Annotated in this window: 96 protein-coding genes and 1 tRNA gene (1 of these 97 cut by a window edge); 37 read left to right on the forward strand and 60 right to left on the reverse strand. The window is 63.6% G+C overall.

The genetic code is table 11. The features are described from left to right. Positions 1 to 155 precede the first annotated feature (155 nt). The 4 genes from AC1MGT_RS04785 to acnA all read left to right on the forward strand — a co-directional run bounded on the left by AC1MGT_RS04785 (position 156) and on the right by acnA (position 5,619). Positions 156 to 1,145, forward strand: coding sequence for a malate dehydrogenase (locus AC1MGT_RS04785; protein ID WP_183555475.1), 990 nt, complete (start codon positions 156 to 158; stop codon positions 1,143 to 1,145). Positions 1,146 to 1,238: 93 nt separating this feature from the next. After that, complete coding sequence (locus tag AC1MGT_RS04790) at positions 1,239 to 2,228, forward strand: HpcH/HpaI aldolase/citrate lyase family protein (RefSeq protein WP_499503224.1); 990 nt, start codon at positions 1,239 to 1,241, stop codon at positions 2,226 to 2,228. A gap of 8 nt (positions 2,229 to 2,236) precedes the next feature. Continuing rightward, a complete protein-coding gene (locus AC1MGT_RS04795; RefSeq protein WP_499503225.1) occupies positions 2,237 to 2,806 on the forward strand; it encodes a hypothetical protein in 570 nt (189 codons plus the stop codon). Between the two features lie 107 nt (positions 2,807 to 2,913). Further along, positions 2,914 to 5,619 (forward strand): aconitate hydratase AcnA, encoded by a 2,706-nt coding sequence (gene acnA / locus AC1MGT_RS04800; protein ID WP_499503227.1) that lies wholly within the window; start codon positions 2,914 to 2,916, stop codon positions 5,617 to 5,619. 140 nt (positions 5,620 to 5,759) lie between these two features. On the opposite strand, the gene AC1MGT_RS04805 is transcribed toward acnA, so the two are convergent. Beyond that, positions 5,760 to 6,443 carry a Fe2+-dependent dioxygenase gene (locus AC1MGT_RS04805; RefSeq protein WP_499503228.1) on the reverse strand — a complete coding sequence of 228 codons (684 nt, stop codon included), beginning with the start codon at positions 6,441 to 6,443 and terminating at the stop codon, positions 5,760 to 5,762. Between the two features lie 412 nt (positions 6,444 to 6,855). Here AC1MGT_RS04805 and AC1MGT_RS04810 point away from each other — a divergent pair, with 412 nt between their 5' ends. Further along, a complete protein-coding gene (locus tag AC1MGT_RS04810) occupies positions 6,856 to 8,109 on the forward strand; it encodes a DUF2863 family protein (protein WP_258835080.1) in 1,254 nt (417 codons plus the stop codon). A gap of 292 nt (positions 8,110 to 8,401) precedes the next feature. Here the strand turns inward: AC1MGT_RS04810 and glf are convergent, their stop codons facing one another. The 6 genes from glf to AC1MGT_RS04840 form a co-directional block, all read right to left on the reverse strand. Then, entirely contained in the window at positions 8,402 to 9,556 is a 1,155-nt protein-coding gene (gene glf / locus AC1MGT_RS04815; protein WP_183555481.1) for a UDP-galactopyranose mutase, read from the reverse strand. Positions 9,557 to 9,866: 310 nt separating this feature from the next. Then, a complete protein-coding gene (locus tag AC1MGT_RS04820; protein WP_499503229.1) occupies positions 9,867 to 11,033 on the reverse strand; it encodes a serine hydrolase domain-containing protein in 1,167 nt (388 codons plus the stop codon). Further along, positions 11,030 to 11,509, reverse strand: a complete 480-nt coding sequence (locus AC1MGT_RS04825; protein WP_499503230.1) for a CYTH domain-containing protein — start codon at positions 11,507 to 11,509, stop codon at positions 11,030 to 11,032. The genes AC1MGT_RS04820 and AC1MGT_RS04825 overlap by 4 nt, the downstream gene beginning before the upstream one ends. Positions 11,510 to 11,513: 4 nt before the next feature. Then, positions 11,514 to 12,635, reverse strand: a complete 1,122-nt coding sequence (locus tag AC1MGT_RS04830) for a M14 family metallopeptidase (RefSeq protein ID WP_499503231.1) — start codon at positions 12,633 to 12,635, stop codon at positions 11,514 to 11,516. Between the two features lie 90 nt (positions 12,636 to 12,725). Next, on the reverse strand, positions 12,726 to 13,130 hold the full coding sequence (locus AC1MGT_RS04835) for a hypothetical protein (protein WP_499503232.1): 405 nt from the start codon (positions 13,128 to 13,130) through the stop codon (positions 12,726 to 12,728). A gap of 152 nt (positions 13,131 to 13,282) precedes the next feature. Further along, positions 13,283 to 13,597 carry a KGG domain-containing protein gene (locus AC1MGT_RS04840; RefSeq protein WP_499503233.1) on the reverse strand — a complete coding sequence of 105 codons (315 nt, stop codon included), beginning with the start codon at positions 13,595 to 13,597 and terminating at the stop codon, positions 13,283 to 13,285. Positions 13,598 to 13,934: 337 nt separating this feature from the next. On the opposite strand from AC1MGT_RS04840, the gene AC1MGT_RS04845 reads away from it, so the two are divergent. From AC1MGT_RS04845 to AC1MGT_RS04855, 3 genes are all read left to right on the forward strand, one after another. Beyond that, positions 13,935 to 14,759, forward strand: coding sequence for a hypothetical protein (locus AC1MGT_RS04845; protein WP_499503234.1), 825 nt, complete (start codon positions 13,935 to 13,937; stop codon positions 14,757 to 14,759). Positions 14,760 to 15,013: 254 nt separating this feature from the next. Beyond that, positions 15,014 to 15,598 (forward strand): glycosyltransferase family protein, encoded by a 585-nt coding sequence (locus tag AC1MGT_RS04850; protein ID WP_499503235.1) that lies wholly within the window; start codon positions 15,014 to 15,016, stop codon positions 15,596 to 15,598. A 28-nt stretch (positions 15,599 to 15,626) separates the two neighbouring features. Next, the gene (locus AC1MGT_RS04855; protein WP_499503236.1) at positions 15,627 to 16,190 is read left to right on the forward strand and encodes a D-glycero-alpha-D-manno-heptose-1,7-bisphosphate 7-phosphatase; all 564 of its coding nucleotides are present in this window, start codon (positions 15,627 to 15,629) and stop codon (positions 16,188 to 16,190) included. Here the strand turns inward: AC1MGT_RS04855 and AC1MGT_RS04860 are convergent. Further along, positions 16,187 to 16,834: a cation efflux transmembrane domain-containing protein gene (locus tag AC1MGT_RS04860; RefSeq protein ID WP_499503237.1), complete on the reverse strand. Its 648-nt coding sequence runs from the start codon at positions 16,832 to 16,834 to the stop codon at positions 16,187 to 16,189. The genes AC1MGT_RS04855 and AC1MGT_RS04860 overlap by 4 nt on opposite strands. 79 nt (positions 16,835 to 16,913) lie before the next feature. On the opposite strand from AC1MGT_RS04860, the gene cadR reads away from it, so the two are divergent. Then, positions 16,914 to 17,309 carry a Cd(II)/Pb(II)-responsive transcriptional regulator gene (gene cadR / locus AC1MGT_RS04865; protein ID WP_499503238.1) on the forward strand — a complete coding sequence of 132 codons (396 nt, stop codon included), beginning with the start codon at positions 16,914 to 16,916 and terminating at the stop codon, positions 17,307 to 17,309. Positions 17,310 to 17,377: 68 nt separating this feature from the next. Here cadR and AC1MGT_RS04870 read toward each other — a convergent pair whose 3' ends face one another. Beyond that, positions 17,378 to 17,617 carry a hypothetical protein gene (locus tag AC1MGT_RS04870; RefSeq protein WP_499503239.1) on the reverse strand — a complete coding sequence of 80 codons (240 nt, stop codon included), beginning with the start codon at positions 17,615 to 17,617 and terminating at the stop codon, positions 17,378 to 17,380. Between the two features lie 231 nt (positions 17,618 to 17,848). Here AC1MGT_RS04870 and AC1MGT_RS04875 point away from each other — a divergent pair, with 231 nt between their 5' ends. From AC1MGT_RS04875 to AC1MGT_RS04905, 7 genes are all read left to right on the forward strand, one after another. Next, positions 17,849 to 18,895: a transporter gene (locus AC1MGT_RS04875; RefSeq protein WP_499503240.1), complete on the forward strand. Its 1,047-nt coding sequence runs from the start codon at positions 17,849 to 17,851 to the stop codon at positions 18,893 to 18,895. A 90-nt stretch (positions 18,896 to 18,985) separates the two neighbouring features. Further along, positions 18,986 to 19,960, forward strand: coding sequence for an IS1595 family transposase (locus AC1MGT_RS04880; RefSeq protein ID WP_499503241.1), 975 nt, complete (start codon positions 18,986 to 18,988; stop codon positions 19,958 to 19,960). Between the two features lie 89 nt (positions 19,961 to 20,049). Then, positions 20,050 to 22,881 (forward strand): hybrid sensor histidine kinase/response regulator, encoded by a 2,832-nt coding sequence (locus AC1MGT_RS04885; protein ID WP_499503242.1) that lies wholly within the window; start codon positions 20,050 to 20,052, stop codon positions 22,879 to 22,881. A gap of 85 nt (positions 22,882 to 22,966) precedes the next feature. Further along, on the forward strand, positions 22,967 to 24,145 hold the full coding sequence (locus AC1MGT_RS04890) for a sensor histidine kinase (RefSeq protein ID WP_499503244.1): 1,179 nt from the start codon (positions 22,967 to 22,969) through the stop codon (positions 24,143 to 24,145). 51 nt (positions 24,146 to 24,196) lie between these two features. Further along, the gene (locus tag AC1MGT_RS04895) at positions 24,197 to 24,742 is read left to right on the forward strand and encodes a GNAT family N-acetyltransferase (protein WP_499503245.1); all 546 of its coding nucleotides are present in this window, start codon (positions 24,197 to 24,199) and stop codon (positions 24,740 to 24,742) included. Between the two features lie 91 nt (positions 24,743 to 24,833). Next, positions 24,834 to 25,448 (forward strand): response regulator, encoded by a 615-nt coding sequence (locus AC1MGT_RS04900; RefSeq protein WP_499503246.1) that lies wholly within the window; start codon positions 24,834 to 24,836, stop codon positions 25,446 to 25,448. Positions 25,449 to 25,657: 209 nt separating this feature from the next. Next, positions 25,658 to 27,757 carry a hybrid sensor histidine kinase/response regulator gene (locus AC1MGT_RS04905; protein WP_499503247.1) on the forward strand — a complete coding sequence of 700 codons (2,100 nt, stop codon included), beginning with the start codon at positions 25,658 to 25,660 and terminating at the stop codon, positions 27,755 to 27,757. Positions 27,758 to 27,815: 58 nt separating this feature from the next. Here the strand turns inward: AC1MGT_RS04905 and AC1MGT_RS04910 are convergent, their stop codons facing one another. Next, entirely contained in the window at positions 27,816 to 31,016 is a 3,201-nt protein-coding gene (locus tag AC1MGT_RS04910; protein WP_499503248.1) for an ATP-binding protein, read from the reverse strand. 296 nt (positions 31,017 to 31,312) lie between these two features. Here AC1MGT_RS04910 and AC1MGT_RS04915 point away from each other — a divergent pair, with 296 nt between their 5' ends. The 3 genes from AC1MGT_RS04915 (at position 31,313) to AC1MGT_RS04925 (ending at position 35,311) form a co-directional block, all read left to right on the forward strand. Then, entirely contained in the window at positions 31,313 to 32,977 is a 1,665-nt protein-coding gene (locus AC1MGT_RS04915; protein ID WP_499503249.1) for a methyl-accepting chemotaxis protein, read from the forward strand. Continuing rightward, the gene (locus AC1MGT_RS04920; protein ID WP_499503250.1) at positions 32,974 to 34,254 is read left to right on the forward strand and encodes an HD-GYP domain-containing protein; all 1,281 of its coding nucleotides are present in this window, start codon (positions 32,974 to 32,976) and stop codon (positions 34,252 to 34,254) included. Before AC1MGT_RS04915 ends, AC1MGT_RS04920 begins: the two co-directional genes overlap by 4 nt. A gap of 460 nt (positions 34,255 to 34,714) precedes the next feature. After that, positions 34,715 to 35,311 (forward strand): DUF4114 domain-containing protein, encoded by a 597-nt coding sequence (locus AC1MGT_RS04925; protein ID WP_499503251.1) that lies wholly within the window; start codon positions 34,715 to 34,717, stop codon positions 35,309 to 35,311. Positions 35,312 to 35,564: 253 nt separating this feature from the next. Here AC1MGT_RS04925 and AC1MGT_RS04930 read toward each other — a convergent pair. The 4 genes from AC1MGT_RS04930 to AC1MGT_RS04945 all read right to left on the reverse strand — a co-directional run bounded on the left by AC1MGT_RS04930 (position 35,565) and on the right by AC1MGT_RS04945 (position 40,425). Continuing rightward, positions 35,565 to 35,641 (reverse strand) — tRNA-Pro (locus AC1MGT_RS04930). A 99-nt stretch (positions 35,642 to 35,740) separates the two neighbouring features. Then, positions 35,741 to 37,627 (reverse strand): MFS transporter, encoded by a 1,887-nt coding sequence (locus tag AC1MGT_RS04935; RefSeq protein ID WP_499503252.1) that lies wholly within the window; start codon positions 37,625 to 37,627, stop codon positions 35,741 to 35,743. Between the two features lie 214 nt (positions 37,628 to 37,841). Beyond that, complete coding sequence (locus AC1MGT_RS04940; RefSeq protein WP_499503253.1) at positions 37,842 to 39,161, reverse strand: homoserine dehydrogenase; 1,320 nt, start codon at positions 39,159 to 39,161, stop codon at positions 37,842 to 37,844. A 40-nt stretch (positions 39,162 to 39,201) separates the two neighbouring features. After that, positions 39,202 to 40,425, reverse strand: coding sequence for a pyridoxal phosphate-dependent aminotransferase (locus AC1MGT_RS04945; RefSeq protein ID WP_183555505.1), 1,224 nt, complete (start codon positions 40,423 to 40,425; stop codon positions 39,202 to 39,204). A gap of 146 nt (positions 40,426 to 40,571) precedes the next feature. Between AC1MGT_RS04945 and AC1MGT_RS04950 the strand changes: the two genes are divergently transcribed. From AC1MGT_RS04950 to AC1MGT_RS04970, 5 genes are all read left to right on the forward strand, one after another. After that, on the forward strand, positions 40,572 to 40,952 hold the full coding sequence (locus tag AC1MGT_RS04950) for an Mth938-like domain-containing protein (RefSeq protein ID WP_499455028.1): 381 nt from the start codon (positions 40,572 to 40,574) through the stop codon (positions 40,950 to 40,952). Between the two features lie 180 nt (positions 40,953 to 41,132). Further along, on the forward strand, positions 41,133 to 41,600 hold the full coding sequence (locus AC1MGT_RS04955) for a redoxin domain-containing protein (protein WP_258835144.1): 468 nt from the start codon (positions 41,133 to 41,135) through the stop codon (positions 41,598 to 41,600). Between the two features lie 256 nt (positions 41,601 to 41,856). After that, on the forward strand, positions 41,857 to 43,695 hold the full coding sequence (locus AC1MGT_RS04960) for a PhoH family protein (protein ID WP_499503254.1): 1,839 nt from the start codon (positions 41,857 to 41,859) through the stop codon (positions 43,693 to 43,695). A gap of 167 nt (positions 43,696 to 43,862) precedes the next feature. Next, positions 43,863 to 44,753: an MBL fold metallo-hydrolase gene (locus AC1MGT_RS04965; RefSeq protein WP_499503255.1), complete on the forward strand. Its 891-nt coding sequence runs from the start codon at positions 43,863 to 43,865 to the stop codon at positions 44,751 to 44,753. Between the two features lie 115 nt (positions 44,754 to 44,868). Further along, positions 44,869 to 45,129, forward strand: coding sequence for a hypothetical protein (locus AC1MGT_RS04970; protein WP_499503256.1), 261 nt, complete (start codon positions 44,869 to 44,871; stop codon positions 45,127 to 45,129). Positions 45,130 to 45,231: 102 nt separating this feature from the next. Here the strand turns inward: AC1MGT_RS04970 and AC1MGT_RS04975 are convergent, their stop codons facing one another. The 7 genes from AC1MGT_RS04975 to rpsF all read right to left on the reverse strand — a co-directional run bounded on the left by AC1MGT_RS04975 (position 45,232) and on the right by rpsF (position 50,064). Further along, positions 45,232 to 46,242 carry an inorganic phosphate transporter gene (locus AC1MGT_RS04975; protein ID WP_332531559.1) on the reverse strand — a complete coding sequence of 337 codons (1,011 nt, stop codon included), beginning with the start codon at positions 46,240 to 46,242 and terminating at the stop codon, positions 45,232 to 45,234. A 21-nt stretch (positions 46,243 to 46,263) separates the two neighbouring features. Further along, the gene (locus tag AC1MGT_RS04980; RefSeq protein WP_332531558.1) at positions 46,264 to 46,890 is read right to left on the reverse strand and encodes a DUF47 domain-containing protein; all 627 of its coding nucleotides are present in this window, start codon (positions 46,888 to 46,890) and stop codon (positions 46,264 to 46,266) included. Positions 46,891 to 47,003: 113 nt separating this feature from the next. Further along, positions 47,004 to 48,392, reverse strand: coding sequence for a replicative DNA helicase (locus AC1MGT_RS04985; protein WP_183555512.1), 1,389 nt, complete (start codon positions 48,390 to 48,392; stop codon positions 47,004 to 47,006). A gap of 119 nt (positions 48,393 to 48,511) precedes the next feature. Continuing rightward, positions 48,512 to 48,964, reverse strand: coding sequence for a 50S ribosomal protein L9 (rplI, locus tag AC1MGT_RS04990; protein WP_183555513.1), 453 nt, complete (start codon positions 48,962 to 48,964; stop codon positions 48,512 to 48,514). Between the two features lie 36 nt (positions 48,965 to 49,000). Continuing rightward, the gene (rpsR, locus tag AC1MGT_RS04995) at positions 49,001 to 49,291 is read right to left on the reverse strand and encodes a 30S ribosomal protein S18 (RefSeq protein WP_183555514.1); all 291 of its coding nucleotides are present in this window, start codon (positions 49,289 to 49,291) and stop codon (positions 49,001 to 49,003) included. Positions 49,292 to 49,319: 28 nt separating this feature from the next. Continuing rightward, on the reverse strand, positions 49,320 to 49,619 hold the full coding sequence (priB, locus tag AC1MGT_RS05000) for a primosomal replication protein N (protein WP_258835148.1): 300 nt from the start codon (positions 49,617 to 49,619) through the stop codon (positions 49,320 to 49,322). Between the two features lie 37 nt (positions 49,620 to 49,656). Continuing rightward, positions 49,657 to 50,064: a 30S ribosomal protein S6 gene (gene rpsF / locus AC1MGT_RS05005; protein WP_183555516.1), complete on the reverse strand. Its 408-nt coding sequence runs from the start codon at positions 50,062 to 50,064 to the stop codon at positions 49,657 to 49,659. 294 nt (positions 50,065 to 50,358) lie between these two features. Here rpsF and lexA point away from each other — a divergent pair, with 294 nt between their 5' ends. Further along, entirely contained in the window at positions 50,359 to 50,988 is a 630-nt protein-coding gene (gene lexA, locus AC1MGT_RS05010) for a transcriptional repressor LexA (protein WP_183555517.1), read from the forward strand. Between the two features lie 49 nt (positions 50,989 to 51,037). On the opposite strand, the gene AC1MGT_RS05015 is transcribed toward lexA, so the two are convergent. The 20 genes from AC1MGT_RS05015 to AC1MGT_RS05110 all read right to left on the reverse strand — a co-directional run bounded on the left by AC1MGT_RS05015 (position 51,038) and on the right by AC1MGT_RS05110 (position 74,067). After that, positions 51,038 to 51,742: a tetratricopeptide repeat protein gene (locus tag AC1MGT_RS05015; protein ID WP_499503257.1), complete on the reverse strand. Its 705-nt coding sequence runs from the start codon at positions 51,740 to 51,742 to the stop codon at positions 51,038 to 51,040. Between the two features lie 125 nt (positions 51,743 to 51,867). Then, positions 51,868 to 53,109: a cystathionine gamma-synthase family protein gene (locus tag AC1MGT_RS05020; protein WP_499503258.1), complete on the reverse strand. Its 1,242-nt coding sequence runs from the start codon at positions 53,107 to 53,109 to the stop codon at positions 51,868 to 51,870. A 2-nt stretch (positions 53,110 to 53,111) separates the two neighbouring features. After that, positions 53,112 to 54,632 carry an amidophosphoribosyltransferase gene (purF, locus tag AC1MGT_RS05025; RefSeq protein ID WP_499503259.1) on the reverse strand — a complete coding sequence of 507 codons (1,521 nt, stop codon included), beginning with the start codon at positions 54,630 to 54,632 and terminating at the stop codon, positions 53,112 to 53,114. A 76-nt stretch (positions 54,633 to 54,708) separates the two neighbouring features. Then, positions 54,709 to 55,197 (reverse strand): CvpA family protein, encoded by a 489-nt coding sequence (locus AC1MGT_RS05030; protein WP_499503260.1) that lies wholly within the window; start codon positions 55,195 to 55,197, stop codon positions 54,709 to 54,711. Positions 55,198 to 55,210: 13 nt separating this feature from the next. Then, a complete protein-coding gene (locus AC1MGT_RS05035) occupies positions 55,211 to 56,224 on the reverse strand; it encodes an SPOR domain-containing protein (protein WP_499503261.1) in 1,014 nt (337 codons plus the stop codon). Positions 56,225 to 56,236: 12 nt separating this feature from the next. Then, positions 56,237 to 57,535: a bifunctional tetrahydrofolate synthase/dihydrofolate synthase gene (folC, locus tag AC1MGT_RS05040; protein ID WP_499503262.1), complete on the reverse strand. Its 1,299-nt coding sequence runs from the start codon at positions 57,533 to 57,535 to the stop codon at positions 56,237 to 56,239. A 139-nt stretch (positions 57,536 to 57,674) separates the two neighbouring features. Further along, a complete protein-coding gene (accD, locus tag AC1MGT_RS05045; RefSeq protein WP_183555523.1) occupies positions 57,675 to 58,547 on the reverse strand; it encodes an acetyl-CoA carboxylase, carboxyltransferase subunit beta in 873 nt (290 codons plus the stop codon). 386 nt (positions 58,548 to 58,933) lie between these two features. Next, positions 58,934 to 59,218, reverse strand: coding sequence for a hypothetical protein (locus tag AC1MGT_RS05050; protein ID WP_499503263.1), 285 nt, complete (start codon positions 59,216 to 59,218; stop codon positions 58,934 to 58,936). A 321-nt stretch (positions 59,219 to 59,539) separates the two neighbouring features. Beyond that, a complete protein-coding gene (trpA, locus tag AC1MGT_RS05055; protein ID WP_499503264.1) occupies positions 59,540 to 60,340 on the reverse strand; it encodes a tryptophan synthase subunit alpha in 801 nt (266 codons plus the stop codon). A gap of 75 nt (positions 60,341 to 60,415) precedes the next feature. Next, positions 60,416 to 61,669, reverse strand: coding sequence for a tryptophan synthase subunit beta (gene trpB, locus AC1MGT_RS05060; protein ID WP_482899646.1), 1,254 nt, complete (start codon positions 61,667 to 61,669; stop codon positions 60,416 to 60,418). Further along, positions 61,638 to 62,345 carry a phosphoribosylanthranilate isomerase gene (locus AC1MGT_RS05065; protein WP_499503265.1) on the reverse strand — a complete coding sequence of 236 codons (708 nt, stop codon included), beginning with the start codon at positions 62,343 to 62,345 and terminating at the stop codon, positions 61,638 to 61,640. Before AC1MGT_RS05065 ends, trpB begins: the two co-directional genes overlap by 32 nt. 8 nt (positions 62,346 to 62,353) lie before the next feature. Then, complete coding sequence (truA, locus tag AC1MGT_RS05070) at positions 62,354 to 63,154, reverse strand: tRNA pseudouridine(38-40) synthase TruA (protein ID WP_499503266.1); 801 nt, start codon at positions 63,152 to 63,154, stop codon at positions 62,354 to 62,356. After that, the gene (locus AC1MGT_RS05075) at positions 63,151 to 66,216 is read right to left on the reverse strand and encodes a motility hub landmark protein FimV (protein ID WP_499503268.1); all 3,066 of its coding nucleotides are present in this window, start codon (positions 66,214 to 66,216) and stop codon (positions 63,151 to 63,153) included. Before AC1MGT_RS05075 ends, truA begins: the two co-directional genes overlap by 4 nt. Positions 66,217 to 66,504: 288 nt before the next feature. Continuing rightward, a complete protein-coding gene (gene asd / locus AC1MGT_RS05080) occupies positions 66,505 to 67,632 on the reverse strand; it encodes an aspartate-semialdehyde dehydrogenase (protein ID WP_499503269.1) in 1,128 nt (375 codons plus the stop codon). A 26-nt stretch (positions 67,633 to 67,658) separates the two neighbouring features. After that, a complete protein-coding gene (gene leuB / locus AC1MGT_RS05085) occupies positions 67,659 to 68,729 on the reverse strand; it encodes a 3-isopropylmalate dehydrogenase (RefSeq protein ID WP_499503270.1) in 1,071 nt (356 codons plus the stop codon). 40 nt (positions 68,730 to 68,769) lie between these two features. After that, on the reverse strand, positions 68,770 to 69,417 hold the full coding sequence (leuD, locus tag AC1MGT_RS05090; protein ID WP_499503271.1) for a 3-isopropylmalate dehydratase small subunit: 648 nt from the start codon (positions 69,415 to 69,417) through the stop codon (positions 68,770 to 68,772). A 10-nt stretch (positions 69,418 to 69,427) separates the two neighbouring features. Then, positions 69,428 to 69,550: a hypothetical protein gene (locus tag AC1MGT_RS05095; protein WP_343025160.1), complete on the reverse strand. Its 123-nt coding sequence runs from the start codon at positions 69,548 to 69,550 to the stop codon at positions 69,428 to 69,430. A 54-nt stretch (positions 69,551 to 69,604) separates the two neighbouring features. Continuing rightward, a complete protein-coding gene (leuC, locus tag AC1MGT_RS05100; RefSeq protein WP_499503272.1) occupies positions 69,605 to 71,005 on the reverse strand; it encodes a 3-isopropylmalate dehydratase large subunit in 1,401 nt (466 codons plus the stop codon). A gap of 270 nt (positions 71,006 to 71,275) precedes the next feature. After that, a complete protein-coding gene (locus AC1MGT_RS05105; RefSeq protein ID WP_499503273.1) occupies positions 71,276 to 73,180 on the reverse strand; it encodes a chemotaxis protein CheA in 1,905 nt (634 codons plus the stop codon). After that, positions 73,180 to 74,067 (reverse strand): protein phosphatase CheZ, encoded by an 888-nt coding sequence (locus AC1MGT_RS05110; RefSeq protein ID WP_499503274.1) that lies wholly within the window; start codon positions 74,065 to 74,067, stop codon positions 73,180 to 73,182. Before AC1MGT_RS05110 ends, AC1MGT_RS05105 begins: the two co-directional genes overlap by 1 nt. A 155-nt stretch (positions 74,068 to 74,222) precedes the next feature. Between AC1MGT_RS05110 and AC1MGT_RS05115 the strand changes: the two genes are divergently transcribed. The 4 genes from AC1MGT_RS05115 (at position 74,223) to AC1MGT_RS05130 (ending at position 76,921) form a co-directional block, all read left to right on the forward strand. Then, a complete protein-coding gene (locus AC1MGT_RS05115) occupies positions 74,223 to 74,441 on the forward strand; it encodes a hypothetical protein (RefSeq protein ID WP_499503275.1) in 219 nt (72 codons plus the stop codon). Positions 74,442 to 74,452: 11 nt separating this feature from the next. Further along, a complete protein-coding gene (locus AC1MGT_RS05120) occupies positions 74,453 to 74,917 on the forward strand; it encodes a universal stress protein (protein ID WP_499503276.1) in 465 nt (154 codons plus the stop codon). 140 nt (positions 74,918 to 75,057) lie between these two features. Continuing rightward, on the forward strand, positions 75,058 to 75,702 hold the full coding sequence (locus tag AC1MGT_RS05125; protein WP_183555538.1) for a response regulator: 645 nt from the start codon (positions 75,058 to 75,060) through the stop codon (positions 75,700 to 75,702). A gap of 424 nt (positions 75,703 to 76,126) precedes the next feature. Then, complete coding sequence (locus AC1MGT_RS05130; RefSeq protein WP_258835976.1) at positions 76,127 to 76,921, forward strand: Crp/Fnr family transcriptional regulator; 795 nt, start codon at positions 76,127 to 76,129, stop codon at positions 76,919 to 76,921. Between the two features lie 69 nt (positions 76,922 to 76,990). On the opposite strand, the gene AC1MGT_RS05135 is transcribed toward AC1MGT_RS05130, so the two are convergent. The 17 genes from AC1MGT_RS05135 to AC1MGT_RS05215 all read right to left on the reverse strand — a co-directional run bounded on the left by AC1MGT_RS05135 (position 76,991) and on the right by AC1MGT_RS05215 (position 101,808). Next, positions 76,991 to 77,743: a hypothetical protein gene (locus tag AC1MGT_RS05135; protein WP_499503277.1), complete on the reverse strand. Its 753-nt coding sequence runs from the start codon at positions 77,741 to 77,743 to the stop codon at positions 76,991 to 76,993. A 91-nt stretch (positions 77,744 to 77,834) separates the two neighbouring features. Next, entirely contained in the window at positions 77,835 to 78,485 is a 651-nt protein-coding gene (gene pdeM / locus AC1MGT_RS05140) for a ligase-associated DNA damage response endonuclease PdeM (RefSeq protein ID WP_499503278.1), read from the reverse strand. Beyond that, positions 78,482 to 80,941, reverse strand: coding sequence for a ligase-associated DNA damage response DEXH box helicase (locus tag AC1MGT_RS05145; protein ID WP_499503279.1), 2,460 nt, complete (start codon positions 80,939 to 80,941; stop codon positions 78,482 to 78,484). The genes pdeM and AC1MGT_RS05145 overlap by 4 nt, the downstream gene beginning before the upstream one ends. Beyond that, complete coding sequence (locus tag AC1MGT_RS05150; RefSeq protein ID WP_499503280.1) at positions 80,938 to 82,572, reverse strand: ATP-dependent DNA ligase; 1,635 nt, start codon at positions 82,570 to 82,572, stop codon at positions 80,938 to 80,940. The genes AC1MGT_RS05145 and AC1MGT_RS05150 overlap by 4 nt, the downstream gene beginning before the upstream one ends. Beyond that, complete coding sequence (locus tag AC1MGT_RS05155; RefSeq protein ID WP_499503281.1) at positions 82,565 to 83,641, reverse strand: ligase-associated DNA damage response exonuclease; 1,077 nt, start codon at positions 83,639 to 83,641, stop codon at positions 82,565 to 82,567. Before AC1MGT_RS05155 ends, AC1MGT_RS05150 begins: the two co-directional genes overlap by 8 nt. 8 nt (positions 83,642 to 83,649) lie before the next feature. After that, the gene (locus AC1MGT_RS05160; protein WP_499503282.1) at positions 83,650 to 85,356 is read right to left on the reverse strand and encodes a RecQ family ATP-dependent DNA helicase; all 1,707 of its coding nucleotides are present in this window, start codon (positions 85,354 to 85,356) and stop codon (positions 83,650 to 83,652) included. Between the two features lie 460 nt (positions 85,357 to 85,816). After that, on the reverse strand, positions 85,817 to 87,391 hold the full coding sequence (ahpF, locus tag AC1MGT_RS05165) for an alkyl hydroperoxide reductase subunit F (RefSeq protein WP_499503283.1): 1,575 nt from the start codon (positions 87,389 to 87,391) through the stop codon (positions 85,817 to 85,819). Between the two features lie 100 nt (positions 87,392 to 87,491). Further along, entirely contained in the window at positions 87,492 to 88,055 is a 564-nt protein-coding gene (gene ahpC / locus AC1MGT_RS05170; protein ID WP_258835175.1) for an alkyl hydroperoxide reductase subunit C, read from the reverse strand. A gap of 146 nt (positions 88,056 to 88,201) precedes the next feature. Beyond that, positions 88,202 to 89,404, reverse strand: a complete 1,203-nt coding sequence (locus AC1MGT_RS05175; protein WP_258835176.1) for a hybrid sensor histidine kinase/response regulator — start codon at positions 89,402 to 89,404, stop codon at positions 88,202 to 88,204. Further along, on the reverse strand, positions 89,401 to 90,006 hold the full coding sequence (locus tag AC1MGT_RS05180) for a chemotaxis protein CheB (protein ID WP_499503284.1): 606 nt from the start codon (positions 90,004 to 90,006) through the stop codon (positions 89,401 to 89,403). Before AC1MGT_RS05180 ends, AC1MGT_RS05175 begins: the two co-directional genes overlap by 4 nt. Next, a complete protein-coding gene (locus AC1MGT_RS05185; RefSeq protein WP_258835977.1) occupies positions 90,003 to 90,794 on the reverse strand; it encodes a CheR family methyltransferase in 792 nt (263 codons plus the stop codon). Before AC1MGT_RS05185 ends, AC1MGT_RS05180 begins: the two co-directional genes overlap by 4 nt. A gap of 35 nt (positions 90,795 to 90,829) precedes the next feature. Further along, entirely contained in the window at positions 90,830 to 94,342 is a 3,513-nt protein-coding gene (locus AC1MGT_RS05190; RefSeq protein ID WP_499503285.1) for a response regulator, read from the reverse strand. A gap of 154 nt (positions 94,343 to 94,496) precedes the next feature. Beyond that, positions 94,497 to 97,040 carry an excinuclease ABC subunit UvrA gene (locus AC1MGT_RS05195; RefSeq protein WP_499503286.1) on the reverse strand — a complete coding sequence of 848 codons (2,544 nt, stop codon included), beginning with the start codon at positions 97,038 to 97,040 and terminating at the stop codon, positions 94,497 to 94,499. Between the two features lie 77 nt (positions 97,041 to 97,117). Next, positions 97,118 to 98,359, reverse strand: coding sequence for a glycosyltransferase (locus AC1MGT_RS05200; RefSeq protein WP_499503287.1), 1,242 nt, complete (start codon positions 98,357 to 98,359; stop codon positions 97,118 to 97,120). 18 nt (positions 98,360 to 98,377) lie between these two features. Then, a complete protein-coding gene (locus tag AC1MGT_RS05205) occupies positions 98,378 to 98,914 on the reverse strand; it encodes a pyridoxamine 5'-phosphate oxidase family protein (protein ID WP_332531527.1) in 537 nt (178 codons plus the stop codon). 135 nt (positions 98,915 to 99,049) lie between these two features. Continuing rightward, positions 99,050 to 99,532 carry a cyanophycin metabolism-associated DUF1854 family protein gene (locus AC1MGT_RS05210; RefSeq protein WP_499503288.1) on the reverse strand — a complete coding sequence of 161 codons (483 nt, stop codon included), beginning with the start codon at positions 99,530 to 99,532 and terminating at the stop codon, positions 99,050 to 99,052. Beyond that, positions 99,529 to 101,808, reverse strand: a complete 2,280-nt coding sequence (locus AC1MGT_RS05215) for a cyanophycin metabolism-associated ABC transporter (protein WP_499503289.1) — start codon at positions 101,806 to 101,808, stop codon at positions 99,529 to 99,531. Before AC1MGT_RS05215 ends, AC1MGT_RS05210 begins: the two co-directional genes overlap by 4 nt. Before the next feature lie 300 nt (positions 101,809 to 102,108). Between AC1MGT_RS05215 and AC1MGT_RS05220 the strand changes: the two genes are divergently transcribed. From AC1MGT_RS05220 to AC1MGT_RS05240, 5 genes are all read left to right on the forward strand, one after another. Further along, positions 102,109 to 104,286: a cyanophycin synthetase gene (locus tag AC1MGT_RS05220; RefSeq protein ID WP_499503290.1), complete on the forward strand. Its 2,178-nt coding sequence runs from the start codon at positions 102,109 to 102,111 to the stop codon at positions 104,284 to 104,286. An 87-nt stretch (positions 104,287 to 104,373) separates the two neighbouring features. After that, the gene (gene cphA / locus AC1MGT_RS05225; RefSeq protein ID WP_499503291.1) at positions 104,374 to 106,947 is read left to right on the forward strand and encodes a cyanophycin synthetase; all 2,574 of its coding nucleotides are present in this window, start codon (positions 104,374 to 104,376) and stop codon (positions 106,945 to 106,947) included. A gap of 51 nt (positions 106,948 to 106,998) precedes the next feature. Then, the gene (locus tag AC1MGT_RS05230; RefSeq protein ID WP_499503292.1) at positions 106,999 to 107,844 is read left to right on the forward strand and encodes a MaoC family dehydratase; all 846 of its coding nucleotides are present in this window, start codon (positions 106,999 to 107,001) and stop codon (positions 107,842 to 107,844) included. 303 nt (positions 107,845 to 108,147) lie between these two features. Further along, complete coding sequence (gene mutS / locus AC1MGT_RS05235) at positions 108,148 to 110,817, forward strand: DNA mismatch repair protein MutS (protein ID WP_499503293.1); 2,670 nt, start codon at positions 108,148 to 108,150, stop codon at positions 110,815 to 110,817. Beyond that, on the forward strand, positions 110,817 to 111,782 hold the full coding sequence (locus AC1MGT_RS05240; RefSeq protein WP_499503294.1) for a hypothetical protein: 966 nt from the start codon (positions 110,817 to 110,819) through the stop codon (positions 111,780 to 111,782). Before mutS ends, AC1MGT_RS05240 begins: the two co-directional genes overlap by 1 nt. Before the next feature lie 55 nt (positions 111,783 to 111,837). Here the strand turns inward: AC1MGT_RS05240 and AC1MGT_RS05245 are convergent, their stop codons facing one another. Next, positions 111,838 to 112,371 carry an FKBP-type peptidyl-prolyl cis-trans isomerase gene (locus AC1MGT_RS05245; RefSeq protein ID WP_183555563.1) on the reverse strand — a complete coding sequence of 178 codons (534 nt, stop codon included), beginning with the start codon at positions 112,369 to 112,371 and terminating at the stop codon, positions 111,838 to 111,840. A 77-nt stretch (positions 112,372 to 112,448) separates the two neighbouring features. Between AC1MGT_RS05245 and AC1MGT_RS05250 the strand changes: the two genes are divergently transcribed. The 3 genes from AC1MGT_RS05250 (at position 112,449) to AC1MGT_RS05260 (ending at position 114,625) form a co-directional block, all read left to right on the forward strand. Next, positions 112,449 to 113,570 (forward strand): JmjC domain-containing protein, encoded by a 1,122-nt coding sequence (locus AC1MGT_RS05250; RefSeq protein WP_499503295.1) that lies wholly within the window; start codon positions 112,449 to 112,451, stop codon positions 113,568 to 113,570. 2 nt (positions 113,571 to 113,572) lie between these two features. Next, entirely contained in the window at positions 113,573 to 114,049 is a 477-nt protein-coding gene (locus AC1MGT_RS05255) for a DUF7931 domain-containing protein (RefSeq protein WP_499503296.1), read from the forward strand. Positions 114,050 to 114,343: 294 nt separating this feature from the next. Further along, on the forward strand, positions 114,344 to 114,625 hold the full coding sequence (locus AC1MGT_RS05260) for a hypothetical protein (RefSeq protein WP_183555566.1): 282 nt from the start codon (positions 114,344 to 114,346) through the stop codon (positions 114,623 to 114,625). A gap of 159 nt (positions 114,626 to 114,784) precedes the next feature. On the opposite strand, the gene bamC is transcribed toward AC1MGT_RS05260, so the two are convergent. Next, positions 114,785 to 115,343: the 3' portion of an NlpB/DapX family lipoprotein gene (gene bamC / locus AC1MGT_RS05265; RefSeq protein WP_499503297.1), read on the reverse strand. Its footprint extends 635 nt past the window's final position; only the last 559 of its 1,194 coding nucleotides appear in the window; its start codon lies off the right edge, out of view — the gene reads right to left on this strand; it ends in the stop codon at positions 114,785 to 114,787.

The following is a 115,343-nucleotide window of genomic DNA, read 5'->3' on the forward strand; positions in this document are numbered from 1 at the left end:
CGCGACACCCGCGATTGACTTTTGAATAGCCCGGCCGACGCTTTTTGTTATCATTGCAGTCTGATTAAAGTCTGATTGCAGCTGAGCCCTACAAGCGTATGCTCGGCGTCGACCTCGGTGCAAACCGTTTTCATTCCCACTTTTGGAGATTCATCATGGCTAAAACCCCAATGCGCGTCGCTGTGACCGGCGCTGCCGGCCAGATCGGCTATTCCCTGCTGTTCCGCATCGCCAACGGCGACATGCTCGGCAAGGACCAGCCGGTCATCCTTCAGCTGCTCGAAATCGACAACGAAAAAGCACAGAAGGCGCTCAAGGGCGTCATGATGGAAATCGATGACTGCGCATTCCCGCTGCTCGAAGGCATGACCGCGCACTCGGATCCAATGACCGCGTTCAAGGATGTCGACGTCGCCCTGCTGGTCGGCGCCCGTCCACGTGGCCCAGGCATGGAACGCAAGGACCTGCTCGAAGCCAATGCCCAGATCTTCACCGTGCAGGGCAAGGCACTCGACGCCGTCGCTTCGCGCAACGTCAAGGTCCTGGTGGTTGGCAATCCAGCCAACACCAACGCCTATATCGCCATGAAATCGGCACCGAACCTGCCAGCGAAAAACTTCACCGCGATGCTGCGTCTGGACCACAACCGCGCGCTGTCGCAAGTGGCGGCCAAGACCGGCAAAGCAGTCAAGGACATCGAAAAAATGGTCGTCTGGGGCAACCACTCGCCAACGATGTACGCCGACTACCGCTTCGCCACCGCTGGCAGCGAGCAGGTCAAGGACCTGATCAACGACCAGGAATGGAACGCCAACACCTTCCTGCCAACCGTCGGCAAGCGCGGCGCTGCGATCATCGAAGCGCGCGGCCTGTCGTCGGCAGCCTCGGCCGCCAACGCAGCCATCGACCACGTGCGTGACTGGGTCCTGGGCACCAACGGCAAGTGGACCACGATGGGTATCCCGTCGGACGGTTCGTACGGCATCCCTGAAGGCACCATGTTCGGCTTCCCGGTCACGACCGAGAATGGCGAATACACGATCGTGCAAGGTCTGGACATCGATTCGTTCTCGCAAGAGCGCATCAACCTGACCCTGAAAGAGCTGGAAGAAGAAAAAGCCGGCGTCGCACACCTGCTGGGCTGATCAGTACAAGGCGCATGGCGATTGCCATGCGCCAACCACGCCGTGCCGCTCAACCGGCACGGCGGTGTTTTATGCAACCAAGCGTTGAAAGCTATGCATCCTTCCGAGGTTTTATTCCAGGGCAAACGCCAGCCGCTGCTTCTCCCTGCCTGCGATCACTACGCCGGCTCAGAGAAACTGATGCGCAAATCGCTGACCCTGCAACAAGAGCTTGGCCCCTTGTTTGACATCACCTTCGACTGCGAAGACGGCGCCCAGGCCGGCGTCGAGCACGAGCACGCCGTCCTGGTGGCGAGCCTGGTCAACAGCGAAGAGAACCGCTTCAACCGTGTCGGCGCGCGCCTGCACGAGCCGGCCAGCATCCACTTTGCCAACGACGTCGCGCTCATCGTCGGCGGCGCCGCGGCGCGCCTGGCCTATGTGGTGCTGCCGAAAGTCGACGGCGTCGACGAAGTGCGCGGCGCGATCGATCTGATCAACAAGTATGCGCTCGCTGCCGGCCGCGCTGCCCTGCCCGTCCACGTGCTGATCGAAACCCACGGCGCACTGCGCGACGCCTACGCGATCGCGGCGCTGCCGCAGGTCGAGTGCCTGTCGTTCGGCATCATGGATTTTGTCTCGGCCCACTACGGCGCGATTCCGGCCAGTGCGATGCGCACCCCCGGGCAGTTCACGCATCCACTGGTGGTACGCGCGAAGCTCGAAATGGTGGCGGCCTGCCACGCTCACGGCAAGGTGGCGTCGCACAACGTGACGACCGACATCAAGGACAGCGCCACGGTGGCAAACGACGCCCAGCGCGCCGGCGCCGAATTCGGCTTTACCCGCATGTGGAGCATCCACCCGGACCAGATCAAGCCGATCCTCAAAGCGTTCACGCCGCGTTTGTCCGAAGTCAATGAAGCAACGAATATCCTGACCGAAGCCATGGCCGCAGGCTGGGGACCGATTGCGCAACACGGCCGCTTGCATGACCGTGCGAGCTACCGATACTATTGGTCGGTGTTGCAGCGGGCCAAGCTGGCCGGCCTCGGACTGCCCGAGGCAGCTGCAGCCATCGTCAACCTCTCCGACTCCCGATAATCCCGACCATGGCCACCCTCCTCTCCCCAATCGTTGCTGCCTGCGCACTTGCCCTGGCCACCGCCGTCGCCTGTGCGACGGCCAACGCCGCCACACCGGTAGCGCACCCGAAAGCCTCCGCCGTGCTCGCTGCCGAAGCGGCGAAAAAGCCGGCGAAGGCTGCATCCAAAAAATCGAGCAAGAAAGCGAAAGCCGCTGCTGCTGGCACTGCCGCTACCGTCACGGCCGCTGCAGTCGCTGCCAACCCGCTCGAAGTCGACGAGCCGGACATCACCGACAACAAGACCACCGATTACGACTGCGAGCTGGGCAACAAGATCACGATCTACACGAACGACAACGATGCGGCCCACATCGCGCTGCGCTGGAAGAACCGGCTGCACCGCCTGGCCCGCATCGGCACCACCACCGGCGCTTTGCGCTTCGAAAATCCGCACTATGGCCTGATCTGGATCGGCATTCCGTCCAAGGGCATCCTGCTTGACTCGAAGCTCAACCGCCAGCTGGCCAATGAATGCAAGAACGCCACCCAGTCCGCGATCGTGGCGACCGCGGCGCCGGAGGCGAGCAAGACTTGAGCCGCGGCCTGGGTTTCCCGGATCCAGACCGTCCTGTCGCCTGATGTTATTTGATGCTGTTGAAATAACAACGTTGTTGATAACAATATTCCACTGAAGGAGAGATTATGTCTCGCAACACCCTGAATACACTGAAGGAATTCCCGATCGGCGCAGGCCAGAGCGGCCAGTTTCACTCGCTGCCAGCGCTGGCGGAATCCCTGGGTGTGAACCTGTCGCGCCTGCCGGTGTCGATTCGTATCGTCCTGGAATCCGTGCTGCGTAACTGCGACGGCAAGAAGGTCACCGAAGAGCACGTCAAGCAGGTCGCCGGCTGGAAAGCCAACGCCGAGCGCACCGACGAGATCCCGTTCGTCGTGGCCCGCGTCGTGCTGCAAGACTTCACCGGCGTGCCGCTGCTGGCCGACCTGGCCGCGATGCGCAACGTCGCCGCCAAGATGGGCGCCGATCCGAAGAAGATCGAGCCACTGGTGCCGGTCGACCTGGTCGTCGACCACTCGGTCACGATCGACCACTTCCGCGAGCCAAACGCACTCGACCTGAACATGAAGCTGGAATTCTCGCGCAACAACGAGCGCTACCAGTTCATGAAATGGGGCATGCAAGCCTTCGACACCTTCGGCGTCGTGCCACCGGGCTTCGGCATCGTCCACCAGGTCAACCTGGAATACCTGGCGCGCGGCGTCATGAAGCAAGGCGACGTGTACTACCCTGACACGCTGGTCGGCACCGACTCGCACACCACCATGATCAACGGCGTTGGCGTCGTCGGCTGGGGCGTGGGCGGCATCGAAGCCGAAGCCGGCATGCTGGGTCAGCCAGTGTACTTCCTGACCCCGGACGTCATCGGTGTCAACCTGAAAGGCAAGCTGCGCGAAGGCTGCACCGCGACCGACCTGGTGCTGACTGTCACCGAACTGCTGCGCAAAGAGAAAGTCGTCGGCAAGTTCGTCGAGTTCTTCGGCGCCGGCACCCGCTCGCTGTCGACCACCGACCGCGCAACCATCGGCAATATGGCGCCTGAATACGGCGCGACGATGGGCTTCTTCCCTGTTGACGAAGCCACCGTCGACTACTTCCGCGGCACTGGCCGTACCGAAGAAGAGCTGGCGGCGTTCGAAGGCTACTACCGCGCCCAGGGCATGTTCGGCATCCCACAGGAAGGCGAAATCGACTTCACGCGTGTTGTTGAACTCGACCTGTCGACCGTCACGCCATCGCTGGCAGGTCCGAAGCGTCCGCAGGATCGTATCGAACTGGGCAACGTGAAGAACAACTTCACGGAACTGTTCAGCAAGCCAACGACGCAGAACGGCTTCAACAAGAACCCGGACGACCTTCACCGCCAGTACACGACGACCAATGGCGTGAACGTGAAGAACGGCGACATCCTGATCGCCGCCATCACGTCGTGCACCAACACGTCGAACCCGAGCGTGCTGCTGGCCGCAGGCCTGCTGGCCAAGAAAGCCGTCGAGCGCGGCCTGACCGTGGCGCCGCACATCAAGTCGTCGCTGGCCCCTGGCTCGCGCGTGGTCACCAATTACCTGACCGCTGCCGGCCTGCTGCCGTACCTGGAAAAGCTGGGCTTCGGCGTGACCGCCTACGGCTGCACGACCTGCATCGGCAATGCCGGTGACCTGACCCCGGAACTGAACGCCGCGATCACCCAGAACGACATCGTCGCCTCGGCCATCCTGTCGGGCAACCGTAACTTCGAAGCGCGGATCCACCCGAACATCCGTTCGAACTTCCTGGCGTCGCCACCGCTGGTCGTCGCTTACGCGATCGCCGGCAACATGACGCGCGACCTGATGACCGAGCCAGTCGGCCAGGACAGCAATGGCGTGGACGTGTACCTGGGCGACATCTGGCCGACCTCGCAAGAAATCGGTGAGCTGATGCGCTTTGCAATGAATTCGGAAGTGTTCAAGTCGAACTACGCCGACGTCAAGGGCAACCCGGGCGAACTGTGGGAACGCGTCACGACGACCGAAGGTCAAGTCTACAACTGGCCAGAGTCGACCTACATCGCCGAGCCACCGTTCTTCGCTGATTTCGAGATGACCCCGAAAGCGGTCGCTACCGGCATCACCGGCGCACGCGCACTGGGCGTGTTCGGCGACTCGATCACCACCGACCACATCTCCCCGGCCGGTTCGATCAAGGAAGACGGCCCAGCGGGCAAGTGGCTCAAGGAACACAACGTCCTGAAAGCCGACTTCAACTCGTACGGCTCGCGTCGCGGTAACCACGAAATCATGATGCGCGGCACCTTCGCGAACGTCCGTATCAAGAACCGCATGATCCCGGTCGGTCCGGACGGTTCGGCAATCGAAGGCGGCATCACGCAATTCCAGCCAACCGGCGAACAGATGTCGATCTATGACGCCGCCATGAAGTACGTGGCCGACGGCACCCCAACCATGATCTTCGGCGGCGAAGAATACGGCACCGGCTCGTCGCGTGACTGGGCAGCCAAGGGCACCCAGCTGCTGGGCGTGAAGGCCGTGATCGTGCGCTCGTTCGAACGCATCCACCGCTCGAACCTGGTCGGTATGGGCGTGCTGCCACTGCAATTCATCGGCAACGACAGCGTCGACAGCCTGGGCATCACCGGTAAAGAGACGTACGACCTGAAGGGCCTGGAAGGCGAGATCAAGCCGCAACAGCTGGCCACGCTCGTGATCCACCGTGAAAACGGCGAGTCGCAGGAAGTGCGCGTTCTGCTGCGTATTGATACGCCGATCGAAGTCGACTACTACAAGCATGGCGGTATTCTACCGTTCGTGCTGCGTCAGCTGCTGGCGTAAGCTGTTTGGCCAGGCCCGCGCAAGCGGGCTGCGTCCAACGAAAAGGGCTGGAATCCTCGCGGGTTCCGGCCCTTTTTACATTGTCATCCGAGTTTGCATCGACGTAGGGTGGACGACTTCGCCGTCCACGCGTTCAAGGATCACACCTCGGCCCACATCCTGAGCAGATTGTGATAATGCGCCGTCAGCCCAACGGTGGTGGCTGAATCGCCATGCTCACCCCGCAGCGCCTGAATATGCGTGTCCAGGTCAAACAGCATCGCCCGCTTGCCGTCATCCCTGACCATGCTCTGCGTCCACAGGAACGATGCCACCCGCTCGCCACGCGTCACGGGCCGCACCTGGTGCACGCTGCCGGACGGATACACGATCGCATCACCCGCCGCCAGCTTGACCTCGTGCGTGCCATACAAGTCCACCACTTCAAGCTCGCCGCCGTCGTATTCGTCGGGCTCGCTCAGGAATACGGTCGTCGACACATCAGCCCGCACCGCCGGCAAGCCGCCGCGCTGGGCCCGGATCGCGCCGTCCACGTGCAGCCCGTAATGCTCGCCGCCTGCGTACGCATTGAAGTATGGCGCCAGCACCCGCAGCGGCAATACCGCAGCGAAGAACAGCGGGTTGGCCATCAGCGCACTACTGACGACCTGGCCGAGTTCGAGCGCGAGCGGCGTGCCCTCGCCCAGCTGGCGGTTGCGCTTGACCTGGGCGCCCTGCGCGCCGACGCTCTCGCGCCCGTCGATCCACTCCGGCGCCTGATCGAGACGGGCGCGGATTGCCGAGACCTGTTCTGGCGTCAGCACGCCGGGGATATGCAGCATCATGGTGAATTTTGGTGGGTACGGTTAACAAAAAAATCCCCCCTGGCAAGCCAGGAGGGGCGAATCCGGTCTCCCGGCGGGGGTGTTACTCCGTGAAGAGCATCTGCCAGCGCTTTCCCGGTCGCCGGCAGGGTCCAACATTCCTTCCGTCTTCTCATTAATGTTTGAATGAGAATTGTTCTCATTATGGCGGCTAGGTGCGGACTTGGCAAGCGTCTTCCGGCAATCCGTCTGTAGCGGGCCCGCCCACCCCCATTGTTCATGGCATGTGGCCGAATCAACTACAATACCGGGGATAAGGGATTATCATCATTATCCGGCTCGGGACTGCGGACGCTCATCTCCGCAACGCCAGCCGCGCTCTGTCGCTACACTGACATTCGATTCACTAACTGACAAGAGACTCACTCGCCCCATGCGTCGTCCTTCCAAAGATTCAACACCTAAACTTTCCGCAGAAAGCCAGCGCCTCGTCAGCCTCTCGCAAGCCCTCATGCAAGCTGCCAGCCGTGCCGAAGAACGGGCATGGGAACGCCAGCTCGACACGCAACTGCAAAAACTGCTCAAGACCAATCACCAGGACAGCATCGACAGCGCCCTGAACGCCCTGTTCAGGGACGATCTGGCCTCGTACGACGTCCTGATGGACACCGTGGAAGCGGTCAGCGAATCGGCCATGATGGTCGAGCAGAAGGATGGCGTTGACGTCACCTGGCAGGCGCTCCTGATCGCTGCGCCGATCCTGGCCTGGACCCGTTTTTCGATCGCCACCGGCGCGATCCCGGCCGACCTGCTGGCCACGCTCGGCGCGCACTTTTCGGCCCACCTGCTTGCAGGCGGCACGAAGATGGCGATCGCCCCGACCCTGTATTCAATCGACCAGCTGCCGCGCACCCACGCCGAAACCTACGCGCTGACGCACAAGCTGGCCGCCGCCGCGCACAAGGGCGGCACGATCAAGCCGGCGCCGCAGTTAGAGGAAACCGCCCCGTTCCTGGCCGACACGCGCTACATGCTGATCGCGATCGTCGCGCCGGCAGGCGACCCGTTGTTCCGCTGGCAAGAGCCGCAGCACCAGCTGCACGTCGTGCAAGAGCGCGAACGCAGCCTGGAACAGTGGCGCACGCAAGCCACCGCCAACGTCGCGCGCCTGATGCCGGGCTGTGGCATCGAGCTGCTGCTGCCAGAAGCATATTACGTGGCCTGCCGCGAAGCCGATAAGCTGATCCGCCCAATCTCGATCCGCGCCGCCGTGCACTACCTGACGAACACGCTGGGCGTAGAACCGTCCGACCTGCGCGCCGTCGTCGCCGGCTTTGGCGAAGAAGCACCGGACATCCAGATCGACGAATACCGCGTGGCCTTCACGATGCGCCAGAGCGCCGATGTCGTGTACGGCATCGTCTGGCCACTGTACGGGCAGGAAGACGAATCCGGCACGCCGGTGGAAGGCCCGCTGGCCATCACGCACGATGCGCTCAGCCCGCTGAACGAAATCGTCGCGCACCTGAACGAAGCCGGCATCGCCCACATCAAGCGCATCAACGAACGCTACGCCGCCGAGTACTGCGACGATTGCGGCTCCCCGCTGTTCGCCGACCCAACCGGCGAACTGGTACATGCCGAAATGCCGGACGACACACCGACAGGCAGCGAGCACTTCCACTGAACTTCCACAGCCGGGGTCAGGTCTGACATTCGGACACGACCTCAGCCCTGGCCACTTCCACAGCCGGGGTCAGGTCTGACATTCGGACACGACCTCAGGCTTATCCACTGCCAATGGTGCCATGCTCAGTACTAGCATGCCCGCTTCCAACTACCTGACTGTCGAGATCGTGTCCGAATGTCAGACCTGACCCCCGCTTTTTTTACGGCGGTGGATGTTCACGGGCGCATTAATGTAAAAAGGCCGGCCACGTTGATCGTGGCCGGCCTTTTTTTACGACTGCACTAGTGCATTACGCCATCGGATCGATGGTGAATGCTGGCATGCGTGCGTTGGTGCGGGCGCTTTCCAGGAACTTGTCGGACGTGGCCAGTGCTTCGGCGATTGTGACGTCCATGTCCAGATAGCGGTAGGTGCCGAGGCGGCCGACGAACGTGACGTTCGGCTCGTTTTGCGCCTTGTTCACGTACAGTTCGAGCATGGCCTTTTCGCGGTTCTGGCGGATCGGATAGTACGGGATATCCTTCTCTTCGCACTGCCGGCTGTACTCGGCGTAGCAGATCGTCTTTTCGTGCTTTTCCCACGGCGAGAAGTGCTTGTGCTCGGTGATGCGGGTGTATTTCTTTTCGTTGTCGCAGTAATTGATGACAGCGTTGCCCTGGAAGTCGCCGTCGGCGCGGAAGACTTCGAAGTCCAGCGTGCGGTAAGGCAGGCGGCCTTCGGTGTGCTTGAACCAGGCGTCGATCGGGCCGCTGTAGAACACGTGCTCGTACTCGCCCTTGGTGGCCGGATCGAACGTGGTGTTCAGGTGCACCGTCACGCCCGGCGTGTCGATGATGTTCTGCACCAGCTGCGTGTAGCCTTCAGCCGGCATGCCCTGGTATTTGTGGTTGAAGTAGTTGTCGTCGTAGTTGAAACGCACTGGCAGGCGCTTGAGGATGCTCGCTGGCAGTTCGCTTGGCTCCAGGCCCCACTGCTTGATCGTGTACGTCTTGAAGAACGCTTCGTACAGGTCGCGGCCCACGAAGCGCAGTGCCTGCTCTTCGAAGGTGGTCGGGTTCTCGATCGTCTTGTCGCCCAGGTTCGCGAGGAATTCCTGCGCTTCGGCCGGGCCCATCGTCTTGTTGAAGAACTGGTTGATGGTCAACAGGTTGATCGGCAAGGTGAAGACTTTGCCGTCGGTGATGGCCTTGACGCGATTGACGTATGGCTTGAATTCGGCGAAGCGGTTGACGAATTCCCACGCGCGCTCATTGTCGGTGTGGAAAATGTGCGGGCCGTAGACGTGGACCATGACGCCGGTCTCGGCATCACGCTCGGAATAGCAATTGCCGGCCACGTGCGGGCGCGACTCGAAAACGTCGACGGTGTAGCCGGCCTGTGCCAGCTGGTTGGCGATCACTGCCCCGGAGAAGCCTGCGCCAACGATGGCGATGTTCTTTTTCATTCCTGTGTCCTGGTGATATTGGCAATGCCGGGGGGAGGCTTGAGCTTGACTGGAACGGGAAGATGACATCATCGCCTTCACATCACAGCCGGTACACGCGTCGCCGCATCGCGATTGTAATTAGTGGCAAAAGAATATCACTCAAACCCCCTTTTGCCCCGCACAATTGGACAACGGTGTTTGTACGAAAAGAGGGATGCAGCCATGCGGCTGAAGGACCTGCGCATGGCTGCCGGGTTACTGCTGGATTACTGCTGATTCATTACCAACTTTGTGCTCATTTGCTGCTGGCCAGCAGCCGGCCAAACGTCTATTTGCGGATCGCCCCCACCACGCGCGTGGCAAATTCGGCGGCATTGCCCGCATGCCAGCGCCAGACGATGACCAGGTCGTGCTCGGGCGAGACGACGATATCGTTGCTGCCCGCACCCAGCGCGGCGAATGTCGTGGCGGGCATGCCCGGCAAGTTCTTGCCTTTGGTATTGAGCCACCACAGGTAACCATAGTCCGGCCCGTTCGCGCTCGGCGTGAGCGCCGCCGTGACATAGGCTGGCGGCAGGATCTGCTTGCCGGCCCAGTTGCCCTGGCGCAGCCACAGGTAGCCGAAGCGCGCCATGTCCCAGCTGTCGATCCACATGCCGCCACCCCAGCGCGTGCCGCCGCTGACCGAGGCCACCTGCTTGCCGTTCAGTTCGACGTAGCTGTTATGGTACGGGACCCATTTCCAGCTCGACGAAGCGCCGATCGGGTCCATGACCTGCTGCTGGAACACGTCCGGTACCGACTGGCCAAACACGCGCAGCAGCGACAGCGCCAGGCGGTTCACGCGCGTGTCGTTGTATTCATAGAAGGTGCCCGGCGTCTTGATGGCGCGCGGCTTCTTTTCGCCTTTGCCGAAGGCGGCCTTGCCGATGAAGTTGCTGTGCTTGCCCCACAACTCGCCGTCCCATTCGGACTCTTGCTGCAGATGCTGCTTCCACGTCACGGCCGCGTTGTGCGGCGTCGCGTAGCCGCCGTCGGTGACGCGCTGCGCCACCGGCTCGTCGACCTGCAGGCGCCCTTCCCGCACCGCCACGCCCGCCACGGTGGCCAGCATGCTCTTGGCGACCGAGTAGGTCGGATCGACAAAATGCGTGTCACCGAACTCGGCCACCACATAGCCCTTGTAGATCACCACGCCATTGGTCGCAGCGCGCTTGGTCGGCATCGAGCCCAGGCGCGTGCCGAAGATGGCTTCCTGGTCGGACAGGTCGAGCGGCCGCTCGGTCTCGCGCGATTGTGCGAACGCGATAGCGGCTGCGAGCGCCACCGGATCCATTCCCAGCGCGCCCGGGTCCTTGCGGGCCCACTCCCCGGCAGGCGGGAAGTAAGAGACGTCGACGGCTGAGGCGGGCGCGGCCGAGGCGCCGGAAAACGCCAGACCCAATGCGCTAACGATGACTACTTGGAAAAGGCTGCGGCGCGCGCGATGGGTCATGTCGGGGTATCGGTCCAGGTGGAATATGGCGCCTTGATCAGGCTGGAATTGTAATAACGCTTCTCGCCAGTGACTTCCTGGCCGATCCAGTCGGGCTTGTCGAATACGGCGTCTTCTGACGGCAGCTCGAGCTCGGCCACGACCAGGCCCGCGTTCTCGCCCAGGAATTCATCGACTTCCCAAGTAAAACCGGCATGCTCGATGCGGCGCCGGGTCTTTTCGACCAGGGGCCGCTCGCACAGGCGCTCGAGCAGTTCGGCAGCCTCGGCCAGCGGGATCGGATACTCCCATTCGCCGCGCGAGGCGCCTTCGCTCTTGCTCTTGATGGTCAGGACGCCCTGCTCGCCTTCGATACGCACGCGCACCGTGCGCGTCGGATCGGCGCACAGATAGCCTTGGCGCAGCAGCGTGGCCGTGCCCAGCGTGCGCCATCCGTCGCCTGCCAGCAGGAACTTGCGTTCGATCTCGATACCCATCGCGTCAGCCCAGCGCTTGCAGGATTGGCTGCAGCATGGCAGCGCCCAGGCCCGCGCTGCGCGCGCCGTTCCAGCCGGTATGCGCGTCGGGCAGGTTGGCGTTGTCCTTGAACGGCATTTCCAGCGTCAGGGACAGGCATTTGTAGTGGTGGCCGACATACTTCGACGCCAGCGTGAGCAGTTCGTCGTTGTACTTGCTGGCGGCGTAGCCGAATTCTTTCTGGAAGTCCGGGCTGCAGGCGATGTAGCGGTCGATGAAGGCGGTTTGCTCCATTGCCCGCTCGGCCGTGAAATCGGCCAGCATTTCGCAGCCGGCCACGAAGTTGTACGGCAGCGCTTCGTCGCCATGGATGTCGAAGAACATGTCGATGCCGACTTCTTCGATCTTCTGCTTCACGCACAGTACCTCGGGGCTGCGCTCGAGCGACGGGTTCATCCACTCGCGATTCAGGTTGGCGCCGGCGGCATTCGTGCGCAGGTTGCCGCGCACCGAACCGTCCGGATTCATGTTCGGCACGATGTAGAACACGGCGCGCTGCAGCAGCGTGCGCGCCACCGGGTTGGCGCTGTCGAGCAGCGCATCCATCATGCCTTCGACGAACCACTCGGCCATCGATTCGCCCGGATGCTGGCGCGCGATGACCCAGATTTTCTTTTCCGCTTGTGGGTTACCGATCACGACCAGATTCATGTCGCGGCCTTCGACCGTGCTGCCAAGGTCGACCACGCGCGCGATCGGGTTCTCGGCCACTTCGCCCAGCAGTCGCAGGTGGCGTTCCCAGCTGTATGGCTCGAAGTAGGCGTAGTAGATGCTGTCCGTTTCCGGCGTGTGCTCGATTGTCATCACCTGGCCGTCGAACGTGGTCGGCACGCGGAACCAGTTGTCGAGGTCATAGCTGGCCACCGCCTGGTAATCCTCGAACCCCTTCGGGTACGTGGCCTGGCCGGCATTCAAGAAGCGCATCGTCACCGCCTGGTCGCGGGCGCCCTGCAAGCGAAAATGAAACCACTGGTGGATGTCGGCGTGCGAGTCGGCGCGCAGGTTCAGGTCGATCCGGGACGGATGCTCGGCGTTGACGACATCGATCGATCCGGCGTCGAACATCGTGCTGATCTTGATGGACATGGTGATCCTTTCATGGCCCGCCATGGAAGGCGGCGCTGGGTGACGGAGCGCCGGGCGTTCGCCCGGCAAGACCCCCGGACAGATGGTTGTTTACTGCGCGTCGAGGTCGATCAGATCCTTCGTATACATCGCCATGATCTGACGCATCAGCTCGACATTGCCGCGATCGAGCACGACGGTCAGGTCCGGCTTGGTCTCGAGGGCAAAGGTCATGCGGATCATGCCTGGCAGCTCTTTGCAATTGACGTACTGGACGCGCGGTGTGCTCGGGTTTTGCCAGTCGGCTTCACCGATCACCGGGCCGGCCGGCGGCGCCTTGAGTTGCGGATCCTTGTTGACCGGCAGGTGCTTGAGCAGCCAGAACACGACGTTGGCCGGAATGTGGACGGCGACATCGCTCGCACCGATGGTGGAGAACTTGGTCAGCAACAGGTTACCAACCCGGTCGCAGGACATGGACAGGCTCTTGACTTGACGAATGACCGCTGGTTTCACGACGTTGATCCTTGGGGGAAGGTTGAAAAAGGCGCTGCGATTCTACCGCATCCCCCCGGCCTTTTGGGCAGTTTGCGCCACCGGACAGCAAAACGGGGAGCATGAGGCTCCCCGTCGATGACTGCGCCGGCGTGCTGCCGGCAGCCTGCGGATTATTCCTTGGCGCCGCCACTGCGGCTGCCGCTCCCGACGCTCTGACGGTTGCCGGCCCTGGCCGACGTGCGCACCATGTCGCTGGCGCTGGCCGACTGGCGGTTACCGTGGCTCAGGCTGCCTGCGCGGCGGGCTTCTTCGGACGTGAATTCGTGCGCTGTGCCCTTGGCGTGGGCGGCCTTGCCGCCCTGGCTGGCGATTTCGCGCTGGCGTGCCGGATCCATCGATGCGAAACCACGGTTGCGGGTGCCACCGGCGCTCTGACTATTGCCGGCCGCGCCCGATTGCTTGTTGCCTTGATTGCTTGAGGCCATGATGAGGTTGCTCCCATACTTACACGGTTGGAAACCGCCGCGTCCTGCGGCAGGCTGAGGCCTACCGACACCGGAGTGGCGACGACGATGAGCCCAAATCCCATATTAGGCACGCAATCTGACAACCGCTATAGGAGTAGTCCAGATGACTTTGTAGGACAACACGTGAGAATTAGTGCAGTTACGAAATTAAAGTTTCGGTAGTAAATTTATCATTCAGGAGCAGTCCTACACGCACCCCCTACGTCTTCCTATTCTGTGCATGCCCCGATGCGCGCATGATGGACCCATGCGGCAGGCACTGACTTGCCAGTTCACCAATGCACAGGAGACGACCATGGATGCAAACCAACGTAGCGAAGTGAATAACCAGACCAATAACGGCGCCAACGAAAAATGGAATCCGGACGCCAAGGGCAACACGCGCGATGGCGCCACTGAACAACGTGCGCCATCGGGCACCGGCATGGCGCAAACTGACCTGCCGAGCGCATCGCAAGGCCAGCTCGCCAGCACCGGCGCGCAGCAGGGCACGACCGACAGCCACCAGCGCGCGATGGAAGCGCATTCCGGCGAGTGGGGTCAGTTGAACGAACCCGTAGGTAATCGCCAGGGTGAGACGCGCAATACCGATAACCCGAACGCACCGGCGTCTGTCCAGCCAGCACATGCTGGCGGTACCACCATTGGCACGGGCGTGGACACCGGCATCGTCCCGGGCACTGGCACCGAAGATCGTCATGCACGCGGCACCGAAGCCGGCGTGCCCGGTGTGCAGCACGGTGACATCTATGGCAACCGCCAGAGCGTGGACAATGCCAACGGCGAAAACCGCGCCGATACCCAGGACGCCAGCTCGAGCAAGATCCAGGAAAGCACTGACCGCCAAGGCTCGCAAACGGGCGAGACCCGTCGCGAGGTGCCTGCTGATGAGTTCCATCAGTCCAACGATCTGGCCGGCGGCCTGCCGCGCAGCGGTGGCAACAGCGGCCCGCGCACTGAAGGCGAGGGTTACCAGACCGGCGGCAGCATGCACGCTGAACCGAATCCGGTACACGAATCGAACGACGCGGCAGGCGGCTATCCGCGCAGCCCGGGCGGCGCCAACAAGCTTGCTGGCGATCGCAAGATGGATGACGACACGGGCTTTTCACGTCAGTAATCGCTTCAGTAAGCAGACCAGTACTCGCATGAGTGCAGGTCAGTAAAACCCAACGGGGTGCCATCGGTGCCCCGTTTTGCATTGCGCTTGACGCAGCTCCAAGGCGCCCTGCCCCGCTGGAACCGGGCCATTCAAACGACAGTCGAACCGCTCGCCATCGCCGTCCTTGCGCGGTGGCGCAATCAGCGGAGACCTGCCATGTCAGCGATGCACGACGCTTCCTGCCTGCCGCCGCGCCACTCCTTGGCGCGCGCATGACGCTGCATCCCTTTGACAACGACACGGGCCGCGACCTCGCGCGGTGCCAGTTGGAGATCGGTCCAGCATGCTTTGTCGTGCTCGCCCTCACGCTGGATGCGCGTCGCCTGACACCTTGCGCCGGCATCGACACCGTGATCCTGGGCGTTGCCAGGCTGCGCCAGCGGCATGATGTCGATGCGACGCTGCTCGTCGCCGCGGGCACTGTGGCCGATGGCATTGCTGTAGCAGATGCCGAACTGGCCCGACTGCGTGAACTGGTGCGCGTGCTGGCCATGAAACCGCACGTGCGCTTCTTGGTCGCGACGCCGCTGGACACTCTGCTCGACTGCCATGCGGCGGCCAATGTGCTGGTCAGCACGCCGTGGCGCGCGGCAGATGCCGGCAGCGCCGTTGACAACGGGCGCACAGCGATATGCAGCGACCTCACCGGCGCCGTCCTCCCGCCACATGACGCCGAGGCGCTGGCGGCGCGGCTGGCCCGGTTGCAACGCCTTCCACGCCTGGCGCTGGTGACGATTGACGCCGCTTGCGCACACCTTGCCGATCTGCCGGCGCCAGACAAGCCGGCCTTCCAATGACCATCACCGCACCGTGAAAGGCGCCCGCATGAAAGCCATCTTCCTCGACAACGACGGCACGCTGGTCGACGACATGCCCTTTGCTGCAGAGCCGCGCCGCATCCGCCTGGTCAACGGCGCCGGGCCCGCGCTGCGGTTACTGGCCGGCCTGGACTACCGGCTGTTCATCGTCGCCAACCAGTCCGGCATTGCGCACGGCTGCTTTGGCGAAGACGCGATGACGCCGATGTCCGACCGCTTGCGCGACCTGCTGTTTCGCGAGCAGCTCACGCTCGACGGTTTTTATTATTGCCCGCACCATCCGCTCGGCACCGTCAGCAACTATGCCCACGCCTGCACCTGTCGCAAGCCGTCGCCGGGCATGCTGCTGCGCGCCGCGCACGAGCACGACATCGACCTGCGCGCATCATGGATGATCGGCGACATCCTGCACGATGTCGAAGCCGGCAACCGCGCTGGCTGCCGCACGCTGCTGATCGACAACGGCAACGAAACCGAATGGCGCCTGGGCCCGCGCCGGCTGCCCACGCGCATCGCACCCGACCTGTACCACGCGGCCATGCTGATCGCCGGGCATGGCGACCCATGCTAGCGGGCGGGCACACTAGCGCCAGCGCCTGCGCCCTGGCGCAACTCGCCCCGCGCCTGCAGGATGATGTCGCGCGCTGCATGCAGCCCCAGCAGCGCCATGATCGACGCCACCACGATGTCGGGCCAGCCGGCCCCGGTGCCGAACACACCGAGGGCCGCGAGCATGACAGCCACATTGCCGATCATGTCGTTGCGCGTGCACAGCCACACCGAGCGCATGTTCGCGTCGCCGTTCCGGAACGCATACAGGAGCGCCGCTACCGCACCATTGGCCGCGAATGCCAGCACACTGACCACGCCCATGGTCTGGGCATGTGGCACCTGTCCACCCGTGCCAAGCCACAATGCCCGGCCCAGCACCAGAAGGCCAAATGCGCCCATCACGAGGCCCTTGGCATAAGCCGCGCGCGAGCGCCACACGACCGCCAGTCCCAGCACGAACAGCGAAACGCCGTAGTTGGCGGCATCGCCCAGAAAGTCGACCGAGTCCGCCAGCAGCGCCACCGAGCCTGCGGCCAGGCTGCTGACGATCTCGACGCCAAACATGATGAAGTTGATGACAAGGGCCGCCCACAGCACCTTGCGATAGCGCCCGTCGGGCGGCGGGGCAGCAGAACTGCACGATCCTGAACAGCATGACGACATACGCACCTCCAAAGACGATGGATGCATTAGAATCCCTGTAGTAACTACAAGGTCAATGTAAACGTCAAGGTGGATGAAGATGCGAATTGGGGAACTGGCGAAGCTGACGGGGTGTCAATCCGAAACGGTGCGGTTCTATGAACTGAAGGGTCTGTTGCCGCCACCGGTGCGTTCGCAGGCGAACTACCGGGTCTACGATGCGAGCCACGCCGAGCGGCTGCATTTCATCCGGCGCTGCCGGGCGTTGGGCATGTCTCTGGCGGAAATCGCCACGCTGCTGGGCTACCAGGATCAGCCAGAGCGCTCATGCAGCGGCGTCAATGCGCTGGTCGACCATCAGCTATCCGAAATCGATCGCCAGATCACCGAGCTGCAGCAGCTGCGCACCGCCCTGTCGACCGTGCGCGCGCGCTGCGACTCGGTGCAGACGGCCGGCCAGTGCGCGATCCTGCGCGAGCTGACGGATCCCGCCTGAGGCTGCCCCGGGGGCCGCCACCGTCCATCTCCACCGTCCATCGTCCATCGTCCATCGTCCATCGTCAATCACATGCGTGGATCCTCGATCACGAGCTGATCGTCCATGCGCACGTGCTCGCCCATCAGCACGCGGTGAATCACGGCGCCATGCACGCCATGCTGCTTGAGAAATTCGACGGCACTGAGGGTGCCCAGGCTGGCCTGGATCTGCATGCCCTGGCGCACGATGTGGGTGGCGTCCGCGTACGGGTTCGACTGCATATACGGCAGGCCCACATAGCGGCGATCGATCTTTGATACTTGCATCTGATTTCTTTCGTTGGGCACCAGCACAAAAAACTCCGTCGACAGCGACGCCGACGGAACAACGCAAAATCCTTCGGGATCACGCGAGAGAGAGACACAGCGCCGATCTTAGCGACCCTGTATTTCAGCTTGATGACATCGCAGCACCGCGCCCGCATGCCGCCGGATGTTGCACATGGCGCACGCCGATGGCTCTACAATTGCCCATCGTTGATTCAACCTGGACAGCAGATGGCAGTATCCGGCGCGGCATCCGGCTTCAATTACGGCTCCGACAAGTCGGGCCTGGTGTGGGGATTCCTGATCGACCCGGGCGCAACCGCCGCGCCTGGCGCCGTGCCTGCAGCCACCCCCATCGGCGCAGCCGACGCCCTGCGCTGGATGGCCGCGCCGCAACCTGGCCAGTTCATTTGGCTGCACTTCAACCTGTCGAACACGGCCAGCGAGCGGTGGCTGCGCCAGCACGCCGGCCTGGCCGACGAGTTCTACGCCACGCTGCACCAGGGCTCGCGCTCGACCCGCATCGAAATCGCCGATAACGCGCTGATCGCCGTCGTCAACGATGTGCTGCACGGCTTTTCGCTCGACAGCGCCGAGATTTCGACCCTGTGGGCCCACGTCACGCCGCATGCCGTCATCAGTGCGCGCCGCAAGCCGCTGGCGTCGATCGAACGTCTGCGCCAGGATGTCTTGCAGGGCGCGCCGCTGCGCTCGTCGAGCGAGCTGCTGGTGCACCTGCTGCGCGACCAGGCCGACGTGCTGGTGAACATCGTGCGCGACGCGGTCGCGCGCGTCGACACCATCGAAGACCGCCTGTTGGCGGGGCGCCTGACGCGCCAGCGCGAAGACCTGGGCGCCTTGCGGCGCGTGCTGGTGCGGCTGCAGCGCCTGCTGGCACCGGAACCGGCCGCGCTGTTTCGCCTGCTGCAGCGCCCGCCGGTCTGGGTCAATGGCGACGACCGCCAGGACCTGCGCCAGGCCACCGAAGAATTCACCGTGGTGCTGAGCGACCTGGCTGCGCTGCAGGAGCGCATCAAGCTGCTGCAGGAAGAAATCGCCGCGCGCGTCAACGAAGACAATGCGCGCAGCCTGTACCTGCTGACGATCGTGACGGTGATGGCGCTGCCGATCAACCTGATCGCGGGCCTGCTCGGCATGAACGTGGGCGGCGTGCCGCTGGCCGAAAACGGCCACGGGTTCTGGATCGTGTGCGGCCTGATCGTGACCTTCACGACGGTCGCGGCCTGGTTGCTGCTGCGCCTGCAACGCCGCGGTTGATTGGGCGCAGTCAACGTTAAATAGAGGGAAGCTCTGAACTGATGAGCAGCCCGGTGGTCGAACTCCTGTCCCCAACGCCAGGAGTCGATCATGAAAGCGCCACGGTTCAAGAACTGGTTCGCCAGCTTGCAGTCGCTGAACAACCCGCAGCGCCGGCAAGTGCTCGATGCCTTGCGTCCTGCGGCCGGCCTCGCCCAGGTGGTGGCGCTGATCGCCCAGGCCAGAGCGCCTGGCCGCTGCTGTCCCCGCTGTGGCAACGGGCGCTGCCACCGGCATGGCTTCGCCAACGATCTGCAGCGCTTTCGCTGCTGCGCCTGCGGGCGCACCTTCAACGACCTGAGCGGCACCCCGCTGGCACGGCTCAGGCTCAAGGCCAGGTGGCTCGCGTATTCGCAAGTGCTGCTCGATTCACTGTCCGTGCGCAAGGGCGCAGATCGGGTTGGCGTGCACCGCAATACCGCCTTCCGGTGGCGCCACCGCTTCCTTGATTGGGTCAAGTTCGACCGGCCCGCATCCCTGAATGGCATCGTCGAGGCTGACGAGACGTTCCTGCTCGAATCACAAAAAGGGTCGCGCACGCTCGATCGCCCGCCACGCCGGCGCGGCGGGCACGCCACCCAGCGTGGCATTTCAACGCAGCTCGACTGCATCCTGGTGGCGCGCGACCGCAACGGTCGCACGGTCGATGCCGTCACCGGCCGCGGCGCACTGACCGCGGCCCAACTCGAGCGCGATCTGCTCCCCAGGCTCGATCCGCAAGCGCTGCTGGTCAGCGACAGCCATGCCGCGTATCGCGCCTTTGCACGCAAGCACCAAATTGCGCACGAGGCGGTCAACCTGCGCGCCGGGGTCAGGGTCCGGCATTCGGGCAGCCGCGCCATCCACGTACAGAACGTGAATGCCTATCACCAGCGCTTCAAGGACTGGCTATCGGGCTTTCGTGGTGTTGCGTCACGCTATCTGCCCAATTATCTGGGTTGGCGCTGGGCACTGGACGGCGGACGGGTTAGTTCCCCAGAACAATTGCTAAGCATCGCAATCGGCGTCATCAACAGATTACGTTGACTGCGCCATGATTGCCGCGCGCCATTGGTCTTGCGAATGGCGCAGCCAGCCCGTATCTTGTCTGTTCGTACATACCACCATCGAACCCCTTGACTTCACCTTTCAGCTTCCTGGCCGGCGGCGGCGAGATGGGCGCCCTGATGCGCGCCCACGACTGGCAAGCCACTCCGCTGGGACCGCCCGACACCTGGCCAATGGCGCTCAGGACCATGGTCCGGGTCGTGTTGTCCAGCAATCACCCGATGCTCATCTGGTGGGGCGACGAGCTGATCCAGCTCTACAACGACAGCTACCGCCAGACCCTCGGTCATGAACGCCATCCGTCCGCGCTGGGCCAACCCGGCCGGGTCTGCTGGGCCGAAGCCTGGGACCTGATCGGCCCCGAGATCGAGCACATCATGGCCGGCGGCCCCGGCGCCTGGCACGACGACCGGCTGATCCCCCTCACCCGCCATGGCCGGCGCGAAGACCTCTGGTGGACCTATGGCTGCAGCCCGATCGAGGACGAGGGCGGCGTGCGCGGCGTGCTTGTCATCGTCAATGACGTCACGCACAACCATTTGCTGCGCCAGCGCCTCGAGCAAACCCACCACGTGCTGTTCGACACGATGGACGAAGGCTTCGGCATGATCGAGATGATCGACGATGCCAACGGCAAGGCAGTTGATTATCTGTTCGTCGAAGCCAACCCCGCCTTTGCCCGCCACACGGGCGTGGTCGACAGTGTGGGCAAGACGGCGCGCGAGCTGGTACCCGGCATCGAACAGAGCTGGATCGACATCTATGACGACATCGCCCGCAGCGGCGTGGCGCGCCGCTTCGAGCAGGGCTCCGAAGCGATGGGGCGCTGGTTCAGCGTCTACGCAAGCCGCATCGCGCACCCGACCCGGCGCCGCGTGGCGCTCATGTTTACCGACATCAGCAACCAGAAGAACGCCGAGCGCGCCCTGCAGGCGAGCGAAGCGGCAGCGCGCGCCGCCCTCGCCCAGGCCGAGGCCGACCGGCGGCGGCTCGATGCCCTGCTCAGTTCCGCCCCCGTGGGCATCGTCTACGCCGACGCCCAGGGCGCGCTCTCGTCGGCCAACCCGATGATGCACGTGCTGTGGGGCGAGCACCCGATGACCACCAGTCCCGAAGGTTACGGCGACTGGCGCGGCTGGTGGGCCGACGGTTCACAGCGCCACGGCCAGCCGGTCCAGGCCCGCGACTGGTCACTGGTGCGCGCGCTGCGCGGCGAACAGGTCGACGCCGACTTTGTCGAGATCGAACCGTTCGGCCGGCCGCATGAGCGGCACTTCCTGCTCACCCGGGCCGCCCCGATTCGCGACGACGCCGGCAACATCACTGGCGCCGTGGCCGCGTCGATGGACCTGACGGCCCAGGTGCAAGTGCAGCGCGCGCTGCGCGAGAGCGAAAACAAGTTCCGCACGATGACCGAAGCGATGCCGCAGATGGTGTGGTCGGGCCTGCCCGATGGCACCAACGATTACGCGAACCGGCGCTGGTGCGACTTCACGGGGATGTCGAGCCAGGCGCTGGCCGGCAGCGGCTGGACCCGCGCCATTCACCCCGACGACTTGTCGGCGCTGCGGACGCAGTGGATGGCCAGCCTGGCCAGCGGCGCGCTGTTCGAGATCGAGCACCGGCTGCGCCACCACAATGGCGACTACCGCTGGGTGCTCAACCGCGCGTTGCCGGTGCGCGACGAAGCCGGCGCCATCATCCGCTGGATGGGCACGGTCACCGACATGCACGACCACCGGCTGGCCGCCGAAGAGCTCAAGGCCGCCAATGTGCGCAAGGATGAATTCCTGGCGATGCTCGCGCATGAGCTGCGCAATCCGCTGGCCCCGATCAGCACCGCTGCCCAGATGCTCAAGCTCTCAAGCATCGATCCGAAGCGTACGGCGCATGCGGCCGACGTGATCGGCCGCCAGGTGCGGCATATGGTCGAGCTGGTGGACGATCTGCTCGACGTCTCGCGCGTCACGCGCGGCTTGGTTGAACTCGAGCGCCTGCCCGTTGATCTCAAGACCGTCATCCATAGCGCCATCGAGCAGGCGCGCCCGCTCATCGAAAAAAAGGGGCACACGCTCGCCACGCGCCTGGGCGCGGCCAACGTCACCGTCACGGGCGACCGCAAGCGGCTGGTGCAGGTGATGACCAACCTGCTGGGCAACGCGGCCAAGTACACGCCGGATGGTGGCGAGATCACTGTGTTTGCCGAAGCCGACACTGCTGCCGACTGCGTAACCCTGTCGGTCAGGGACAACGGGATTGGCATCGAGGCCAGCCTGCTGCCCGACATCTTCGAGCTGTTCACGCAAGCCCGGCGCACGCCCGACCGGGCGCAGGGCGGGCTGGGCCTGGGACTGGCCCTGGTGCGCAGCATGGTCACGCTGCATGGCGGCAGGGTCGAGGCGCACAGCGACGGCCCCGGCCGCGGCAGCTGCTTTGCCGTCACCCTGCCGCTGGGCCCGGGCGGCGCCGGTCCCGCCGCCGCCACGCACGAAGACAACGCGCTGGCTTCGCACACGGCGCTGCGCATCATGATCGTCGACGACAACCGCGACGCCGCCGAGTCGCTGGGCATGGTGCTCGCCGCCGTGGGCCATGCGGTGCAGGTCGAGGAGTCACCCCATGGCGCCCTGCTGCGGGCCGAATCCGAGGCGTTCGATGTCTGCCTGCTCGATATCGGCCTGCCCGACATGGACGGCTACCAGCTTGCGCGCCGGCTGCGCGCCGCGCCGCGCCTGGCGGGCGCAGTCATGGTGGCGCTCAGCGGCTACGGGCAGCCGCAGGACGTGGCTGCGTCGCAGGCCGCCGGGTTTTCGCGGCACTTGGTCAAGCCGGTCGACATTCCTTATCTGCTGGCGCTGCTCGACACACTGGCGCCGGACCCGGAAGCCATGCCGGCCTGACCACAATCGTACGGCGTGTGTCCGTGCCCCGGCGTAAGATGGCCGGACGTCAAGACACACGCCACTATCGAAGGGACAGCCTCCAGTGAGTTTCGCCACCGACCAGCAAGCCGGGTCCGCCCACCTCTCGGCCAATGCACAGCGGATGCTGGGCTTGCGTGGGGCCGTTTTCGCGACCTGGGAAGCACGCGTGCGCGAACGCGTCGCTCAGGCGCGCAATGTGCAGCACCCGATCCTGATCGATACGCTGCCGTTGTTCTACGAGAACATTGTCCAGAGCATCAGTCCCGACTACCCGCGCACGTCGGCCGTTGACGGCACCACGGTTGCGGCCGAGCATGGCGGCGAGCGCGCCCGCATCACCTCGTACGATCACACTGCGCTGATCGAGGAGTATCAGATCTTCCGCTGGGCCATCTTCGATGTGCTGCACCGCGAACAGGTCGTGCTCGATCACCGCGAAATCCACACGATCCACTCATCGATCGATTCCGGCATCCAGGAAGCCGTCGAAGCGTTCTCGCTGGTGCACAGCGGTTTCCGTGAACGCTTCGCTGCAGCGCTGACGCACGATATGCGCGGCCCGCTGGGCGCCACGGTCACTGCACTCGAACTCATTCTGCGCAGCAATGACCTGGACCAGATCAAGAAGGTGGCCGGCAAGGCGCTGGCCAATACCCGGCGCATGAGCGGCATGGTCGACGAATTGCTCGATACGATGGCGTTTCACAGTGGCGAGAGCATTCCGCTGACCATCACCACCTTTCCGATGGACGAACTCGTGGCCGAGGTGCTGGCCGACGCACGCACCGCGCACGGGTCCCGTTTCGAGCTGCACGCGCATCCTGTCGATGGCTGGTGGGATCGCCAGGTATTCAGGCGGGCGATCGAGAATCTGGTGTCCAACGCCGTGAAATACGGGGCGCCTGCCACGCCGATCAGCGTCAAGGTCGACCAGCTCCACGAACGCCTGCTCGTGTCGGTGCACAACGACGGCCCGCCGATCCCGCCGCACGAGCAGGAATGCATCTTCCAGATGTACCGCCGTGCCGAGCTGGCCCAGCGCGGCGATCCGCAAGGCTGGGGGATCGGCCTGCCCTATGTGCGCGCCGTGGCCGAAAGCCATGGCGGCAGTATCGGCCTCGACAGCAACAGCGACCGCGGGACGACGTTCTTCATCAATATCCCGATTGATGGGCGCCCCCATGCCGGGTCACGTACACTGGTTGCCGGGCAGACACCGGGAGCGGCGACGATCGATTGAATCACTGCCGGACCTGGCCGGCACCTCATAACCATCTCCAGGAGAACCCTCATGCCCCATGACATCACGCTGCGCACCCTTTCGTATGCCGACGCCCGCGCCTGTAGCGAGCAACTGGCCGATGTCCTGATCGACTGCGTCGAAGGCGGCGCATCGGTCAGCTTCATGCTGCCGCTGTCGCGCACGACGGCGCTGGACTACTGGCACGACATCGCAGGCGGCGTCGAGCGCGGCGAGCGGACGCTGATCGTGGCGCAGGACAGGGCTGGCATTCTCGGTACCGTCCAGCTGATTACCGCCATGCCGGACAACCAGCAACATCGGGCGGATGTGGCCAAGCTGCTGGTGCGGCGCCGGGCACGCGGCGCGGGCATCGGCGGGCGGTTGATGGAGGCAGTCGAGGAAGCCGCGCGTACGCAAGGGCGCAGCGTGCTGGTACTCGACACGGCTGACAGCACGGCCGAACGCCTGTATGCACGGTCGGGCTGGCAGCGTGTCGGCAGCGTCCCTGACTTCGCCTGTCTGCCCGACGGCCAGCTGTGTGCAACGACCTTCTTCTACAAGCACTGCGCGCCTGCCAGCGTACTTGGGCGCTGATGGGTCGTGCCCCGGTACGATACAATACAAGCAATTAAAACGAATTCAATGAATTCTTATTGAGGCAACGGATAATGCGGGAGCGGTTCAGGTGGCAACTAAGCAAAGTGCGGTAACGTCCGACGAGGTATGCACCACCCAGGTAGCGGCGCAGATGCTCGGTATCTCGGTGTCGCTGGTGCAGCAGCTGGTGGAAACAGGGGTGCTGGATGCCTGGAAGACCCAGGGCGGGCATCGCCGGATTCCACTCAAGGCCGTACTGGACTACAAGAACAAGTTGGCGGGAAGCATGGGGCGCGAGGCCAGCGGGCGCGCGACCATTCTCGTGATCGAGGATAACGCCATTCAACGCGCCCTGTACCAGCGCCAGTTTGCGGCCTGGGACTTGCCAGCGGACTTCATCTTTTGCGAAAACGGCTATCAGGCGCTCCTGCAGATCGCCCGCCGCCCGCCCGACATCCTGCTGGCCGACATCGTCATGGAGGGCATCGACGGCTTCGAAGTGGTGCGCACCGTCATGACCGACCCGGAACTGGCGGACGTCAGCATTGCCATTCTGTCGGGGCTGCCTGCCGACGAGCTTGCAGCCCGTGGCGGCGTTCCGGCAGGCGTCGTGTTCTTCCCCAAACCGATCAACTATGACGAGCTGCGCGGCTACCTGCGGGCGAGCGTCGCGCAGCGCGCCCGCAAGCCCACGCCAGCGTAGCGCCTACCTGCCAATCCAATGACCGCCATATTCGTTACTTTAATTTCAAATAAATTAAATTAACGGATTTAAAGGTTTTGATGTAAACTCGTTGTCTGCCAGGCGAACCGGCACGAGCGCGTCATCCGCCGTTCCCATGCCGCGCGTTGCCTCCCTCGCAGGGCGCCGATCAATACCGACGGAGGGTGTGGGTGAGCGCGGATACATCGATGAACGACGTGCCATGGTGGCAGCGCCTGCAGCGCCTGGACACACGTACCGTCAGCGCCATGATCTGCGCGGGCCTGGTGCTGCTGCTTACACTCGCGCTGGCCGGTTCAGCCTGGGTGTTGCACTTTCGCGAGATCGACGATTGGGCCAGCGATCTCGACAACCTGACGCTGGCGCTGGCCGAAAGCACGGCGCAATCGATGGCCTCCTCTACCCTGGCGCTCGACAGCATCCTCGCCGCGCTGCCGGCCGACGACGGCGATCCGGCGCTGGGGAGCGAGGCGCTCTATCGCACCATGAGCGACAAGATCAGCGGCCTGCCGCAGGTGGCCGTGGCCAGCGTCATCGGCGCCGACGGCGCGCTGCTCAGTTCCACACGCGCCTGGCCAACGCCGGTCATCAACCTGGCCGAGCGCGATTATTTCGTCTATCACCGCGCGCACCGCGACCCCGCCCCCTACGTCAGCCGTCCGGTACGCAACAAGATCAACGGCGCCTGGACGTTTTACCTGAGCCGCCGCCGCGAAACGCCCAATGGCCGCTTCGCGGGCGTGGCGGTGGTAGGCATCTCGTGCGCCTCGTTCACCGACTTCTTCCGTTCCGTCAGCCCCGGCCAGCAGGCAGCGATCTCACTGTTGTCGAGCGATCAGGTTCTGCTGGCCTCCTGGCCGCAGCGTGACGCCTCCATCGGCCGGGCGCCAGCAACCGCTGCCGCGAATGCCGAGGCGCGCATGGTGGCGCAGCGTCCGGTACGCAATTACCCACTGGTGATCGAGGCATCCGTGCCCGAAGCGTTGTTGACCAGCGACTGGTGGCGCAATCTGCGTCCGCTGGGCGCCATTGCGATGACCGGCATGCTGGGTGTTGCGCTGGCCTTTGGCACGGTGCTGCGCATCGTGCGCCAGCGCGAGCGCGATGCAGTTGAGGCGCTTGCGCTCAAGACCCAGGCCGATGCGGCCAACCAGGCCAAGTCGCGTTTCCTGGCGATGATGAGCCACGAGATCCGCACTCCGATGAACGGCATTGTCGGCATGTCCGAACTGCTGTTCGGCGCCGGGCTGCCGGCGCCGCTCGACACGTATGCACGCACCGTCCACCAGAGCGTGCTCGAACTGCTGCGCACCATCAACGATATTCTCGACTTTTCAAAGGTCGAGTCCGGCAACCTGGAGCTGCTGCCGCAAGCGTTTGATCCGCTGCGCCATGCTGCGCAGCGGGTCGACTCGTACCGCATGAGCGCAGAGCGCAAGCGCCTGGCGATCGTGCTGCGTCCGGGCGTGCTGCCACCGGCCGTCATGGCCGACCCCGACCGCATCGGCCAGGTGCTGGGCAATCTGCTCAGCAACGCGATCAAGTTCACCCCCGCTGGCGGCGGTCCAATCGAACTGACCGTGGTCGCCCGGCGCGATCCCGACACGAGCGGCGGGTGGCTGCTGCTGTACCAGGTGAGCGATCACGGCATCGGCATCGAGCCGGCCGCCCAGGCGCGCCTGTTCCAGCCCTTCAGCCAGGCCGACAATACCATCAGCCGCGTGTATGGCGGGACCGGCCTGGGGCTGGCCATCTGCCGCCGCCTGGCCGACCTGATGGGCGGCAGTATCGACCTGATCCCGCGCACCGGGCCCGGTGCCTGCTTCCGCCTGGTCGTACCGTGCAGCCTGGCGTCGGCGCCGGCGCCCGACACCGTCAGCGCATCCGGCCTGCGGGCCGCTGTAGGGACGCCGCGCGTGCTCGTCGTCGAGGACACCGAGATCAACCGCGAACTGCTGCGCATCCTGCTTGAAAAACTCGGTTGCCGGGTCGACGAAGCGGTGAATGGCGCGGTCGCGCTGGCAGCGCTGGAAACCAGCGCCTACGACCTGGTGCTGATGGACTGCATGATGCCGGTGCTCGACGGCTACGAAGCCTGCCGCCAGCTGCGCCAGCGCGAGCACGCCACCGGCGCCCCGCGCATGGCCGTGGTGGCACTGACCGCCAGCGCCATCGACGGCGACCGTGAGCGTTGCCTGGCGGCCGGCATGGACGATTACCTGAGCAAGCCGTTCACGGCGGAGCAGCTGGGCGACCTCGTGCGGCGCTGGACGCAGCCGGTGCGCTGACGGGGCGGCCAGGCCCTGCCCGGCCTGCCCGCCTTGTCGACGGCGAGCAGCCCAGCGCTTACAAGGTTGCCGGCACGGACGCCGTCAACAGGCGCACGGCGGCCTCGGCGGCGCGGAAATCGAAGCGCCGCAGCGGGTTCCACACACGGTCGAGTGTCACCGCTGGCAACAGCGGCGACAGCGCGGCAAGGCATGCTTCGGCCTGTTCCAGCGCCTCGGCGTCAAGCGCTTCGAGCAGACTCGTCAGGTGCGCGTGCAGCACCGCCGGCGACGCTGCCACGGGCGAGGCTGCCGGCGCTGGCGCCGGCGCCGGCCCAAGGTACTGCTCGATCGCGCGCCGCGCCTGCGCCAGCACCTGCGTCAATGGCGCCAGGTCGATCGCGACACCGTCGGCGCCCGGATCGCGCATGGCGGCGTACAGCATCCGCTCGGCCTCATGCGCGGCCACGCGCGTCGCAGGCAGGGCCAGGCTGGCAGCCACGCCGGCCAGTTTGTGGGCCAGTGCGGCCGCTTCGCCCGGCCGGCCGGCAGCCAGGCTGGCGCCGATCAGCGCCGCGCTGTCGCCATGCAATTCGAGGAACTGGGCCAGATACTGGCGGTAGGCCGCGTCGTCCAGCCACAGGGCGAGTCCGGCAGCCACGTCGAGCGCGTCTTCATCGACCTGTGCCGGCGCCGGGCCGGCCAGGGCACCCGCGCCGCCACCCTCGCCCTCGCCGTCGCTGCCGCTGCCGCTGCCGCACAAGCGTGCAATCAGCGCGAGCATCGCTGGCACATCGAATGGCTTGCTCAGCACATGGCACATGCCGGCCTCGAGCGCCGCCTCCTGCTGTTCCTTGAACGCCCCGGCAGTCAGTGCGATGACCGGCAGGCCGTCGAACTGCGGCATGCGGCGCAGCTGCCGGGTCGCCTCGATGCCGTCCATGACCGGCATCTGCACGTCCATCAACACGACGTCGGCCTGCTCAGGATGCGCCAGCAACCAGTCCAGCGCCTGCCGGCCGTCGCCGACGCAGACCGTCTCGGCGCCCTGGTCGCGCAAGATGCGCTGGACCACCTCGCGGTTGATGTCGCTGTCGTCGACAACCAGCACGCAGACGTCGCACAGAGTCTGGCCCGAGGGCGTGGCAGCCGCGCAGACGGCGGTAGCACTGGCTTCGGTAGACACCTGCAGCGGCAGACTGAAGCTGAACACGCTGCCGCGTCCGGGCGTGCTGTCGACAACCAGCGCGCCGCCCATCAGCGCGACCAGCTGGCGGCAGATGGTCAGCCCCAGGCCAGTGCCGCCGAAGCGGCGCGTGGTGGAACTGTCGGCCTGGGTGAATGGCGAGAAAATCGCCTCCTGGGCGGCCGGATCGATGCCGATGCCGGTGTCATGCACGCTGAACTGGAGCACCAGGGCGTCGCCGTCGCGTCGCAGCAAGGTGCAGTGCAGCGCCACCTGGCCGTTGGGTGTGAACTTGACCGCATTGCCGGTGAGATTGAGCAGCACCTGCTCGAGCCGCAATGCATCCCCGAGCAGGATGCCGACGCCGGCCGGCGGCGTGTCGACGATCAGCTGCAGGTCCTTGCCGGCAGCGCCGATGCGCATGCTGGTGGCCACCTTTTCCAGCAACTCGCCCAGGCAGAATGGCGCGGTCTCGATGAGCATGTGCCCGGCCTCGATCTTCGACACGTCGAGGATGTCATTGACGATGGCCAGCAGCGACTGGCCGGACACGCGGATATTGCGCACCATGCTGCGGGCTTCGGCGTCGATCGCGCGCTGCTCGAGCAGATAGGCAAAACCCAGCACGGCATTGAGCGGCGAACGGATCTCGTGGCTCATATTGGCCAGAAACTCGGCCTTGCTGCGGCTGGCCGCCTCGGCCGCATCGCGGGCCAGCAGCATCTCGGCCTCGGCGCTCTTTTGCGCCGAGATATCCTGCGCAAAGACGAGGGTCGCAGGGCCATCCGCCAGCCGTACCTGCGCCGTGGTCTTGTAGACCGGCACGGAGGAGCCCCATTTGCCCAGGCCGATCGCCTCGAAATGCTGCTCGGCCGGGGTATCGGCCTCGATCAATGCCTCGTGCTGCGCCAGCCCGGCCAGCGACGGCGCAGTGATCATGGCGCGCCAGCGCAGCCCGGTCAGGTCGTCCGTCGCGCCATAGCCATGCAAGGCCCGGTAGCGCGGGTTGGAGTAGATGAAGCGCCCATGCCGCAGGATGGCGACGGCCAGCGGCGCATCCTCGATCAGCGTGCGAAACCGCGCTTCGCTGTCATACACGCCCTGCATGGCAGCGCGTGCACGCGCCTGCTCGGCATCCTGGCGTGCCCACTGCGAACGCCTGCGCTGCACCACCGCCAGCGCTCCGCAGGCACCGGTTGCCAGCACGGCGAACAGCACGGCCAGCGTCATCGCCTGGCGCCGCAGCGGTGCGACGACGGCGGTGGCGTCACGGCTCAGGCCAATCACGAGCGGATAGTCCATCGCCAGCGCTGCTGGCGCAATCGTGGCCATGGCCATCACGCGCTCTTCGCCGGTGGTGTAGACCCGGCCTTCGAGTACGCCGGCCACCCGGCCGCTGCTGCGGTGGCGTTGGTAGAACGTACCCGGGCGCGCCAGGTTGGTGCCGTCGATCTTTCCTTTCGGCGGATAGTTCAGCAATTGCCGTCCGCCGCCGTGAACCACCAGTGCCCAGACGTCGGGCGCATACATCGCTGTGCGGAACTGGCCGGTGAAATATTCGGGATCGAGCGTGGCGAGCACCATTCCTGCGAAACGGCCGGCAGCGTCCGGCACCATGCGCGCAACCGTCACCACCTGGTCGCCGCGGATCGAGCGGAACGGCTCGGCCACGTACAGGGTGCGGCTGCTGGGAGCGCGCCGCACTGCAGCCACATAGTCGCGCCGGGAAAAATCGTACCCGTACAAATCGTGTTGGCTGGCAGCGCGCACCCGCCCGTCGCGGTCGAACACCATCATCGTGCGCAGGCCCGGCATCGCGCCGACCAGCGCCGACAGACGACCGGCCAACGCTGCCTCGGCAACGGTGCCATCCGGGGCGCTCAGGTAATCGCGGACTACGCCCTCGAGCGCCACATTGGTGGCCACGAGATCGGTCTGGATATTGCTGGCCAACAGCGTGGTCAGCGAAAGCAACCGGGCCCGCTCGCTGCTCTCGAGGCGCTCCACCTCGGTCAGCTGCAGATAAGCGAGGCTGGCGCCGAGAAATACCAGCGCTGCTGCCAGCATGGCGAACTCGACATATCGACGCCGCATGGTGGTTCCGGTGGGTAGGCGGATCATCTTTCTCATGCTATACCTGACTGGCAAAAGTACAACGACGACGTGCGCGAATTGCAGCAACAACGCCGCTATCCCGATCATCCCTCCATGTTGCATCAAGGAAGCCATCCAGCGACATGCGTCGTGACAAATCACAACACTGCAGTGAAAATAAATCGATTTATTCGTTTTATTTGAGTTATTCGTTTTCCGATGGCATAAAATTGTTGCTGGTATGAATTAAACAGGTGGCGCGCCATGCCCGCCACACCTTCCAGCAGGAGTCTGTCATGCGCAATAATTTTCCGGTCACCGATGTCGAGATCGAACTGAGCGACACTGAAACGATCGTCTCGACCACGGATTTGCAAGGCAACATCACCTACGCAAACACGTACTTCATCGCCATCAGCGGCTACACCGAAGAGGAGCTGATCGGTGCGCCCCAGAACATCCTGCGCCATCCCGATATGCCGGTCGAGGCGTTTGCCGATATGTGGGCCACGATCCGCTCGGGCCGGTCCTGGACGGGCATGGTCAAGAACCGTTGCAAGAACGGCGACGCCTACTGGGTAATGGCCAACGCTACCCCGGTCATGGAAAACGGCAAGGCTGTCGGCTACATGTCGGTGCGCACGAAGCCGACGCGGGCCCAGATCACGGCGGCTGCCGAACTCTATCGCAACCTCAAGGCGGGTACCGCCGGTAATATCCGTCTTCAGCAAGGCATGGTGCGCGCGACCGGACTACGCGGCTTGCTGGCGGCCGCAACCCATATGACGCTGCGCCGCCGCATCGCGCTGAACCTGACGGGCCAGTGCGCGATGCTGCTGCTGCTGATGGGCTTTCACCTGCTCGACGGCGCAGTCCGGTTCCCCCACCTCGAAACCCCGCTCGGCATATTGACCGGGGCCGCTGGCGTGTCGTTGCTTTACTTCTGGTACGCGTTACACGCAACCCTGCTGCGGCCGATGGAAGTAGCGCGTCAGGCTTGCCAGACCATGGCGGGCGGCGACCTGAGCGTGAATTTCAGCAGCGACCGGCAAGATGAAATGGGTCAGTTGATGCGGGCCATGCACCAGCTGCGGGTCAACCTGCAATCCATCGTGGGCGACGTGCGCACCAACTTCCAGCAAATCAGCGTGGCGACTGCGGAGATCGCGACCGGCAATATGGATCTGTCGGGGCGTACCGAGTCCCAGGCCTCGGCGCTCGAAGAGACCGCGTCGAGCATGGAAGAACTGGCCTCGACCGTCCAGCAGAACAGCGCCAGCGTCGGCCAGGCCAGCACCATGGCCGAGGCCGCCGACGGCACGGCCGTAAGCGGTGGTCTCATCGTCGGCGAAGTCATTGCCACGATGGACGAGATATCGGAGGCGTCGCGCAAGATCGGCGACATCATCGGCATCATCGAAGGCATCGCCTTCCAGACCAATATCCTGGCCCTGAACGCTGCCGTCGAAGCGGCCCGTGCCGGCGAGCAGGGGCGCGGGTTTGCCGTCGTCGCCAGCGAAGTGCGCAATCTGGCCCAGCGCAGCAACACCTCTGCGCAGGAAATCAAGCGACTGATCGCCGCCTCGATCAGCAACGTCGAGGCCGGCGCCGCCCTCGCCGTACGCGCCGGGGAAACCACCCAGCAGGTGCAGGCGGCCGTGCGCAAAGTCAGCGGTCTGATGAACGAAATCGCCTCCGCCTCGCGCGAACAGGTCGCGGGCATTGGCCAGGTCAACGACGCCGTCACGCAAATGGACGGCGTGACCCAGCAGAACGCCGCCCTGGTGGAGCAATCGGCCGCCGCCGCCGCCGCCCTGCAGGAACAGACGCTCAAGGTGGTGCAGGCGCTGGCCGTGTTCAAGCTGGCCCGTAGTGCAGCGCCAGGGTCCATGCCAGCAACGCCGCCGCGCCGTTCTGCGGGCGTCGCCCGCACCGCCGCGCTGCAGCTGGCCCTGCCATGATCGGGAGTGGTCGGCAAGCCCCGCCGGTCCCGCGTGCCGGTCTGAAGAAAGTCGCCATCAAGCAGTTACGGCCGGGAATGTATGTAGAACAACTATGCTGCTCGTGGATCGACACGCCGTTCTGGCAATCGTCCTTCCTGATCGAATCGGCGGCGCAAGTCGGGCGCATCGCGACCAGTCGCGCCACTGAAGCCTGGATCGATACCGAGCGCGGACTCGATGTCGAACCCGCACCGGAGGCGAGCGCCACGGCGCCGGCCGCACCGGGCGCTGCAGACGCCACGGTGTTTCGCTTCCGCCCTGCCCCACGCGCCACGATGGACGACGAACTCGGCCGCGCCGCCGTGCTGCTCGACCAGTCGAAGCGCGCCCTGTTCGACATGTTCAACGAGGCGCGCATGGGCTGCGCAATCGAGGTGCGCGACGCCATGCCAATGGTCGAATCCATCGCCGCCTCGGTGCTGCGCAACCCTGGCGCACTGATCGGCCTGGCGCGCCTGAAGACCGCCGACAATTACACGTACATGCATTCGGTGGCAGTCTGCGCGCTGATGATCGCGCTCGCGCGCCAGCTGGGCCTCGACGACCATCTCGCGCGCGAACTGGGCCTGGCCGGCCTGTTGCATGATGTCGGCAAGATGGCCGTCCCGGCCGAGGTGCTCAATAAACCGGGCAGCCTGACCGAGGACGAGTTTTGCGTCGTGCGCGGCCATCCGGCCAAGGGCCACGCCATGCTGCTGGCTTCGCCCGGCGTCGGTCCGGTTGCACTGGAAGTGTGCCTGCACCACCACGAGCGCCCGGACGGCCGGGGCTATCCGCATCGGTTGTCGGGTGACGATCTGGGCCTGTATGCGCGCATGGGGGCTGTCTGCGATGTGTACGACGCCATCACGTCGAACCGCCCCTACAAGGCGGGCTGGTGCCCGGCCGATTCGCTGCGGCGCATGGCCGAATGGGCGCGCGCCGGGCAATTCGACGAGGCGGTGTTTGCCGCCTTCGTCAAGTGCCTCGGCATCTATCCCGTGGGCACGCTGGTGCGTCTGCAATCGGGCCGCCTCGGCGTCGTTGCGGAACAGCCCTGCGGCAAATCGCTGCTGCTGCCCAAGATCAAGGTGTTCTTCTCGACCCGTGCACGGACTTATATCCGGCCGGAGCTGATCGACCTGGGGGCGCCGGGCGCGCGCGACGCCATCGTTGGATGCGAGAACGCTGCAGATTGGGGCTTGCGAGACATTGACCGGTACTGGCTTGGCGATGGCGTCGCGAAGGTGCCCTGAATTGACACAGAGAATACTTGGGGCAATTCGACCGGACTAGCTGACGGTTTGTCAGCGACCCGGGCTGCGCGCGACGCAGTGCTTTGGCCACGGCGTCAATCGAACCGCTGTCGTTCTTTACTGCAGCGTGGTACAGATGCTCACCTGGGCGCAGAGGTGCCAGCCTTGGCGCATACTCACAATACAATAGATGAGCAGTATTCCAAACAAAAGAATTTCTACGTAAAAAATTAAATTTTCTGCGAGCACTTATAGCGACGGGTGAATCAATCATGGAGATTCATTCAATTAACAATAATTTACCAAATGGAATAAATTGTTATTATGCTTGTCGGTAAAATTTACACAACTACCAATTAGATAATGGCTGTATTTACAAGCGGTTGTTAACTAAGGATTTTATTGATGTGGCCCAGTTATTGCTTACTAAAAAAGCTCATCCACCAACTGGGGAAATATAATGAAAAACATGTTTGCTAAACTGTCAGTAGCAGCTGCGTTGGTAACGTGCGGTGCCGCTCAGGCAGCGCCAATCCCATATTCACCTGCAGGTACGGAAAACACTCAGCCGTATACATTTGTTGCAACATCCACCGGTATTGTAACGGGCTATTTTGCCGGCTCGACAGCGAATTACACGAATGAAGTGTCCATGCTTGTTAATGGTGTAGCCACCGGCGTTTATGGACTGAATAATCAGACATCGGTATATGGTCAGTCATTCGACTTCGGGCCTGTTGTTCAAGGCGACGTCCTGGTGTTCGTTCTAAAGAATCTCGAACCAGGCAATGTTGGGCCGTGGTATTCCCAAACCAGTCTGAATAGCGACTTGGTCAACCATGTTTATTCGTCTAACTACGCTGGTGATGCAAATATGATTGCCGGGATCTATGTCGCTTTCGAAGATCTGAATAATGGCGGTGACTTTAACTACAATGATGTAAGTTTTGTTTTCGCCAATGTCTCGGAAGTTCCTGAGCCCGCATCCGTCGCCTTGCTGGGGCTCGGTTTACTGGGTCTCGGAATGAACCGTCGCAAGAAACAGCACAGTGCGTAAGTAACGCTTGTTACCTATCGGCTGGCGGCTGCAAATAGCGCTGGCATGATTTATTACTTCAGGCTGCTCATTATCGAGCAGCCTTTTCCGTTTTGGCCAGCCAGAGAAAATCATACTCACACCGGCTCTTCCTGCGCTGGCCGGCTGACAGCGCGCCGGCGGCGACCAGTGCTGTGCAAGGGTATTCGCAAGGGGGAAAGCTTCGGAAACGAAAAAGGCCAACCTCTCGGCTGGCCTGACTCGTTGATTCTATTGGTCGGGGCGAGAGGATTCGAACCTCCGACCCCGTGCACCCCATGCACGTACGCTACCAGGCTGCGCTACGCCCCGACTAGTCAATAATTATATCAGAGCCACAAAAAAAATCTTGCGCTTTTGCCATACCCATCGCGGCGGTATGGCCCGGCGCTGACTTCCGCTTATTTCCGCTTACTTCCACTCCCCACGCAACGTCATCACCTGCTGCTGCAGATATTCCGGCGTCGCCAGCTCCGGTGCTACTGGCGTGCCCACCGCCAGCGACAGTTGTGAGCGCATGCCGCGTGCGATGCGCCGGCCGAACAGGTTGCCCTGGTCACGTGTAAACCAGCTGCCCCACAGGCCGCGCAGCGCCATCGGGATCACCGGCACCTTGTTGCGCTCGACGATCTTGGTGATGCCGCTCCGGAATTCGCTCATCTCGCCCGTCTTGGTCAGGCGCCCTTCCGGGAAGATGCAGACCAGCTCGCCGTCATGCAGTGCGTGGGCGATGTCGACGAAGGCCTTTTCCATCGTCCACGGGTCTTCCTTGGCCGGCGCGATCGGGATCGCATTGACGGCGCGGAAAATCCAGCGCAGGAACGGCGTCTTGAAGATGCGGTGATCCATCACGAAACGGATCGGGCGCGGGCTGGCTGCGTTGATAACGATCGCATCGACGTAGCTCACGTGATTGCAGACCAGCACCGCCGGGCCGTCGGCCGGGATGTGCGAGGTGTCGATCATGCGCACGCGATAGACGGTATGGATCAAAATCCAGGCCAGGAAACGCATCAGGAATTCCGGCACCAGCGAGAAGATATAAATCGCCACCACCACATTGAGCAGCGCCGTGGTCAGGAAGAGTTCCGGAATCGAGAAGCCCTGTCCCAGTAGCAGGATCGCCACGCCGGCCGAGGCCACCATGAAGACCGCGTTGAGGATGTTCATGCCGGCAATCGTGCGCGAGACGTGCTTCTGGTCGCAGCGCGTCTGGATCAGCGCGAACAGCGGCACAATGAAGAGGCCACCGAACACGCCGATCATCACCAGGTCGAACAGGATACGCAAGGCGCCCGGCTGGCCCAGCAGCGCCAGCCAGTCGACAATTGCCGTACCCGCCGTGAAGCCCGAGCTGGCGAAATACAGGTCGATGCCAAACACCGACAAGCCGATCGAGCCGAACGGCACCAGGCCGATCTCGACCTTGTGGCCCGACAGGCGTTCGCACAGCAGCGAGCCGGCGCCGATGCCGAGCGAGAACACGGTCAAGAGCAGCACAAACACGCTGTGGTCACCGCGCAGGTAATCCTTGGAAAACACGGGGAACTGGGCCAGCAGCAGCGCGCCATAGAACCAGAACCACGAGTTGCCGAGCATCGACAGAAACACGGTGCGGTTCTTGCGCGAGAACGCCAGATTGCGCCACGATTCGGCAATGATGTTGCGGCTGATGCGCAGCTCTGGCACCGGCGCCGGCGATGGCGGGATGCGCCAGCTGGCCAGCAGGCCCAGCACGGCGAAGAACAGCGTCGCGCCGGCCACCAGCATGATGCCGTTCGGCCTGCCAACCAGCACCGCGCCGGCCACTTCGCCCAGCAGGATGCCGACGAACGTTCCCATTTCGACGACGCCATTGCCGCCAACCAGTTCATCGGGCTTCAGGTTTTGTGGCAGGTAGGCGTACTTGACAGGCCCGAACAGCGTCGAGTGCATGCCCATGCCGATCACGGCCGCGATGAGCAGCCACAGATTGTGCGTCATCCAGCCGATACCGGCGACCAGCATGATCGCGATCTCGGCGATCTTGACGATGCGCGCGAGCCGAGCCTTGTCGAACTTGTCGGCGAGCTGGCCGGCCGTGGCCGAGAACACCACGTACGGCAGGATGAACAGGCCGGGGATCAGGTTGTTGATGAGCGAGGGGTCGAGCGTGGTCCAGTTCAGCGCGTCGTAGGTCATCACGACCAGGAGTGCCGTCTTGAACAGGTTGTCGTTGAACGCGCCCAGGAACTGGGTCCAGAAAAAGGGGGCGAAACGGCGCTGGGTCAGCAGGGAGAATTGGCTCGGTTGGCGCATGCTGGAGGGCTCGGGTGACTAGGATGCCGTAATGTACAACGGCAAGCACGGCCGAACAAAGCATGTTTCTCATATTCATGCTTGCGTATTCGCATCTGATACTGGAGGTCGTGGCCGGCGATACGAAGCAGCCCTGAAGAATCACGCTGCACTACCCGGCCCGCATGATGCGGGTGACCCTAAGCCAAGCGGCCACCCCATGGTTCTACGCTACTTAGCCCAGCGACTCCAGGCGAATCCGCGTGACCTTGCCAATCACGGCCGGCATTGCCTCGATTCTGGCAATTGCTGCATCGATGCTCTTCTCCTGCGTCTGGTGCGTGAGCATGATGATGTCGATATTGGTCTGGTTGCCCGGCTCTTTCTGCAGCACGGCGTCGATCGAGATATTGCCGTCGGCCAGGATGCGCGTCAGGTCGGCCATCACGCCCAGCTGATCCTGCACGTGCACGCGCAGGTAGTAGCTGGTGGTGATGTCGGCCATCGGCATGATCGTCACGTCGCTCATCTGGTTTGGCTGGAACGCCAGGTGCGGCACGCGGCCGGACGGGTCCACGGTGGCCAGGCGCGTCACATCGACCAGGTCGGCGATCACGGCCGATGCGGTTGGCTCTGCGCCAGCGCCCTTGCCGTAGTACAGCGTGACGCCCAGGGCATCGGCATGCACCAGCACGGCGTTCATCGCGCCCTCGACATTGGCGATCAGGCGCGCGGCCGGGATCAGGGTCGGGTGCACGCGCAGCTCGATGCCTTCGCCGGCGGCAGTCGTGGTGCGGCGGGTGATGCCCAGCAGCTTGATGCGGTAGCCCAATTGTTCGGCGTAGCGGATGTCCACCGCCTGCAACTGGCTGATGCCTTCCACATAGGCCTTGTCGAACTGCACCGGGATGCCGAAGGCAATCGCCGACATGATCGTCAGCTTGTGCGCAGCATCGACGCCTTCGATGTCGAAGGTCGGATCGGCCTCGGCATAGCCCAGCGCCTGCGCCTGGGCCAGCACGGTGGCGAAGTCCAGGCCCTTGTCGCGCATCTCGGACAGGATGAAGTTGGTGGTGCCGTTGATGATGCCGGCCACCGATTCAATGCGGTTGGCAGTCAGGCCTTCGCGCAGCGCCTTGATGATCGGGATGCCGCCGGCCACGGCGGCCTCGAAGGCGACGATCACGCCCTTCTCTTGTGCAGCGGCGAAAATCTCGTTGCCGTGCAGCGCCACCAGCGCCTTGTTGGCGGTGACCACATGCTTGCCGTTGGCAATGGCTTGCAGCACCAGTTCGCGCGACAGCTCGTAACCACCGATCAGCTCGACGACGATGTCGATATCGGGATGGTTCACCACGGCGAACGGGTCGCTGACGACTTCCACGCCATCGCCGGTGACCGTGCGTGCGCGCTCGGTATTGCGCGCGGCGACCATCGTCACTTCGATGCCGCGGCCGGCGCGGCGGCGGATGTCTTCCTGGTTGCGCTTGAGTACATTAAAGGTACCGGCACCAACGGTGCCGATGCCCAGCAGGCCAACTTGAATCGGTTTCATAAAATCTGTTTCTCGTGAGGTCTGGGCGCGACGCGCTGGATCAGGCGTGGCGCCGTCGGTAACCGTCGAGGAAGCGCGCAATGCGTCCGCAAGCGTCGGTCAGGTCGTCGGAATTAGGCAGGAACACCAGCCGGAAATGGTCCGGGGCGATCCAGTTGAAGCCGGTGCCTTGCACCAGCAGCACTTTTTCCTCGGTCAGCAGTTCGCAAATGAACTGCTGGTCGTCCGTGATCGGGTACATCTTCGGATCGAGGCGCGGGAACATGTAGAGCGCAGCTTTTGGCTTTACGCAGGACACGCCCGGTATATCGGTAAGCAGTTTGTAGGCGAGATCGCGCTGCCGGAGCAGACGCCCGCCCGGGCCCACCAGGTCGTTGATGCTCTGGTGGCCGCCCAGCGCGGTCTGGATCGCGAACTGGCCCGGCGCGTTGGCGCACAGGCGCATCGAGGCCAGCATGTTCAGGCCGTCGATATAGCCCTTGGCATGGCGCTTCTCGCCCGAAACCACCATCCAGCCGGCGCGGTAGCCACACGAGCGGTAGTTCTTCGACAGGCCGTTCAGGGTCACGAACAGCACGTCGTCGGCCAGCGACGCCATCGAGACGTGCTCGGCCATGTCGTACAGCGTCTTGTCGTAGATTTCGTCGGCGTAGATGATCAGCTGGTGCTGGCGCGCCAGTTCGATGATCTCGAGCAGCACTTCGCGCGGATACAACGCGCCGGTGGGGTTGTTCGGGTTGATGACGACGATGGCGCGCGTGTTTGGCGTGATCTTGCTGCGCATGTCGGCGATGTCGGGCATCCAGCCGGCGCCTTCGTCGCAGATGTAGTGGCGCGGCGCGCCGCCGGCCAGGCTGACAGCGGCGGTCCACAGCGGATAGTCGGGCGCCGGCACCAGCACTTCGTCGCCATTGTTCAGCAAGCCCTGCATCGACATGACGATGAGTTCGGACGCCCCGTTGCCCAGGTAGATGTCGTCGATCGTCACGCCGGTGATGTTTTTCTCTTGCGTGTAGTGCATGATCGCCTTGCGCGGCGCGAACATGCCTTTGGAGTCCGTATAGCCGGCCGCGCCATGCATATTGCGGATCATGTCGCTGACGATCTCGTCCGGCGCATCGAAGCCGAACACGGCGAGGTTGCCGATATTGAGCTTGATGATCTTCTGGCCGTCTTCTTCCATCTGGCGCGCCTGCTCCAGGGCCGGTCCGCGGATCTCGTAGCAGACGTCGTCGAGCTTGTTCGATTTGGCAATCGGTCGCACAGTATCCCCTGGAAAATCGCCTGCACTGTTGCAGTGCGCAAAAATACCATTCTGCCCAAAGCGCACGGTTTAGGCAACCTTGCCGATCCGGTTACAATGGGCATCCGCACAGTCACCGCTTACCAGCGTCTACTTCGCCTATCGCCATGAAGCTCCATTCCGACAATACCCAGCAATACCAGACCGTCACCGGCGTCGATGCCAGCGGCGTCGAGATCAATGCCCAGCGTTACGACTACAGCCTGACGCTGCTGCCCGAGGTCCCGCCGCGCCCGTGGAACGTCACCGATTTCGACCAGCTCACCGCCGCCCACTTCGATGAACTGGCGCAGGATGCGCCGGACGTCGTCATCCTCGGCACCGGCCCGCGTCAGCGCTTCGTGCACCCGCGCCTGGTGACCAGCCTGTCGAGCCGGCACATCGGCGTGGAAAGCATGGACAACGGCGCCGCCTGCCGCACCTACAACGTGCTGATGGGCGAAGGCCGCAAGGTCACGCTGGCCCTGATCCTCGAACGCACCGCCTGAATCGCTACAACAGCGGTTCAACAGGGCCGCAAACGTTTCAATCCGGGTAAATATTGCGATTCTGCCCACAAGAGTACTAGCGGCGGATAGCACCGACGGATTATCATGGGGTGCCGCTCCCCGCCATGGCGCGCCGGGAGGGTCACCCTGCAGCTGCGCTGCGACCGTCAGGAGAAACCCGTGGCCGAGAGCCAACTTGCAACCTTTGCCCCCTTCACCGCCCCGATGACGGGCGAGAAACCGTTCGAACTGCTCGGCCGTCCCGCCAAGTACACGGTGCTGTACTTCTACCCGAAAGACAATACCCCTGGCTGCACCACCGAGAGCATTGCCTTTCGCGAAGCGTATCCCGAGTTCCAGGCACTGGGCGCCGACATCTACGGCTTGTCCCGCGATTCGCTGCGCTCGCACGAGAACTTCAAGTCCAAGCTCGGCCTGCCGTTCGAACTGATCTCGGACGCCGATGAAGCCGTGTGCACGCAGTTCGACGTCATGAAGATGAAGAACATGTATGGCAAGAAAGTACGGGGGGTCGAGCGCAGTACGTTTGTCATTGACGCTCAAGGCCGATTGGTGAAAGAATGGCGTGGCGTGAAGGTCAGTGACCATGTGACTGAAGTGCTGGAATTTCTGAAGAGCCAGCCCTGACAATGGATGGCTCCAGTTTGTTCAACCTGCTGGATCGCTACCGCCTATTTTGAGTCGACCTGTAATTCAACCTGTCCTGCATCTGCACTATCCCCACCCGGTTGCCCGCCGGGCCGGCGCATTTCCCGGCTCGGCCGTGTTGCAACAGTTCAACCGTAACGCCCCTTTTCCCTGTTTAGTTGCGTCATTTCGTGCGCCAGCGCCATGTGGCCCGCGCGCGCACGGTCTTCCAGACTTTTTTTAGATTGAGAACCTGATGCCACTGCCAAAAATGCCAAATGAACCAGCAACCATGCTGCTGGTCAAAGATTACCCCAAGGCCGAACCCGGTCGTTCGCCGGTGCGTTCGATCTCGGCCAAGCCCGATCCTGAAGTCGATGACCTGATCAGCGGTCAAGCCGTGCCGACGCCGAAGTCGCGCGCACGCCGCAAAGCGCAAGACACCCTCGCCGCGGCGCAAGCACCCGTGCGTGCTGCCCCGGTTGCCGAAGCGAAGCCGCAGGCTGCTCCTGAAGTTGCCTCCAACGCTGCCCCGAACGCAGCGCCTCAAGCTGCACCTCAGGCACCGAACGTTGCCCCGATCTCGGCCAAGCTGCGCGAGCAGGATGCCGAGCAACTCCATTCCACCAAGCAGAAGCCAGTGGAAGCGCCAGTCAAGTCGTCCACCAGCCGCAAGGCCGACCGTTCGGGCCTGACCAAGGTGTTCGTGCTCGACACCAACGTGCTGATGCATGACCCAAGCTCGCTGTTCCGTTTCGAGGAACACGACGTCTATCTGCCGATGATGACGCTTGAGGAGCTCGACAACCACAAGAAGGGCATGTCCGAAGTGGCGCGCAATGCACGCCAGGTGTCGCGCACGCTCGACGCCCTGATCGCCAACGTCGACGACGACGCGATCGAGTCCGGCATTCCGCTGTCCAAGCTGGGCAACAAGGATGCCAAAGGGCGCCTCTTGTTCCAGACCCGCCTGACGAGCGCGCCGCTGCCGGAAGGCCTGCCGGAAGGCAAAGCCGACAACCAGATCCTAGGCGTCGTGCGCGCACTCGAGCAGCAGCAAGCGGGCCGCGCGATCGTGCTGGTGTCGAAAGACATCAATATGCGCATCAAGGCGCGCGCCATCGGCTTGCCGGCTGAAGACTACTTCAACGACCACGTGCTGGAAGACAGCGACCTGCTGTACTCGGGCATCGTCCAGCTGCCGGACAACTTCTGGGACACGCACGGCAAGGACGTCGAATCGTGGCAGGAAAACAAGAACGGCAACTCGGCGACTTACTACCGCGTGACCGGTCCCTTGATTCCGACGCTGCTGGCGAACCAGTTCGTCTACATGGAGCCGAAGGATGGCCAGTCGCCGCTGTACGCCCAGGTCAAGCAGATCGACGGCAAGACCGCCGTGCTGCAAACCCTGCGCGACTATAGCCACAACAAGAACAATGTGTGGGGCATCACGGCGCGCAACCGCGAGCAGAACTTCGCACTGAACCTGTTGATGAATCCGGAGTGCGACTTCGTCACGCTGCTGGGCCAGGCCGGTACCGGCAAGACCCTGCTGGCCCTGGCCGCCGGCCTGGCGCAAGTGCTCGAGACCAAGCTCTACAACGAGATCATCGTCACCCGCGTGACGGTGCCGGTCGGTGAAGACATCGGTTTCCTGCCGGGCACCGAAGAAGAGAAAATGTCGCCATGGATGGGCGCATTCGACGATAACCTCGAGGTGCTGATGAAGTCCGACGGCGATGCCGGTGACTGGGGTCGCGCGGCAACGCAGGACCTGATCCGCTCGCGCATCAAGATCAAGTCGCTCAACTTCATGCGCGGCCGTACGTTCGTCAACAAGTTCCTCATCATCGACGAAGCGCAGAACCTGACGCCCAAGCAGATGAAGACGCTGGTCACGCGCGCCGGTCCTGGCACCAAGATCCTGTGTCTGGGTAATATCGCGCAGATCGACACGCCGTACCTCACCGAAGGCTCGAGCGGCCTGACCTATGTGGTCGACCGCTTCAAGGGCTGGAACCACGGTGGCCACGTCACGCTGGCACGCGGCGAACGCTCGCGCCTGGCCGATCACGCCAGCGACGTGCTGTAATAAGTTTTACCGCCTGCCTCGTAGGCGCAGTACCGCAACGCCCGCCCTTACCGGCGGGCGTTCTTTTTGGCGCAGCATTTCTGGGTCACCACGGCTCCAATGATGACAAACCCGCTATGATCGAGGCTGGGTAGAATTGTCCCTAGATCACCTGGCAGGAATGCATCATGAAATTTCGTTTTTGGGGAGTACGCGGTTCGATCCCGTCTCCGGGGCCACGCACGGCGCGCTATGGCGGTAACACGACCTGCATCGAGGTGCGCACCGATGACGACACGCTGATCGTGCTCGATGGCGGCACCGGCCTGTTCCCGCTGGCCCAGCACCTGCTGGCCCAGCCGCCCGTGCACGCCAATCTCTTCATCACGCACAGTCACTGGGATCACATCCATGGCCTGCCCTTTTTCACGCCGCTGTTCGTCAAGGGCAGCCGCGTGCGCCTGCATGGCGCGCACGATCCGGTCACGGGCCGTGGCATCGAGCACGTGATGGGTGTGCAGCTGCAAAACAGCTATTTCCCGGTCGGCGAAACGGACATGAGCGCCACCATCGAGTACTGCACGCTGACGATCGGTGAACCGATCGCGGTGGGCGATGCGCTGGTGGCGAACGTGGTGACGAACCACCCGGTCACCAACCTCGGCTACCGCATCGACTGCAACGGCAAGTCGGTGTTCTTCACGGGTGACCACGAGCCCTGGTACAACCCGCATGCGGCCGGGAACCCGCTGCACGCGGCGGCCGAGACGCAGATGCGCGAAGCCGAACGTCGCATGGACGCCGTGATGGCGGGCGTGGACGCGCTGATTGTCGATTGCTCGTACACGCGCGACGAATACCCGTCCAAGCGGGGCTGGGGCCATGGCACCTTTGACGGCGCCATCGCGATGGCACTGCGCGTTGGCGCACGCACGCTGTACTGCACGCACCACGAACCGACCCGCGGCGACGATGAACTCGAGACGGTGTTTGCCGAAGTAATGGCGCGCCATGCCGGCTGCCTGGGCGAGCTGCAGGTGCTGCTGGCCTACGAAGGCCTCGCCGTCGATCTCGGCTAGCCGACGTCACGCCCACGCTCACCTGTCAATTCTGTCAGGATAACGCCCGCGGCTTCCGGCGTAGAATGATGTGCGGCTGTCAATACCGAACAGCCACTCTACCGAGCCTGCCACCATGACCTTTCCGCTGACATCACTCATCACCTCGTGCGCTGCCGCCCTGCTGCTGGCCGCTTGCACCAGCCCTGCCCCTGCCAGCCCTGCACCCGACGGCGCAAAGACGGCGAGCGTGCGCGAAGAACGCAGCACCCCGATCGGCACCTACCTGCCACGCAAGAAAGGCCAGACGGCCAACAACGCCGGCACCGTCAGCGAGGTCGAGCGCGAGAACATGAAAAATTCCAGCGTCGGCACGGGCGCGATGACGCAGCACTGACGCGGCACTGAGGCGCGGCACTGCGGCGCGGCACTGCGGCGCGGCATCCGCAAACAGAAAACGGCGCCGAGGGCGCCGTTTTCAATGGTGGTCAAGCCACGATTACATGATCTTGGTGCCGATCCACCAAGCCACCGCCGCCATGAAGGCCGACGCCGGAATCGTGAAGATCCACGCCCACACGATATTGCCCGCTACACCCCAGCGCACGGCCGAGGTCTTGCGCGCGGCGCCCACGCCAACGATGGCGCCGGTGATCGTGTGCGTCGTCGACACTGGAATGCCGAACGCGCTCGAGAGCAGCAGCGTGACCGCGCCGCCCGTTTCGGCGCAGAAACCGCCGACCGGCTTGAGCTTGGTGATCTTCTGGCCCATGGTCTTGACAATGCGCCAGCCGCCGAACAGCGTGCCGAAGGCAATCGCCGCGTAGCACGAGATGATGACCCAGGCCGGTGGATATTCGGCCGTCGCGCTCGTGTAGCCCGCTGCGATCAACAGCATCCAGATGATGCCCATCGTCTTTTGCGCGTCGTTGCCACCGTGGCCCAGCGAATACGCCGCGGCCGAGACCAGTTGCAGCTTGCGGAACAGATTGTCGACTTTTCGGGGCGTCGACTTCACGAAGATCCAGGCCACCATCAGCATGATGATCGAGCCCAGCGCAAAGCCCAGCAGCGGCGCGACGACGATGAACGCCACGGTCTTGATCAGGCCACCCGAGATCAGCGAGCCGGTGCCCGCCTTGGCCACGGCCGCGCCCACCAGGCCGCCGATCAGCGCGTGCGACGACGACGAGGGAATACCGTAGTACCAGGTGATGACGTTCCACGAGATCGCCCCGACCAGGGCGCCAAAGATCACGTAATGGTCGACCACATGCGGGTCGATCGTGCCCTTGCCGATGGTTTGGGCGACCTTCATGTTGACCACGAAGATCGCGATGAAGTTGAAGAATGCCGCCATTGCGACGGCGTGCTGGGGTTTCAGGACCCCGGTCGAGACCACGGTGGCAATCGAGTTTGCCGAATCGTGAAAACCGTTCATGAAGTCGAATACCAGTGCCAGGAGCACGAGCATTCCCAGCACGTAGATGCTGATGTTGAGATTATCCATGGTTATGCAGGTCTGCGACGCTTACGCGTTTTCGACGATGATGCCTTCAATGATGTTGGCCACGTCTTCGCAGCGATCGGTGACCGTCTCGAGAATCTCGTAGATGGCCTTCATCTTGATCAGGTTGCGCACGTCCGGCTCGTCGCGGAACAGCTTGGACATCGCGGCGCGCATCACATGGTCGGCGTCCGATTCCAGGCGGTCGATCTCTTCGCACAGCGCGACGATCTTGGCAGCATTGTCCATATTGTGCAGCAGGGAGACGGCTTCCTCCACCTTCAGGCAGCAGGCCAGGCACAGCTCGGCCAGACGTTTGGCTTCCGGCGTGACCGCTTGCAGGTCGTACAGCGAAATCGTCTGGGCCGCGTCTTCCATCATGTCCAGGATGTCGTCCATGCGCGTGATCAGCTTGTGGATGTCGTCGCGGTCGATTGGCGTGATGAAGCTCTTGTGCAGCAGGTCGACCGTGGCATAGGTGATCTTGTCAGCCTGCTTTTCGATCGTCTCGATCGCATGGGTGCGGGTTTCGAGGTCGTCGAAGTTGGTCATCAGGCTGACCATTTCCTGCGCCCCTTTGACGCACAAGGCGGCGTGCTGATTGAAAAGATCGAAAAACTTGCCCTCGGTGGGCATGAAACGTCCAAACATAGATTCTCCGTATTGACTCTCTGGGATTACGCGGTCGCGCCGAAAATGCGGCCACGCGTAAAGGCGGCCATTAAAACATCAATGGCCGCCTTGGTGTTACTACAAATGGTTATTTAGTCACCCTGATACACAGACAGGTTGCCGCTGTAATTGCCGAACTTGGTGTACTGGCCGATCCAGGTCAGGCGGATCGCGCCAATCGGACCGTTACGCTGCTTGCCGATGATGATCTCGGCCGTGCCCTTGTCGGGCGAATCGGGGTTGTAGACCTCGTCGCGGTACAGGAAGATGATGACGTCGGCATCCTGCTCAATTGCGCCGGATTCGCGCAAGTCGGACATCACGGGGCGCTTGTTCGGCCGTTGCTCCAGCGAGCGGTTCAGCTGCGACAACGCCACCACCGGACACTGCAGCTCCTTGGCCAGGCCCTTGAGCGAACGTGAAATCTCCGAGATTTCCGCCGTGCGGTTGTCGCCCGGCTGGCTACCCTGCATCAGTTGCAGGTAGTCGACGATGATCAGGCCCAGCTTGCCGCACTGGCGTGCCAGGCGCCGCGCACGCGCCCGCATCTCGATCGGGTTCAGCGCCGGGGTTTCGTCGATGTACAACTGGGCGTCGTTCATCTTCTGGATGGCGTGCGTCAGGCGTGGCCAATCCTCGTCGTTCAGGCGGCCCGTACGCAGGCGGTGCTGGTCGAGCTGGCCGACCGAACCCAGCATACGCATGGCCAGCTGGGTGCCACCCATCTCCATCGAGAAGATCGCCACCGGCAGACCGGCCTCGATCGCGACGTTCTCGCCGATATTGACGGAGAACGCGGTCTTGCCCATCGACGGACGGCCGGCAACGATGACGAGGTCGCCCGGCTGCAGGCCCGACGTCATGCGGTCGAGGTCGATGAAGCCGGTGGGCACACCGGTAATTTCGCCCTGGTTCTCGCGGCTGTAGAGCTCGTCGATACGCTCGACGACCTGCGTCAGCAGCGGCTGGATCGGATTCCAGCCCTGCTGGCCGCGCGAGCCGGATTCGGCAATCGCAAAGATCTTGGACTCGGCTTCGTCGAGCATCTGCTTGACTTCCTTGCCCTGCGGGTTGAACGCATTGCCCGAGATTTCATCGGCCACGGTGATCAGCTTGCGCAGGATGCCGCGGTCGCGCACGATCTCGGCGTAGCGCCGGATATTCGCAGCGGACGGCGTGTTCTGCGCCATCGCGTTCAGGTATTGCAGGCCGCCCACGTCATCGGCCTTGCCGAGCTGGTTGCAGGCTTCGTAGACGGTGATCACGTCGGCCGGTTTGCCGCCGTTGATCAGGCGCACCATCTGTTCGAAGATGATGCGGTGGTCGTAGCGGTAGAAGTCTTCCGCGTTCATGAAGTCGGCGATACGGTCCCACGCGGCGTTATCGCGCAGCAGGCCGCCAATGACGGATTGCTCGGCTTCGATGGAGTGCGGGGGGATGCGCAGGGCGTCGAGTTGCGGATCTGGAGATGCTGCGTTCATGGGCGGGATTATACCTTTTCCAGTCCTGTGACTGACATGGTTGGAAAGCCGAAAAGCAAAAAAGCCGGGCGAACCCGGCTTTTTCAGAACTGCGTGCTCAGCACATGTACAGCGTGTGCTTAGGCAGCTTCGCCCACAACGGCGACGGTGATTTCCGACACGACGTCGGTGTGCAGAGCGACTGCAACCGGGAATTCGCCGGTGGTTTTCAGCGGGCCGGTCGGCAGGCGCACTTGCGACTTCTCGACAGCGAAACCTTGCTTGGTCAGCGCTTCGGCGATGTCGAAGTTGGTGACCGAACCGAACAGACGGCCATCAACGCCGGCCTTCTGGCCGATGGTGACGGTCATGCCGCTCAGCTTGTCGCCTTCGGCCTGGGCAGCCGACAGCTTTTCAGCTGCTGCTTTTTCCAGTTCAGCGCGCTTGGCTTCGAACTCGGCGACGGCGCCGGCGGTAGCGCGGCGGGCCATCTTTTGTGGGATCAGGAAGTTACGTGCGTAACCGTCCTTGACCTTGACGACGTCGCCCAGGTTGCCGACGTTGACTACTTTTTCCAACAGAATGATTTGCATAGTGATCTCCAGATGTCTGACTGTCGTGACCGACGATTAACCGTGGTGCAGGTCGGTGTACGGCAGCAGCGCAAGGTAGCGTGCGCGCTTGATCGCGGTGTCGACCTGACGCTGGTAGTGCGCCTTGGTGCCGGTCAGACGTGCTGGCATGATCTTGCCGTTTTCCTGGACGAAGTCCTTCAGGGTGTCGACGTCCTTGTAGTCCACCTGCTCAACGCCAGCGGCGGTGAAGCGGCAGAATTTCTTGCGCTTGAACAGCGGGTTTTGCTGTTTGCGCTTCTCTTTGAGTTTCGCTTTGTTTTTGTCGAACTTTTTACCGAATGCCATTTGAGGCTCCTGTATCTAAATTGCCGGGTTAAGCGGCACTGAAATCAATGATGTGAAACACCAGGGCTTTGCTGTTGCGATTTTTCCGTGCAAGAAATCCGTTGAACCTGTAGCTGGCGCCCAATTCGGCGCTGGCAAACCTGCCCGAAATCTCACCCGCGGCGAACGCGGGGACCTCGAACGCGACCGACCTTTCGACTCCGGCCTCTTCCTGCTGCGATTCGTGCATCAGGACGGCTGAAACAATTGGCACACCGGCCGGGGTGTAACGCAGTACGTCGCGCTCGGCGATGGTCGCCATGAGCTGGAGGTGGTTTGCGTTATGCACCCGGTGTTACTGGTTACTACGAATAACTGGGAAAAACTTAAGCAGCAGCAGGCGCTGGCGCAGCGGCTGGAGCGGCTGCTGGCGCAGCGGCTTCGGCACGGTGGCTCTTGGCTGCGTCTTCGCGCTGTACCGATTTCATCATCGGCGACGGTGCGGTTTCAGCTTTTTTCAGCTTGACGGTCAGGTGACGCAGAACCGCATCATTGAACTTGAATGCAGTTTCCAGCTCGACCAGGGTCTCGTTGTCGCATTCGATGTTCAGGCAGATGTAGTGTGCTTTTGGCAGCTTCTGGATCTGGTATGCCATCTGGCGGCGGCCCCAGTCTTCAACGCGATGGATGTTACCGCCGCGGCTGGTCACCGTGGTCTTGTAACGCTCGATCATCGCCGGGACTTGTTCGCTCTGGTCCGGATGGACGATAAACACGATTTCATAATGACGCATGCATTACTCCTTGAGGACGTTTAACAAATGCCCACCTCGGCGTCAAGACGAGTGTGGGAAGGGAAAGCCGGCAATTATAACCCGAATATCGGTGACTTGGAAACCCCCGAAGATGCGATGTCGCCTCGTTAAGCGCTGCAACTGGCATATCTGACTCGACAATTCCACGGTTTTGACGGCTGTTTGCACCATGAATCGCGATTTTCACGATATTTTTTGCGTTTCCCCTTGCGCGCGCGAGAATACTGTACAAAAATACAGGTTACATACATAACCGGTTGCTGTAACACATTTATGCTAAAGCTCACTGCACGGCAAGAACAGATCCTGAACCTGATCAAGGAAGCGATCGAGAACACCGGTTTCCCCCCAACCCGGGCTGAAATCGCTTCTGAATTGGGTTTCCGCTCGGCCAATGCGGCTGAAGAACATCTGCAAGCACTGGCGCGCAAGGGCGCCATCGAAATTTCGCCGGGCACATCGCGCGGCATCCGCCTGATCGGCGCGAGCGTCGAAGCGATCCCGATGCCGCCGCCGTCGTTCATGTCGCTGCCGCTGGTCGGGCGCGTCGCGGCGGGCAATCCGATCCTGGCGCAAGAGCACGTCGAAGCCACCTACAACGTCGACGCGGCCATGTTCGCGGCGCGGCCAGATTTTCTGCTGAAGGTCAAAGGCTGGTCGATGCGCGACGCTGGCATCATGGATGGCGACTTTTTGGCGGTCAAGAAAATCGACAGTGCCAAGAACGGGCAGATCGTGGTTGCGCGCCTGGGCGACGAAGTCACGGTCAAGCGCTATCGCAAGACGGGTGACCTGGTCGAACTGCTGCCAGAAAACCCCGACTTCGACATCATTGCCGTCTCGCCAGACGAAGAGTTCGCGCTCGAAGGTCTGGCTGTCGGCTTGATGCGTAGCTGGAACTGATGTAACGGCGCCGGCCTCCCCGGCCGGCGCCTGTTCTGCCCTGCCCTACTTAGTTCGACGCCTTCTTCACCACGGCATTGTGCTGGTTGATGAATGCCTCGGTGGCATTACGCCACGCTGCAAAATCCGCCAGGATCATCTTTGAATTGACCTTCGCGCCTTCCGCGATATTCTGCCGCACCTGTTCCAGGTAGGCTGCCGAGGCGTCCGCCTCCTGCTTGTTCATCAGCTTGGCGATATCGGCCGGAATCTTCTTCGTCAGCGGCGACTGCGCGTTCAGGTTCGTCACCATCTTGTTGTAGCAATCCTGCCAGCCGGTCACCAGCTTGTTGACGCGATCGATCTCGTCATTCACCTTCGACACGGCCGGAATGCGCGGCGACGGGCAGCGGTATTCGCCCGACTGCAAGTCGGCGCCGTCGTAGCCCTTGATCCAATAGTCGATCTCGGCGCGCTTCGTGACACGCTCTTCCATGACGACCAGCGATTGGGCCGCGACCTTGTTGCCTTTGGCGGCCGACTTTTCGAACAGCGCCTTGGCGGCCGCCTCATCGACGGTGCCCGCTTCACCATACCAGTACATCTGGCCCAGTTGCTGCTGCGCTTGCGCATTGCCGGCATTGGCCAGCTTGGTATACAGCTTGAGCGCGCCCGCGTAATCCTTCTTTTCGAACAGCGCATTGGCGTCTTCCAGCTCGCCCGCATAGGCGGCGCTGGCAATAGTCAGAGAAAGGCAGAGCAGAAAACGTTTCATGGGCATCCGAAGAAAATGACAAGCTGACGATGGGGCATCATAGCCCCCTTTTACAGCCGGACTCAACCGTAAAAATGACAAGGCCGGCATTGCGCCGGCCTTCTTTGCATGGCTTTACGCCGTGCTTACGCGTCCAGCGCCTGGCGGAAGTCTTCGACCAGGTCGTCGGTGTCCTCAATGCCCACCGACACGCGGATCAGCGACTCGGCGATGCCCATGCTGGCACGGCGCTCGGCGCCCATCTCGAAGAAGATCGTGTGCGCCACCGGGATGACCAGCGTGCGGTTGTCGCCCAGGTTCGAGGCAGGAATCGCCAGCTGCAGGCGGTTGAGGTAATCGAACGGATCGATGGACTCGTGCAGCTCGAAACTGAGCAGCGAACCGCCGGCGCGGAACAGCGACGTGACGATACCGTGCTGTGGATGCGACGCCAGGCCCGGGTAGTGGACCTTGGACACGCGCTCGTCCGCCTCCAGCATGGTGGCCAGCGCCAGTGCATTGGCGCAGGTACGGGTCATGCGCAGCGCCAATGTCTCGGCGCCAACGGCGATATGATGCGCCGCTTCCGGCCCGAGCGACGCGCCGAAGTCGCGCAGCGCTTTCGCACGCAGTTGCGCCATGCCCTGAGCGTGCGCCGGCTGCTTGCGAAAGTTCGGTGCGATGTTCGGATACGCGCTCCAGTCGAACAGACCGGTGTCGGTCAGCGCGCCGCCGAGCGCGATACCGTGACCGCCAATCGACTTGGTCAGCGAATTGACGACCAGCCCGGCGCCCACGCTTTTCGGGCGGAACAGCCATGGCGAGGTCATCGTGTTGTCGACCACGTACAGAATGCCCCGCTTTCGGCACAGCTCGCCGATGCGGGCCAGGTCCGCCACTTGCGTACGCGGATTGGCGATCGTCTCGACAAACACCATGCGCGTGTTCGGCGTCAAGGCTGCTTCGACCTGCGCCACGTCGGTCGCATCGACAAAGGCGACATCGACGCCCTGCCCCGCCACCGTCTGCCACAGGCTGTTGGTATTACCGAACAGGAAGCTCGACGAGACGATGGCGTCGCCCGCCTTCAGCAGCGCCTGGAACAGCGCGCCGATGGCCGCCATGCCGGTGCCGAAGCACAGCGTGGCGACGCCATCTTCCATCTTGCTGACCTTGTCCTCGAGCGCGCTGATGGTCGGATTGCCCTGGCGACCGTAACGGAAGCCCGGCTCCTTGCCCTGGAACACGGACGCCAGCTGACGCGCATCCGTGTAGCCGAACGCAACCGACGTGTGGATCGGCTTGTGCAGCGAACCGTGCTCGATCGGCTTGTGCCGGTCGTTGTGCAGGATCGTCGTGGTAAAGCCGTAGGTCTTTTTCTCGCTCATGCTTACTCGGCTGGAACGGCAGGGTTCAGATTCAGTTGGGTGCGGACCTGGTCTTCATCCTTGGCAGCAGGATTGTGACGCGCGGTTTCCTGGCGATCAAGGTATTCCGGGGTCACGTCGCCCGTCACGTAGATGCCGTCGAAGCACGACGCCTCGAAGTTCTTCAGTGCCGGATTGACATCCGAAATCGAACGCTTGAGGGCGTCGATGTCCTGGTAAATCACGCGGTCGGCCGTGATCTCGCGGCAGACTTCTTCGGTCGTGCGGCCGTAGGCGATCAGCTCGTCGCGGGTCGGCATGTCGATGCCGTACACGTTCGGGTACAGCACCGGTGGCGCGGCCGACGCGAAGTACACCTTGCGCGCGCCGGCTTCACGGGCCATCTGCACAATCTCGCGGCTGGTGGTGCCGCGCACGATCGAGTCGTCGACCAGCAGCACGTTCTTGTCCTTGAACTCGGAAGTGATGGCATTGAGCTTCTGGCGCACCGATTTCTTGCGCATGCCCTGGCCCGGCATGATGAAGGTGCGGCCGATGTAGCGGTTCTTGATGAAGCCTTCGCGGTATTCCACGCCCAGTTTCAGCGCCAGCTGGATGGCAGCCGGACGCGACGAATCGGGAATCGGCATGACGACGTCGATGTCTTCGACCGCGATTTCACTGAGCACCTTGTCGGCCAGGTATTCACCCATGCGCAGGCGCGTGGCGTAGACCGAGGCGCCGTCGATCACCGAGTCCGGGCGGGCCAGGTAGACGAATTCGAATGCGCACGGGTTGAGCGATGGATTTTCGGCGCACTGGCGCTCGGACAGCTTGCCATCGTTGGTGATGAAGACCGCTTCGCCCGGCGCAATGTCGCGCATGAAGCGAAAGCCCAGGCCCTCGAGGGCGACCGACTCGCTGGCCACCAGGTATTCGTTGCCGTTTTCGGTTTCGTTCACGCCCAGGCACAGCGGACGGATGCCGAACGGATCGCGGAAGGCCAGCATGCCGTGGCCGGCGATCTGTGCAACGACAGCGTAGGCGCCACGCACGCGGCGGTGCACGACAGCGACCGCCTTGAAGATCGCGTCGGCGTCGAGCGAGAAGCCATCGGCTGCTTCCTGGATTTCGTGGGCCAGCACGTTCAGCAGCACCTCGGAATCGGAATCGGTGTTGATGTGACGGCGGTCGTTGCGGAACAGCTCATCCCTGAGCTGGGCCTGGTTGGTCAGATTGCCGTTGTGCGCGAGCGTGATGCCGAATGGCGCGTTGACGTAGAACGGTTGCGCTTCTTCTTCGCTCGACGAACCGGCGGTCGGATAGCGGCAGTGGCCGATTCCGGTGTTGCCCTGCAGCGAACGCATGTTCCGGGTACGGAAAACGTCACGTACCAGGCCGTTGGCCTTGAACATCGAGAACATGCTGCTGTGATTGGTCGCAATGCCCGCAGCGTCCTGGCCGCGGTGCTGCAGCAGCAGCAATGCATCGTACAGAAGCTGGTTGACGGGAGACTGCGAAACGACGCCGACGATGCCACACATGAGGTGCTCCTAAAAGCTTGGGTGCAAAATGACAGAAAACTGCGAATACAGCGAATACTGGTCTGGTAATACGGATTCAGTAATTAATATGCTCCGCGAAGGCAGCGGGCAAGAATGGTTTGACGGTGCGCGCGCCGGTCTCGGCAATGGGCGACAACAGCGCGTCGCGCCAGAATGCCTGCTGCGGGATTGCCGTCATCCCGCACAATATGACGCCGGCCAGCACGATCACAATGCCCCGCGCCAGGCCGAACAGGCCGCCCAGGCCCCGGTCCGCCAGCGACAGGCCGGTGGCGGCAACCACCGCACCGATCGCCATCGACAGCAGGCCCATCAGGATTCGTACACCAAGGAACAGCACGATGAAGGCAGCCATCAGGCGCGCACTCCCGCCCGGAATCACCTCGGGCAGCAAGGGCGCGAGCTGGGCGCCGTAGACATTGGCCAGCACGAAGGCAACGACCCAGCCCACCAGCGACAGGATTTCCTTTACCAGGCCGCGCAGCGTGCTGATCACGACGGACGCGATCAGCACGAACAGCACCAGGTAATCGAAAATCGTCACGCGGCAGCGAGGATCAGAGTGGCACCATCGAGCCGGACAGACCGATGCCGCTCAGTTTGGCGCGCACTTTCTCTGCTTCTTCCTTGCTGAACGGGCCGACCCGCACGCGGATCAGTTCGCCAGACTTCTGGGTGAACGAGGCAACGCCGGCAGCGCGCAGGCGGCTTTGCAACTCGGTGACTTTTTCCTGGCTGGCCAGCGCGGCAACCTGCACCACGAAGCGCGGCGCCGGGTCTTCGGCCTTGACCGTCTTCGGTTCGGCCTTGGCGGCTGGCTTGTCTTCGAGAATCGCGATGGCACGGGCGGCGTCGTCCGGACGGGCCGGCTTGGCGACCTGCTCGGCCTTCGGATGCGACTCGGCGGCTTTCTCGGTGACCTTGACCGGCTTTTTCTCGGGCTCGGGCTTTTTTTCGGGCTCTGGCTTGCGCTCGGCCTTGACGGGCTCGGGCTTGGTCACCGGCTTGGCTTCGGGTTCTGCCTTTGGCTTGGCTTCAGGCTTCGGCTTCACGGTCTCGACTGGCTTGACGGTCTCGACTGGCTTGGCTGGCTCGAGCATGCGCATTGGCGGCACCTCGCTGGCCACTGGCGCTGCGGCCACGGCGACCGGCGGCGTGCGCGTGCCGGCCGGCGGCGCCGGGACGGGCTCGATGATCTCTTCGTCGCTGTCGACGCTGGCCGTTGGCGCGACCTGCTCGGACGGCACCGGCAGCGGCGCAGCCTTGTCCTTGTCGGGGATGTGGATCGCGATGTCGGTGGCCAGCGGCTTGGGCTCGGAATCGAGCAGCATCGGCAGGGCCACGACGGCGGCCAGGACCAGCGCAATGGCGCCGACCAGGCGACGGCGCGCGCGTTTTTTCTCGGGCAGGATCGGATCGCCACGGCTCGAGCGGCGACCGCCCTCACCTGCCGAGCTGGCACGCTTGGAGCGTGCGCGCTCGGTGTAGGCGGCCTCGTCGTCCTTGACGAAGTGACCGCTGTCGCGAACAGTTTCTTGCTTGTTTTTAGTGCCGAACGAGAACAAGCCCATGCGATTGAGGTATCAGTGTAGTGAGGATTTACGGGCCGCCATCACGCCGGCAACCGTGTAGAACGAACCAAAGACCACAATTCTATCATTCTCCTCAACCCGGCTCAGCGCATTCGCGTAAGCGTCGGCGGGCGAATCGAAGGTAGTCACCGAAAAATCACCCGCTTTCGCGCCTGCTGGCTTCAATTCAGCGATCTTGTCGGCCAGTGCCGCAGGGTCGGCCGAGCGCGGCGAATCGAGGCGCGTGACGCACCAGTGGTCAATCACCGAGGCCATCGGCGCGATGACGGCATCGATGTCCTTGTCGTCCATGATGCCGAACACCGCGTACGTAAAGCGGTGAAAGCCCATATTGCCGAGGTTCTGCGCGAGCGTCGCCGCGGCGTGTGGATTGTGGGCCACGTCGAGCACCTGGGTCGGCCGGCCGGCCAGCACCTGGAAGCGGCCCGGCAGCTCGACCAACGCCAAACCGGCGCGGGTTTCCTGGGCGCCGCACGGCAAGGTCATGCGCAGCGCCTCGAGGGCGGCCAGCGCAGCGGACGCATTGAGCAACTGGTTGGCGCCGCGCAGGGCCGGATAGGCCAGCGAATTGCGGCGCCCGGTGCGGCCGGCAAAGCTCCACTGCTGCTGGTCGCCCTGGTAATTGAAGTCGCGGCCGAGCAGCCACAGGTCGGCGCCGATGCTGGTTGCGTGGTCGATCAGCGACTGGGGTGGCACAGGGTCGCTGCAGATCGCGGTTTTGTCGGCGCGGAAGATGCCGGCTTTCTCGAAGCCGATTTTCTCGCGCGTGTCGCCCAGATAGGCCGTGTGGTCGATGTCGATGCTGGTGACGATCGACACATCGGCATCGATCACATTGACAGCGTCCAGGCGCCCGCCCAGGCCCACTTCGAGGATGGCGACGTCGATTTCACTCGTCGACAGCAGATGGGCGATGGCCAGCGTGGTGAATTCGAAGTACGTGAGGTCGGTATCGCCGCGGGCGGCTTCGACGGCATTGAACGCAGTAATCAAGACATCATCGGACGCCATCTCGCCATTGATACGGGCGCGCTCATTGAAGTCCAGAAAGTGCGGCTTGATGTAGAGGCCGACGCGGTAGCCGGACTGCAGCAACACCGATTCAAGCATCGCGCAGGTCGAGCCCTTGCCGTTGGTGCCGGCCACCATGATCACGGGGCATGAAAACGCGAGCTGCAAGCGTTCCTTGACGGCGCGGACGCGGTCCAGGCCCATGTCGATATGGGTTTCGGCGTGACGCGATTCGAGCAGCGCCAGCCAGTCGGGCAAGGTAGTCGGAAGTGGGGACATGGTGCTCAGAAAAGAGGAAATCGGCGGCCGGTGCGGGAAATATGAAAGGCGACCGCGGGGGCCGCCGTCTGGCAAGCCCGCGCCGGTCGCCCCTGGCGATCATGTTCGCGGGTTGCCCTCGCGGCGGCCTGTGAATCGATCAGGCCAGCACTTCGGTCGCCTGGTTTTGCAGCAGGGCCAGCAGGCGCGCGATTTCTTCACGCATCTTGCGGCGGTCGACGATCATGTCGACAGCGCCCTTCTGGACCAGGAACTCGGCGCGCTGGAAGCCTTCCGGCAGTTTCTCACGCACCGTGTTCTCGATGACGCGCGGACCGGCAAAGCCGATCAGGGCTTTCGGCTCGGCGATGACGACGTCGCCCATGAACGCGAACGAGGCCGAGACACCGCCCATTGTCGGATCGGTCAGCACACTGATGAACGGCAGCTTCTTCTCGGACAGCTTGGTTAGCATCGCCGTGGTCTTGGCCATCTGCATCAGCGACAGCAAACCCTCTTGCATACGCGCGCCGCCGGTGGCGGTGATGCAAATGAACGGTACCTTCTGCTCGAGCGCGACTTGCGCGCCGCGCACGAAACGCTCACCGACCACCGAGCCCATCGAGCCACCCATGAATTCGAATTCGAAGCAGGCGACGACCACGGGCAAGCTCATGATCGAGCCACCCTGGACGATCAGCGCATCGGTCTCGCCGGTGGCTTCCATCGCGGCCTTGAGGCGGTCCGGATACTTCTTGCTGTCCTTGAACTTCAGGGTATCGACTGGCAACGTCTCCTGGCCAATGTCATAGCGGCCGCCTTCATCGAGCAGCGAATCCAGGCGCGCGCGGGCGCGGATGCGCATGTGATGGGAGCACTTCGGGCACACGTGCAGGTTGGACTCGATATCCGCCCGGTATAACACCGACTCGCACGACGGACACTTGACCCAGAGGCCCTCGGGCATGGTCTTGCGGTTAGCGGCATCGGAGCGCTGGATCCGAGGGGGCAGCAGTTTTTCCAACCAACTCATATTCTCTCCTTTGCGGCAAATCTTACAGTGAGGCGTAGTGTAGCCGCTCGGAGGCAGCTTGTCGAATCGTAGCAAGCCACCAATATTGCCAACAAAACATCACGTGCTGCCAGCACCCCGCGCCCACGGCCACCACCGCCAAACAATGAGGGTCAGAGTCGAATTGTTTGACAACTTTCGTTAATTTCCCAATAAATAGCACCGATCCTCGGCTGAATGAACGCCGAGTTTGATCTCCGAAGCAAAATGGGGGACAGAGTCACACTGATGAGCTAAATAATCAATTTCCCAACAATTAGGGTCAGAGTAGATTTATTGGGCAATTCTTCAAAGTTGTCAAACAATTCGACTCTGACCCTAATTTATTTACGCGGCAATGCTGGCGTTTATTTCGCTGGTGAAGGGATTTCGTTGACCGTGTATTCAACGCCTCCCAAGCGCGCAGCCACGATGTTATAGATCCATGCGCTCAGCATTCCTGCCAGATAGACGCTGACGATATACACGACTGAAAACAAAATGACCACGCCGGCACCAATGGGAGGCATCTCCAAGCCCGTCAGAATGGCAAGGAGAACGATCGCCAGGACTGGAAGCATAGCGACGAAATAAACTGCCGCCAACATCTTTCCAAACTGGGCCACTGCAATGTGCTTGACACGCTTTTTCATTGGACACTCCCTCAGGTTGCGCTACGGAGAGATCAATTTACTGAGGAAAAATAAAAAAGCTTTAAGCTGGCGCAATTAGCAGGAGAGATGCAGCAATACATCTGTGATAAACCCACAGGCCATAACCATTGCAACCGGACATTAAAAAGATTCGACGGGCAATCGCGAAAAGTTGTCAAACAATTCGACTCTGACCCTAATTGGATTGCAAGAACCTGGAGGCAATCACAATGAGGGGCAGCGTCGAATTAAGTGACAACATTTTCCGAAGAAATTGCTCAATAATTCGACTCTGACCCTAATTGATATGATGGTGGCGGGTTAGCGGGCGTCGAGGGCGGTGCGGATGGTGGCGGTGAAGGTACGGACGGCGTCGACGGCCTGGTCTGGCGGGCTGTTTTCGATTTCCTGGATGATGCGGCTGCCGATCACGACGGCGTCAGCCACTTCGGCGACGGCTCTCGCCGTGGCGCCGTCGCGGATGCCGAAGCCCACGCCGATCGGCAGCTTGACGTGCTCGCGGATCGCGGCCACGCGGCGGGCGACGTCGGCGGTGTCGATGGTGCCGGCGCCCGTCACGCCTTTCAGCGAGACGTAATAGCTGAAGCCGCCACCGTACTGAGCCACCTGCTTGACCCGCTCCGTGGTCGACGTTGGCGCGAGCAGGAAGATCAGGTCCAGGCCGTTGTCGCGCATCTCGGTCGCGAACGCGGCGCATTCTTCGGGCGGGTAGTCGACGACGATGGCGCCATCAGCGCCCGCTTCTTTTGCGCAGCGGATGAATTCGGTCTGGCCGATGCGCTCGATCGGGTTCGCGTAGCCCATCAGGACGACCGGCGTGTCTGGGTCGTTCTTGCGAAATTCGCGCACGAAGCCGAACACGTCTTTCAGGCCGACGTTGAATTTCAGGGCGCGCTCGCAGGCGCGCTGGATGACCGGGCCTTCGGCCATCGGGTCCGAAAATGGCACGCCCAGTTCGAGGACGTTGGCGCCGCCCTCCACCAGTGCGTGCATCAGCGGGACGGTCAGTTCGGGGCCCGGGTCACCGGCCGTGATGAAGGTGACGAGCGCGGTCTTGTTGTCCGCTTTAAGTGCGGTAAAAGTCTGTTCGATGCGGGACATGCTGGGTTCCTCTGGTAATCGGAAAAGGCGAATGCCCCGGCTGACCGGGGCACGATGGAATGGTTGATGCCGGCATCAGCCGAAATCAAGTCCCATCCGCTGCGCCACCGTGTGCATGTCCTTGTCGCCGCGGCCCGACAGATTGACCAGGATGATCTGGTCCTTCGGCAGCGTTGCCGCCAGCTTCACCGCATACGCGATCGCGTGCGACGATTCCAGTGCCGGAATGATGCCTTCGATGCGGCAGCAGTCGTGGAACGCCTGCAGCGCTTCGTCGTCCGTGATCGACACGTACTCGGCGCGCAGCGTGTCCTTCAGCCACGCGTGTTCCGGCCCGACGCCCGGATAATCCAGGCCCGCCGACACCGAATGCGTCTCGATGATCTGTCCGTTTTCATCCTGCAGCAGATAGGTGCGGTTACCGTGCAACACACCGGGCAGGCCGGAGGTCAGCGAGGCCGAGTGCTTGCCCGAATCCAGGCCCTCCCCCGCCGCTTCGACGCCCACCAGCTTGACGCCTGGCTCGCCGATGTACGGATAGAAGATACCCATCGCGTTCGAGCCGCCACCGATGCAGGCGACGACGTAGTCGGGCTGGCGCCCCGTCATCGCTGGCATCTGCACGCGGCACTCTTCGCCGATCACCGCCTGGAAGTCGCGCACCATCATCGGGTACGGGTGCGGGCCGGCCACGGTGCCGATGATGTAGAAGGTGTTTTCAATGTTCGTGACCCAGTCGCGCATCGCTTCGTTGAGCGCATCCTTGAGTGTCTTCGAGCCCGATTCCACCGGCACCACGGTCGCGCCCAGCAGCTTCATGCGGTACACGTTCTGGGCCTGGCGCTTGACGTCTTCGCTGCCCATATAGATCACGCATTCGAGGCCGAAGCGCGCGCAGATGGTGGCCGTGGCCACGCCGTGCTGGCCGGCGCCGGTTTCAGCGATGATGCGCGGCTTGCCCATGCGCCGCGCCAGCAGCGCCTGGCCGATCACGTTGTTGATCTTGTGCGCGCCGGTGTGGTTCAGGTCTTCACGCTTGAGGTAGACCTGCGCGCCGCCGGCCATTTCGGACCAGCGCCGCGCGTGGTATACGGGCGACGGCCGGCCGACGAAGTGGGCCAGCTCGTAACGGTACTCTTCGAGGAATTCAGGGTCTTGCGCGTACTTCGCATAGGCTTCGCTCAGCTCGGCCAGCGCGTGCGTCAGCGTCTCGGCGACGAACGAGCCGCCATAGGGGCCGAAGTGCCCCTGCGCGTTTGGCAGGGCGTAATCAGGGGTCTTGAACAGCGGGGCGGCGTTAGGCGCTGCCTTGAAGGGGGTGTTCTGCATGGTATGTCTCGCTATGAATAGTGGCATCGGCTGCCCGCACGGCCGCGACAAACGCGGCCATCTTGCGGGCGTCCTTGATACCTTTTGCGGCTTCGACACCACTGCTGATGTCGACGGCAAAAGGCCGAACGCGTACGACACCGTCAGTGGTGTTGTGTACGTTCAAGCCACCACTCAAAACGACCCGAGGCGCGAGCTCTTTTGGGATGAGAGACCAATCGAAGACCTTTCCTGCGCCGCCATAAGCGTCCACGTAGGTGTCAAGCAGAAGGCTTGAAAACCATGGACTGGCAGTGCGGTATGCAAGCTCACATTCTAGCAGCGTGCCAGGGATCGTGTCAGGCTTGACCCGAAACGCGCGCATGAACGGGCGCTGGACGGCCGCCGCAATGGCCGCGCACTGCTCGACCGTCTCATCGCCATGGAACTGGATCAGGGCGAGTGGCATCGCCGCCGCGACTTCCTGCACCTCGGCGAGCGTCGGATTGACGAACAGCGCGACGCCGCTGACAAACGGCGGCAAGCCGGCGCACAAGGCGCCGGCGCGCGCCGGCGTGACGTAGCGTGGGCTCTTCGGATAGAACACAAAGCCCAGGGCATCGGCGCCCACGGCGACAGCAGCGCTCAGGTCTTCTTCGCGGGTGATACCGCAGATTTTGATACGGGTACGGTGCATGAAAATCCTTACAGCCAGGGGAGCGGCGCGACCGCTTCCTGCGGCAGCTTCCAGCATGGATCGTACTCGATCCTGGCGAAATACAGGCCGTCGGGCATGAAGGTCGGTGCGGCGACGTCGCGCGAGCGGCTCTCGAGCACCTCGTGCATCCAGTCCGGCTCTTGCCGTCCCAGCCCGACATACACGAGCGAACCGACGATATTGCGCACCATGTGATGCAGGAAGGCACTGGCGCGCAGCGTAAAGACGATGATGTCGCCGTGGCGCTCGATGCGCACTTCGTGCATGTCCTTGACCGGGGTCTTGGCCTGGCAGCTCGACGCGCGAAACGCCGAGAAGTCGTGCGTGCCGATCAGATGGCGCGCGGCGTCGACCATGCGCTCGACATCGAGCGGCCGGAACATCCAGCCGGCGCGGTTCGACAGCAGCGCCGATGGCGTCGGATGGTTGTACAGCACGTAGTGGTAGGTGCGCGAGCGGGCCGAGAAGCGGGCGTGGAATTCCAGCCCGTCCTCGCCCAGTGGCACCTCTTTGGCCCAGCGCACGACAATGGAATCGGGAAGGAAGGTGTTCACGCCGCGCACCCAGGCCTGCGTCGGGCGCACCAGATCCGTGTCGAAATGGACCACCTGCTCGATCGCGTGCACGCCGGTGTCGGTACGGCCGGCACAGGTGGTGGCCAGCGGCGTGCAGGCGAACTTCTCGAGCGCCATCTCAAGGCGGTCCTGGACCGTATTGCGCTCCGGCTGTTTTTGGTAGCCGTTCCAACCAGTGCCGATGTACTGGACACCCAGAACAATCCGCGTCACGCCAGCAGCTCTCGCATCGCGCTGGCACGGCCAACCTGCTCTTTGCTGCCGCCCTTGATGACTTCATCGAGCAGCTCGCGTGCGCCTTCCTTGTCACCAATCTCCTGGTAGGCCACGGCCAGATCGAGCTTGGTTTCCATTTCCATGTGCTCGGGCGAGAGCGGCGCCGGCGCTGCATCCATGTCATCGACCGGGTCAGCATCGAACGCCGCTGGCGTCGGCGCATTGGCCGATGCCGGCAGATCCAGATCGAAGTCGAGCGCGTCGAGCGAGGTGCGCTGCGGCGTCGGCGCATCAGGCAGCGGCGGCAACGACAGCTCTTCGGGCGCCGGTACTGGCGCCGGGGTATCCGGCAGGTCGAACATGTCGAACGGATCGTCCTGGCGCGCCGCGAAGTCTTTCGGTTCGGCGCCGCCAGACGGGCGCGGCTCGGCCGGCACGCCGAAGTCCATCGCGTCCAGATCGAACAGCGGATCTTCTGACGCACTCGCGTTCGATGAGGCACGCACGGCAGGCAGCGGATCGTTCACGGGCGCCGGCGTCGCTGGCGTGACCGGTGCGCCGAAGTCCATCGAATCGAGGTCGAACAGCGGATCGCTCGGCGCGGCAGTGGCTTCTGGTTGCGGCGGACTGGCCGGCAGCGACGGCAGACCGTCGAAGTCCTTGGCCAGACCCGCCATGTCGACCGGGGTGGCCTGCACTTGCGGCTGCGGCGTCAGGTCGAGCGAAAAGTCGTCACGTGCATCGGCCGGGGCGGCCGGGGTAGCTGCGGTGGCCTGAGCCGGTTGTCCGGCAGGCGGCGCATCGAAGTCCATGTCGAATTCGAGATCATTGACGTCGGTCGACAGCGTGGATTCGGGCTTGCCTGCCGCCGCTGCCGGCGGCAGCATGTCGAAGTCGAGATCCGGCACGGCCGTGGCATCCGGGTCGGGCCGGCTTGCAGGCGCCGAGGTTGGCGTAGGCGCCTCGCGTTCAGCGTCGGTCACCGGCTCGAACGTCAGCCCGCCAAGGTCGAAGTCGAGCGTGTTGTCATCAAGGCGTGGCGCCGCCACTGGCTCGGCTTGCGGCGCTGCGGTGCGGTCCGCATCGTCTTTCGACAGCGAGAGCGCAGACGCCGCAGCGACGGCACCGGCAGCGGCCGCGCCAGCGATGGCGCCCGCACTGCTGTCGGTGCCCGCTGCCGGCTCGTCAGCACGCAGCGCATCCTGGTACTGCTGCGACAGGATGGCCTGCTGGCTGCGTTCCTGCGCCGACGGCGTGTGCGCCGGGGCTGGCGCGGCGTTCGCGTACAGCGGGTTTTGCGGATCGATCCCCAGGCCCAGCGCGGCGGCGTGTGCCCAGTCGTCGCCCTGCCCGTTCGTCAGTGCATGCAGTTCGCGCGCCTGCAGTTCGAACGCGCGGGCATCCTTGCGCGTGGCGTAGATCTCGAGCAGTTTCAAGCGCACCGGATGACGGTCCGGATGCGTGCGCAGCGCTTCCTTCAGGATTTCCTCGGCCTGCGCATCGCGGCCGTAGGCGATGTACACGTCGGCTTCGGCGACCGGATCGACTTCATTCGTATCGAGCTGGCTGGCCGATGGCGCGAAGCTCGAATTGAAGACGCTGTTGTTGGTGTCGACGCTCTGGCCGCCGCTTTCGGCGAACAGCGACTGGGCGCTGGCGCCCGGTGCGCCCAGCACCGACGGTTCGGTCGGCACCGGTTTCACAGGCGGGGCATTGCGCTTGCGGCGCTGCGCAATGCCGAACAGGATCAGGAGCAGCACCAGGAGCGCTGCGGCGATGTACAGCATATTGTCCAGCAGCGTGTCGACCAGGCCTTTTTCTGACTCCGGCGCCGGCGCCTGCTTTTTCAGGCGTGGATGCGTGACTGGCTTGGCCGGCGTCGCCACGACGGGCGCTGCTACGGCGGCCTGCTCGGCTTCGGCGCCTGCACGGCTCGGCACCGTCATCAGGTTTTCCAGTTCGCCGACGTTCTTTTCAAGTTCCTTGACGCGGGCCTCGGCCTGTTCGAGTTCGCGCTGCTTGGCCAGCGTGTCTTCGACGCTGGCGGTGCCGGTCTGCGGCGTGCCGGCGGCGCCCGCCGTGGCCTTCGACAGGCGCAGCTTGTCCTGCGCTTCGTTGGCGGCGGTCGGTTGTTCTTCGACGCGCGCGGTCACGCGCCCGGTCGCGCTCTGGCCGCCCTGCGGCGCGCTGGCCGGGGTGCTGGCGGCGACCTGGCCGGCGAGCTTGTTGCGGTAGGCGTCGAAGTCCGCCGCATGCGCCACGACCACGCCGCGCGCTTCGCTCTGGCTCGCGCCGCCACGCAGCGCGTCGCTATCGGGCACGCTCAGGATCTGGCCCGACTTCAGGCGGTTCATGTTATTGCCGATGAAGGCCTCGGGATTGGCGCGGTACAGCGCCACGAGCATCATGTCGAGCGAGATCTCGGCCGGCTTCACGCGGGTGGCGATACCACTGAGCGTATCGCCGCGACGCACGCGGTAGGTGCTCTCGGCAGCCGCGGCATCGCGCTGCGCGGCCTGGCGCTGGGCGCCCTCGCGTGCGGCGGCGATGCGGGCCCGCTCGGCCCCATCATCAACTGGTGCAGCCGCAGCAGAGGTAGACGCCGCAACGGCCGGCTGCGACGCCGCACGTGGCGCCGGGGTGCTCGCTACTTGCGCCGGCTGCGTCGTGCGCAGTTCGGCCGGGTCGAGCAGGAACGTGTACTCGCGCACCAGGCGTCCGTTATTCCAGGTCAGCTCGAGCAGCATGTCGACAAACGGTTCGTTCAGCGGCTGGCTGGAATTGACCCGGATGATCTGGCGGCCACCGCGCTGCTCGACGGCGAAACGCAGCGACAACAGCGCCGGATTGAAGTCGATGTTGGCGCTGCGGAAGGCTTCGGGCGAGGCCAGCTTGACGGCCATGCTGGCCGGGTCTTCACCGGCGCTGGTCGTCAGTTCAATCTCGGCGCGCAGTGGCTGGCCAAGTGCCGACAACACGGTCAATTTTCCAAGCCCGGCCGCGCTGGCGGCGGAAGTGACGAACACTGCACTGGCAATCGCCGCAGTGAGGGTTTTCAACGCAGGTGCCATGAGCTGAGATTGTTCCGAAAAATGCATAGTGAGCAGCGAGTAAGTTGGCCGAGGGAAAGACGGTTTCCCGGAGTCTCAACATAACATCATGCTCTAGGGCACGCAAGCGATGCGCACGTTTACAGCAGGGGGAACGGGGTGTTTTGTGGCCTGCGAGACATGCCTTTACGGGGTTCGATAACCACCAGACATGGTAGTTGCAAGGAATGCAACCGGCAATGACGAACTGGAAATAACGGGCTGGTTGCGAGGCAGCCAGCCCGGTGTGCAAAGCGTTTAACGCTCCAGCACGATGCGCAGCATGCGGCGCAGCGGCTCGGCCGCGCCCCACAGCAGCTGGTCGCCGACCGTAAACGCCGACAGGTAATCGTCACCCATCGACATCTTGCGCAGGCGGCCTACCGGGATGGTCAGCCCACCCGTGACGGCAGCCGGCGACAGGTCGCGCATCGATGCTTCGCGGTTGTTCGGCACGACCTTCGTCCACGCGTTGTGCGAGGCGATGATGTCGCTGATCTCGTCCAGCGGCACGTCCTTCGTCAGCTTGATCGTCAAAGCCTGCGAGTGGCAGCGCATCGCGCCGATGCGCACGCACAGGCCATCGACGGGAATCGGCTTGGCGTCGAAGCCTGCGCCGCGACCCAGGATCTTGTTGGTCTCGGCGCCGGCCTTCCACTCTTCTTTCGACTGGCCGTTGCCCAGGTCCTTGTCGATCCACGGGATCAGGTTGCCGGCCAGCGGCACGCCGAACTGCTTCGTTTCGTCGCTTGAGAGGCCATGCTGGGTTGCCAGCACGGTGCGGTCGATTTCCAGGATGGCCGATGCCGGATTGTCCAGCAGTGGCTTGATCGCGCTGTTGATCGTGCCGAACTGCGTGAGCAGTTCGCGCATGTGCTGCGCGCCGCCGCCCGATGCCGCCTGGTAGGTCATCGACGTCATCCACTCGACCAGGCCGGCTTCGAACAGGCCGCCCAGGCCGATCAGCATGCACGACACGGTGCAGTTGCCACCGATGTAGTTCTTGACGCCGCGCGACAGCGCCGCGTCGATCACGGCGCGGTTGACCGGATCGAGCACGATGACCGCGTCGTCGTTCATGCGCAGCGTGGACGCGGCGTCGATCCAGTAGCCGTTCCAGCCGGCCGCGCGCAGTTGCGGGAACACCTCGCTCGTGTAGTCGCCGCCCTGGCAGGAAATGATGATCTCGCATTTGGAGAGCTCCGCGATGTCGCTCGCGCTCTTCAGGGTGGTTTCATTCTTCGCCATCGCCGGCGCGGCGCCGCCCGGGTTCGACGTCGTGAAGAACACCGGCTCGATGTGGTCGAAATCGCCCTCTTCCTGCATGCGCTGCATCAGGACCGAGCCAACCATGCCGCGCCAACCTACCAGACCAACTAATTTCATCGTCTTCTTTCAGTGTGATTACAGTGTTATCCGAGCGCCGCGACGACCGCGTTGCCCATCTCTTCGGTGCCCACGCGGGTGGACCCTGCTTCGTGAATGTCCGGCGTGCGCAGACCCTGCGCCAGCACGCGCTTGACGGCGTTGTCGATGCGGTCGGCCTGCTCCGTCAGGCCAAAGGTAAAGCGCAGCATCATCGCGGCCGACAGGATCGTCGCCAGCGGATTGGCCACGCCCTGCCCCGCGATGTCCGGCGCCGAACCGTGCGACGGCTCGTACAGGCCCTTGTTGTTCGCATCGAGCGAGGCCGATGGCAGCATGCCGATCGAACCGGTCAGCATCGCGGCGGCATCCGACAGGATATCGCCGAACATGTTGCCGGTCACGAGCACATCGAATTTTTTCGGCGCCCGCACCAGTTGCATGGCGGCGTTATCGACGTACATGTGATCGAGTTCGACCCCGGCGTATTCCTTGTGGACGTCGGTGACGATATCGCGCCAGAACTGGCCCGTCTCGAGCACGTTGGCCTTGTCGACGCTGGTCACGCGCTTGTCGCGTTTCAGCGCGGCCTGGAATGCCACGTGGGCGATGCGGCGGATTTCGCCTTCGGCGTAGCGCATCGTGTCGAAGCCTTCGCGCTGCCCCTTGAACGGGCCATCCGGGCATTCGCGCACGCCACGCGGCTTGCCGAAGTAGATGTCGCCCGTCAGTTCGCGGATGATCAGGATATCCAGGCCCGACACCACCTCGGGCTTGAGGGTCGAGGCACCGGCCAGCTCCGGGTACAGGATGGCTGGGCGCAGGTTGGCGAACAGGCCCAGTTCGCGGCGCAGGCCAAGAATCGCCTGCTCGGGGCGCAGCGCGCGCTCGAGCCCATCGTATTTATAGTCGCCCACGGCGCCGAACAGCACCGCGTCGGCATCCTTGGCCAGCTTGAGCGTGCTGTCTGGCAGCGGGTGGCCGTGCGCGGCGTAGCCGGCGCCGCCCACTTCTGCGGTGTCCATCTCGAAGCGCTCACCGAGCGCGTCCAGTACCTTGACCGCCTGGGCGGTGATCTCCGGGCCGATGCCGTCACCCGGCAGGATCGCAATCTTCATGCTCGTCTTTCTTGTCTTGGTTTCTTGTCCTGGCCCGCGATCAGATCGCGTTGGCCAGCCACGGCTGGGCCGCAATATGGCGTTGTTCGAAGGTGCGGATCTCGTCCGCATGACGCAGCGTCAGGCCGATATCGTCCAGGCCATTGAGCAGGCAGTACTTGCGGAAGTCGTCGATGGCAAAGCCGAACGACAGGCTGCCGTCACGTGTGCCGATGCGCTGCTGCTCAAGGTCGATCGTCAGCTGGAAGCCCGGCTCGCGCTCGACCGCCTGGAACAATGCCTCGACTTCGTCTTCGCTCAATGCGATCGGCAGAAGGCCAATCTTGAAACAGTTGTTGAAGAAGATGTCGGCAAAACTCGGCGCGACGACGGCGCGAAAACCGAATTGCTGCAGCGCCCACGGCGCGTGCTCGCGCGACGAGCCGCAGCCGAAGTTCTTGCGCGTCAGCAGGATCGAGGCGCCCGCAAACTGCAGCTGGTTCAGCACGAAGTCGGGATTGAGCGGCCGCGCACTGTTGTCCTGCCCCGGTTCGCCGTGGTCGAGGTAACGCCATTCGTCGAACAGGTTCGGGCCGAAGCCGGTGCGCCGGATCGATTTGAGGAACTGCTTCGGGATGATGGCGTCGGTGTCGACGTTGGCGCGGTCGAGCGGCGCCACCAGGCCTTCGTGTACGGTGAACTTATCCATCTTGTCGGCCTTATTTGCCGCCGGCGCCGGTCACGACCTGGCCGACTTTCGAGACGTCGCGGCCGATGCCCGAGATCGTGTTGCAGCCGGCCAGCAGGATAGCGACGAGGGAGAGTGCGAGAGCTTTTTTCATGATGTCCTGAACGAGAAAATGGTCGTGGAATTGATCGCGATACGCCTTAACGCATCAGAGCGTGCGTACGTCGACAAAGTGCCCCGCAATCCCTGCGGCGGCAGCCATTGCGGGCGACACCAGGTGCGTGCGGCCACCCTGGCCCTGGCGGCCTTCGAAGTTGCGGTTCGACGTCGAGGCGCAGCGCTCACCCGGTTCCAGGCGGTCGGCATTCATCGCCAGGCACATCGAGCAGCCCGGCTCGCGCCATTCGAAGCCGGCGGCCAAAAAGATCTGGTCGAGGCCTTCGCGCTCGGCCTGCTCCTTGACCAGGCCCGACCCCGGCACGACCATCGCCAGCTTGACGTTGGGCGCGCGCTGGCGGCCACGCACGACATCGGCGGCGGCGCGCAGGTCTTCGATGCGCGAGTTGGTGCACGAACCGATGAACACCTTGTCGATCGCCACTTCGTCGATCGGCGTGCCCGCCGCCAGGTCCATATAGACCAGTGCTTTTTCGATGGCGCCGCGGCGCACCGGATCGTGTTCGTCGAGCGGGTCCGGCACGCGGCCGTCGATCGCAATCACCATCTCGGGCGAGGTGCCCCAAGTAACTTGCGGCTGGATGTCCTGCGCATCGAGTTCGACGACCGTGTCGAACACGGCGCCGTCGTCGCTGTGCAGCGTGCGCCAGTAGGCCACGGCCTGCTCCCACTGGTCGGCCGTGGGCGAGAGCGGCCGGTCCTTGACGTAGGCGATCGTGGTGTCGTCAACCGCCACCATGCCGGCGCGCGCGCCCGCTTCGATCGCCATATTACAGACCGTCATGCGGCCTTCCATCGACAGCGCGCGGATCGTGGAGCCACCGAACTCAATGGCGTAGCCGGTACCGCCGGCCGTGCCGATGCGCCCGATCACGGCCAACACGATGTCCTTGGCCGTCACGCCCGGGCGCAGATCGCCCTCGATCTTGACCAGCATGGCTTTGGATTTCTTGGCCAGCAGCGTTTGCGTGGCCAGCACGTGCTCGACTTCCGAGGTGCCGATGCCGTGCGCCAGGCAGCCGAAGGCACCGTGGGTCGACGTGTGCGAATCGCCGCAAACGACCGTCATGCCGGGCAGCGTGGCGCCCTGCTCCGGCCCGATCACGTGCACGATGCCCTGGCGCCGATCGTTCATATTGAAGTACGTGAGGCCGAATGCCTTGGTATTGGCGTCGAGCGTTTCGACCTGCAGGCGCGACGTGGGGTCGGCGATGCCCTGGGCGCGGTCGGTGGTGGGCACGTTATGGTCGGCCACGGCCAGCGTGCTCGATGTGCGCCATAGTCCGCGGCCCGCATCGCGCAAGCCATCGAAGGCTTGTGGGCTGGTCACTTCGTGTACCAGGTGCCGGTCGATATACAGGACGGTGGTGCCATCGGCGTCGGCACGCACGACATGGGAATCCCAGAGTTTGTCGTAGAGCGTTTTTTGCATGGTCAGTCCATTGATGCGGTGTGAGGGCGCACAGGGGGTGCGCGCGGTCGCCGGGACAGGGTGCCCGGCAGCCGGGTTTTCGATTATGCCATAGTTGTGCTGTGGTGCACCATGCCGGGGCAGCGCATGTTTATGCCAAGGACCATAACATGTGGCAAATTAAGTTTGCAAGGGGTTTGCCATGCACAAATAAAAAAAGCCCGGATCACTGACCCGGGCTTTTCCCTGCGCTTTTGCCGCCGCGTGGCGGTGGCACTGCGTGATGCAACGTTATGCTGCCAGGCGCACGCTGCTGCGGCAACCGTCCATCAGGAACGACAGGCCCACGACCAGCACCAGCTCACCCTCGGCCGAACGCGCCGTGCCGGTGATACCTTCGACGGACAATGCGGTCATCGGCTTGATGACCAGGTCGGCCGTGCCATCGACCGCTTCCATCGCCAGGATGTACGGTTGTGGTGCATTGATGACGATGCCGACCTTTTCGGAACCGGCCTCGTAACCCAGCGCCAGCGCCAGCGAACGCACCGGCAGCGGACGGCCCTGGTCTTTCAGCACCGGGGCGCCGCCGACACAGGCGAATTCGTCCGGCAGCTCGACGACGCGCTCGACGACGGCCATCGGCAGCGCCAGTTGCGCGCCCGACGTCGACACCAGCATCGTCGGCACGATCGACAGTTCGATCGGCAGGCGGATTGCAAAGCGCGTGCCCTTGCCCATCTGCGATTCGATGCGGATGGCGCCGCGGTTCTTCTCCACCGCCGTCTTGACCACGTCCATGCCCACGCCACGGCCCGAGACCGAGGAAGCGACTTCCTTGGTCGAGAAGCCCGGCAGGAACACCAGCTGGTAGGCGTCTTCGTCGCTCTGCGCGCCGTTTTCGCCGATCAGGCCCTTGTCCATGGCGATCTTGCGCAGGCGGCTCGGATCCATGCCCTTGCCGTCATCCTGCAGCACGATCATGACACTGTTGGCTTCCTGCCAGGCTTTCAGCAGGATAAAGGCCTTGGCCGGCTTGCCGTTGGCGACGCGGTCGGCAGGCGACTCGACACCGTGGTCCAGCGCGTTACGCAGCATGTGCACCAGCGGATCGTACAGGCTGTCCACAACGACGCGGTCGACTTCGGTCTCGGCGCCTTCGATGGTCAGTTCGACGTCCTTGCCCAGGTCTTTCGCCAGCTCGCGCACGAGGCGCGGGAATTTCTGGAACAGGCGGCCCACCGGCTGCATGCGGGTGGCCAGCGTGGCGCGCTGCAGTTCGGCCGAATAGCGCGAGGCGCGTTCCAGCGTTTCGGCCAGCGTGGCGATCAGCGTCGCAGCCTGGCCTTCGAACTTGAATTGCTGCAGGCGTTCGAGCAGCACAGCGGCCTGGTTTGCAGCCTGAACCGATTCGCCGGCCACTTCGAGCAGCGCGTCGAGCTTGACCGCATCGATGCGGATGCTTTCGTCCTTGGCCGGTGCGTTGGCGACCGGCTTGGTGTCATTGCGGCGTTCGGTACCGTCCCAGCCTTTGCCGCCGACTGCGGGGGCTGCCGTGGTGGCGACTGCCGTGGACGGGGTGGCGGTGGCGGCTGCGGGTGCGGCTTGGGCAACCGCAGGCGCAGGCGTTGCGGTGCTGACGGCAGCAGCAACGACTGGTTCGCCGGCGATGGCGTGGGCGGCCGGGACCACCGTGTTGTACATGCCGACCCAGTCCAGGCCATCGTCGCCGACGACCGGCGCGGCTACAACTGGCGCTTCCACGGGTGCCTGCACCACTGGCGCGGCGACTGACGCCGGCGCGCTGTTGCCCTTGCCTTCGATCGCGTCCATCAGGATGCGTTCGAGGTCGGCCGGCATCTGCGCCAGGCCTTCCGGTGGCGTGCCGTTGTTCAGGTCACCCAACTGGTCGGCCACGAAGCCCGATGCCTGCAGCGCTGCTTCGATCGCGATCGGTGTAACCGGCGCGGCGCCGGTGCGCAGCGCGTCGAACAGGTTCTCGGTCAGGTGGCAGGCCGCGACCAGCGCGGGCAGGCCCATGAAACCGGCGCCGCCCTTGATCGTGTGGAACGACCGGAACACCGCATTCAGGGTTTCCTTGTTGTCGGGATCGCGTTCGAGGCGCAGCAGGTGCTCTTCGACATTGACCGCCAGATCCATCGCCTCGACGACGAAATCCTTCAGCATATCGTCCATTAGAATCCCAGATCGGCAAGTAGATCGTCAACGTTGTCCTGGTTCAGCGCCGCTTGCGGCACTGACGGGCCTTGCATCAGTGGTTCCGGTGTTGCCTGCTTCTGCGCCAGCTTTTCCTTGAGGTCAGGTGGTGCATTGTCGCGCAGCAGCTGGGCCAGCTCGCCCTCGACGGCCTGCGTGATCTTGACCACTTTCTTGATCAGCTGGCCGGTGATGTCCTGGAAGTCCTGGGCCATCATGATTTCAAGCAGGCGCGCCTTTTCGGCTTCGGTAGCGGCCGTCACGCTGGTGGCGAACTGGCGCGAATCGCCGGCCAGTGCCTTGAATTCGTCCAGGCTCAGCTTGCCGTCGAACAGGTCGCCCCAGCGCAGTTCCATGTCTTTCGACTGCTTCGACAGCACATCCTGCGCCGGCATGCCTTCGTCGAGCGTGTTCAGGACCTTGTTGGCAGCCTGTTCGGTCAGCGTGGCGACATACTCGAGGCGGTCCTGTGCGTCGACGATCTGCGACGACGCTTCATTGAGCGCCTTGTCGTAGCCCAGTTCGCGCAGTGAGTCGTGCAGCAGGCGCACGATGCCGCCGAGGCGCTCGAACATGCCGCTGTTTTCGCCACCTTCTTCGCCAGCGGCCGGGGTCGCGCTCGTGCTTGCAGCGGCGCTCGACGGTGCAGCGGCAGCTGGTGCAGCGGGTGCAGCGGGGGCAGTCGATGTGGCGGTAGGGGACACCTGGTCGAACAGCGAATCGAGGTCGTCCTCGTCGTTGCTGGCAGCGGCTGCCAGGGCAGGCGCTGCCACGGGGGCCGCGGAAGCAGGACTTGGCGAAGCGCTGGTGCGCTGCGCCGCCACTTCCTCGAATAGTGCGTCGAAATCGTCAGCGGCGTTGGTCATAATCCCTGCTTCTCCATAATATAAATTCGCAATCAGCTCTGCAATACTGGGGGTGTTGCGTCCACCGGGCCCGTCATTTCCGCGCCCATCGATGGGACTAGTGTTGCCTGCGAGTGTATCAGCGTGGTTGCCGTAGGTAAATCTAAGAGAAGGCAATGCAACAAAATGGACGTGAAAACTTAGTTCCGCGACAATTAAAACGTGTAATTCCTGATCGTTTTTATATGCTTGGTGTTGTATTTTGTGATCGTGCTGTTGTTTTCCGTGAGAAAGTGTCGCATCCGGACGGTCACCTGACGTTTGAGCGAACTCAACACTTTGCGTTTTCAACACTGGCCATTCGGCATATGGTTGTCAGAATGGAGATGCCCTGAGGAGAATCATCATGTATCGAAAAATTTTGATTACAACCGACGGGTCCGCCGTCTCCCAGCACACCGCCTGCGCGGGCGTCAAGTTTGCCCAGCAACTGGGCGCTGAAGTGCTGGCCCTGTTCGTCGCGCCCGAGTACCAGTATCCGGTGTACGTCGAGATTATCCCGCCCTCGTATCCCAGCGAAGAAGAATACGTGGCCCAGATGCGCCGGATGGGTGAGGAATACATGGGCAAGATCACGCGCTCCTGCGCGTCGGCCAATCTTGCGCACCGCTGCCTGACGGCGTTTTCGGATACGGCAGCGCTCAAGATCGTCGACGTCGCCGAGCAGGAAGGCTGCGACCTGATCTTCATGGGCTCGCATGGCCGCAGTGGCTGGAACCAGTTACTGCTGGGCAGTGTCACGAACAAGGTGCTGTCGCATACCGCCAAGCCGGTGCTGGTCCACCGGCTGATCGCCGAGCCCGCAGTCTGAACGCGACAACACCGTCTGCAATTCGCACCAAGCCATCCAGGGCAACCCGCAGTATTGATAGCAGGACTTACCCCGGGAAACGTGTTTAACTGAACAACGGTTTCCGGGGTAGGAAACCTCTTAATGTGTGAGGAATCGACATGGTCAGAATTGTCATCGCGGACGATCACACGATCATGCGCGAAGGTCTCAAACGTATCCTGGAGGGCGCCGAAGAAGTTGACATTGTCGGCGAAGCAACCAATGGGTTCGAGGTACTGGCCCTGGTGCGCCAGGGCGGTTTCGACCTGTTGCTGCTCGACTTGTCGATGCCCGGGCGCAGCGGTGTCGACCTGATCCGCCAAGTGCGCAGCGAAGCGCCCAAGCTGGCCATTCTCATCCTCACGATGCACGAAGAAGAGCAATACGCCGTGCGCGCGATCCGGGCTGGCGCCCAGGGCTACCTGACGAAGGAAAGCGCGGGCACGCAGTTGGTGGGCGCCATCCGCAAGGTGGCTTCGGGGCGCCCTTATATCAGTACCGAGGTCGCAGAGCAATTGGCCCTGAATATCATGGCGCCAAGCGAGCAATTGCTTCACAAGCAGTTATCCGACCGCGAATTTGAGGTATTTTCCCATCTCGTGGGTGGGAAATCGATTACCGAGATCGCTAACGGCCTGCATCTTTCCGTCAAGACGGTGAGCACCCACAAAACCCGCATCATGCAGAAAATGGGCATGAGTTCGCTCTCGGAAATGGTGCAATACGCTGTGGCGCACCGCCTGCTCTCGCCGATGAAAGCCTGAGCACGGCGGGGGTTGTGACCTCACACCGACCTCCCGATCCGATGTTGCGCAACAACTGCGCCCACAAACTAGTTTGTTCAAAAACAAAGTTCTGACCTTCCTGTTTCACCCCTCCGTCAGTCGGGCAACGCCGCTTGCCAGTAGGAATTATCCTACAAACCTACCATCTGTCCTACCTACATATTCAGGCAACGCTGATAGTCGTGCCGGGCTCGTGTTGGCATACTGAATTCGCCGCTTTGACTTGCTCGCGATCCAAGTCACAGCGTCAGCCGCTAGCAATCAATGGCACGGCAGATGTGCGTCAACTTCGGCTGTGCCGCCGGGGTCGCCTCAAACCCTGAGTTTCTCACCGGAGAAGAGCATGCAGTCTCAGCCACCGTCAGAACCACGCAACGCCAACCAGCCGACCCTGCATTCCCCAATGGAGGCCGGTCGCCAGCGCCAGGGCCGACTCTGGTCCAACCTCAAGGAAGTCTGCGACCTGCTGCGTATCCAGGCCAGCGTCTCGGTAAGCTCCGAAGAACTGTTGTTCCAGCACGTCCAGTTCAAGACCGGCCAGCGCGTTCACACCATCGGGCAGGCCTTCGACACCTTGTACATCGTCAACTCGGGCTTTCTCAAGACCGTGCTGATCGACGAATTCGGCAACGAGCAGGTGCTCAGCTTTCCGATGAAGGGCGACATGCTCGGCGTCGACGGCATCCACACGCGCCACTATGCGTCCGAGGCAGTGGCCCTGTCCGATTGCGACCTGATCCTGCTGCCATTCAAGAAGCTGACGGCGCTGGGCCGCGTGCACAACGAACTCGAGAACATGATGTACGGCGTCATGAGCCGCGAACTGGTGCGTGAACAAACGATGATCGGCATGCTCGGCGCCCTGTCGGCCGAGGCGCGTGTGGCACGCTTTCTCGTGTCGCTGGCCGACCGCTTTGCCGCGATGGGCTACTCGAGTAAACTCTTCAACCTGCGCATGACCCGCCACGAGATCGGCAGCTACCTTGGCCTCACGCTCGAAACCGTCAGCCGTACGCTGTCGGCCTTCAACGAGATCGGCATGATCACGGTCGACCAGCGCACCATCGGCATCAAGGACGCCGAATCGCTCAAGACATTGCGCCGCCTGCCCCCATCGCGTTCACGCACGAAGGCAAGCGCCAAGCAAAAAGCCGAGCTCGATCAATCGGGCGACGATCAGGTACTGGCCACGGCCTGAAACCCGTCCGCCCAACGACCAACGCCCGCCAGTGATGGCGGGCGTTGTCATTGGTGCGTACTGTCCGGATTACTCTTGCTTGTCGAGCGTCAGCACGCCATCGTTGACGCGCACCCGGTCGCCGGTCCGGTAGCCGGGATTGTTGGCAAACTCCAGCACCTGCGTCGTGTCGGTCGTATTCATGCGCACCGTCACGCGGAAGTACTGGCGCGCCGTGGCGTCACTGGCCAATGGCCGTGGATTGGGCAAGGCGCCCTGCACGGTTTCCACTTTCTCGATGATGCCGCAGCTGGTGCAGTAGCGGGCCACGCGCGGGCGCTCGGTCGTACGCGGGGCTGGCGGTGGCGCAGCGCCGGGCACGGCGGCGGCGATACGCGAATCCTTGGTTGCCAGCTGGCGCGTGTCGTCCGCGGGCTGCGCCGCGTCGCTGCGCACAAGCGACTCGCGCAGCACGCTCGTGGCGACCTCGTTCCCCATGCGTAGTTCGGCCGTCACGCGGCTGTCGGCCTTCAGGCGGTCACGCGTGCCGATGACGTAGTGACCTGTGTACTGGCCGGGTTCGACTTCGGTCAGATGCAGCGCACGGTTCGCGCCATCCAGGTTCAGCGTGGCGTTGCCGCCCGGCGTGCCATACAGGTCGAACTGCAGGCGGACACCCTGGTCGAGCCGCGCGACTTCTTCGACATTGAAACCATTGATTGCCGGCGTGGCGGTGCGGCTTTGCGGCGCAGACTGCGCCAGGGCGCTGCCGCTGGCGGTCAACAGTACCGTGGCTGGCGCCATGGCGGCGGCGATGGTGCACATCATGAGGCGTAGTTTCATTGGCGTTCTCCTGGCATCAGCGGGTCAATGGATCAGTGGCCGACCTTACGCCTGCGATCGCCCCGGGTCGGTACGCTGACGTACGAAGCTGCTAGCCGACGCCGTGCACCATGTCGCCCGAGGTCACGTAAATCCGGTCGCCCGGCCCCGGTTTAACTGCATGACCACCCGTGAACGCGCCGAACGATGGCAGGAGCAGGCCCTGCGTGCCGACGACAAAGCACGGCAGGCGCAGCGCATCGAAGCGCGTGGCCAGCACGTACACCGGATGCACGTGGCCTGCCAGGCCATAGCCCGCCGCATCGACACCCGGATGGTGGCAGAACGCAAACGGCCCGATCGCATGCGGCTCGTCGACCAGCTCAATGCCCAGCGCATCGGACGGATCACCCGCGTGCAGGTCGTGATTGCCGCGCACGAGCGTCAAGGCCAGGTCGGGGTGGCGCCCGCGCCAGGCCAGCATCGCCAGCTGGGTCGAACTGGCATGGGCGGCGCGCGCATGCAGGAAGTCGCCGAGGAACGCAACGTGGCGCGCATCGTGCTGGGCAACCAGCGCGTCCAGGCCTGCCAGGTTTTCCGACGTGGTCCCACGCGGCACGGGCACGCCCAGCGAGCGAAACGCGGCCGCCTTGCCGAAGTGGATATCGGCCACGATCAGCATGCGCTGCGCGGGCCAGTAGACGGCCTTCTCGGGCAACAGCAGCAGCGTCTCGCCTGCCACCTGGATGGTTGCATGGGTCATGCGGCCGCCTTTTCGAGTTCGCGCACCATGCGCGCGACGCGGTCGCTCAATTTCTCGGTGCTGACCTTTTCGCGGAAGCGCTCGACCATCAGCGCAAAGCCGAACGGCGTGGCGCGCTTGACCTCGCGGTACGCCACCCGGCGCGCGTGCAGCTCGAGCAGCGTGTCGCGCAGGCGCGTCAGTTCCAGCTCCTGTTCCATCACTTCGCGCTCGGCCTGCGTGAGCAGCAGATTGCCGGCGTCGTGCTTGCGAAACACCTCGAAGAACAGCGACGACGACGCCTGCAACTGCCGGTTCGATTTCGGCTGGCCCGGATAGCCCTGGAACACGAGTCCCGCGATGCGCGCGACTTCGCGAAAGCGCTGCTGCGACAACTGCGTCGCATTCAGGCTGTCGATCACGTCTTCGAGCAGGCGCTCGGTGTCGAACAGCGCCACGCCCGCTCCAGTGGACGCGGCGAACATGCCTGCCCAGTCCACCGGCTCGGGCGACATCAGCTCGAAGCCATAGTCGTTGATGGCAATCGAGAACGTGATCGGCTGCACGCGCCCGACGCGAAACGCCATCAGCGAGGCCAGCCCCATGTGCACCGAGCGCCCCGCGAACGGGTACACGAACAGGTGATACCCTTCGCGGCTCTTCATCGATTCGAGCACCAGCGTTTCGCTGGTGGGCAGCGCCGACCAGCGCTGCTGGATCTCGATCAGCGGCGCCAGCGCGCGCATCTCGGGGCCGTCGAACACGCCCGCGTCGGCCAGCCGCAGTTCTTCCAGTGCCGCGTGCGCCAGCTCATTCGACATCGGCATCTTGGCACCCTGCCAGCGCGCGATGGCGCCGCGCGTGCCGGTGGCGCGCCGTACGAACGCCGTCAACTCATGGACGCGCACGAATTCGAGGATGCGTCCGCCGAACAGGAAACGGTCGCCGGGTTTGAGGCGCGAGATGAACGACTCTTCGACGCTGCCGATGCGCCCGCCCGACATGTACTTCACCTGGATCGTCGCATCGGACATAATGGTGCCGATGCTCATGCGGTGCCGGCGGCCGATCGCGGCGTCCGGCACGCGGTACACGCCCTCCTCGTCCGGCAGCACGCGCCGGTATTCGGGATACACGGTCAGGCTCTGGCCACCGCGCGCGACAAAGTCGAGCGCCCATTGCCATTCTTCCTGCGTCAGATGCCGGTATGACCAGGCCTGGCGCACTTCGTCATACAGTTCGTCGGAGCGAAAACCGCCACCCAGCGCCACCGTCACGATGTGCTGGACCAGCACGTCGAACGGCTTGTTGGGCACGTAGCGGCCCTCGATGCGGCGCGCCGCCACTGCCTTGCGCGCGCCCGCAGCTTCGAGCAATTCGAGGCTGTTGGTCGGCACCAGCGTCACGCGTGAGACGCGCCCCGGCGCGTGGCCGCTGCGGCCAGCGCGCTGCAGCAGGCGCGCCACGCCCTTGGCACTGCCGATCTGCAGCACGCGCTCGACCGGCAGAAAGTCCACGCCCAGGTCCAGGCTCGCGGTGCAGATGACGGCCTTGAGGATGCCGCTTTTCAGGCCAAGTTCCACCCATTCGCGCACCTCGCGATCGAGCGAGCCGTGATGCAGCGCGATCACGCCGGCCCAGTCGGGTCGCGCCTCGAGGATGTTCTGGTACCAGATCTCGGACTGCGAACGGGTGTTGGTAAACACGAGCGTCGCCTCGTGTTTTTCAATCTCGTCGATCACGGGCTGCAGCATCTGCAGGCCCAGGTGGCCACCCCATGGAAAGCGCGAGACATTTTCGGGGATCAGGCAGTCCACGACGATCTTCTTGCGCGTGTCGCCCTCGACCAGGACGCCCGCATCCGCGCCAAGCAGCACCTGGCGCGCCAGGTCAAGGTTGCCCATCGTCGCCGACACGCCCCAGACCAGGAGCTCGGGCCGCCAGCGCCGCAGCCGCGCGAGCGCCAGCTGCACCTGCACGCCGCGCTTGCTGCCCATCAGTTCGTGCCACTCGTCGACGATGATCATGTCGAGATTGCGGAACTGCTCGGGCGCCGCCGCGTTGCTGATCATGAGCGTCAGGCTTTCGGGCGTCGTCACCAGGGTGGCCGGCATGCTGCGCGTCTGGCGCGCCCGCTCGCTGGCTTTCGTGTCGCCGGTGCGCGCGCCGATGCGCCACTCGGGCATCAGCTCGGCGGCAGAGTCTTCGAGCGCGCGTTGCGTATCGGCCGCGAGCGCCCGCATCGGCGTGATCCACAGGACCCGCAAGCCGGCCTTGTTGCGCCCGGATGCAAGGCCCGCGCGCTGCAGCGCCGCGAACCAGACGGCGAACGTCTTGCCGGCGCCGGTGTTCGCATGCAGCAGCCCCGATTCGCCCTTGAGCGCCGCCTTCCAGACATTGCGCTGGAACGGGAACACCGTCCAGCCACGCCCGGCGAACCATGCGTCGACCCGATCCTTGACTTCATTGCGACTCATGCCGTGGCCGCCTCCAGCAAACCCTTGAGCGTGTCGAGCGTATCGGCTTCCTCGACGGGTTTGTCGGTGCGCCGGCGCAGGATGCGGGGAAAGCGCACGGCAATGCCGGCCTTGTGGCGCGGCGAGAGCGCAATGCCCTCAAAGCCGATCTCGAACACCATCGTCGGTTTCACCGACCGCACCGGCCCGAACTTCTCGATGGTCGTGCGCCGGATGACATTATCTACCTGCCCGATCTCGGCATCGGTCAGGCCCGAATACGCTTTCGCGAACGGCACCAGCTTGCGCTCCTCACCCTCCCCGTCCCACACGGCGAACGTGTAGTCGGTATACAGCGACGCGCGCCGCCCGCTGCCCGGCTGCGCATACAGCAGCACCGCATCGATGGCATACGGATCGATTTTCCACTTCCACCAGGTGCCGACATCCTTCGTACGTCCGACGCCATACTGCGACGTGCGCGCCTTGAGCATCATGCCTTCGACGCTGCGGGCGCGCGAGCCGGCGCGCAGCTCGGCCAGCGCTTCCCAGCTGTCCGCCTCGACCACCGGCGACAGACGCAACTGGCGCTGGTCGAGCTTGGCCACTTCGACTTCCAGCAGCGCGCGCCGCTCGTGCTGCGGCAAGGCGCGTAAATCCACACCGTCGAGTTCAAGCAGGTCATAGCAGCACAGCACTGCCGGCAGTTCGGCCAGCAGTTTGGCGGACAAGGTCTTGCGGCCGATACGTTTTTGCAGGTCGGCGAATGGCGACGGCATCGCCGCATCGGGCTGCCAGATCAGCACTTCGCCATCGAGCACCATGCCGTCCGGCAGGCGCGCTGCGGCCAACTCGGGGAAACGTTCGGTGATCAGATCTTCGCCGCGCGACCACAGGAAACTCTGGCCGTCGCGCCGCACGAGTTGCGCGCGGATGCCGTCGTACTTCCATTCGACGATCCAGTCGGCCGGCTCGCCCAGCGTCGCCGGTTCGGCCGCCAGCTGGTGCGACAGGAAGAATGGATACGGCTGGCCGCCGCGCAGCTGGTGTTCTTCGGCCGACTGCTCGGCGATCAGTTGCAGGAAGCCGGCCGCCGTCGGTTTCACACGGCCGTCGGTCCAACCCATCAGGCGCTGGGCAATGAGTTTGCTGTCCACTGCCGCAATCGCCGCCAGCGCGCGCGTGACGAGCAGACGCGAGACGCCCACGCGGAAACCGCCGCCAATCAGCTTGACGAGCAGGAAGCGCTCGCGCCAGTCGAGCTCATTCCAGTAGCCAAACAGGGCCTCGCGGATGCGGCCCGGATCGGCGCCGCGCAACGGGCCGATCCGCTCTTCCATCCACTCAGCCAGGCCAACGTCGGAGCGTTCGGTCGGTGGTGGCAGGATGTGCGCGATGGTTTCGGCAAAGTCGCCCACGGCCGCATACGATTCATCGAACAGCCACTCGTCCAGCACGGCGTACTCGATGGCGTACTGGCGCAGCAGTTTGGTCGGCACCGCCTGGCGCGGCTTGCCGCCGGCCAGAAAGTACACGGCCCAGGCGGCGTTCTCGGGCGCGGCATTGGAAAAATATGCCTGCAGTGCTTCGAGCTTGCGTGTGGTCGACGTGGTTTCGTCGAGGTCGGCGTACAGGCGGGCGAATTCACGCATCGGCCGCTCCTGCCAGCTTCTCTGGCACTACCGGTTCCTCGGGCGCAGCCGATTCCTTTGGCACACCATCCGAGGCAGCCTCGCCTGCCTCCTCGTCGCCGTATTCAGTCTCGAAGCCGGACGCCTCCAGCCCGTTCTGGTTCAACCAGCGCACGAGCGTGGGAATCGAGCCGTGCGTGACGATCACGCGCTCGGCTTCGGTGGCCTTGATGGCGCTCATCAGCCCTGGCCAATCGGCGTGGTCGGACAGCACGAAGCCGCGATCGACGCCACGCCGGCGGCGCGCGCCGCGCAGCAACATCCAGCCGCTGGCGAAGGCATCGCTGTAGTCGCCGAAGCGCTTCATCCAGGTGGAGCCACTGGCCGATGGCGGCGCGATCACCATCGCGCGCCGCAGCAGTGCCTTTTCGACCTCGGCAACGAGCACGGTCGGTGGAATGTCGACACCTTCGGCGCGATAGGCGCGGTTGAGCGGCTCGACCGACCCGTGGCAGACAATCGTGCCGATGCTCGCATCAAGCCCGGCCAGGATGCGCTGCGCCTTGCCGAACGAATACGCGAACACGACGCTGCAACGCCCCTCGTCCGCGTTCTTGCGCCACCAGGCGTTGATCTCGGCCATCAGCTCGGCCTCGGGCTGCCAGCGGTAGATCGGCAGGCCGAAGGTCGATTCGGTGATGAACGTGTCGCAGCGCACCGGTTCGAATGGCGCGCAGGTTTTGTCCGGCTCGACCTTGTAGTCGCCCGATGCAACCCAGACTTCGCCGCCGCATTCCATGCGCACCTGAGCGGAACCCAGCACGTGACCGGCCGGATGCAGCGAAATCTTCACGCCGTTGTGGGTGACCGACTGGCCGTATTCCATCGCGTCGACCGTGATGTCGCCCAGGCGCGACTTGAGTACGCCGATACCGGGCGCAGCGGCCAGGTAGTGGCCGTGACCGACGCGCGCGTGGTCGCCATGCGCATGCGTGATCACGGCGCGCGGCACCGGGCGCCATGGATCGATATAGAAATCACCCGGTACGCAGTACAGGCCCTCCTTGCGGACAACGACCATGTCTCCCATGGCCATCCTTACGCCGGGGTGAGGAAGTCGACCATGAAGGTCCGGCTTTCTCCATCGGCAAAATCGAGCGTGATCTGGTCGCCGGCGACGGCAGTCACGACACCTTCGCCATACTTGGCCGAGCAGGCACGCGCGCCGACGACGAACTTCGGTGCCGGTACCTCGGCCACGGGCTCGTGATCGAACTCGTCGTCACGAATTTCAATGCCTTCGGTCAGCGACAGCGCAGGGGGATTCAGGCAGTTGTCGCACTTGCAGCAGTTCTGGAAGCCGGCCACCTTGTCGTCGAAATAGTCGAGGATCAGCTTCCAGCGGCAGAAGCCGCTGACAGCGTAGCCAACCATCTGTTCGAGCGCGTGCTTGTCGTGCTCCTGCTTCTGGACGTACACGGCAGCGAGCTTGTCGAAGATGCCGGGCTTTGGATCAGCACTGGAGGCGATGTATTCGAGCTTGCGATTCTGGCGAATCAGCTTGGCATCCTTGAGCAGCTTGATACAGACCTTGATGCTCGAGTCGGCCAGGTCTTCCAATGCTTCTTCGAGGCGCGCCAGCGTCACCGGGCCATCGTCGCCCAGTCCACGCACGGTGCAATGCACCAGTTGCAGCTCCTGCGCGCACGGGTAGTGCTTCATCAGGAAAAACTGCTGCAGGCGCTTGTCGTCCCGCAGGTACAGCAGCGTGCAAGTGGCGTCCAGACCGTCGCGCCCGGCGCGGCCGGATTCCTGGTAATACGATTCAAGATTTGGCGGAATCTGCAGGTGGATCACGAAGCGGGTATCGCACTTGTCGATGCCCATGCCGAACGCGTTGGTCGCGACCATCACGCGGCGTTCGCCGTCCATGAACAGGTCCTGGTTTTGCTTGCGCTCGGCGGCCGGCAGCTTGCCGTGGTAAATCGTGACCGACTCGCCCGCCTCTTCCAGCACGGCGAGCATGTCTTCCGCCGCTTTGACGGTGGCCGCGTAGACGATGCCGACCCCTTCGGAGGCCTGCACCAGGCGCAGCGCGGCCTGGTACTTCTCGGCCACGCTCGTGACCTGCTGGACCGCATAGTGCAGGTTCGGGCGGTACACGCCGGTGTTGATGACATTGAGCTTGCGGCCCAGCTGCTTGTTGATGTCGGCGACGACTTCGTCCGTGGCAGTGGCCGTCAGCGCCAGCACCGGCGGGCGGCCGATCGCTTCAATGGCAGCGCCCAGGCCGATATAGGCCGGGCGGAAATCATGGCCCCACTGCGAGATGCAGTGCGCCTCGTCGATGACGACGATGTCGAGCGTAACCTTCTGCAGCGTCGCAATGAACTCGGGCGAGACCATGCGCTCTGGCGTGCAGAACACGATCTCGCAGGTTTCCTGCTCGATGGCCGCGATCGCCGCATGTTCTTCTTCGGCGTTCAGGCAGCTGTTGACCTGCACCGCGCGCACGCCGATCTCTTCGAGCTTCTCGAGCTGGTCTTTCATCAGCGAGATCAGCGGCGAGACGACCACCGTAATCCCTTCGAGCATCTTGGCCGGGATCTGGTAGCACAGCGATTTGCCGCCACCCGTGGGCATGATCGCCAGCGTGTCCTTGCCATCAAGGACGCTGTCGATCACGCGTTGCTGGCCGTCGCGCAGCTTGGCGATGCCAAAGACACCGTCGAGAAGTCGCTGGATGGAGTTGCGGCGCACGGCCATGAGGCCGCGGTGCATGAGGGTGGGGTCGTGTCGTGTCATGGTGATATCGACTGTAGGTTGACGGCCCCGACCCGACTATAGGACGCCACCTACTTACCGCGTAGGAGCGCCACCTTCTGAAAATATTGTCGATTAGATCTCAATTGTGCGACACAAATTCTCAAGAAGGTTTAGTCCTACAGAACGACGGAGTATTTACCGATGCCCAGGGCCCGATTGGCGACTTAAGATGTGATCCACATTCACAGTACTGCCACCACCCAGGAGATTCACCATGCGCCGCCACCCAATGACCTGGACTGCCGTCCATCTGGCCCTCGCCAGCGCTGCCACCTGGTTCTTGCTGGAGTCCGGCGCCATCGCCTCGACCGTACTGTTCTCGCTGCACTAAATAAAAAACGCCATCTTCCACTGGGAAGACGGCGTTCATTGTCATTGCGAGCAAGCCTTTCGGCTCGCTCCAACTTCTTCTGCGGCGGGCCTTTCGGCCCGCGCTTCATCAAGCAGCTTTCTGCTCATCCTCTTCGAGTTCCACCGGCTGGCGGATCAGGTAGTCAAAGGCTGCCAGCGATGCTTTCGCACCCTCACCCACTGCAATCACGATCTGCTTGAACGGCACCGTCGTCACGTCGCCGGCGGCAAACACGCCTGGCATCGAGGTGTGGCCACGGGCATCGACTTCGATTTCGCCGTGTGCCGACAGATCAATCGAACCCTTCAGGAATTCCGAGTTCGGGATCAGGCCGATCTGCACGAACACGCCTTCCAGGTCGATCCGGTGGATCGCGCCGGTGTTGCGATCCTTGTAGCTCAGGCCGTTGACAATCTTGCCGTCACCGTGGATCTCGGTGGTCTGCGCCGATTTGATCACCTTCACGTTCGGCAGCGAGGTCAGCTTGCGCTGCAGGACTGCATCGGCGCGCAATTCATTACCGAATTCGATCAGCGTGACTTCCTTGACGAGGCCGGCCAGGTCGATCGCCGCTTCCACGCCCGAGTTACCGCCGCCAATCACCGACACGCGCTTGCCCTTGAACAGCGGACCGTCGCAGTGCGGGCAGTACGCGACGCCGTGGTTCTTGTACTCTTTTTCGCCCGGCACATTGATCTCGCGCCAGCGGGCGCCAGTGGCAATGATCACCGATTTCGATTTCAGGACCGCACCGCTCTCGGTGTGGACTTCGATCAGGCTGCCGCCCACGACTTTGCTGGCGCGCTGCGTGTTCATGATGTCGACGTCGTAATCCTTGACGTGCTCTTCCAGCGCGACGGCGAACTTCGGGCCATCGGTTGCCTTGAGCGATACATAGTTCTCGATCGCCAGCGTATCGAGCACCTGGCCGCCGAAACGATCGGCCAGCACGCCGGTACGGATGCCCTTGCGAGCGGCGTAGATTGCCGCAGCCGCGCCGGCAGGGCCACCGCCGACGATCAGCACGTCAAAGGCTTCTTTCTCGCTCAGTGCAGCCGCTTTTTTGGCGCCGCCGCTCACGTCGATTTTTGACAGGATCTCTTCGACGCTGGTGCGGCCTTGGCCGAAATGCTGGCCATTCAGGAACATCATCGGCACGGCAAGGATCTGCTTGCTTTCAACTTCCTGCTTGAAGACACCGCCATCGATCGTCACGACCTTGATGCGCGGGTTAATCACCGACATCGTGTTCAGTGCCTGCACGACTTCCGGGCAGTTATGGCACGACAGCGAGATGTAGGTTTCAAAGACATAGTCACCATCCAGAGCAGCGATCTGGTCGATGACCGCCTGCTCCAGCTTGATGGTGTGGCCACCCACGTGCAGCAGCGCCAGCACGAGGGAGGTAAATTCATGGCCCAGCGGAATACCGGCGAAACGCACGCCGACATCGGTGCCGACGCGGTTGATCGCGAACGACGGGGTGCGCTCGTTGGCTTCCTGGCGCACGGTGATCTTGTTGCTCAGCTCTGCGATTTCACGCAGCAGCTCGTCCATTTCGCGCGCTTTCGGCGAATCATCCAAGGATGCAACCAGCTCGATCGGCTGCACCACTTTTTCCAGATAGGCTTGCAACTGTTTCTTGAGGGTCGCGTCAAGCATGATGGTTTCCTTAAACTCTTTGAATCAATAAATGGAGGGCAGTAAAAGCACCGGGCCGCCGCAGCGGCCCGGTCAGGGGGCTACCAGACTACCGTGTTACTTAGATCTTGCCGACCAGGTCCAGCGATGGGGTCAGGGTCTCAGCGCCTTCGGTCCACTTGGCCGGGCAGACTTCGCCTGGGTGAGCAGCGACGTACTGGGCAGCTTTGACTTTGCGCATCAGTTCCGATGCGTCACGGCCGATGCCGTTGTCATGCACTTCCATGACCTTGATCTGGCCTTCTGGATTGATGACGAAGGTACCGCGCAGTGCCATGCCTTCTTCTTCGATCATGACTTCAAAGTTGCGCGACAGGGTGCCGGTCGGGTCGCCGATCAGCGGGTAGTTCACTTTCTTGATCGCGTCCGAGGTGTCGTGCCATGCCTTGTGAGCGAAGTGGCTGTCGGTCGAGACGCCGTACACGTTCACGCCCAGCTTTTCGAATTCAGGCTGGAACGAGGCCAGATCTTCCAGTTCGGTTGGGCAGACGAAGGTGAAGTCGGCCGGGTAGAACATCACCACCGACCAGGTACCCTTGAAGTTTTCTTCGGTCAGGTCGATGAATTTGCCATTCGCGTAGGCGGTGGCTTTGAACGGTTTGATCTGGGTATTGATAAGGGACATGTATTCTCCTGTTTGTGGTGGATGAAACGTATGACAAGCAGTGTACCGCTCAGCTCGTCTTTTGGGAAATTGATTGATTGGATACTGTTGATTGATTTTGGCTATCGCGCCGACGACAGCATGCCGGTTGGCCCATGGCGATGCCGTCAGGCACAGACCGGCACTGCGGTGCACGGCAACATCAGGCTGAAGGTCGAGCCTTCACCGGGGCTGCTCGTGACCCGCAGCTCGCCGCTGTGCGAGATCGCCAGCTGGCGCGAAATATACAGGCCCAGCCCCAGGCCCTTCGGCTCGCCGTTGCGGGCGCCCCGTTCGTACGGCTCGAAGATGCGCTCGAGGTCGCCCGGCGCGATGCCCTTGCCGCCGTCGCGCACGTCGATGCGTACGCACTCCCCCATCTGCTCGACACTCACTTGCACCGGCTGGCCGCCGCCATAGCGCAGCGCATTGGTCAGCAGGTTGACGATCACCTGCTCGACGCGGAACTCGTCCCAGCAGCCACTGACGGGATCGTGCGGCTGCAAGGTCAGCGAACTGCCCGTCGTGGCCGCCTGCAGCGACAGGTCGCTGACGATCCGTTCCAGTAAACTCATCAACTGCACCTGGGTCGGGCGGATCGACAGCTTGCCACTGCGCATGCGCGAGACATCCAGCATGTCGTCGATCAGGCGGATCATCGACTTGATCTGGCGCTCGTCGCGCTGGACCATCGCTTCCATCTGCTGCGGCGCGAACGCGGCTGCATTGCCGCGCTTGATCTGCAGGCTGCGCATCTGGGTTTCGAGGAACAGCGTATTGAGCGGCGTGCGCAGCTCATGGGCGACGAGCGACATGAATTCGTCGCGCATCTTGAGCGAGCGCTGCAGCTCCTGCTGGGTTTGGTTCAGCTCGCGCAGCAAGGTTTCCTGCTCTTGCCGGCTGCGCTCGAGCGCCAACATCTGGCGCCGTGTCTCGCGGCGCTGCTGGTCGAGCGCGACGAACACGGCGACCTTGCTGCGCACCGCGCCCGGGTCGATCGGCTTGTAGAGAAAGTCGACCGCGCCGTTTTCATAGCCCTTGAAGGCGTAGTCGAGCTCGCGCCCGGCCGCCGAGACAAAGACGATCGGAATATGGCGCGTGCGCGACGTCGAGCGCATCACCTCGGCCAGTTCGAAGCCGTTCATGCCCGGCATCTGCACATCGAGGATGGCCAGCGCAAATTCGTGCTCGAGCAGCAAGGCCAGTGCGGCGTCGCCGGAATTGGCCTGGTGAATCACGCGCTGGTCGTGGCGCAGCAGCGCCTCGAGGGCCTGCAGGTTCTCGGGCAAGTCATCGACGATCAGGATTTTGCTTAATTCATGGGCGCTCATGGGGTCTCCAACAGGGGCAGCGCGGCGCGAATATCGGCCAGCGGCAACACCAGGTGTGGTGCGCAGCGCCGGATGGCTTCTCTCGGCATCGTACTGGCGTGCGCTTCTTCAGGATCCTGGACAATGGTCAGTCCGCCGTGTTCGCGGATACTGCACATCCCTTCGGCGCCGTCAAAGTTGGCGCCGGTCAATAGTATACCTGTCATTGCCGGTCCATACACACTGGCGGTCGATTCCATCAGGACATCAATCGACGGCCGGGCGTACTGGACAGGCGCTTCGCAGCTGAGCGAAAAGCTGCGGTCCTGCTCGATCGACAGATGGTACCCCGAGCCGGCAAAATACACGACACCCGGTTCGATCGGGGCCTTGTCGCGCGCTTCGCGCACCGGGAGCATCACGCGCGCATCGAACAGTTCGGCCAGCCGGCTTTCGCGGTCGCCCGGCACATGCAGGATGCAGACCACGGCTGGCGTATAGCCCGGCTGCAGCGACGGCAATAAGCTCAGCAGCGCATCGACGCCGCCAGCCGAGCCGCCAATCAACACCAGCTCGATGCGCCGCTTGCCCAGCGCCGCCGCCACCCGTTCGTTCAGGGTCATGGCACGGCCTTGCGATACACCCGCTCCCGCCGCGCCAGCGGTTCGAAGCGCCCGGCGTAGCTGGAAAAGTCGATGCTTTCCTTGCTGCCCAGGCCCAGAAAGCCCCGGTAGCACAGCGATTCATGAAACAGCCCGAACACGCGGTCCTGCAGCGTGCGGTTAAAGTAGATCAGCACGTTGCGGCAGCTGACGAAGTGCGTTTCCGAAAACACGGTGTCGGTCGACAGGCTGTGGTCGGCGAAGGTCACGTTCTCGATCAGGCTGCGCTCGAACAGCGCGCCGCCGTAGGCCGCCGTGTAATAGTCCGAAAACGCGGCCTTGCCGCCGGACTTCTGGTAATTCTCGGTGTACAGCCGCATGCGGTCGATCGGGTACACGCCGCGCCGCGCCGTCTCAAGGGACTTCGGATTGATGTCGGTCGCGTAGATGATGCTGCGCTCGAGCAGCCCTTCTTCTTTCAGCAGGATCGCCAGCGAATAGACTTCTTCACCCGTGCTGCAGCCGGCCACCCAGATCTTGAGCGACGGGTAGGTCTTGAGGAACGGCGCCACCTGCTCGCGCACCGCCCTGAAGTACTCCGGGTCGCGGAACATTTCGGTGACGGGAATCGTCAGGTATTGCAGCAGCTGGGCAAAGCCGTTCGGATCGTGCAGCACGCGCGACTGCAGCTCCGAGACGGTATTGCACCCCATCTCGCGCATGGCCACCAGCACGCGGCGCTTTTGCGACGCGCCGGTGTAGTCGCGGAAGTCATAGTTGTATTTCAGGTAGACGGCTTCGACGAGCATCCGCAGCTCGATGTCGAAGTCGCTCGGCGTATGGCTCAAATGCGCTCCAGGGTCGGCATCCAGACCCGCAACAGGGAGTACAGGCGGGACAGGTCAATCGGCTTGGCCAGGTAATCGTTGGCGCCGGCGGCCAGGCATTGTTCCTGGTCGTCCTTCATCGCCTTGGCCGTGATGGCGATGATCGGGAGGCGGTCGAAGCGGCCGTCGGCGCGGATGCGGCGCGTCGCTTCCATGCCGTCCATCCCCGGCATCATGATGTCCATCAGCACCAGGTCGATGCCCGGCACTTCATCGAGTTTTGCAATCGCTTCGAAGCCGTTGCGGCCCACTTCGACCTTCGCGCCGCGCTGTTCGAGCGCCGCGGTCAGTGCGAACACATTGCGCACGTCGTCGTCCACCAGCAGGATCGTGCGGCCTTCGAACACGCGATCGCGACCGCGCACGGCCTTGAGCATGCTCTGGCGTTCGGTCGATAGTTCTGATTCGACCTTGTGCAGGAACAGCGTGACTTCGTCGAGCAGGCGCTCGGGCGAGCGGGCGCCCTTGATGATGATCGAGCGCGAGTAGCGCAGCAGCTGCGCTTCTTCATCGCGCGTCAGGTTGCGGCCCGTGTAGACAATCACGGGCGGGAACGAGCACAGCTCTTCATGCGACATGCGCTCGAGCAGCTCGCCGCCCTGCATGTCGGGCAGCTTCAGGTCGATGACCATGCAGTCAAAGATCTCGGCGCGCAGCAGATTGAGCGCTTCGTTGGCCGTGCCCACCGCCGAGATCTGCACGTCGTCGTCGGCGATCAGCGCCACGACGCTTTCGCGCTGGCGCTCGTCGTCCTCGACCAGCAGCACACGCTTGATCTTCTGCGCCGACTTCTCTTGCAGCTTGCGGAACACTTCTTCGAGTTCTTCGCGGCTTGCAGGCTTGAGCGCATAACCAATCGCGCCCAGGTGCAGCGCCTCGCCGCCGTTCTCGATGCTGGAAATGATGTGCACCGGGATGTGGCGCGTGGCCGGGTTGTCCTTGAGTTGCTGCAGCACGGTCAGGCCCGAGCGGTCGGGCAGGCGCACGTCGAGCAGCACGGCGTCGGGCCGCTGGCTGATGGCCAGCGCCAGGCCTTCTTCGGCGCTCATCGCCACCAGGCAGCGGTAATCGAGCTCGCGCGCCAGGTCGTACAGGATGCGCGCAAACGCCATTTCGTCCTCGACCACCAGCACGCTGCGGCGGCCATCGGCCGGGCGATCCCGGTCATCCGGGAAGCTTTCGTAATGGTCGGTCACGGCCGGCGCAGGCGCTGGCGCCGGTGCAGGCGCTGGTGCAGCCGAGCGGACGACCGGGGCCGGCGCGTAGTGCGGCTGTGCGCTGGTCTCGGTCGGGGCCGACATCGACGAGGCGGAAGGGATCGGCGAATCCGGCAAGCCGCGCGGCAGCGTCAGCGTAAACACACTGCCCTCGTTTGGCGCGCTCGACACGGAAATGCCGCCGCCCAGCAGGCGCGTGAGGTCGCGCGAAATCGACAGGCCCAGCCCCGTGCCACCAAAGCGGCGGCTGGTGGTGCCGTCGGCCTGGTGGAAGGCGTCGAAAATCTTGTCCTGCTGGTCGGGTGCGATGCCGATCCCGCTGTCCTGCACGCGGAACGCCACGGCGCCATCGGTGGTGGTAAGCACCGACAATGTGACGGCGCCCGCATCGGTGAACTTGACGGCGTTCGACAGCAGATTCTTGAGGATCTGCTCCATGCGCTGGCGGTCGGTGTTGATCGCTGCCGGCACGTCGGGTGCCACGTCGATGCGGAACTCGAGCGACTTCTGGCGCGCGAGCGGCTCGAACGTGCGCGCCAGGCCTTCGACGACACGCCGCACCGGCACGTCTTCGGGCACCAGTTCGAGCTTGCCTGCCTCGACCTTCGAGATATCCAGAATGTCGTTAATCAGGTGCAGCAGGTCGTTGCCGGCCGAATAGATGGTTTGCGCGAAGCGCACCTGCTCGTCGCTCAGGTTGCCCGGCGTATTGTCGGACAGCAGCTTGGCCAGGATCAGCGAGCTGTTCAGCGGCGTGCGCAGTTCGTGCGACATATTGGCCAGGAACTCGGACTTGTAGCGGCTGGCGCTTTCCAGTTCCACGGCGCGCTGCTGCAACTGCTCCTGCGCCGACTGCAGCGCCGAATTCTTCATGTCCAGGTTCAGGGCCTGCTCGGCCAGCTGGTCGTTGGTGGTGCGCAGCTCGGCCTGCTGGTTTTCGAGCGCCGACTGCGATTCTTCGAGCGCGCGCGACTGCTCTTCGAGCTCTTCGTTGGCGGTGCGCAGCTCTTCCTGCTGGACTTGCAGCTCTTCGTTGAGCGTCTGGCTTTCTTCGAGCGAATCCTGCAGGCGCTGGCGATACAGCACGGCCGCCATGGCCGCGCCCACCGCCTGCGCGATGAAGCCGAGGAATTCGCGATCGCGCAGTTCCACCGGACGCAGGAAGGCGATCTCGAACACGCCCTTGACCTTGCCATGGTTGTAGAACGGCGCAATGATCAGCGCGCGCGGGGGAGTCTCGCCCAGGCTCGAGCCGACCTTCATGTAGCCGGGCGGCAGTTCGTCCAGCACCATGAGGCGGTTTTCCTGCGCCGCCTGGCTTGCCAGGGACGCGCCAGGCTGGATGAATTCGGCGCGTTCGGACGGGGTGTGGTTGAAGCCATACGCGCCGATGCGGCGCAGCACGCCGTCTTCGCTGCGCACGTACATCGCACCCACGACACCGTCGAGGTACTTGACGACGTACGGCAGCACCGCCTCAGCCAGCGGCTCGAGGTGGTGGATGCCGGCGCTGCGCACGGTCAGTTCGTTCTGACCGGTACGCAGCCACTCCTGGTGGCGCAGTTTTTCATTGTGCTCGGCTTCGTGGCCCAGCACTTCGTTATAGGTATTGGACAGCGTCATCAACTGGCGTCGGCCGAAGATGGCCAGACCGCCGCCCACCAGCGCCGAGAGCAGCAGGAACAGCGCCACCGACCAGAAGGTCGTGTTGCGCGCATTGTCGCTGCGCTCCTGCAGCAGCCGGGCTTCGGCCGCCAGCATCAGGTCGAAATTGCGGCGCATCTCGTCGGTGAGAAGCCGGCCGCGGCCGCTTCTGACCGCATCGATGTAGGCCAGGTCATTGGCCCGGCGCCGCGCGATCATCTCGTCGGCAAACGCTTCCCATTGCTTCTGGACCTGCGAAATGCGCTTGATGCGCTCGGCCTGCGCGCCATTGTCCTTGACCAGATCTTCCAGCGTATCGAGGCTGCTGCCCATCCGCTGCGCCGACAGCAGGTACGGCGTCAGGAATTCTTCATCGCCCGCCAGCAGATAGCCGCGCATGCCGGCTTCCATCTCGGCCGACAGCTTGCGGATCTCGTGCGCGTTGCCGATCACCTTCTGGGAATGCTCGACCCAGGTCAGGTTATTGATCAGGTACGCGATGATGCCCACGAACACGACCGCACTGACAATGCTCATGCCTAGCGGCAGCGCGACATTGCGGGAAAGGATGCGGCGAAACGCGCTGTTGTCGATGTTTGGACCGGGCATGCCTGTTGTTCTGTTAGAAAAAAAATATCCCAAGTGTAACGCAAACGTGACATTGCGCCCACACGAAATGCGCACGGTCGTGCCAAAGCGCGACCGTGCACAACATCCGTAATCTTAGCAAAATGGATACGCTCTGGGCGCACCGCTTCGCGTGCTACCTGGCCTCGCCCAGATGCGGCTTCAGGTACTGCGCGGTGCGGCTTTTCTTGTTGCGCGCGACATCGTGCGGCGGCCCGGCGACCACGATGTTGCCGCCCAGATCGCCCGCGCCGGGACCGACATCGATCACCCAGTCGCTGCCGGCAACCACGCGCATCGTGTGTTCGACCACGATCACCGTGTTGCCGGCATCGACCAGGCGGTTCAGCTGCACCATCAGGCGGTCGGCATCGACCGGGTGCAGGCCGGTGGTCGGCTCGTCCAGCACATACAGCGCATTGCCGCGTGTGGCGCGCTGCAGCTCCGACGCCAGCTTGATGCGCTGCGCCTCGCCGCCCGACAGCTCGGTGGCCGGCTGACCCAGGCGCAGATAATCCAGCCCGACCTCGTTCAGCACTTCCAGCGAGCGCTCGACCAGCGCCTCGTCCTTGAAGAAGGTGATTGCCTCGCCCACCGTCATGCCCAGGACCTCGGCGATGTTCTTGCCACGATAGGTCACTTCGAGCGTCTGCGCGTTGTAGCGCGCGCCATCGCAGGTCGGGCATGGCGCGTACACGCTTGGCAGGAATAACAGCTCGACCATCACGAAGCCTTCACCCGCGCAGTGTTCGCAGCGGCCCTTGGCGACGTTGAACGAGAAGCGGCCGGCGTCGAAACGCCGTTTCTTCGCATCCGGCGTGGCCGCAAACAGCTTGCGCACTTGGTCGAACAGGCCCGTGTAGGTGGCCAGGTTCGAGCGCGGCGTGCGCCCGATCGGCTTCTGGTCGACCCGCACCAGGCGCCGCACGCCCTCCATGCCGGCCACGATGCGCCCTTCCAGCGGCAAGGCTTCGTCGCGCTCCAGGTCCGGCTCGTCGGACTGCTCTTCGGCCACGGCACTGCTCTGCCCCAGGGCTGCGCCGACCAGTTCGACCAGCACCTGGCTGACGAGGCTCGATTTACCCGAGCCCGACACGCCCGTGACGCTCGTGAGGACGCCCAGCGGGAACGCGACGGCGAGATCCTGCAGATTGTTGCGGCGTACGCCTTCGAGCTTGAGCCAGCCTGTCGGTTCGCGCAGCGTGCGCGGCGCCAGGGCCGCTTCGCCGAACAGGTAACGCCGCGTCTGCGATGCTTCGATGTCGCGCAAGCCGTCCGGCACGCCGCTGTAAAGCACCTGGCCACCGCGCTCGCCAGCCAGCGGGCCGACGTCGACGATCCAGTCGGCCTGGCGGATCACGTCCAGCGCGTGTTCGACGACAAACAGCGAATTGCCCGCGGCTTTGAGTTGCGCCAGCGCGTCGAGCAGCGCTTCGGCATCGGCCGGATGCAGGCCGGCCGACGGCTCATCGAGCACGTAGACGACGCCGAACAGGCTGGAACGCACTTGCGTGGCCAGGCGCAGGCGCTGCAGCTCGCCCGGCGACAGGCTCGGCGTGCTGCGATCGAGCGCCAGGTAGCCGAGACCCAGCGCCAGCAGCACCTCGATGCGCGCCGACAGGTCGTCGGCAATGCGCCGGCGCACGATCAGCTGCTCGGCGTGCAAACCTTTCTCGACCTTGCTCGTCGCGTGCGTGTACGGCGCCAGCAGCTCGGCCAGGCGCGCCAGCGGCAGGCGCGAGAGTTCGGCGATGTCCATGCCGGCAAAGGTCACCGACAGCGACTCGCGCCGCAGGCGCTTGCCTTCGCATTCCGGACACGCGGTGCTGACCATGTAGCGCGCCACGCGCTTTTTCATCGACGCGCTTTCGGTATTGGCAAAGGTCTGCATCACGTAGCGCCGCACGCCGGTGAACGTGCCCTGGTAGCTGGGCGTATCCTTGCGCTTGAGCGCGGCGCGGGTTTCTGCGGGCGTCAGGCCCGCGTACACGGGCACGCTCGGGCTTTCGTCGGTGTACAGGATCCAGTCGCGGTCTTTCTTCGGCAGGTCGCGCCACGGGGTGTCGACGTCGTAACCCAGCGTGACCAGGACGTCGCGCAGGTTCTGGCCATGCCAGGCCGGCGGCCAGGCGGCGATCGCCCGTTCGCGGATCGTCAGGCTGTCGTCTGGGACCATTGATTGCTCGGTCACCTCGAACACGCGCCCCATCCCCGAACAGCGCGGGCAGGCGCCCTGCGGCGTGTTGGGCGAAAACGATTCGGCGTACAGCAGCTCTTGCCCGGCCGGATAATCGCCCGCGCGCGAATACAGCATACGCAGCGAATTGGACAACGTGCTGACGCTGCCAACCGACGAGCGGGCTGTGGGCGTGCCACGCTGCTGCTGCAGCGCGACGGCCGGCGGCAAGCCTTCGATCGTGTCGACCTCGGGCACCGGCATCTGGTGGAACAGGCGCCGCGCATAGGGCGAGACCGATTCGAGGTAGCGGCGCTGGGCCTCGGCGTACAGCGTGCCGAAAGCGAGCGATGATTTACCTGAACCCGAGACGCCCGTAAACACGACAAGTTGTCCGCGCGGGATATCGAGGCTGACGTTTTTCAGATTGTGTTCGCGGGCGCCGCGGACATGGACGAAGCCGTCTTCGGCAGCGTTCTGGGGGGTGGTTTTCTTGCTGGGCATCTGCCCTCCGGCATATTCTAGATACGCCATTGGACGCCTTTATGGCAAAGGTGTCGGTGCGCTTACCAACAATCGGCTCAAGCGTGCGCCAGGTCTTCCAACCGACGACAGAGCGCATCGAGCCGGTCCGGCGTGGTGAATCGGGCAGCCACTGCCGCCGCTTGCAATACTACCGGGCCCGTGACAACCTGCTGCAGCGCGGTCGCCATCCTGGCCGGTGTGACGCGCCTGGCGTGCAGGCTGGCGCCGGCCCCCAGCGCCATCACCCTTGCCGCATTATCGAACTGATCGTGCGCGAGCGGCACCACCAGTTGCGGCGTGCCGGCGCGCAGCGCTTCGGCCGTCGTGCCAATGCCACCGTGGTGGACCAGCGCCGCAACATGCGGCAGCAACGCCTTGAGCGGCACATAGTCTTGCCAGCAGATGGATGGCGGCAGCGAGCCGGGTAGCTGCTCGCGGTGCGGCGTCAGGAAAATCGCCCGCAAGCCCAGCTGCGCGACGGCTTGCGCCGCCGCTTCGAAATAGCGCCCCGCCTGCCGGTTACCGGTGCCTGGCGTGAACACGACCGGTGGCGCGCCTGCAGCGAGAAACGCCCGCAGCGTGGCGCTTGGCGCAGCATCGGGGTCGGGATCGTAGAGGGGAAAGCCGGCCTGATACAGCGGTTGCGGCCAATCTGATACGGGCGCGGCAAACCAGTCGGGAAACAGCGCCAGCGACAGGTCGGGAATGGTGTGGATGTAGTCGATCAGGCTGCGCACCCGGGGCAATCCCCGCTCTGCACGCGCCGCGTTCAGGCCCGGCAAGGCGACCGGATCGATGAAGCGTGCGGCGAGCGTGCGCCACAACCAGCGACGCACGCCATGCGGCACCCAGGTCGGCACGGGCCAGGGCCCCAGCAGCAGCGGATCGTGTACGGTAGGAAGGTTCGATGGCGCCAGCCAGGTTGCCGCAATGCGCAGGCTAGGCCGGTTAAGACGGCACAGGTCAGCTTCGGGCAGGGCCAGCGGGTGCACGAGCAGCAGGGTGTCCTTGCCGCTGTCGAGCGCCGCCACCATGGCAGGCAATTGCGCCATCGCCGGTCGCGTTGCGTCCCACACCACGGCAAGGCCACGGGTGGGATGCCACAGATCGGGATGGTCGAGCACGGCCGGATCGGCCGGCAACCCGTGAAAGGTCAGGCCAGCCGCATCGACATACAGTGCATGCAGGTCGGGGCCGAGAAAATCGACACGGTGCCCGCGCTCGCGCAGGGCGCGCCCGATCCACAGGAACGGGAACAGGTCCCCGGCCGAGCCCATCGTCACCAGGATTACATGCATGGGCCCGCCCTTCCTGGTTTAGAAGGTCAGCGTGCCTTCAATGGAATCATCCAGCGTCTTGCCGATCACGGCGCCGATCGCCATCTTTGCGCCGGCGACGATACCGCCGTGCTTGTTATCCCAATAATAACCGGACTTCGGGGTCACCTTGATCACGATGATGCGCGGGTCGTCTTCGCCTTCGGTGAACCAGGTTTTCAGCAGCGGCTCCCACAGCTGCTTGATGCGGGCCTTGTCCTGCGAGACTTCGGCGTGGCCGTCGAGTTCGAGGAAGCCGGCGTTTTCGCCTGCCTGGAAGAACAGTTTGACGGTCGGGTTGGCCTGCAGTTCCTGGTTCGTGTGGCTGTCGATTGCGCCCAGGTACCAGATGGCGCCGTTGTCGTCGGTCTCGCGCACGCTCATCGGGCGCACGCCGCGGCTGTCGCCCGTGCCGCCGCCGGTGATGAAGAAGCCGGTTTCCGCATCGTCGATGATGTCCTTGATGCGTTCGATGGCTTCAGCGCCTGCCAGGTCGCGGCGGTTTTCTTCGGGCTGGTTGCGGTTGATGGAATCCATGGTCGTCTCCTGTTAGCGAAGGCCGTGTGGCCGATGAGACAACTGTAACGTTATCTAGAGCGGCGGTATGTGGGCCGACGAACGGATGGAAGCACATGCCCCCGCTGACGGGTCAAAGCGGGGACGCCCTGCCCGTTACAGGAAGCGATCGAGGATCTTGCGGCTGTGCTTGTCGATCTTGAACATGTCGCGCACCAGGAAGTTGATGCCGTGACTGTCGGCCACCAGCAGTGACGCTTCGCCAATGCGGCGAATATCCTCGTCGAGCTTGAGCACGAACTCGGTATCGCCCCGGTCGGTCGTCACATACCAGGTGCACGGCGTGGCAAAGCTCGACACATCCTTGATATTGATGATCTCGGGGATGAACTCGCGCCCGCCGATTTCATCGCTGACGAGTGTGCGGATATCCTCGGGCATCGTGGCCAGGTCGTCGATCCAGGCAACCTCTTTGCCGCCGTCGCGCACGAGCGAAATGCCCTTGGTGGGCGCCTGGATCGGGAAAGCACGCACGGGCGTGATGCCCACGTATTCTTCACCAGTCTCGAGAGTGATCACCAGCTTGCCGAAGCTGTTACGGCGTAGCTGGAACGGGGTTGTCGAAACAGTACTCATCATGCGTCCTTGTCGTCCAGGTCCTGGTCCACGTTGCGCGCTTGCGCTTCGTACAGGCGGTGATACGCGCCTTCGCGCGCCATCAGGTCATCGTGGCTGCCCTCTTCCACCACCACGCCGCGGTCGAGCACGACCAGGCGGTCGGCGCGGTGCAGCGTCGACAGGCGGTGGGCAATGGCAATGGTCGTGCGGCCTTGCACCAGATTGTCGAGCGCTTTCTGGATTTCTTTCTCGGTTTCCGAGTCCACTGACGATGTCGCCTCGTCCATGATCAGGATCGGTGGATCGATCAGCAGCGCGCGCGCAATCGAAATGCGCTGGCGCTCGCCGCCCGACAGGCCCTGACCGCGCTCGCCGACCATCGAATCGTAGCCTTGCGGCAGGCGCAGGATGAACTCGTGCGCATGCGCGGCCCTGGCCGACGCGATGATGTCTTCGCGCGACGCATCCGGCTTGCCGTAGGCGATGTTCTCGGCAATCGTGCCGAAGAACAGGAACGGTTCCTGTAGCACCAAGCCGATATTGCGGCGGTAATCGGCCACGGCAAACGAGCGGATATCCTTGCCGTCGAGCAGGATCGCGCCTTCGGACACGTCGTAGAAGCGGCAGATCAGGTTGACCAGCGTGCTCTTGCCCGAGCCGCTGTGACCGACCAGGCCCACCATCTCGCCAGCCTTGATGTTCAGCGAAATGCCACGGTTGACGGCGCGGTTGCCGTAGCGGAATCCGACTTCGCGCAGCTCGATATTGCCTTCGACCTTGGTGACCTTCACCGGATTGACCGGATCGGGCACGCTCGAGACGTGATCGAGAATGTCGAAGATGCGCTTGGCGGCCGACGCTGACTTTTGCGTGACCGACACGATGCGGCTCATCGAATCGAGGCGCACATAGAAGCGGCCGCTATAGGCGATGAAGGCGGTGAGCGTACCGACCGTGATGTCGCCGCGCGAGACTTGCCAGATACCGAAGCACCAGATCACCAGCAGGCCCAGCTCGGTCAGGAACGACACGCTTGGCGAGAACAGCGACCACACGCGGTTGAGCTTATCGTTGACGTTCAGGTTATGCCGGTTGGCTTCGCGGAAACGGGCCGCTTCGCGCTTCTCTTGTGCAAATGCCTTCACGACGCGGATACCCGGAATCGTGTCGGCCAGCACATTGGTCACCTCGCCCCACACGCGGTCGATCTTTTCAAAGCCGGTGCGCAGTTTGTCGCGCACGAGGTGGATCATCCAGGCGATGAATGGCAGCGGCGCCAGTGTCACGAGGGCCAGCCATGGATTGATCGAGAACAGGATCACGCCGGTCATGATGATCATCAGGACATCGGACAGGAAATCCAGCAGGTGCAGCGACAGGAACACGCAGATGCGGTCGGAACCGCTGCCGATACGCGCCATCAGGTCGCCCGTGCGCTTGCCGCCGAAAAATTCAAGCGACAGGCGCATCAGGTGCTCATAGGTGGTCGAGCGCAGATCGGCGCCGATGCGCTCGGACGCCAGCGCCAGCACATAGGTCTTGGCCCAGCCCAGTGCCCAGGCCAGTACGGCCGAAGCCAGCAGGCCGCCCATATACATATACACGAGGCTCGTGTCGATCTGCTGCCCGTTCTGGTACGGGATCAGGACATTGTCCATCAGCGGCATCGTCAGGTATGGCGGAATCATGTGCGCGCCGGTCGAACCCAGCATCAGCAAGAAGCCCAGGAACAGCTGCCCCTGGTACGGCTTGGCGAAGCGCCACAGGCGGAACAGCGTCCACGTCGACGGCGGCGTGTGCAGCACTTTCTCGCAGATCGGGCAATCGTCCTGGTCGGCGTCGAGGGGCGCCTTGCAACTTGGACAAGTGTGCTGCTCGGGCGGCTGGATGGCCACGCCCGTCAGCGAGCTTTCCATCTGGTCCTGGAACTGGTCGGCCACGCGCACGGCGTGCAGGTTCTGGCCCAGCGTGAAGCGCCAGCTGGCCAAGAGGCCATGCGCATCGGTCAGTTCGAGATGCCCGACACCGGCGTGGTCGTGGTGGCGCAGCGCCAGTCCTTCGCGGTACGGCCAGTCGCGCCACGCCGTTTCACCCGGCGCGCGTGCCAGCAAACGCCGGTCCGTGACCAGAATTAATCCTTTTGAGAAATGTAATTTCGCATCGAGGTCAACCTCCACGCTGCTTAAAACGTTTTCCCCTGGTGCAAGCTGTTTCGCGACGTCATTTTGCCAGTGATCAGGCAAGAAATTGGCGGCTGCTGCCAGCGACGACGGATTGGCAAGTTGTTGTGTTGTCATGGTTTGCGCCCGAAACGGGCTTCAATTCGGCAAAGATTCGGTATGGGTAAAGCGTGTGGCTATTGTTTTTATGCCAAGCATCAAACGCTCTACAGAGCGGTAGAACGTTTTTGGACAGCGTTTGGATGACACGGAATGTGTTTTGGTGAAAATATTGCGGCTAAGTAAAAGCCGCAACTGGATCAGATCAGCGCGTGATGTGCGCTGCGATTGGCGGCCTTTCGCTAACGTAGTGACACCTCAGGCATACAAGGATAAGTCGCCGGTGTGGGAGTAGCGCCAGGTGACCAACGTATTTACATGACGAAAAAGAACGACATCAAATTCCTGCGCATCAATTATCTGGCGGGACCAAACATCTGGACCTATCGGCCCGTGATCGAGGCCTGGCTCGACATCGGCGAACTGGAAGACTATCCCTCGAATCTGCTCCCCGGGTTCACGACGCGCCTGACCACCTGGCTGCCGGGCCTGATCGAGCACCACTGCGGCGTCGGCTACCACGGCGGCTTCATCGAGCGCCTGAACGAAGGCACCTGGGCCGGCCACATCCTCGAACACGTCGTGCTCGAAGTGCAGAGCCTGGCCGGCATGAAGACCGGCTTCGGCAAGACTCGCTCCACCGGCGAACATGGCGTCTACAAGATGGCCTTCCGCACGCGCGACAACGTCGTCGGCCGCGCCGCGCTCGACGTCAGCCATCGCCTGATGATGGCCGCGATCAACGACGAGCCGTTCGACCTGCCTGCCGCGCTTGTGCGCCTGACCGACATGGTCGACCGCCTGTGCCTGGGCCCGTCGACGGCGCACATCGTGGACGCCGCCACCGACCGCCGCATCCCGTCGATCCGCCTGACCGACGGCAATCTGGTGCAACTGGGTTACGGCGCCGCGCAGCGCCGCATCTGGACCGCCGAGACCGACCGCACCAGCGCGATTGCCGAAGGCATCGCCAGCGACAAGGACATGACCAAGAACCTGCTCGCCTCGTGCGGCGTGCCGGTGCCCGAAGGCGCCATCGCGCGCAGCGCCGACGCAGCCTGGGAAGAAGCTGCCGACATCGGCCTGCCCGTGGTTGTCAAGCCGGTCGACGCGAATCACGGCCGCGGCGTCTCGCTGAACCTGAACACCGAAGCCGAAGTGCGCGCCGCCTACGTGATCGCATCCGAAGAAGGCGACAGCCGCTCGGTGCTGGTCGAGCGCTTCATCACGGGCAGCGAGCACCGCCTGCTGGTCGTCGGCCGCAAGGTGGTCGCCGTCGCGCGCGGCGAATCGCTGTGGGTAACGGGCGACGGCCGCCAGAACGTGGCCGAGCTGTGCGACAGCCAGATCAATATCGACCCGCGCCGCGGCGAAAGCGAAGAATTCCCGCTCAGCCCTGTCGAACCGCGCAAGAGCGAAGAAAACCAGTTGCAGCTCAAGCGCCAGGGCCTCACGCCCGACACGGTGCCGCCTGCCGGCCAGAAGGTGCTGATCCAGATGAACGGCAACGTCGCCGACGACGTCACCGACCAGCTCCACCCGGAGGTCGCGCACGCCGCAGCGCTGGCCGCCCGCATCGTCGGCCTGGACATCGCCGGCATCGACCTGGTGTGCGAAGACATCAGCCGCCCGCTGGCCGAACAACGCGGCGCGATCATCGAAGTGAACGCCAGCCCGGGCCTGCTGGCCCATACCAAGCCGGCCAGCGGCACCGCGCGCAACGTCGGCAAGGACATCATCGAGCACCTGTTCGCACCGGACGACACGGCGCGCATCCCGGTGGTCGGCGTGACCGGCTCGCTCGGCTGCAGCCTGATCACGCGCCTGATCGGCTGCCTGGTCAACATCACCGGCAAAGAGGTCGGCGTGGCCAACGGCGAAGGCCTGTACCTGAATGCGCGCGTGATCTCGAACCGCGACAGTACATCCGTCGAAGCCGGCCAGCGCATCCTGATCAACCGTAACGTGCAGACGGCGGTGTTCGAATCGAACGCCCGCTCCATCCTGCAGGACGGCCTGCCGTACGACCGCTGCACCGTGGGCGTCGTGACCGACATGGCGGGCCTGGCCGACCTGGCAGAGTTCCATATCCATGACGATGACGCGCTGCGCAACGTGATCCGCACCCAGGTCGACGTGATCCTGCCGGACGGCGTGGCCGTGCTCAACGCCGCCAACGAGCAGGTCGCGGCGCTGGCCGAACTGTGCGACGGCGGCGTGATCTTCTACGCTTTCGACGAACACCATGCGGTGCTGGCAGCGCACCGCGCGGCGGGCGAGCGCGTCGTGTTCGTGCGTGACGGACGCATCATGCTGGCCGAAGGCGACGCGGAGACGCGCCTGAACACGCTGGACACCATGAAGCCGTCCACCGTGAAGTACCCCGAAAACGTGCTGGCGGCAGTCGCGGCGGCGTGGGCGCTCGGCGTGCCGAGCGACCTGCTGTGCGGCGGTCTGCGCGCCTTCGACGCGACACCAAAACAAACGACACATTGAATGACTCTGCCCGGCAATCTGCCGGGCCTGGCGCCCGCCCCCGCGCATGTGCGCACGGTGCGCGGCCCGCGAAAGGAATGACGGTTTATGGAAGTATCTCGCGTACGGGCCCTGCGTGGCCCCAATCTCTGGAGCCACCACACCTCGGTCGAGGCGATCGTGACGTGCACGCCTGAGGAAGAATCGATCGGCGAACTGCCCGGTTTCGAATCGCGCCTGCGCGTGCGCTTCCCGCAGATCGGCGGCCTGCAGCCGTTCGGCCACTATGAAACGATCCCGCTGGCCCACGTGCTCGAACTGGTCGCGCTGCACCTGCAGGCCGAAGCCGGCTGCCCGGTAACGTTCAGCCGCACCACCGCCACGCTGGAAAGCGGCACCTACCAAGTGGTTGTCGAATACAGCGAAGAAGACGTCGGCCGCCAGGCCCTCGAACTCGCGCAGCAACTGATCGAAGCGGCCCGCAACGACACGCCGTTCGACGTGCCCGCCGCGCTGGCGCAACTGCGCGCGACGGACGAAGACGTGCGCCTTGGGCCATCGACCGGCTCGATCGTGCAGGCCGCCGTGGCCCGCAACATCCCGTCCCGGCGCCTGACCGAAGGCAGCATGGTCATGTTCGGCTGGGGCAGCCGCGCGCGCCGCATCCAGGCCGCCGAGATCGACGCCACCGGTGCGATTGCCGAATCGATCGCGCAAGACAAGGAACTGACCAAGAAGCTGCTCGACGCTGCCGGCGTGCCGGTGCCGCAGGGCCGCGGTGTCTCCGACCCTGACGACGCCTGGGCCGCCGCGATGGAAATCGGCCTGCCGGTCGTGATCAAGCCGAAGGACGGCAACCAGGGCAAGGGCGTGACGGTCAACGTCACCACGCGCGAACAGCTCGACGCCGGCTTCAAGGCCGCCAGCGAATTCCGCGACGACATCCTGGTCGAACGCTACCTGCCGGGCCACGACTACCGCCTGCTGGTGGTGGGCGACAAGCTGGTGGCCGCCGCGCGCCGCGAACCGCCGCAGGTGGTGGGCGACGGCGAGCGCAGCGTGCGCCAACTGGTCGAACAGGTCAACCTGGACCCGCGCCGCGGCGATGGCCATGGCACGTCGCTCACCAAGATCCGCTTCGACGACATCGCCATCGGCACGCTGGCCCAGAACGGCTTGACGCCGGACTCGGTGCCCGCCATCGGCCAGCGTGTCGTCCTGCGCAATAACGCGAACCTGTCCACCGGCGGCTCGGCCACCGACGTCACCGACGACGTGCACCCCGAAGTCGCGGCGCGCGCCGTCGCTGCCGCCCACATGATCGGCCTGGATATCTGCGGCGTCGACCTGGTCTGCGACAGCGTCCTCAAACCGATTGAGGACCAGAACGGCGGCATCGTCGAAGTCAACGCCGCGCCGGGCCTGCGCATGCACCTGGCGCCATCGTTCGGCAAACCGCGCCCGATCGGCGAAGCCATCGTCGACACGCTGTTCAAGGACGGCGACGATGGTCGCATCCCGATCGTGGCCGTCACGGGCACGAACGGCAAGACGACCACCGTGCGCCTGATCGCGCACCTGCTCACGGCGTCCGGCCTGCGCACCGGCATGACCAACACGGACGGCGTCTACATCGAAGGCCGCCGCATCGAAAGCGGCGACTGCAGCGGCCCACGCAGCGCGCGCAACGTGCTGCTGCACCCCGACGTCGATGCCGCCGTGTTCGAAACGGCGCGCGGCGGCCTGCTGCGCGAAGGCCTGGCCTACGACAAGTGCCAGGTCGCGGTGGTGACCAATATCGGCTCGGGCGACCACCTCGGCCTGAACTACATCACCACGCTCGAAGACCTGGCGGTACTCAAGCGCGTGATCGTGCAGAACGTGGCCGTGGGCGGCATGGCGGTACTCAACGCCGCCGATCCGACCGTGGCGGCGATGGCCGAAAGAACGCGCGGCGACGTCACGTTCTTCGCGCAGGACGTGGGCAATCCCGTCATGGCGATGCACCGCGCCCAGGGCCGCCGCGTCGTCTTCGTCGAAGACGGCTATCTGGTGGCGGCGCAGGAGTCGTTCATCGAACGCATCGACCTGAAGGAAGTGCCGATCACGCGCGGCGGTGTAGTGGGCTTCCAAGTCGAGAACGTGATGGCGTCGGTGGCTGCGGCGTGGGGCGTGGGCACGTCTTGGGACGCGATCCGCCTGGGCCTGAAGACCTTTGTCGGCGAAAGCGACAATGCGCCGGGGCGCTTCAACGTGTTCGACTACAAGGGCGCGACCGTGATCGCCGATTACGGCCACAACCCGGATGCGATCGCCGCGCTGGTCAATGCGGTGGAGAGCATGCCCGCCAAGCGCCGCTCGGTGGTGATCAGCGGCGCCGGCGACCGTCGCGACCAGGACATCACGCAGCAGACCGAAATCCTGGGCGCGGCGTTTGACGACGTGCTGCTGTATCAGGATCAGTGCCAGCGTGGCCGCGCCGATGGCGAAGTCATTGCGCTGCTGCGCGCGGGGTTGAGCAATGCAACCCGCACGGGCCACGTCGAAGAAATCAACGGCGAATTCGTGGCGATCGACCGGGCGCTCTCGCGTCTGGAAGATGGGGACTTGTGCCTGATTTTGATCGATCAGGTTGACGAGGCCTTGGCGCACATTACGGCGCGGGTCAAGGCAGCAGCCTGAGTATCGTTGTTGTGTTTCCGGGGACGGGCGGCGACGCGGTATGCTGCGTCGATGAATAGCCTGTCCCCGTCATCCCTCCCTGCCCTGCCCAGGGCCAGTGCCTGGCCGCTGCTGCGGGCATTGTTCAAGCGGCCCGCGCGGCCGTCGGCGCAACCGGTCCAGGCCAGTTACCGGCTGGACCGGATCGATGCGGATCACGTGTGGCGCTACAGCAACGCATTCGGCTTCCCACCCGGCCCCGTGCCACTGACTTATCTCTATCTGCTGGCGCAGCGCGCGCAACTGGCCACGATGCTGGATCGGGCGATGCCGTTTCGGATTGTCGGGTTGATTCATGTGTCGAACGACCTCGTGATGCATTGCGAGGTACGCACTGATGCACCGCTGGTACTCGTGACGACATTATCGATGCCGGAACCTCGAGCCAATGGGGCCGTCGAATGCGTGCTGGAGACGGTGGCAAGTGCCGATGGGAAAACGGTCTTCACGTGCACCAGTCGATACCTGATCAAACGCGGGCAACGCGCCAAGCATGCGCCCGCGTCACCTTCGGTCGCACCGGTGGGTGACGTCGTCGGAGAATGGGTCGTGACCGCGGATGCGGGGCGACGCTATGCGGCCTTGTCCGGCGACTGGAATCCCATTCATCTGTGGCCATGGAGTGCGCGGCTGATGGGGATGCACGCGCCAATCATCCACGGCATGGAAACGATGGCGCGCGTCTGCGCGGCGTTCGAGCAATCGACCGATCGTCGCGTCAAGGGCTTGACATGCCGCTTCAAGCGCGCCGTGACGCTCGGTGCTTCCGCAACGTTGCTGGCCTGCGAAGTCCCCGGCAGTTTTGTCGTACTGAGCAGCGATCGCGTGGCCGTCGAAGGCACGCTAGCCTACGCGTGATGTCGCGCGACCCGCAAAAAGCCGGGGTCAGGTCTGACATTCGGACACGATCTCGACAGTAGAGCAGTCGGAACTAGCTGACACGGCGCCGTGCTGATCAGGAAAAGGCACCAATGGAAGTGGCTAAGGCTGAGCTCGTGTCCGAATGTCAGACCTGACCCCGGCTGTGCTAAAGCTGAGCTCGTGTCCGAATGTCAGACCTGACCCCGGCTGTGACCCCGGCTGTGCCGCGCGCGCAGCATCAATCGCGGTAAAATACGCAGCTCTGGCCAGCCTCTGCCTCGCCGTACCCAATCCGAAGAAATGACCACCGTTCCCACTGAAATCAACGCCGCAGCCGTCAAGAACAGCGCGACCGACAAGCACACCCCGATGATGCAGCAATACCTGCGCATCAAGGCCGACTACCCCGACATGCTGGTGTTCTACCGCATGGGCGACTTCTACGAACTGTTTTTTGACGATGCCGAAAAAGCCTCGCGCGTGCTGGGCATCACGCTGACCGCGCGCGGCAAGTCCGAGGGCAATCCGATCAAGATGGCCGGTGTGCCGTTCCACTCGCTCGATGGCTATCTGGCCAAGCTGGTGAAGCTGGGCGAGTCGTGCGCGATCTGCGAGCAGATCGGCGATCCTGCGCTGTCGAAAGGCCCGGTCGAACGCAAGGTCATGCGCGTCGTCACGCCCGGTACGCTGACCGATTCCGACCTGCTGCCCGAAAAAGCCGAGCGTCCGCTTCTGGCCCTGTGCCTGCAAACCCAGCGCAAGACCGTCACCGCCGGTCTGGCCTGGCTGTCGCTGGCCAGCGGCAATCTGCGCCTGATGGAATTTTCGGGCGACGCGCGCGCCATCGAGGCGCGTCTGGCGCATGAACTCGAGCGCATCGCGCCGGCCGAAATCCTGCGCGCCGATTGCGGCGACATGTTCGACGATGGCGCGTCCACCGTCCACACCCAGCGCATGCCGGAATGGCACTTCGACGTGGTCAAGGGCCATGGCGCGCTGCTTGAACAGTTGAAGGTCGCCACGCTGACCGGCTTTGGCGCCGATGGCCTGGGCGCCGCGTTCGGCGCGGCCGGCGCGCTGCTGCGCTATGCGCAGTCCACGCAGGGTCGCGGGTTGCAGCATGTGCGCGGACTGGCGTGCGAGAACGAAAATGAATACATCGGTCTCGATGCCGCCACCCGCCGCAACCTGGAACTGACCGAGACCATTCGCGGGCAAGAATCGCCAACGCTGTTTTCGCTGCTCGACGGTTGCCGCACGGCGATGGGTTCGCGCATGCTGCGCCACTGGCTGCACCATGCGCGGCGCGACCAGTCGATCGCGCGCAGCCGTCACCAGTCGATCGCCGCGCTGCTGCAGGCGGATGCCATCGACAACCTGTCGCCAACGCTGGCGCAGGTGCCGGACATCGAGCGCATCACGACGCGCGTGGCGCTACTCAGCGCGCGCCCGCGCGACCTGGCGAGCCTGCGTGATGGACTCAAGGCCTTGCCGATGCTGCGCGAGCTGGTGGCGCGCTGCTTCGTGCCGGGCGATACGTCGCTGCTGCGCGACCTGCATGACGACCTGGCCACGCCCACCGATTGCCTCGACCTGCTGGTGCGCGCCGTGCTCGAAGAGCCAAGCGCGATGATCCGCGATGGCGGCGTGTTCGCGCGCGGCTATGACGCTGAACTCGATGAGCTGCAGGCGCTGTCCGAGAATGCCGGCCAGTTCCTCGTCGACCTTGAAACACGCGAACGCGCCCGCACCGGCATCGCCAACCTGCGCGTCGAGTACAACCGCGTGCACGGCTTCTACATCGAAGTGACCAACGGCCAGGCGACCAAGGTGCCGGACGATTACCGCCGCCGCCAGACGCTCAAGAACTGCGAACGCTACATCACGCCCGAACTCAAGGCCTATGAAGACAAGGCGCTCTCGGCGCAGGACCGCGCGCTGGCGCGCGAGAAAATCCTGTACGACGACTTGCTGGCCCAGCTCGCGCCGCACATCGGCGTCCTGCAGACGATCGCGCGCGCCATTGCGCAGGTCGACGTGCTCGTGGCCCTGGCCAGCCACGCGCTGCGGCATGGCTGGTGCGCACCGCAGCTGGTCGATGCGCCGTGCCTGAACATCGTCGAAGGCCGCCATCCGGTCGTGGAAAACCAGATCGAGCGCTTCATTGCCAACGATTGCCGCTTCTCGAACGAGCGTCGCCTTCTGCTCATCACCGGCCCGAACATGGGCGGTAAATCGACCTTCATGCGCCAGGTCGCGCTGATCACGCTGCTGGCGTATGTCGGCAGCTATGTGCCGGCGGCCGAAGCCACGCTGGGTCCGATCGACCGCATCTTCACCCGCATCGGCGCCAGCGACGACCTGGCCAATGGCCGCTCGACCTTCATGGTCGAGATGACCGAATCAGCCGCGATTCTCAACGGCGCCACCGAGCATTCGCTGGTGCTGATGGATGAAGTCGGGCGCGGCACGTCGACCTTCGACGGCCTGGCGCTGGCGTGGGCCATCGCGCGCCACCTGATCGACACGAGCCGCAGCTTCACGCTGTTCGCGACCCACTACTTCGAGCTGACCCAGTTGCCGGAATCGTACCCAAGCGCCTACAACGTGCACCTGTCGGCGGTCGAGCACAAGGACAGCATCGTGTTCCTGCATGCAGTGCAGGATGGTCCGGCGTCGCAAAGCTACGGCTTGCAGGTGGCGCAACTGGCCGGCGTGCCGCAACCGGTGATCAAGGCCGCGCGCAAGCACCTGGCGCGCCTGGAGGCGCAGGCCGCAGGTGGCACGCCGCAGCGCGACCTGTTCGCCGCGCCGCTGCCCGAGCACGATATCGACGACACCCCGGCGCCAGCCGTGGCGGAAGTCCAGGATGACGGCCTGCGCGATGCACTGGACGCCATCGATCCGGACGCGCTGACGCCGCGCGAAGCGCTCGAGCGGCTGTACGAGCTGAAACGGCTGGCTGCCTGATGTCGATCCCGCGTCCGGTCATTGTCCACGCCGCGCTGCTGGCGACGCTGCTTGCCTGCGCGCCGCTGGCGGGCCAAGCCAAGGATAAGGACAAGGAAGAGCGCCCCACGCACCGCTTCGCCGTGGTCGGCAACGACGCGCGCGCCGACAGCGACGCCCGTCTGAAGCGGGCGCTGGCTGACTCGTCCGAAAAGTCGGTGTCATTCGTGGTCCTCACCGGCATCAAGGGCGAGAACGAAAGCTGCGGCGACAAGCTGTACCTGCAGCGGCGCGACCTGTTCGAGCATGCGAAGCGGCCCGTGATCGTGTCGCTGTCCGGCAGCGACTGGACCGGCTGCCGCAACTCGGCCAAGCGCACCAATGCGATCGAGCGCCTGAACCGCCTGCGCGAACTGCTCTACGGCGAACCCGAATCGCTTGGCGCGACCAAGATCCATCTGACGCAGCTGTCGGCCAGTCCGCGTTTTCGCAGCTACGCCGAAAACGCGCACTGGAAAGTGGACAAGGTGATGTACGCCACGATCAATATGCCGGCTGCGAACAACCATTTTCTGCCGGCCGCTGGCCGCAACAGCGAATACGAAGACCGGGCGGTGGCCAACCGCTTCTGGCTGAACCGCCTGTTCGCGATGGCGCGCAGCGACAAGGCGCAGGCGCTGGTGCTGTTCTCGGAAGGGGCCGTGCGCCCGTTCCATCTCGACCAGCCCGCGGGTTTGCGCGGCTTGCTGCGGCGCGCGCCGGTCGAACGCGACGGGTTCGAGGCAGCGCGGCGTCAGATCCAGGCGCAGGCCGTCAAGTTCGATGGGAAGGTGCTGCTCGTCGACAGTGACGCGCCGGGTGGCCACAAGCCGCAGATCGCGTGGAAAGGCAATCTGGGACAGCTGTCAGTGGGAACCAAGGCGGTCGAGGTGAATGTGATGCTGGGGAAAGATGCGGCGTTCACGGTGGTGGACGCGAAGCAGTAGAACAGAAATTACAAGCGCGGCCACCGCGTGATGCGGTGGCCGCGCTCCAGCCGGATTACTGCAGCGGCTGGGTACGGAAGTGATCGCCATCATCGCTGTCATCGATCTCGTGATGATGACCGCCAGCGCCGTGCACGTGACCGTGCTGGATTTCTTCGGCGGTCGCAGCGCGCACGTCGACCACGGACAGGTCAAAGCGCAGAGCCATGCCGGCCAGTGGATGGTTGCCATCCAGGACGACCTTGTCGTCAGCGATTTCGGTGACGGTGAAAATCACCGGCTCGTCGTCGCCGTTTTCGGCCACGCCTTCGAACTGCATGCCGACTTCGATCGGTTCCGGCAGGCGCGAACGCTCTTCGACCTTGACCAGCTCTGGCTCGTAGTCGCCGAACGCGTCGTCTGGCTCCACCTGGATCGTCGAGGCGTAGCCGGTTTCTTTGCCGTCCAGCTCTTCTTCGATCTTCGGCAGGGTATTCTCGTAGCCGCCGTGCAGGTACACCATCGGCTGGGAGCCCTCCTCGATCAGATTGTTCTGGGCATCCGACAGTTTATAGTTAACCGTCACGACTGTGTCTTTAGCAATCTTCATCGTCCATCCTTTCATTGTGAGCTGCGGATTATACTCTCGATGGGTTCAGGCCCCGCTTCGGCTGGTTATAATGTCGCATGAAAAAATTACCGCTTTTGGGGAATCTTTCCCCTGCTGAATTCCTGCGCGATTACTGGCACAAGAAGCCGCTGCTGATCCGTGGCGCCATCCCCGGCTTCAAACCGCTGCTCAAGTTCGAGAAGCTGGCCGAGCTGGCCGCACTGAACCATGTCGAATCGCGCCTGGTCTCGCTGCGCGACGGCGAGTGGGACATGCAGCACGGTCCCCTCACCGACCTGCCCGCCCGCAGCGAGCCGAACTGGACGATGCTGGTCCAGGGCGTGAACCTGCATGACGAGCGTGCCGACGAGCTGCTGCGCCAGTTCCGCTTCGTGCCGGACGCCCGCCTGGACGACCTGATGGTGAGCTTCGCCACCGATGGCGCCGGCGTCGGCCCCCATTACGACTCGTACGACGTGTTCCTGCTGCAGGCGCACGGCAAGCGCCGCTGGCGCATCGGCGCGCAGCAAGACCTGACGATCATCGAAGGCTTGCCGCTCAAGATCCTGGCCAATTTCGAGCCAGAAGAAGAATTCGTGCTCGAGCCGGGCGACATGCTGTATCTGCCGCCGCACTACGCGCACGACGGCATCGCCGAAGGCGAATGCATGACCTATTCGATTGGCTTCCGTTCGCCGTCGTTCCAGGAACTGGGCGAATCCTTCCTGCAATTCATGGCCGATTCCATCGACCTGCCGGGGCGCTACGCCGATCCTGAATTGCAAGAAACAAAGAACCCGGCCGAGATCCCAAAGCACATGCTAGCCACCGTCACCGAAGAACTCAACAAGGTGCGCTGGGATGAAGAAGACGTCACCATCTTCCTCGGCGAGCACATGTCCGAGCCAAAGCACAATGTGTTCTTCACGCCGCCCGCCAAACCGCTGACCTTCGGCCGTTTCATGGAAACGGCAGCCAAGCGCGGCGTCAAGCTCTCGAGCAAGACGCTGATGCTGTACCGCGGCAAGAACGTGTTCATCAATGGCGAATCGCTGGCTGCCGGCCGCGCCGACAAGGTGGTGCTGGACGTGCTGGCCAACGACCGCCGCATCGATGGCGCCACACTCGGCAAAGCCACCGACGACGTCACCGAATCGCTGTACGCCTGGTACCAGGACGGCTGGGTCGAACTGGGCTGACGATGGATGCGCGCGCCATCCCGTTCGACACCCGGCGCGACTGCGAGGCGCAGTTTCTCGCCGTCGTGGCGGCCGCGCAGCACAGCCTGCGCCTGTTCGATCCGGATGGTGCGGTGTTCGCGCTGGGCGGCATTCAGGTAGATGCCGCGCTGCGCGCTTTTCTGCAACGGGGCGGCACCTTGCGTCTGGCTCTGCACGAGCCGGGCCACATCGAGCGCCACTTCCCGCGTTTTTTGCGTCTGCTGCGCGACTACGGTCACGCCTGCGAATGCCGCCAGAGCCCGAAGAACCTGCGCCAGCTGACCGATTCGTTCTGCATCGCCGACGAGCAGCACGTGGTACGCCGCTTTCACAGCGACCACATGCGTGGTGAAGCCAACTTCGACGATTCCCGCGCCGTGGATATTCCCCACCACCGGTTCGAAGCGATCTGGGAAGCTTCCCGACCGACACTGCACCCGACGACTACTGGGTTGTAAGGACGCTACGAAAAGCACAATTAGTTGCTCAGGAGTTAATTCTCAGGTGTTTCGCTATTTGCGTAGCATCTTGTAACAATATAAAGCTTATCAAAGCGGAAAATTCTTACACCAGAGCATGTGTTAGCTATTGCGAAACTGTAAAATTGTCTATAATATCAATCAGGAAGGTTCCGTTGCGCCCGTGGCAGTCTTGCTATTTGTGAAGGCACGAGAATTCCATCGAGAAATAATTACCGGTAATTATTATTCGTATCAAGTAGTTCTACTTTTGTAAATACTAAGGAAAAAACCATGAAAAAATCCCTGCTGATCGCTTCCCTGTTCGCTGTTACCCTGGCTGCTTGCGCTAAGAAAGAAGAAGCTCCAGTCGCACCAGTGACCGAAACCCCAGCTGCTGTCGTCGCTCCTGCTGACGCAACCATGCCAGCTGCTGACGCAACCGCTCCAGCTGCTGCTGCTGCTGACGCTGCTGCAACCGACGCAGCTGCTGCTGCTTCGACCGCAACCGACGCTGCTGCCGCTGCTCAGACCTCGGCTACCCAAGCTGCTGACGCTGCTGCTACCACCAAGTAATTCGTTACTCGGTATGAAGAAACCGGCCTGCGGGCCGGTTTTTTTACGTCTGTTGCTTTCGAACGCGTGGACGGGCAACCCGTCCACCCTACTGGATACCATGACAACAAGCGTAAAAAAACCGGCCACTTGGCCGGTTTCTTGTTGCTGCAACGAGGATTACTTCAGCTCGTTGTTCAGCAGCGTCAGGATCTTGGTCGTCGTCGGCGACGTTTCCGCCTTGCCGTCGTTGGTCTGCACCGACACTTCGCTCACGTTCGCGCCCTGTGCGGCCTTGACCAGCACGCGGTAGCGCTGCGCTTCTTTCGCGTCATCTTCCGACTTGCCGAACGTGAACAGGCGCTTGAAGAAGCCGTACTTGGTCTCGCCTGCATCCGGATCGACATAGCGCACGAAGTAGATGCCCTGCACGCGGTCGCGGTCTTCGACGGTGAACCCGACGCGATCCAGTGCCAGGCCGACACGGCGCCATGCGCGGTCGAAGCCTTCATCGACCTCGACCTTGTCACCCACCAGCTTGGCATGCTGTGGCGCCAGCGGCGCGTTGGCGACCATGGCTTCGGCTGGAGCGACTTCCTTCGCGCCCGTCAGCAGAGCGACGATGCGGCTCAGGTATTGCGACTCCAGGCCCGGATCGTTGGGACGCACGGTCCAGGTCGTGGTTTCGCTCTGTGGGCCGGTCAGGACTTCTTCGGCACCGCGGTGGCTGACCCAGATC

It is taken from the genome of Telluria sp. BA11 (assembly GCF_056680305.1).

Excerpts from the sequence above, each read along its gene's own strand:
- AC1MGT_RS04785 (WP_183555475.1), top strand. The coding sequence starts at position 156 with ATGGCTAAAACCCCAATGCGCGTCGCTGTGACCGGCGCTGCCGGCCAG.
- AC1MGT_RS04790 (WP_499503224.1), top strand. The coding sequence starts at position 1,239 with ATGCATCCTTCCGAGGTTTTATTCCAGGGCAAACGCCAGCCGCTGCTT.
- AC1MGT_RS04795 (WP_499503225.1), top strand. The coding sequence starts at position 2,237 with ATGGCCACCCTCCTCTCCCCAATCGTTGCTGCCTGCGCACTTGCCCTG.
- acnA (WP_499503227.1), top strand. The coding sequence starts at position 2,914 with ATGTCTCGCAACACCCTGAATACACTGAAGGAATTCCCGATCGGCGCA.
- AC1MGT_RS04805 (WP_499503228.1), bottom strand. The coding sequence starts at position 6,443 with ATGATGCTGCATATCCCCGGCGTGCTGACGCCAGAACAGGTCTCGGCA.
- AC1MGT_RS04810 (WP_258835080.1), top strand. The coding sequence starts at position 6,856 with ATGCGTCGTCCTTCCAAAGATTCAACACCTAAACTTTCCGCAGAAAGC.
- glf (WP_183555481.1), bottom strand. The coding sequence starts at position 9,556 with ATGAAAAAGAACATCGCCATCGTTGGCGCAGGCTTCTCCGGGGCAGTG.
- AC1MGT_RS04820 (WP_499503229.1), bottom strand. The coding sequence starts at position 11,033 with ATGACCCATCGCGCGCGCCGCAGCCTTTTCCAAGTAGTCATCGTTAGC.
- AC1MGT_RS04825 (WP_499503230.1), bottom strand. The coding sequence starts at position 11,509 with ATGGGTATCGAGATCGAACGCAAGTTCCTGCTGGCAGGCGACGGATGG.
- AC1MGT_RS04830 (WP_499503231.1), bottom strand. The coding sequence starts at position 12,635 with ATGTCCATCAAGATCAGCACGATGTTCGACGCCGGATCGATCGATGTC.
- AC1MGT_RS04840 (WP_499503233.1), bottom strand. The coding sequence starts at position 13,597 with ATGGCCTCAAGCAATCAAGGCAACAAGCAATCGGGCGCGGCCGGCAAT.
- AC1MGT_RS04845 (WP_499503234.1), top strand. The coding sequence starts at position 13,935 with ATGGATGCAAACCAACGTAGCGAAGTGAATAACCAGACCAATAACGGC.
- AC1MGT_RS04850 (WP_499503235.1), top strand. The coding sequence starts at position 15,014 with ATGACGCTGCATCCCTTTGACAACGACACGGGCCGCGACCTCGCGCGG.
- AC1MGT_RS04855 (WP_499503236.1), top strand. The coding sequence starts at position 15,627 with ATGAAAGCCATCTTCCTCGACAACGACGGCACGCTGGTCGACGACATG.
- AC1MGT_RS04860 (WP_499503237.1), bottom strand. The coding sequence starts at position 16,834 with ATGTCGTCATGCTGTTCAGGATCGTGCAGTTCTGCTGCCCCGCCGCCC.
- cadR (WP_499503238.1), top strand. The coding sequence starts at position 16,914 with ATGCGAATTGGGGAACTGGCGAAGCTGACGGGGTGTCAATCCGAAACG.
- AC1MGT_RS04870 (WP_499503239.1), bottom strand. The coding sequence starts at position 17,617 with ATGCAAGTATCAAAGATCGATCGCCGCTATGTGGGCCTGCCGTATATG.
- AC1MGT_RS04875 (WP_499503240.1), top strand. The coding sequence starts at position 17,849 with ATGGCAGTATCCGGCGCGGCATCCGGCTTCAATTACGGCTCCGACAAG.
- AC1MGT_RS04880 (WP_499503241.1), top strand. The coding sequence starts at position 18,986 with ATGAAAGCGCCACGGTTCAAGAACTGGTTCGCCAGCTTGCAGTCGCTG.
- AC1MGT_RS04895 (WP_499503245.1), top strand. The coding sequence starts at position 24,197 with ATGCCCCATGACATCACGCTGCGCACCCTTTCGTATGCCGACGCCCGC.
- AC1MGT_RS04905 (WP_499503247.1), top strand. The coding sequence starts at position 25,658 with ATGAACGACGTGCCATGGTGGCAGCGCCTGCAGCGCCTGGACACACGT.
- AC1MGT_RS04910 (WP_499503248.1), bottom strand. The coding sequence starts at position 31,016 with ATGCGGCGTCGATATGTCGAGTTCGCCATGCTGGCAGCAGCGCTGGTA.
- AC1MGT_RS04915 (WP_499503249.1), top strand. The coding sequence starts at position 31,313 with ATGCGCAATAATTTTCCGGTCACCGATGTCGAGATCGAACTGAGCGAC.
- AC1MGT_RS04920 (WP_499503250.1), top strand. The coding sequence starts at position 32,974 with ATGATCGGGAGTGGTCGGCAAGCCCCGCCGGTCCCGCGTGCCGGTCTG.
- AC1MGT_RS04925 (WP_499503251.1), top strand. The coding sequence starts at position 34,715 with ATGAAAAACATGTTTGCTAAACTGTCAGTAGCAGCTGCGTTGGTAACG.
- AC1MGT_RS04935 (WP_499503252.1), bottom strand. The coding sequence starts at position 37,627 with ATGCGCCAACCGAGCCAATTCTCCCTGCTGACCCAGCGCCGTTTCGCC.
- AC1MGT_RS04940 (WP_499503253.1), bottom strand. The coding sequence starts at position 39,161 with ATGAAACCGATTCAAGTTGGCCTGCTGGGCATCGGCACCGTTGGTGCC.
- AC1MGT_RS04950 (WP_499455028.1), top strand. The coding sequence starts at position 40,572 with ATGAAGCTCCATTCCGACAATACCCAGCAATACCAGACCGTCACCGGC.
- AC1MGT_RS04960 (WP_499503254.1), top strand. The coding sequence starts at position 41,857 with ATGCCACTGCCAAAAATGCCAAATGAACCAGCAACCATGCTGCTGGTC.
- AC1MGT_RS04965 (WP_499503255.1), top strand. The coding sequence starts at position 43,863 with ATGAAATTTCGTTTTTGGGGAGTACGCGGTTCGATCCCGTCTCCGGGG.
- AC1MGT_RS04970 (WP_499503256.1), top strand. The coding sequence starts at position 44,869 with ATGACCTTTCCGCTGACATCACTCATCACCTCGTGCGCTGCCGCCCTG.
- AC1MGT_RS04975 (WP_332531559.1), bottom strand. The coding sequence starts at position 46,242 with ATGGATAATCTCAACATCAGCATCTACGTGCTGGGAATGCTCGTGCTC.
- AC1MGT_RS04980 (WP_332531558.1), bottom strand. The coding sequence starts at position 46,890 with ATGTTTGGACGTTTCATGCCCACCGAGGGCAAGTTTTTCGATCTTTTC.
- AC1MGT_RS04985 (WP_183555512.1), bottom strand. The coding sequence starts at position 48,392 with ATGAACGCAGCATCTCCAGATCCGCAACTCGACGCCCTGCGCATCCCC.
- rplI (WP_183555513.1), bottom strand. The coding sequence starts at position 48,964 with ATGCAAATCATTCTGTTGGAAAAAGTAGTCAACGTCGGCAACCTGGGC.
- rpsR (WP_183555514.1), bottom strand. The coding sequence starts at position 49,291 with ATGGCATTCGGTAAAAAGTTCGACAAAAACAAAGCGAAACTCAAAGAG.
- rpsF (WP_183555516.1), bottom strand. The coding sequence starts at position 50,064 with ATGCGTCATTATGAAATCGTGTTTATCGTCCATCCGGACCAGAGCGAA.
- lexA (WP_183555517.1), top strand. The coding sequence starts at position 50,359 with ATGCTAAAGCTCACTGCACGGCAAGAACAGATCCTGAACCTGATCAAG.
- AC1MGT_RS05015 (WP_499503257.1), bottom strand. The coding sequence starts at position 51,742 with ATGAAACGTTTTCTGCTCTGCCTTTCTCTGACTATTGCCAGCGCCGCC.
- AC1MGT_RS05020 (WP_499503258.1), bottom strand. The coding sequence starts at position 53,109 with ATGAGCGAGAAAAAGACCTACGGCTTTACCACGACGATCCTGCACAAC.
- purF (WP_499503259.1), bottom strand. The coding sequence starts at position 54,632 with ATGTGTGGCATCGTCGGCGTCGTTTCGCAGTCTCCCGTCAACCAGCTT.
- AC1MGT_RS05035 (WP_499503261.1), bottom strand. The coding sequence starts at position 56,224 with ATGGGCTTGTTCTCGTTCGGCACTAAAAACAAGCAAGAAACTGTTCGC.
- folC (WP_499503262.1), bottom strand. The coding sequence starts at position 57,535 with ATGTCCCCACTTCCGACTACCTTGCCCGACTGGCTGGCGCTGCTCGAA.
- accD (WP_183555523.1), bottom strand. The coding sequence starts at position 58,547 with ATGAGTTGGTTGGAAAAACTGCTGCCCCCTCGGATCCAGCGCTCCGAT.
- AC1MGT_RS05050 (WP_499503263.1), bottom strand. The coding sequence starts at position 59,218 with ATGAAAAAGCGTGTCAAGCACATTGCAGTGGCCCAGTTTGGAAAGATG.
- trpA (WP_499503264.1), bottom strand. The coding sequence starts at position 60,340 with ATGTCCCGCATCGAACAGACTTTTACCGCACTTAAAGCGGACAACAAG.
- trpB (WP_482899646.1), bottom strand. The coding sequence starts at position 61,669 with ATGCAGAACACCCCCTTCAAGGCAGCGCCTAACGCCGCCCCGCTGTTC.
- AC1MGT_RS05065 (WP_499503265.1), bottom strand. The coding sequence starts at position 62,345 with ATGCACCGTACCCGTATCAAAATCTGCGGTATCACCCGCGAAGAAGAC.
- asd (WP_499503269.1), bottom strand. The coding sequence starts at position 67,632 with ATGAAATTAGTTGGTCTGGTAGGTTGGCGCGGCATGGTTGGCTCGGTC.
- leuB (WP_499503270.1), bottom strand. The coding sequence starts at position 68,729 with ATGAAGATTGCGATCCTGCCGGGTGACGGCATCGGCCCGGAGATCACC.
- leuD (WP_499503271.1), bottom strand. The coding sequence starts at position 69,417 with ATGGATAAGTTCACCGTACACGAAGGCCTGGTGGCGCCGCTCGACCGC.
- AC1MGT_RS05095 (WP_343025160.1), bottom strand. The coding sequence starts at position 69,550 with ATGAAAAAAGCTCTCGCACTCTCCCTCGTCGCTATCCTGCTGGCCGGC.
- leuC (WP_499503272.1), bottom strand. The coding sequence starts at position 71,005 with ATGCAAAAAACGCTCTACGACAAACTCTGGGATTCCCATGTCGTGCGT.
- AC1MGT_RS05105 (WP_499503273.1), bottom strand. The coding sequence starts at position 73,180 with ATGGACGATATGCTGAAGGATTTCGTCGTCGAGGCGATGGATCTGGCG.
- AC1MGT_RS05110 (WP_499503274.1), bottom strand. The coding sequence starts at position 74,067 with ATGACCAACGCCGCTGACGATTTCGACGCACTATTCGAGGAAGTGGCG.
- AC1MGT_RS05115 (WP_499503275.1), top strand. The coding sequence starts at position 74,223 with ATGCAACAAAATGGACGTGAAAACTTAGTTCCGCGACAATTAAAACGT.
- AC1MGT_RS05120 (WP_499503276.1), top strand. The coding sequence starts at position 74,453 with ATGTATCGAAAAATTTTGATTACAACCGACGGGTCCGCCGTCTCCCAG.
- AC1MGT_RS05125 (WP_183555538.1), top strand. The coding sequence starts at position 75,058 with ATGGTCAGAATTGTCATCGCGGACGATCACACGATCATGCGCGAAGGT.
- AC1MGT_RS05130 (WP_258835976.1), top strand. The coding sequence starts at position 76,127 with ATGGAGGCCGGTCGCCAGCGCCAGGGCCGACTCTGGTCCAACCTCAAG.
- AC1MGT_RS05135 (WP_499503277.1), bottom strand. The coding sequence starts at position 77,743 with ATGAAACTACGCCTCATGATGTGCACCATCGCCGCCGCCATGGCGCCA.
- pdeM (WP_499503278.1), bottom strand. The coding sequence starts at position 78,485 with ATGACCCATGCAACCATCCAGGTGGCAGGCGAGACGCTGCTGCTGTTG.
- AC1MGT_RS05145 (WP_499503279.1), bottom strand. The coding sequence starts at position 80,941 with ATGAGTCGCAATGAAGTCAAGGATCGGGTCGACGCATGGTTCGCCGGG.
- AC1MGT_RS05150 (WP_499503280.1), bottom strand. The coding sequence starts at position 82,572 with ATGCGTGAATTCGCCCGCCTGTACGCCGACCTCGACGAAACCACGTCG.
- AC1MGT_RS05155 (WP_499503281.1), bottom strand. The coding sequence starts at position 83,641 with ATGGGAGACATGGTCGTTGTCCGCAAGGAGGGCCTGTACTGCGTACCG.
- AC1MGT_RS05160 (WP_499503282.1), bottom strand. The coding sequence starts at position 85,356 with ATGACACGACACGACCCCACCCTCATGCACCGCGGCCTCATGGCCGTG.
- ahpF (WP_499503283.1), bottom strand. The coding sequence starts at position 87,391 with ATGCTTGACGCGACCCTCAAGAAACAGTTGCAAGCCTATCTGGAAAAA.
- ahpC (WP_258835175.1), bottom strand. The coding sequence starts at position 88,055 with ATGTCCCTTATCAATACCCAGATCAAACCGTTCAAAGCCACCGCCTAC.
- AC1MGT_RS05175 (WP_258835176.1), bottom strand. The coding sequence starts at position 89,404 with ATGAGCGCCCATGAATTAAGCAAAATCCTGATCGTCGATGACTTGCCC.
- AC1MGT_RS05180 (WP_499503284.1), bottom strand. The coding sequence starts at position 90,006 with ATGACCCTGAACGAACGGGTGGCGGCGGCGCTGGGCAAGCGGCGCATC.
- AC1MGT_RS05185 (WP_258835977.1), bottom strand. The coding sequence starts at position 90,794 with ATGCTCGTCGAAGCCGTCTACCTGAAATACAACTATGACTTCCGCGAC.
- AC1MGT_RS05190 (WP_499503285.1), bottom strand. The coding sequence starts at position 94,342 with ATGCCCGGTCCAAACATCGACAACAGCGCGTTTCGCCGCATCCTTTCC.
- AC1MGT_RS05195 (WP_499503286.1), bottom strand. The coding sequence starts at position 97,040 with ATGCCCAGCAAGAAAACCACCCCCCAGAACGCTGCCGAAGACGGCTTC.
- AC1MGT_RS05200 (WP_499503287.1), bottom strand. The coding sequence starts at position 98,359 with ATGCATGTAATCCTGGTGACGATGGGCTCGGCCGGGGACCTGTTCCCG.
- AC1MGT_RS05205 (WP_332531527.1), bottom strand. The coding sequence starts at position 98,914 with ATGGATTCCATCAACCGCAACCAGCCCGAAGAAAACCGCCGCGACCTG.
- AC1MGT_RS05210 (WP_499503288.1), bottom strand. The coding sequence starts at position 99,532 with ATGATGAGTACTGTTTCGACAACCCCGTTCCAGCTACGCCGTAACAGC.
- AC1MGT_RS05215 (WP_499503289.1), bottom strand. The coding sequence starts at position 101,808 with ATGACAACACAACAACTTGCCAATCCGTCGTCGCTGGCAGCAGCCGCC.
- AC1MGT_RS05220 (WP_499503290.1), top strand. The coding sequence starts at position 102,109 with ATGACGAAAAAGAACGACATCAAATTCCTGCGCATCAATTATCTGGCG.
- cphA (WP_499503291.1), top strand. The coding sequence starts at position 104,374 with ATGGAAGTATCTCGCGTACGGGCCCTGCGTGGCCCCAATCTCTGGAGC.
- AC1MGT_RS05230 (WP_499503292.1), top strand. The coding sequence starts at position 106,999 with ATGAATAGCCTGTCCCCGTCATCCCTCCCTGCCCTGCCCAGGGCCAGT.
- mutS (WP_499503293.1), top strand. The coding sequence starts at position 108,148 with ATGACCACCGTTCCCACTGAAATCAACGCCGCAGCCGTCAAGAACAGC.
- AC1MGT_RS05240 (WP_499503294.1), top strand. The coding sequence starts at position 110,817 with ATGTCGATCCCGCGTCCGGTCATTGTCCACGCCGCGCTGCTGGCGACG.
- AC1MGT_RS05245 (WP_183555563.1), bottom strand. The coding sequence starts at position 112,371 with ATGAAGATTGCTAAAGACACAGTCGTGACGGTTAACTATAAACTGTCG.
- AC1MGT_RS05250 (WP_499503295.1), top strand. The coding sequence starts at position 112,449 with ATGAAAAAATTACCGCTTTTGGGGAATCTTTCCCCTGCTGAATTCCTG.
- AC1MGT_RS05255 (WP_499503296.1), top strand. The coding sequence starts at position 113,573 with ATGGATGCGCGCGCCATCCCGTTCGACACCCGGCGCGACTGCGAGGCG.
- AC1MGT_RS05260 (WP_183555566.1), top strand. The coding sequence starts at position 114,344 with ATGAAAAAATCCCTGCTGATCGCTTCCCTGTTCGCTGTTACCCTGGCT.